Raw genomic sequence first — 114313 nt, 5'->3', positions numbered from 1 at the left:
ACCGCACCCGGCGAGTTGCTGGCGCTCGGGCGCCGGCAGCTGCTGGAGTACGACGTCGAGGTGCGCGACACCCGGGTCGAGGACGTGACAGCAGACGGCGACAGTTTCGTCGTCGAGGGCCAGCGAGTGCGATCCGTCGTACTGGCGACCGGGCTGCGGGACGAGCTTCCGGACGTGCCGGGTGTGTGGGACTCGTGGGGTCGATCAGTTGTTGCGTGTCCGCACTGCCATGGCTGGGAGGTGCGTGACGAGCCGCTCGTGCAGCTCGGGATGCGCGGTCTGCCGGATCGCTCGGTTGCCCGGGCGCTGCTGCTCAGCAAGTGGAGCAACGACGTCGTCCTGTGCACCGATGGCGACGAACTCGGCGCCGATCACCTGACCAAGCTCGACAGGGCCGGCGTGACGACTCGCACCGAGCAGGTCGAGGCCGTTCAGCCGGCGGAGAACGACGTACGCGTGCTGCTGAAGGGTGGTGACACGTTGCTACCGCGGGCCGTGTTCGTGGTCGTCCGGCAGCACCAGCAGAGCGATCTTGCGACCAAGCTGGGCTGCGACGTGGTGGATGGCGCGGTCGCCGTCGACAGCTCTGGACTGACCAATGTCCCTGGTGTCTACGCGGTGGGTACGACGGCAGTCCCTGCCCTGTTCGCGATCGGCGCTGCCGGGCACGCGAGCACGACCGCGGTGGCCCTGCACGCGGACTTGCTCGACCGCGACCTCAGCTCATGACCGCGCAGCAGGTGGCAGGCGGGCAGGATCCCCGACGGTCCACTCCCCTGGCGCCCCGCTGAGCTCGTCCAGCTGCAGCAGGCACCACGGCGACAGGCCGCGAAAGTCGCGCATCTCCGACCATTCGACCCAGCGGTACGACGCGACCTCTGCCGGATCTGGCGTGGGTTCCCCGGACCACCGGACCCGGTAGACCGGGCATATCTCGTTCTCCACCACGCCGGTCGGCATCTCGGCGCGATAGCGGAACTCCGGCAGCACCAGCTCGACGCCATTCGCGACGATCCCCAGTTCGTCGGCGAGCCGCCGCCGTACCGCATCCGGGACCGGCTCACCGGGAAGTGGATGCCCACAGCAACTGTTGGTCCAGACCCCGGGCCAGGTCGGCTTGGTCAGCGCGCGCTGGGTCAGTAACACCCGACCGGCGTCGTCGACGACGTAGCTCGAGAACGCCAGGTGCAGCGGGGTCGCGGAGTGGTGGACCGTTGCCTTGGCCTCGGTCCCGATCGCCCGTCCGGCGTCGTCCAGCAGCACCACTCGCTCCTCCGTCACACCCCGAGGGTAGGCGGATACCCGGCTGCGGGCCCAATGCGCCGGTGCTACCCTGACGCCGTGATCAAGCGACGCGTGGCATATCGACCGGCTCTGGGAGGGGCCGGCATCCGGTAGTCCCCACAACTCGCTCCACCCAGAGCCTCCGAGGCAGGAACCGACCGGGTTCCTGCCTCTTTCCGTTGCCGGAGGCGCTGTCGGTGCCTCCTGACCTGTCGAGAGGACCCGATGAACGACCCGACCACGGTGATCGACCGATTACGTCGTACCACCGACTCCATCGTCGGCGAGGCCGACCTGCGCGAACGGCTGGCGACCGGGCGGCCGTTGCGGATCAAGTACGGCGTCGACTGCACCGCGCCGGATCTGCATCTCGGCCACGCGGTCAACCTGTGGATGATGCGGCAACTGCAGGACCTCGGCCACCTGGTCGTATTCCTGCTCGGCGACCTGACCACTCGCGTCGGCGACCCGACCGGCCGGTCCGAGACCAGGCCGGTGCTGACGCCGGAAGAGATCGACGCGAACGCGACGTCGTTCCTCGAGCAGGTGTCGCTGGTACTGCGGACGGATCCCGCGGTGTTTGAAGTACGGCGGAACTCCGAGTGGTACGACGGGATGCAGGTCGCGGAGCTGCTCGGTCTGTTCGCGCAGGTCACGCATGCACAACTGATGGCGCGGGACATGTTCCGGGAGCGGGTCGCGGCCGGGCGGGAGATCGCGGTGCACGAGCTGGTGTACCCGGTGCTGCAGGGCTACGACAGCTTCGCGGTGCAGAGTGATCTGACCATCGTCGGCTCGGACCAGTTGTTCAACGAGCAGCTCGGCCGGCACTTCCAGCAGCGCCTGGGCGCGCCGCCGCAGGTGGTGATCACGACCACGATCACGCCGGGCCTCGACGGACGGGCGAAGCAGTCGAAGTCGCTGAACAACTACGTCGGGCTGACGGACCCGCGGCGGGAGAAGTTCGGCAAGTTGATGAGCATCCCGGACGACTTGGTCGAGCCGTACGCCCGCGTCTACACCGAACTCCCCACGGACACGGTCGCCGCGCTGGGCTCCGCGGCCGCGCACGGTGGTCCGCAGGCCCGCGATGCCAAGCTCCGCGTGGCCGCTGCCGTGGTGACGCGCTACCACGGTGCGGGTACGGCGAAGGCCGAGCTGGAGGCGTTCCGGCGTACGTTCTCTGACCGCAATCAGCCCGAGGAGATGCCGGAGATCGTCGTCGACAGTACTGTGAGGACCGCGCTCGATCTCCTGCGCGCGATCCGGCCCGGCGACAGCAACTCCGAGCTCCGGCGGCTGATCCGCCAGGGCGCCGTCACCATCGACGGCACCCGCGTGGATGACCCGGCGGAGGCCGTCGACCTGGGCGACGGCGTTGTGATCAAGTCCGGCGCACGTACTTGGCACCGAGTCAGACGACACTGATCACGTGGAGACGAAGACGGTCGAGGCAGTGGTCAGCGTCGGGCACCGCTACGTGGGACGGGTGCCGGCGTTCGAGGTCGAGCCGGCGTGGTGGTCAGAAGTCGAGGGCGTGACTCGGCAGCTCGACCAGTTGCTCGGCGTGCGGACTATAGTGCTGCGACTCGTTCACGCGGACGAGGCTGTGGTCGGTCGTGGTGGTCGGGTCGTCTATCACGTACAGGCGCTGGGCGAGCCGCGGGCCGGCGTAGTGGACGAGACGCCGTACGACGGTTGGGACGCGATCGTCGCGGCCGAACCACTCCGGGCAACGTGGGCGGAGGTGGACGGACCGGGCTGGCTGATCGAGTGGGCGCGAGGCATCATCGGCCCACTCGATCCGGTCCAGGTCAAGACCTGGAACCTGTCCTGCCTGATCCGCTTCCCGGGCGCCTGGGCGAAGGCGACGAGCCGGTTCGGCAGCATCGACGCCGATATCATTGATCACATCCACCGGTACGACGGTCGGCTCGCACCCACCGTCCTCGGTACGTCGGCCGGCAACCGCTGGTCCCTGCTCGCCCACGCGCCCGGAGCCGACTGCTGGGAGCCGGATCCGCCGACGATCGAGGACGTGGTCAGCCGGTGGGTCGCCGTACAAGCCGAGCTTGCGGCGGAGGTGGACGAGCTGGACGCGCCGGTGCTGCGACCGGAGCACCTGGCGGATGAAGTGTCCCGGCTGCTGACCATCGTCGCGCTGCCCGGTGACGACGTACTCGCGGTGGAGGAGCTGCTGACGAAGCTGCCCGGCATCCTGTCCGAACTGGACGCGTCAGGTCTGCCGATCACGCTGGTGCACGGCGACTTCCATCCGGGCAACTGGCGTTCGGACGGCACCAACCGGGCGATCGTCGACTGGGCGGACAGTTTCGTCGGCCATCCGGCCACCGACATCCAGCGGCTCCGCGGATGGATGCCGCAGGCAAAGGGTGATCACGCGGTCGAGGTCTGGTCCGCGGCCTGGAAGCGCCGGATCCCGAACAGCGAACCGTTCCGGGCACTACAGCCGATGACGGTGCTCGGGCGCCTGGTCGGGGCGGTCATGTACCAGCGGTTCCTCGAGAACATCGAGCCGGACGAACGCATCTACCACGCGGACGACCCGCGCACCGAACTCCAAGCCGCGGTCGAGGCTATGCGGGCTTGCGGGTGGTGACCAGCCAGGCCGCCGACGGGTAGTCGACGCCGCGACCGAGCTGGATGAGTTCTTGCATGGGCTCGCATTCGGGGGTCTGGAAGCCCGCGGTGGTGAGGATGTGCGCTACCCGCGCGGGGTCGGCGAAGGCGAACGGACCGGGTACGTCGAGCCGCGGCGTAGGGCCGGTGGTGAGTTCGGCGTACCACGGGTTCCGGCTCGGCGCTTGCCAGACCAGTAGCGCGACGCGCCCACCAGGGCGCAGCGCTCGCGCGAGATTGGTGAAGGCCGCGATCGGGTCGGCGAAGTCCGTGCAGCCGGTACGGCTGAGGAGGACGTCGAAGGTTTCGGGCTCGAAGGCATGCACTTGTGCGTCGGCCGGCACGAACGTCGCGGTGACGGCGCCAGTCTCCTCCGCACGACGGGTCGCCTCCGCCAGCGCCTGCTCCGAAAGGTCCACGCCAACGGCCGCGCCGGAACCCGCGAGCCAGGCGGCGGCGCGCGTCGTACCGCCGGTTCCGCAGCCGATGTCGAGGACGCGATCACCGTCCCGGATGGCGGCCGCCCGGAGCAGCCAGTCGTCGTACCGATACAGGCTGTTCTCAGTCAGCCCGGTGCTGTAGGCGAGATCGATGCCGCTCATCCTGGTCCCCTTTCCTTGCCCTCCTGTACGGATCAGCTGGTGATCCGGTTCATGTGACAGGCTGTCGCCTCGAGCCGAAGGGGTGGTGTGCATGACAGTCCTGGTGACCGGCGCGAGCGGGAACGCGGGCGGCGCGGTGGTGCAGTCGCTGGCGAGCAAGGGGATCGCGGGCTGGGCGCTGATCCGGTCGGACACTCCTCTGCCGAGCGGGATCGAGCCCGTGTACGGCGATCTGAACAAGCCGGACTCGTTCGTACTTGACGGGGTGACGGGGATCTTCCTGCTCAGTGGTTACGACCGGGTCGAGGAATTGCTCGCGAACGCGGTCCGGGCGGGAGTGCGGAAGGTCGTGCTGCTGTCGAGCAGTTCGCTGGCCGGCAGCGATACGTCGAACGCGATCGCCGGGTATCACCAGGCGGCCGAGGAGGCGGTGAAGGCGTCCGGGCTGGAGTGGACGTTCCTGCGGCCGAACTCGTTCATGTCCAACACGCTCCGCTGGCTTGATCAAATCCGCGCAGGTGACGTGGTGCGGGTTCAGTTCCCCGACGTACCGATCGCGACGATCCATCCGCGAGACATCGGAGATGTGGCCGTCCGTGCGTTCACTGCCGACGACCAGGTCGGGGCGATCCTGCGCCTCACCGGTCCCGTCGCGCTCACGCCTCCGCAGCAGGTCGCGGTTCTTGCCGAGGCGATTGGGCGCGGGTTGACGGCGTACCCGATGAGCCGGGCGGAGACGCATGACGAACTGCAGGCATCGATGCCCGCGCCGTACGCCGAGGCGATCGAAGGGTTCTTCGGAGACGGGACGATCGATGAGACGACAGTCAACGACACGGTCCAGACGGTGACCGGTCGGGCGCCGCGCACGTTGCAGGACTGGGTTCGCGAGAACGCAGGGCTGTTCGCGTAGGGGCACCGGAGCGGGTAGCGTCGCGGTGAGGAGGTCTCGCGGTGAACCACTTGCTGGACCGGGTGCGGCAGTTCTGGCTGTCCCGTCATCCGCGCACGCGGGCACTGGCCGTGCTCGCGCCGTTCATCGCGCAGTACCACGCCATGACCGGCCACGATCTGACCAACCGGGTCCTCGGCGACAGCGTGATCCTGGGCCTCGCCGCGATGTACGGCGCGCTGCCGCGAGCCGCCGAGCAGAGCGCTGAACGCTGGCTGGCCGAATGCGCCGTGGCCGTCGACCGCGCCGCGAATACGCACTGGCAGCTCAACCAGCAGGCGAACGACCTGCTCCCCGAGGTGTCCGAGGCGATCTGGCGCCGGCTGCACTATCTCGATCCGGGCGGTCGGTCCTAGCTTGGGGCATTAGGCCGGGCTGAGTGCGGCGACGTACTCCGTCCCGGTGCAGACCGTGCCCAAGCGCGGGAAGACATAGGACACCGCGAAGTCGTGGGCTTGCTGGTCCAGGCCGGTCATCGCGTCGGTGAGGTAGACGGTGTTGTAGCCGAGATCGTCCGCGGCCCGGCCGGTGGACTCGACGCCGAAGTTGGTCGCGATCCCGGCCAGCGCCACGGTCTCGATCCCGCGCGACTGCAGTTCGTCGTCCAGACTCGTCCGGCCGAAGGCTCCGATCGTCCGCTTCACGATCTCGAGGTCACCCGGCTGCGGGTCGAGTTCCGGTGCGAGCCCACTCCCTTCCGGCTGTGCGTCCAGCCCCGGTCGCTCGACTCGGACGTTGACCACCAGCCCACCGACCGACCGCGTCGCCTTCGCCAGCGCCACGCATCGCTCGAGCACCATCGGTCCGGCCAGCGGCGCCGTGTCGAGTGCGACGATGCGCGGCATCAGGTCGATCAGGACGAGAGCAGTACTTCGGGGATCCAGGCTGAGCGTGGTCACGTACCGACACTAGCGGCCAGGGAATCCGCGAAGGCAACATCCCGCTCGGTGCCGGAGAAACCGAGCCGCCAGCGACCGCCGTCGTACTTGCCCGGTGGGAGCGCGCGTCCGCCTGGTTGCCACAGCGGCTGCCAGGCGACCGCGCCGTTCGACGGGTCGTACCAGTGGTTGTCCTCGGACCAGGCCGAGCCCGGCCGGTACGCCGTCACCACGCTGAGGCCGGCGGCTGTCGCCATCGACCATCGCGGCAGTCCGGCGACGTCGCCGTCGCGGCCGAATCCGCCGGGGTCGCCTTGATCGGGCAACGCGGAGTCGACGTTCAGCGCGACCTCCCAGACGGATGCGTTCGTTGGTGCCTTCACGGTCCACGCGAGGCGCGTGTCGAACGTGGTCGGGCCGAAGTCGAACGTCCAGTCCGCGGCGACCGGCTCATCGCCGAAGGAGATGCCGCGTAGGGTCAATGACTCGCGGCCCGCGTCTACCTTCGTTGCCGGGCCGCTGATGTCGGTGGCGCCGAAGTTCCCGACTGCCAGGTACGGCGCTGTAGAGCGTCCGGTCGAGTCCAGCGCAGGGCGGTAGTTGCGGCGGCCGGTTGGGTCGACGTCGAGACTCGTGAGTGCTGATCGAGGGCTGGTCTCGATGGTCGCCCTGTAGTGGTTGGTGGTCACCACGCGGCCCTTCGTCACCTGCAGTTTGGCGAAGTCGAGCGGCGCGATGAACAGGCCGCCCTTCCCCCAGCCTGCTCCGGTGACGTACCAGTTCTGGCCGTCCTGCACGACCTCGGCCGCGTGCGCGGGGATGGTCCCGGCGAGCTGCTCGGTCGTGAAGTGCAGCGGATCGTTGCTCTTGTAGACCTTTGTCGACTCGTAGCCACCGTCACAGCAGACGAACAGGTACCAATCCGCTCCGCGCTGGACGACGAACGGCGACTCGGTCGGGCCACCGAAGGTCCCGGTCGACGGATGCTGGAACGCTGTCTGGCGGTCGCTCCAGTGCTTCAGGTCCGTACTGGTGCGGTAGGCAACGATATGGTTGCCGCCGGCCGGCGTCGAGTTGGCGGTGTAGTACATCACCCATTGGTCGCCGACCTTGCGGACCATCGGATCACGACCGTCGAAGCCATCCGTGAACAGCGGGTTGGCCGCATCGCGGGTCCAGGTCATGAGATCGGTCGACGTCGCCAGATGCATCCGGTACGCCGTGTGGTCCGGCGTACCGGCGGCGTAGAACATGTAGTAGGTGCCGGCGTCGTACATGACGTATGGCGCCCAGATGTGGCTCTCCCCTGCGGCCGGGTCGGCGATCAGTGCCGGCGGTTGCTTCGTCCATGGACCGTTGGGGGTTGGCGCGGTTGCGTGGCCGAAGCTCTTCTCGTCGAGCGGGTTGGCCGGCTCCGCGTGCGTGATCGCGTACACGTGCCAGGTGCCGGTCGCGCGGTCCTGCACCAGGGTGTGGTCGTTGTAGTACCACGGCTCGGTCTCGCCCACGCTCGGGTCGTAGACCTTGGCGAATTGGCCGGCCGCGACGACCTTGTCGATCTTGACGTACGGCGTGATCCGCACGTGCCCGGATGAGGGTGACGCGGCGGACTGCAGCGGTACGGCGAGGACGGTGAGGCCGACCAGTGCGGCGAGGAGTTTGCGGATCATGAGTTGAGCTCCAGGTCGAGCAGGTCGACGCCGACGAGGAAGCCGGTGGAGGCCGGGTTCTTGCCGGTCAGGGTGATGACGAGTTGGTGGTTACCGGCAGTAAGTTGCGCGCTGCCGAGGTCGAGCTGCTGCGTGCTGACTCCGGAGGCGGAGTAGCCGTCGAAGTTGACGGCCGCTGCTGTGTCGATCTGTAGGTCGGTGATGCCGTAGTCACCCGCCTTGGTCAGCACAGTCGAGAGGTTGTAGGAGCCGGTCGACGGGACGCTGAAGCCCAGCACGACCTTGTCGCCGGCCTTGGTGGCGTGGATCCAGGCCTGCGATCCGCCCGACCAGCTCACGCCGCAGCAGTTGCCCTGCGGGTCGACCGGGACCGTCGACGAGACCGGCGGCAGCATCGACTCGGCCTCGAGTCGCATCGTGTTGCCCGTGGATCCCTGCGCGGCAGCGGACTTGACGCTCACGTGACCGGCGAGGTCGACGGCGGCGACACGGTAGGACCAGGTCTCGTTCAGCCCGAGGTTGCGGTGCACGAACCCGGGCAGTGGGCTGGTGCCGATCAGCTTCTCGGTAGCTCCCGCCTTCGCGCCGTAGATGTTGTAGTGCGCGATTCCACTGTCGTCACTCGTGTCCGACCAGGTCAGGCTGATCGCGTTGTCGGCCCGGCCCTTGGCCGTGAGTCCCGTCGGTTGCGCCGGGCCGCGCTTGTCGTCGTACGGGAGAACCAGCGATTGGACGACGTACGACGATGCGGTCCAGCTCGGTCCGGCGGCGGGCTTCAGCTCGATGTCGAGCTTGGTCCGGCCGAAGGTGAGTGCCGCGGGCAACTGGAAGTTGTCGTCCAGCCAGCGCTGGTGATCGTTGCCGAGCGGCTGCAACCAGGTGCCGGCGTCCTTGCCGTTGACGAACACCTGGGCCGACTGGCCGGCGACGTTCTGGTCGCTCATCCGGCGCAGCGTCACGCCGCGGTTGACCGGGTCGGTCTTGACGCTGAAGCGGATCGGCTGGGTGGTCGCGCGGACCTGGCCGGTCAGCGTCGTGTCGTCGTGATCGCCTTCGTACACCGAGCTCACGTCGTACGTCTGCGCGCCGGTGTCGGCGTACCCGTGCTGCTGGAGGCTGGCGGCAGAGCCGGTGTCGATGCGGTCGGTCTCGCGGGCGCCGAACTTCGCCGCGGTGTAGAGGAATGCGGTCGAGCCGTAGATCGCCGGATGGTCGTCCTGTTGGCCGTGCTCGATGCCGAAGTCGAGCTGGTTCTGGAAGGCGATCGAGTCGGTGATGTGCAGTCGCCAGGCGCCGTCGCACTCGTTGGTGCAGAAGCCGGCCCGCACTTCGTGCGCGGAGTTGCCGTGGAACGGGGTCGAGTAGGTGCCGGCATTGAAGTACCAGCCCGACTCGTAGTAGTCCTCGGTCCCGGTGCCGTGGATTGCCGGGGTGCGCTCGCCGTCGACGTATACGCGCTCGTCGCCCTCGAGGTAGCCGCGAGTGTTGCCGTCGGCAAGTAGTCCCTCCATGGTCTGGGAGACGCCGACGAACTTGCCGCGGCCGGTGACGTCGGCGAAGTTCCAGTCGCTGCCCTGGGTGGTCTCGCCGCGTTGCGAGATCGTACTGAAGTAGCCGGTCTTGCCGGTCACCAGGTCGACCGCCTTGCGCGCGTCCTGACTCGAAGTAACTTCGGCCTGACCGTTCAGCGGGTACGCCGAGGTGTTGACCAGGCTGACCGTGGCGCGGGCGGCGTACGGCATCGGCCACCAGGACGAGTACCAGCCGTCCGGGTCCATCCCGAAGAACAGCGAGCGGACCGGGTTCTCGCCGAGGCCCGAGCCGAAGAACTCACCGATCGGGGCGTCGACCCGCTTCTCGCCGTCGATCGTCACCTGGACACGGACGCCGGCCAGCAACGAGTCCGACGGCTTCACGCGGGCCGCGTCCTCCTCGGTGGCGGCGTACGCCATCGCGTGCGAACCGCTCCAGTTCTGCTGGGTGATCTCGTAACCGTGCGCCTGCTCTTCCGCGACGTGGTCCGGACCGACGTCGAGGGTGTCCGTGCGCTTCGCCGTACCGCCGACGATCGAGTCGGCCCAGTAGGTGAACTCGTTGAAGTCGAGGTCGGACGAGATGAACTGGTTGGTGATGGTGATCTCGGACTTACCGGCAGTAAGTTCGGCCGGCAGGTCGACGATCTGGTCCGCCCACTGCGCGCCCTGAGCCTTCAGCGGCGCCCACTCGCCCGCCTCCGCGCCGTCGACGAGCACCTTGGCGCGCTGGTTGCCGATCCGCAGGTCCATCCGTCGGATCAGCTTCACACCGGTGTTCGCGGGATCGATCTTCATCGTGAACTTGCTGCCGCCGACGAACGCACGACCGTCGTCCGCGAACGACTGCAGGTCCAGCCCTTCGATCTCGGGCAGCTTCAGCCGGAGCGCGCCGACCTCACCCGGGCCGCGGTTGTCGGCCAACGTGACTCGCTTGCCGGGGGCAAGCTTCACCGGGGTCGCGGTGGTCTTGCTGTTCGGCTGGGCCGGCTTCGGGTCCTTCGTGCCGGCTGCCTTCAGCAGGGCGACGACGTCCTCGGCCTTGTCGCTCGGGTCGAACGTGCTGATGCCGTTGGCGTCGGGGAACTGGCGGTAGTCGACGTGGTAGAAGAACGGGTTGGTCTGGGTGGTGATCCGCATCGAGGAGCGGTACGGCATCGGCACCCGGATGTAGACGCCACCGCTGGTCTCGATCCCGTTCGCGACCAGCGGGAACGTGAACGGCGCGCCGAGCTTGCCGTCGACGACATCCTGCAGCGATGCGTGCAGCACCTGCTTGCCGTCGAGCTCGACGGTGATGGTGCCGGTCTTGCTGACGTTGCCCTCGTCGCGGGTGAACCAGATCGACGCGACCTCACCAGGGCCGCTGTCCTCCGCGATCACGCAGCCGGCCGAGGTGGTGCGCAGACAGGAGTACTTGCCGTCGAACCCGTCGTTGTTGGTCCCGTCCCGGCCGAAGCTGGAGAACTGTTTGGTCCGGACACCGGTCTGCAGCTCGGGCAGCCGGTCCAGGTTGCGGTACACCTGCCAGCCGACCGGTCCGTTGTCGTTCCCGGCGTACGTCGTACCTGATGCCGTCGAGGCGTTCACGACGGAGAGAGCGAGCAAGGCGCTGACAGCGAGCGCGGCAACACGACGGAACATGGGCGGGACCTTCCGGCGGGCGGTGTCGGAAATCGATTTCTCAGATGTTTACCATCGATGCACAGCGATTGAGAAGGGCTCGGCCACGTCGAATTGGTCCGTCCACCGATCGGGCCCGCCGACGACGAGGGTTGCCGGGCGCGCCAGACTAGGTCGCACACACCTTGACCAGCGGGAGATTCGATGAGTTCTGCTCCAGCCCAGATCGCCGTCACCGGCCTCGCCGTGATGGGCCGCAACCTGGCCCGGAACCTCGCGCGCAACGGGTTCCGCGTCGCCGTCCACAACCGGTCGAAGGGCCGCACCGACGCTCTGATCCAGGAGTTCGGTCACGAGGGCGAGTTCGTGCCCGCGGACGACCTGCCCGCGCTGGTCGCGTCGCTGGAGCGGCCGCGCAAGATCATCATCATGGTCCAGGCCGGTCCGGCCACCGACGCGGTCATCGACGAGCTCGTCCCGCTGCTCGAGGAGGGCGACATCGTCGTCGACGCCGGCAACGCGCACTTCCTCGACACCCGTCGCCGGCAGGACGCACTACAGGCCCAGGGCCTGCACTTCGTCGGCAGCGGCGTGTCCGGTGGCGAGGAGGGCGCGCTGAACGGCCCGAGCATCATGCCCGGCGGTTCGGTCGAGTCGTACGCCGCACTCGAGCCGATGCTGACCAAGATCGCGGCCCAGGTCGGCGACCAGCCCTGCTGCGTACACGTCGGCCCGGACGGCGCCGGCCACTTCGTGAAGATGCTGCACAACGGCATCGAGTACGCCGACATGCAGCTGATCGCGGAGGCGTACGACCTGCTCCGGCACGTCCTCGGACTGTCGCCGTCCGAGCTGGCCGATGTGTTCCGGGAGTGGAACACCGGCGACCTCGAGTCGTTCCTGATCGAGATCACCGCCGACGTACTCAGCCAGACCGACCCGACCACCGGCGGTCCGTTCGTGGACATCGTCCTGGACCAGGCCGAGCAGAAGGGCACCGGCCGCTGGACCGTGCAGTCCGCGCTCGACCTGGGTATCCCGGTGAGCGGCATGGCGGAGGCTGTGTTCGCGCGCTCTCTGTCCGGTGACGTCGTACGGCGGTCCGCTGCGGCCGGCGTACTCCCGGGGCCGGCGTCGGAGAAGGCCGACGTGGATCGGGACGCGTTCATCGACGACGTACGACATGCGCTGTACTCGTCGAAGCTCGTGGCGTACGCGCAGGGGTTCGACGCGATCCGAGCGGCCAGCGAGCAGTACGACTGGGACATCGACCTCGGCGCGATGGCAACGATCTGGCGCGGCGGCTGCATCATCCGCGCACGCTTCCTGGACCGCATCAAGGAGGCATACGACCGCAACCCCGCACTCCCGTCCCTCTTGGTGGACGACTACTTCAAGGAAGCCGTCGCCAACGGCCAGGAATCCTGGCGCCGCGTCGTCGCGACCGCAGCCCAGGTCGGCGTACCAGCCCCCGGCTTCTCCGCCGCTCTCTCCTACTACGACGGCCTCCGAGCAGAACGCTTGCCCGCAGCCCTCATCCAGGGCCTTCGAGACCTCTTCGGAGCCCACACCTACAAACGAGCAGACCGCGAAGGCACGTACCACCTCGAATGGTCCGGAGACCGCTCAGAAACCCGGTCCTGAGCCCGACGGCCAACACGCCATGCCCGGCGACTGATCACCGCGGTTTCCACCCCGCCCCTGAGCACAGCGAGGGGGCGGGGTGCGGAGTGCAGCAGAACTTCTGGAGGTAGATCGGCCACTGCACGCTCCAACTGAGCGCTGCGTTCGGCGCGGCAGGTGGGTCGCAGGCACCATGGACCACATGCATGCGACTGTGAGAGACACGCAGGCCGGGCAGGCGCCCACACTCTTCTTGATGGTTGGCCTTCCCGGGTCCGGGAAGACCCTTCGAGCGCGGGAGTTGGCGGCGGAGCGCGGAGCCCTGCAGCTCACCCCCGACGACTGGGCGCTCACCCTCTTCGGCCAAGAAGACCGTCACCAGGAGCCCGGCGGCAAACGGTGGCTGCTGGAGGGCCGACTCGTCGCACTGGCCATCGACGCCCTGCGCCTGCGGCTCAGCGTCGTTCTTGACTTCGGATTCTGGTCGCGTGATGAGCGCTCCGCCCTGCGCTGGATGGCCGCTTCAGTGGGAGCGTCATGTGAGATCGTGTACCTGCCTGTGGAACGCGAGGTGCAATGGAGCCGGATTCAGAACCGCTGGAAACACTCGCCAGAGCAGACGTTCCCTATGGCCGAGGCGGAGCTCGACCCCTGGAGAGAGCGCTTCGAGGTCCCCGACGCAGACGAGCTCTCCGGTTCGTTTCTGCCCTCCCCGCCACCCGGGGATGAGACCTGGTTCGACTGGGCACAGCGATTTTGGCCCTCCCTCGCTCAGAGCTTGAACGGGCGACTCTCCGAGAGATGACGGTCCACGGCGTGTGCACCGCGTAGGCGAGCGAGGTCCTCCACCATCCGCTGCTGGTGCCAGATTGGCTTGCGTCTCGAACGTATGTTCTAATAGACGCTCAGCGCCAGCCCGCTCACTGCGGGCGATGTTCACAAGGAGATCGCCGCAACGATGACTGTAGACACTCTGGCAGTAGAAGCGCCGTCGGACGTCGCCGACACTCCCGACACCCTTACCCCGACGGACGCCGCCGCTCCGGCCGACCCCACCACCCCGACGCCCGACGCGCCCGAGGCGGACAAGCCGAAGAAGGCCCCGGCGAAGAAGGCCGCGAGCAAGAAGACCAAGACCCTCGAGCTGACGCTGACCGTCACCGGTACCGCAGACGGCGAGTGGCACGCCGAGCTCAAGCAGGGCAGCACGTACCTGGCCCGCAACCTCGCCGTCGCAGCCGCCGCCGTCTCCCGCGCCGCCAAGGAACTGCACGAGGACCTCTCGACCCCGATCGACGAGGTCATCGAAGCCGCCCGCGAACAACAGGCCGCCAAGGTAGCCGCCCTAGAAGCCGAGCTAGAAGCCGCCCGCAAGGCCCTGGCCGACCTCGCAGACTGACCCCCGCCGGCCACCGCAGATCTCAGCCAACAACAACCGCTTGAACGACGGTCGCTTGAACGACGGTGGCTTGAGCGACGGTGGCTTGAACGACGACCGGTTGTGCTACGGCCGCTTGCGCGACATGCAGCTTGACGACAACTGCTGACGTTTGGTGCTTCCCACCCGTCCGGCCACGGACACATAGGCGCCGACCCGCACAAGGGTGGGAAGTACCAAACGGCAGCTACCCGCAGACACCGCGGCGGCCGCGGCAGCGGCAGCAGCTCCCAGACCCGGCAACAAAATGTGACGAACCCGGCGCGCCGCACCTCTGGGCGCGGTCGTGATCGAGGCCTTACCGTAATTCCCTGGGCCGATCCTCCTGGGCCCTGGCCGCTCCCGAAGTGAAGGGGTCAGATGAGCACCTTTCAGGACATGGGATCGCTCCTGCTGGTCCGCGGCGCGGACGAACTCGAGCACGCGGGCGGAAGCCTGTACGTCCACCTCCACCGCGTCGCCAAGCGCCTCACCACCCTCGGCGCCTCCGACACGCTCGTCCTGGCCGGCCTCGCCCACGCCGCCTACGGGACCGACGGTTTCCCCACCCACCTGTTCGACTGGCAGAACGAACGCCCGGTCCTGGAGGCCGTGATCGGCCCCGAAGCCGAGCAGATCGTGTACCGGTACGGCGCCTGCGACCGCGAAACCACCTGGCGTGACCTGGCCGAACACCGCACGGTCACCGACCGCTTCACCGGTACGTCGGAGGAGCTGTCCACCGCGGATCTCCGCGACTTCGTCGACCTGACGATCGTCAACGAACTGGACGTCCTCGACCACGCTCCGGATCTGGCCCCGAAGCTCCACCAGTTCCTCCAGGAGCAGCTCCCGCGCTGGCAGTCCCTGGCGTCCCCCGCCGTCCTCACCGAGGCCAACCGGGTCGTCCAGTTCTGACCAACCCAGCCTCCAACGACCACCTGCCTTTACCGGCGAGCGGCGTACCTGGAAAACCGCTGCGCGCCGACGCATGATCGGTACATGGCCAGGTATGAAGTGGTTGCTCGCGCAAAGACCAATCGACTGTCCAACGCCGACTACATCGACCTGGCGCTCGGGTCGTACGCCCTGGACGCCGGCATGCGCTTGTGCCGCGTCGAGGACCTGCCCGACGGCACGATCGCGATCGTCCTCCAGCACAAGCTCTCGCCGCGCAAGCACGACTCTGCCTGCGCGATGGCCAACCGCAGCCTGGCTCAGCTAGGCATCCCGGCGAACCAGGTCGAGCAGATCGACCTCCACCGCCTCTCCCGCAAAGGCCGCACCCTCGTCCGCTCCTGGTCCGGCCCCGGCAACCCGCCCGGCCCAGACCTCTCCGGCGACCGCGAACCCCGCAACCCCAAGCCCACCCCGCCCCACCTCTCCATCCACCTGGACCTCCCCAAGACCTGACCTCCCGGGCACCTCGCCGACGCGCCGGGGACGCCCTGCCTCCGCCGAGTCGTGGAAATTTGCCCTCTTCTACAGGTTTCGAGGACGCGGATCACGACTCGGCGACGCCTGTGGACGACCGAGTTCGCGGTCGGCGGAGGTCCGGGATAGTGGATGGGTGGAACGGGTCTTCACGGCGGCGCAGGCGCTGAGGGCCGGAATGTCGCCGGGGATCCTGCGAAGCGCGCGCTTTCGACGCGTGGTGGGGTCCGCGTACGTTCGAGCCGACATCGCTCTGACGTCGCGGGTGCGCGCCGAGGCAGCTCTCCTACTCGTGCCTGGCGGAGTGGTCAGTCACCACACAGCGCTGGAGCTTTGGAGCGCGATTGAGCTGACCTGCGACGAGTTGCAGGTCAGCGTCCGGCGCGATCCACACAGTGTCGTGCCACGCGTGCGCGGTCTCCGGGTGCACGAGGTCCGCGAGATCCAGGCGGTGAACGTACTCGGTCTGCCGCTGACACCACCGGCACGAACGTTCCTCGATCTCGCTCGGTACTGCGATCTGACTGAGCTTGTCACGGCCGGAGACGCCCTGGTCCGCCGTACAGGCGTAGACCCTCAGCACCTGATCGACACTGTCACCGCAGCGAACGGCGTACGCGGTGTCCGGCTGGCGCGGACGGCTGCCGCCCTCGTCCGGCAAGGCGTCGACTCTCCGATGGAGTCTCGGCTGCGCCTCCTGCTTGTGCTGGCCGGGCTACCCGAGCCAGACATCGGACTGATCGTCCGCGACTCCGATGGTGGCTGGCTGGCGAAACCCGATCTGTGCTACCCGGAGCTGAGAATCGCGATCGAGTACGACGGCCGCCATCACCTGCTCGACATCGGACAGTGGCGGCGAGACATCCGCCGCCGCGAGAACCTCGAACGCGAAGGCTGGCTGGTCCGCGTCATTACAGCCCACGATCTCCTGCATGCTCCAGCCACAGTCGTCGCTCGCATCTCGCAGGACCTCCGCAGCCGAGGCCACCGCCACCACCTCGCGGCCTGAGCCTGACGCGCGGCGGCCCCCGAGTCGTGGAAATCTGCGCCACCAGTCGAACCAGGTGAGCTTGAATCCACGACTCGATCGCGGCACGCCAGTCCTCGATCGCCTCGTACTACGGGGTGACTACTTCGAAGCGGGTGGCGTAGCGGGTGCCTAGGTGGGTGCCGGCGGGGCGGGAGACGCCTTCCAGGAATTCGGTGGGGTCGAAGTGGGGCCAGTTCAGGCCTTCGATGTAGGCCTTGTGGGCGTTCAGGGACTGGACGCCGATGTCGAAGGTGTCGGTGGTGTCGACGGCGTGCTTGGCGTTGGGTGAGCCCGCGACCCAGACCTGCCGTACGCCGCCCCAGCGCTCACCCACGTCGGGGAAGATCCACCGGTTGGCCGCGTCGCGGACGGCGTCGATCGTGGCGCGGCCGGTGTTGATGTGGTCGGCCTGGTTGAGGTTGCCGTCGCCGCCCCAGGTGTCGTGGAAGTTGTTCGTGATCACGATCTCCGGCTGGTGCCGCCGGATCACCTCGGCGATCACACGGCGGAGCGGGACGCCGTACTCGATCGTGCCGTCCGGCTGGCCGAGGAACTCGACCTGCGAGACGCCGACGATCCGCGACGACTCGAGTTGTTCGGCCTCGCGCAACGGTCCGGACTTCTCCGGCGGGATCCCGTCGATCCCCGCCTCACCGGACGTCAGGAGGCAGTACACGACCTCCTTCCCCTGCGCCGTCCATCGCGCCACAGCAGCCGCCGACCCGAACTCCATGTCGTCCGGGTGAGCGATCACCGCCAACGCCTTGTGCCAGTCCTCGTCGACCGGCTGCAGCCCCTCCACGTCAGTCATGCCCGCAGGCTACCCGCGCCGCGTCACCTCGAACACCACCTCGCGCGCGAGCCCGTCAGCCGAAGACCTGGCGGGTGTAGGGATTGGTGAACGTGTGAGTCGGGTCCAGACGAGAGCGGACGGCGAGGTAGTCCTCGAAGTGCGGATAGCGCGTGCGGAGATCCGCGGCGGTGAGCGTGTGGAGCTTGCCCCAGTGCGGGCGGCCGTTGTAGTCGGCGACGATGCGTTCGAAGGCACCGAAGTAGGCGGTGTGCGCCAGGCGGTGGTACTGGTGGATCGCGACGTATGCCGTGTCGCGGCCAAACGCGGTGGACAGCCAGATGTCGTCCGCGGCGGCGACGCGGACCTCGATCGGGAACGGGATCCGGGCGCCCGAGGCATCGATCCACTCGCGGAGGCGGCGGATCACCTCGACCACGTTCTCCCGGGGTACGGCGTACTCCGACTCGCGGAAGACCACGTTGCGCTCGGAACAGAACACCTTGTACGACGCGTCGACGTACTCGCGGGCCGACAACGCGCGGGACGCGATCCGGTTGATGCGCGGAACCAGGCCGGGCTGCTTGACCGCGACGCGGTTGGTGAGCTCGAAAACCTTGTTGGACAGGAGTTCGTCGTCGATCCAGCCGCGGACCCGGCCGACCGGGGACGCGCCGACGCCGGTGGCGACCCGGTTGTTCCGCTTGGTCAGCGCGAGGTCGGTGTGCGGGAACCAGTAGAACTCGAAGTGATCGTTGCCATCGGCAAGCTCATCGAAGCCGTCCAGGACCTCGGTGAGCGGCAACGGCATCTCCTGCGCACGCAGCAGGAACGCCGGCACGGTCTGCAGCGTGAGTGAGCTGATCACGCCGAGCGCGCCGACCGAGACACGGGCCGCGGCGAAGACGTCCGGATTCTCCTCGGCCGAACAGTGCAGCACTGACCCGTCCGCGGTGACGAGGTCGAGCGCGACGACCTGGGTGGCGAGGCCGCCGAGGCGCGTACCGGTGCCGTGAGTGCCGGTGGAGATGGCGCCGGAGATGGTCTGCTTGTCGATGTCACCGAGGTTCGCCATCGCGAGGTCGAAGGCGGCAAGGCCGGCGTTCAGCTTGTGTAGGCCGGTGCCGGCGCCGACGGTGACGCGCCCGGATTCCTTGTCTGCGTTGACGATCGAGGACAGCTTGTCCATCCGAATCATCACCTGCTCGGGCACGGAGCAGCCGGTGAACGAGTGACCAGCGCCCACGGCCTTGAGCTTCTTGCCCTGCTTGGCGGCGGACTTCACCATCGCGGCGAGCTCGTCGGTCGAGGACGGCCGGAGGATCTCCACCCCGGTGGCCGACTCGGTGCCGGCCCAGTTCCGCCAGGTGCTCATCCGAAGTTCTTCCCCTCGCCCCGGTACGTGACGAGCTCGCTCAACTCGTCACCGTCGATCGCGTGCACGACCTCGAACCGCTCCAGCATTTCGCCCGCCTTCGCGTAGCGCATCCAGACCCGGTCTCCAAGATGCAACCCTTCGGCGGCCCTGCCAAGGACCGGAGTCTGCACTTCTCCGGCACCTTCTGTGCCCAACAGTTTCAGCCCGGCCGGCCAGGTCGGCGATGGCAGCCGCGACTTCTTGGCTGGTCCGGAGGCGACGTAGCCGCCGCCGAAGAGCGTGGCGAATCGCGGAGCAGGACGACGTACGACGTCGAGGGTGTAGGCGACCGCGTGCTCGGGTTTGAAGACGTCGTACTTGTCGAAGAGGGTCGGGCCGTAGAGGCCTGAGCCGGCGGTGACCTCGGTGACGACAGGGTCGGCGCTGCTGATCTCGACGCTACCGGTGCCGCCGCTGTTGACGAGGCGCAGCGGAGCGATCTGCTTGACGGCGTCGACGACGGCGCCGCGGCGGTCGGCGAGCTCGGCGGCCGAGCGGCGCTTGACCCAGCGGACGGCTGGGGAGGTGTCGGGCAGGCCGGCGATCTGCGCCTCGTAGAACATCACGCCGGTGAGTTCGAAGGCGTCGTCGGCGGCAACCGTGCGGGCAAGGGCAGCGACGTCGGCGGGAGTGCGGAGGGGCGAACGACGTACGCCGAGGTGCTGGCCGAAGATGCGCAGCGAGGCGTCGACGTCTAGGCAGACCTGGATGCGGGCGTTGCCGGTCGCGGCGGACTTGATGAAGGCGAGGTGCTCGGGTGAGTCGATCATCAGCGTGATCCGGGCTGCGGCCTCGGGGTCTTCGGACAGGGTGCGCAGAGCCGTGCGATGCACGGTCGGGTAGCCGATCAGGATGTCGTCGATGCCGTTGTGCGCCAGCCAGAGGGCTTCCGGGAGTGCGTAGCTCATCACGCCGTGGAAGCCGGGGCGCTCGAGCGCGGCGGAGATCAGCGCGCGGCATCGGACCGACTTGGACGCGATCCGGATCGGCGTACCTGCGGCACGGCGGACCAGGTCGTCCGCGTTCCGGCGGAACGCGGCGAGGTCGACCACCGCGAGCGGCGCGTCGAGACCCGCGGTCAGGCGGGCATACCGGTCGAAGTCACCCATACCGCGAGTGTAAAACAACAAATACTGAAAGGTAATACAACTTCCGTTCCAGTTGGTGGGCGTAGATGGCGCCTCCGGCGCCGGAGTTGAGGGGGCTTCCGTTGCAGTTGGTGGCGTGCATGGCACTCCTGCGCCGGAGGTTGACGGGCTTCTGTTGCAGATGCCAGACGAATAGGGCGCCTGCGGTGTCGGGAGTGGGAGTGCCTGAAGTGCGGTGAGCTGGAGGCGGCGAGGTGGACCGTTGGGGGCGGAGGCGATGAGGTGGAGGCGATGAGGTGGAGGCGATGGGCGCAGGACGCGACGGGCGGTGAGGGCGCTGGGGCGTGTGGCGCTGGGGCGTGGGAGCTGGAGGTGCAGGGCTGGGGTGACGCGCTGGAGGTGCACGCGGGGCGGTGAACCGCTGGAGGCGGCGAGGTGGAGCGTTGGGGCGGAGGCGATGAGGTGGAGGCGATGGGCGCAGGACGCGACGGGCGGTGGGGGGCGCTCGGGGTGTGGGCGCTGGGCGTGTGGCGCTGGGGCGTGGGGGTTGGAGGTGCAGGGCTGGGGTGACGCGCTGGAGGTGCACGCGGGGCGGTGAACCGCTGGAGGCGGTGAGGTGGAGCGTTGGGCGTGAGTGCGCTGGAGGTGCAGGTGCTGGGGTGGAGGCGGGGTGATTGCAGTCGGCGTGGGGAGGGGGTGGGGACAGCGGGTTGCTGGGGTGGGTTAGGGGGTGTCGATTGTGGATTTGAGGGCGGGGGTGGCGGTGCGGGACCAGGTGGATTGGGAGGGGGGTGGGGTGGTGGCGGTGGCGGCCAGGAGGGCGACTGTGCGGCCTTGGACTACTGAGATGTCGGTGTAGGACTCTGCGCCGGCGTACTGGCGGGTGGCTGCTGTGGCGGTGTCCTCGGTCCAGAGTTGGGTGACGGAGAGGTCGCCGCCGGTGCCGCAGGCGGTCATGCGGGAGTGGTAGCCGTTGTAGTAGGCGGCAGCCTCCTGGGCCCCGTTGAAGCGTAGGAGCAGAGCGGTGGCGGGCAGGCCGGCGGCGGTGCGGTATGTCGCTTGGAGGGCGTACTGCGGGACCGGGAGCGAACTAGAAGGCAGTTGACCGGCACAGCCGGCCGGGAGTGCCTCGAAGGCGGCCTGGTGTGGCTCGCGCTGGCGGGTCCAGGTCTTGTTGCCGAGGAACCCAGCCTCGGAACCACCAGGGTCGACGTACGTCTTCCAGCCGGCCCCGAGCTTGGTAGGCGCCGGGAGGTTGCGAGCGCTGAGCGGACCGGCCGAGGCGGGTGGGGGTGCGGTCGCCTCCTCCGGTAGCTCCGGCGGTACGGCGGCATCCGTTGGCTTGACCGTGCTCAGGGTGTTGGTAGGCACCGGCACCGTGCCACCGCCCGTTGGCGGAGGCGTAGGTGCGGGAGTGCTGGCAGGCGGCGTCCCAGCAGCCTGCGGCTGCGGCGGGTCAGCACTGCAACCCACCAGCACCACAGCAAACACCACAGCACCACCGAACACCGCACGACCAGCCAGCACCGCAGCACCAGCCCGCACCCCACGACCAGCCAGCACCCCCGCACCACCGAACACCGCACGAGCAGCTACCACCACAGCACCAGCCCGCACCGCACGACCAGCCAGCACCCCGGCACCACCGAACACCGCACGACCAGCCAGCACCCCGGCACCACCGAACACCGCACGACCAGCTACCACCACAGCACCAGCCCGCACCGCACGACCAGCCAGCACCCCCGCACCACCGAGCACCGCAGCACGAACCAGCACCTCAGCACCAGCCCGCACCGCGGCAGCAGCTCGCAGCGCGGGAGCGCCTAGTGCCGCGGCACCAGTCAGAGTTCTCACTTGGGTTCGAAGTGTTGGTAGTCGGGTTTGGTCCAGCGGGCGCCCCAGAAGTAGCCCTGGGCGATCAGGGACTTGGTTGGGGTGCTGGTGGCGTAGAGCATGCCTGGGCGTGACACCGAGCGGTTGCGGTACGCGGTCCCGTTGGACGGGTACCAGACGTTGTTGGCCGCTAGATAAGGGTTCTCTACGGTGTTGATGTCGATCGCCCAGCCGTAGGAGTGCGGCGACAGCGCGTACGGGTTGCCGGTGACGCGGCGGCAGTTGAAGGCTGAGGTGTTGTCGGCCGCCATCGACTTGATGTCGCTGCCGCCGAACCGGTCCACCCGCCGCATCTGCCGGATCGGGAACTTGGCCGCGAACGTCGCCGTCCAGGCCGTGATCATCTTCTGTACGGCGGCATCCCGGACGATCAGCTCACCGCGGTGCACCGTGTGGTCGAAGCCCCAGTAGTTCAGCTGAAGCAGCCGCAACGACGACGGCCGGACCGGACAGCCGGCCCGATAGGTGTTCGGCACCGAGGCAGCGGTGACTGTGTAGACCTTCGGGTTCATGTGCGCCTTGACCACGATCTTGACCGAGGCGGAGTACTCCATCGCGGGCTGGCTGACCCAACGGCTCAGCACCCGCACGGTCCTGGTCGCCGGCACGTTGTCCGGCACGCGGAAGAGGTATTTGCCCCACCCGTCCGTCTTGGTGATGCCCAGTGCGAGCCACTTGCCACCGACGTACTGCTGCACCCCGAGTTCCTTGTGCGGCTCGGCCGGCCAAGTCCGCCCGCTGACGGACGCGCCGGTCAGCGTCGCGTACCAAGGGGCTGGTGTGTTGACCACGATCTTGCGGTCCTGGATCGGCACGGACCGGGCCGCCGAGATCGCCAGCGACGTGGTGTCCTTCGCCCCGATGATGGTGCGGAACGCCCAGGTCCCTGGGTACGGCGAGGTGAAGCTGAACTTGTAGACCCCGCCGGTCGTGGTCCGGGTCGCGCCACGCAGGACCCAAGAGCCCGAGACGCTCTGCCACAGTGTGATGTAGGAACCGGTGATCGGCTTGCTGATCGCGCCGGTGAACACCACGGGCCGGTCCTCCCACGAGGCAGCCGGCTGGTTCAGCGTGATCGACCACTCCGGCGCCGCGGCGGGCCTGGGAGTCGGCGTAGGCGTCGGCTCCTCCAAGGCAGCCGACGACGGCGGCTCACTCGGCGGCGGAGTCTCAACCGGCTTCTCAACCGGCGGAGGCGTCTCAGGTAATGCTTCAGGCGGCGGCGTGACCGCAGGAGTCGTTGCCGCCACCTCAGGCGTAGGCTCGTCGGCCGCCTGCGCTCCGGCCGGGAGCAACCCCAGCACCAGCACGACAGCAGTCCCCGCCACCCCGACAGATCGCCACATCTTCATGTGCACGTCCCCTCCCCAGGGAATCATCTACCCATTGAAGAGGACGTCGCACAAGACGTGGAAGTTCTGTTATTCCTGGAGTCTCTTCACCGCGGCGTCGATCCGCTCGTCCGTGCCGGTCAGTGCCACCCGCACATTCCGCTCCCCCGCCGTACCGTAAAAGGCGCCCGGCGCAACCAGAATGCCGCGGTCCGCGAGCGCTCCGACCGACCCATAGGCGTCGTACAACGGGTGCTCGGCCCACAGGTACAGCCCACCGTTGGACAGCGTGATCGCCCAGCCCGCATCGGTCAGCGCATCCCGCAGCACGGACCGGCGCCGCAGGTAACGAGCCCGCTGCTCGTCCACATGCACGTCGTCGGCAAAGGCAGCCGCCATCGCAGCCTGGATCGGCGACGGCACCATCAGCCCGGCGTGCTTGCGTACGGCAAGCAGTTCGGACACCACCGTCTCGTCACCGGCCACGAAGCCGCCGCGGTACCCGGCCAGGTTGGACCGCTTGGACAGCGAGTGCACCGCCAGCAGGTTGTCGAAGCTGCCACCGCACACGTCCGGGTGCAGCACGGACAGCGGCCGCTCGTCCCAGCCGAACTCGAGGTAGCACTCGTCGCTGACCAGCAGTACGTCGTTCGCCCGCGCCCACTCGACCGCCCGGCGCAGGTCGTCGGCGGAGGTGATCTCACCGGTCGGGTTCCGCGGCGAGTTCAGGTACGCGACCCGCACCGGTCCGTCGTACGTCGTCGGATCGCTGACCGGCACGCTGGTCGCGCGGGCCAGCGCAGCGCCGGCCTCGTACGTCGGGTAGGCGAGGTCCGGGATGAGGACGGTGTCGCCAGCACCGATGCCGAGCAGTGTCGGCAGCAGCATGATCAGCTCCTTGGTGCCGATCACGGGCAGTACGCCGGTCTGCGGGTCCACTCCGGTGACATCGAGACGGCGCGTCATCCAGTCCACCGCAGCCTGCCGCGCGGTCGACGTACCGATGGTGGTCGGGTACGACGGGGCGTCGGCCGCGTCCGCGAGCGCCTTCTTCACCAGGTCCGGCACCGGGTCCACCGGGCTGCCGATGGACAGGTCGACGATGCCGTCGGGATGCTCGGCCGCCTTCTGCTTGTAGGGGGCGAGCTTGTCCCATGGGAAGTCCGGCAGCCGGCTGGAGGTCTCGAAGATCACTCCCACATCATCTCTCGCCCACCGCCCGCGCCGCCGCCGGGCGCCCGCTCCGCGAGAAACCCGACCGCCTGCTTCACCAGGTCCGGGTCCCGCAGCACCCGCCGATGCCCGAGTCCCTCGGAGGTCTCCAGCCGCGCGCCCGGCCAATCGCCGACCAGGTCGGCGCTGCCCTGGTACCGCGTCTCCGCGTCGGAGCGATCGTGGATCAGGAGCAATGGCGGCAGCGCCCGGCCGGCAGCGATCTCGGCGACGATCGCGCCCATCTGGAACGAGCTCATCGGACCGAAGCGCGTCTCGAACCTCCGCTCGAACCCACGCCGGATCCGCGGACCGAAGCCGAGGGCCGCTTGCATTTGATCAAGTGTCACGACGAAGTCGGTCGCGGCCGCCACGAACACAAGCCGCTCCACCTCCAGCCCGTCCCGCAGCGCGAGGGCAGTGGACGTCGCACCGGCAGAGTGCGCGATCACGCCGTACGCCGGTCCCTGCGCGGCAACGACCGCGGTGAGCGCGTCGGCGATCTCGAGGAGCGTCGACGCGGACCTGCCCTCTGGCCCGGGGCCTGAGTCGCCGTGGCTCGGTGCGTCGTACGTGACGACTCGGAAGCCTTGGTCGACCAGCGGCTGGATGTACGCCGCCAACTGCAGGCCCCACCCACCCCAGCCGTGGACGAGGTAGATCGCCGGCCCCTCGCCGTACGACCGCCCGCGGAGTGTCCCGACCTCGAACGGCGTCGGCGTTGGCAACTCGCCCCGCGGCCGCCGCGCCTTCTCCGGTACGGCGGGGATGCTGAACCAGATCCGGTTGAGCAACGCCGTGCCAATCGGTGGCGCGAGGCGCTCGGACAGCCCGAAGACGAGATTCAGCAACCGAACGTTCGTGCTTTTCTTGGCCACGACAACTCACTCCACAACATCGGATCGGGCGGCCCGGAGGAGCGCCTCGAAGGCGGTGCGCGCTCGGTCCTCGGCCTTGGGGTCGGCCAGGAGCCGGCTGGCGTGGTGGTAGGAGAGCAGAACGCCCCGGATGTCGTATGCGTACTGCTCCGGGTCCGCGTCCTCGCGGAAATGTCCCTCGGAGATGCCGGTCCGGAAGACGTTCGCGAGCAGCTCGGCATGGTCGCGCTCGGCGCTGACCACGAGATCGCGGACCGGGCCAGCCGGAGCGTCGTCCAGCTCGGCTGACACGCTGGCGAAGAAGCAACCACCCGGAAGCGCGAGATCACCGTCGTCCCAGCGGAGCTTGCGGTCGAACAGCGCCCGCAACCGCGGCTCACCACGCGGAGCCTTGAGCGCCGGTCGGATGACGCGCTCGGCGTACAACTCCACCGCTCGCTCGACCACCGCGACCTGCAACTGCTCCTTGGATCGGAAGTGGGCGAACAGGCCGCTCTTGGACAGCTGCATCCGATCGGCCAGCAGGCCGATCGTCAGACCGCTCAAGCCGCTTGCACTGACCACACGCGCAGCCTCGTCCAGCACTGCGGAGCGGGTCTCCTCACCCTTGCCCACTCGACGATAAAAGCACGACCGTTCGCTTCCTGGCAAGGGATTTTCAGCAGGCCTTGCTCGGGTCCACCTTCGCGAGGATCTGGTCGGCGATCGTCTTGAGCTCGGCGAGCTGCGCCGGCGTGAGCGTGTCGACGACGTACTCGCGGACCGTCGCAACGTGACCGGGAGCCGCCGCGACCAGGACGTCGTACCCGGCGTCGGTGATGGTCGCCACCGTGATCCGGCCGTCGTCCTCGGCCGGGCGACGGGTCACGAAGCCCCGCTGCTCCAGCCGCTTCACGACATGCGACAGCCGGGACAGCGAGCCGTTGGCGAACCCGGCCAGATCGCTCATCCGCAGGGACCGCCCCGGCGACTCCGACAGCCCCGCGAGCACGAGGTACTCGAAATGACTCAGCGCCGAGTCCCGCTGGAGCTGGTAGTCGAGCACACCCGGCAATTTGAACAGCAGCGTGGACAACGACTTCCAGGCCGCTAGCTCATCGTTCTCCAGCCACCGCGTCTCACTCCCCATGGCACCAGTCTACGGCCTTAGTTGACGCTTCAAGTCACCCGCGCTAGCTTTGGGTTGAAACGTCAACTCATCACTGAGAGTGGGACATGAACGTCTTTCTGTGGATCGTCGCAGGGGTTCTGGCCGCCTTCTTCCTGGCCGCCGGCGCGAACAAGCTGAGCCAGTCGCGCCGCAAGCTGCTCGCGAATCCGAACATGCAGTGGGTCGAGGACTTCTCGCCCGGAACACTGAAGCTCATCGGCACCGCCGAGGTGCTCGGTGCGCTCGGCCTGATCCTGCCCGGCGCCCTCGACATCGCACCGATCCTGGTCCCGCTGGCGGCGCTCGGCCTGGCCGTGATCATGGTCGGCGCGATCATCACCCACACCCGCCGCAAAGAGACGAGGGTGCTCCCGATCAATGTGGTCGTGCTGATCCTGGCCGTCCTGCTCGCCGTCTTCCGCTTCGGTCCCAACAGCTTCTAGTGTCCTGTGTCGATCTCCGACACAGGACACTAGGAAGATGGGACCCAACCGGACGAAGGACGCCGGTTGGAGGGGTGAGGGATGACGTACGACGTGGCGGTGGTGGGGGCCGGGGCGATGGGGTCGGCGGCGGCCCGGGCGTTGGCGGCGGACGGGCGGGAGGTCGTCGTACTGGAGCAGTTCACGCTCGGGCACGACCGCGGCGGGTCGCACGGTGGTACGCGGCTGTTCCGGCCGGCTGCCGACGACGTCGATCTTGCGCGGCTGACGGAGCAGGCGCGGCCGCTCTGGCGTGAGCTGGAGGCGGAGTCCGGCGAGACGCTGTTCGAGGTCACCGGAGGGATCGACTTCGGCGTGGACGACGCGACCGTCGAGGCGTTCCGGTCGTTGCATGCGGCAACCGGCGAGGTGCTGGCGGCGGAGGCGGCGGCCGAACGCTGGCCCGGGTTCCGCTTCGAGACACCGGTCCTGCACCAGCCGGGCTCCGGACGCTTGTACGCCGACCGCACCGTCAAGGCACTGCAGACGATCGCCAGCCGGCACGGCGCAGAGTTCCGCGTGCAGTCACCGGTGCACGCTCTGCGCGTCCACGACGGCTTCGTGGAGCTCGACGTGCCAGGTGGGGCGGTGCGGGCGCAGCACGTCGTGGTGACGGCCGGTCCGTGGACTCCGAGGTTGCTGACCGGGCTGGCGCCGTTGCCACCGATCACTTGCACGCAGGAGCAGCCGCGGTTCTTCGCACCGACAACGGATGGCTTGGACTGGCCGAGCTTCCTCAACCACAACGGCAACAGCTACGGGCTGTTCGAGCCCGGAACTGGAGTGAAGGTCGGGCTACACGGTTCCGGTCCAGTGGTCGACCCCGACACGAGGGACTTCAAGCCGGAGCCCACGCGGGACGCCGAGCTGATCCGGCACGTCGAGCACTGGTACCCAGGACTCGACACAGCGCGGTCCACGACGATCAGCTGCCTCTACGACAACACTGCGTCGGACACGTTCGTCATCGACCGGGCCGGACCGATCACGGTCGCCGTCGGGTTCAGCGGGCAGGGCTGCAAGTTCGTACCGCTGGTCGGTGAGTTCGTGCGCGGCCTGGTGACCGGTGCGACCGCCGTACCGTCACGGTTCCGGATGGCGAGCCACAATGTCCTTCGCTGACCACGTCGCTGAGCTGTCGCTGGTGGACCACCACGTCCACGGCGCGGTCAAGGGCGAGCTCGACCGGACCGCCTTCGAGCAGCTGATCACCGAGTCGGACCGGCCGGTCCCGCCATGGCTGTCGACGTTCGATTCCCAACTGGGCCTGGCGATCCGCCGGTACTGCGCTCCACTGCTCGGACTGGAGCCGCACGCGTCGCCGGACGACTACCTCGCGGCCCGAGCGCAGCAGGACCCGAATACCCTGCTCCTCAACGCCGCAGGTGTCAGCGACTACCTCGTCGACACGGGCTACCAGGCCGACGCGGTGACCGGTGTGGACGAGTTGGCGGCGTTGAGCGGCGCGCGTGCACATGAGGTGGTCCGGCTGGAGTCCGAGCTCGAGTACGTCGCCGCACACGAATCCACCGTGTCTGCCGTTCCGGATGCGTTGCTGCGACGACTGGAGGAGCGGACTGCTGGTGCTGTGGGGTTGAAGAGCATCGTCGCGTATCGGCACGGGTTCGACTTCGACCCGACCGAGCCAAGCGCCAAAGAGGTGTTGGCGGCACTCGACCGCTGGTACTCCGCCGGTGCTGACCGCGTCACTGACCCAGTGCTCCTGCGCTGGCTGCTCTGGATCGGTGCACGCCGCGGTCTGCCACTGCAACTGCACGTCGGCTTCGGCGACACCGACCTGAACCTGCGCACCGCCGACCCACTACTGCTGACCGAGTGGCTGCGCCAGGTGGAGCCACTCGGCACGCAAGTCGCCCTGCTGCATTGCTACCCGTTCCACCGCGAGGCCGGATACCTCGCACACGTCTTCCCCCACGTCTACTTCGACCTTGGCCTGACCACCATGTACGTCGGCGCGCGAGCGGCCGCTGTGATCGCCGAAGGACTGGAGCTGGCGCCCTTCGGCAAGCTGCTCTATTCCTCGGACGCGTTCGGCCCGGCAGAGCTGCATTACCTCGGCGCAGCCCTGTGGCGGCGGGCCGTCACGTCGGTGCTCGGCGGCTTCGTCGAGCAGGACGACTGGTCCGCCGAGGACGCCGTACGCGTAGCCACTCTGTGGGGTCGTGACAACGCCCGTCGGCTCTACCGCCTGCCTTAGTGTCCAGACACTAGAGGTAGAGGCCGGTCTGACCGTCCTCCAGACGGCCGGCCGCGACCGCGTGCAGATCGCGCTCGCGCAGCAGGATGTAGTCGTCACCGCGGACCTCGACCTCGGCCCGGTCCTCCGGGTCGAACAGGACCCGGTCGTCGACCTCGACGGTGCGGACGTTCGCTCCGATGGCGACCACCTTCGCCCAGGCGAGCCGGCGGCCCATCTGCGCGGTGGCCGGGATCAGGATGCCGGCCGACGACTTGCGCTCGCCCTCCTGCTCGAGGGAGACCAGGACCCGGTCGTGCAGCATCCGGATCGGCAGCTTGTCGTCGGAGAGCTTCTTGCGAGGAGTCACCGGCGACCCACCAGCCGCCGGATCAGCAGCAGGACGGCGAGTACGCCGACCGCGGCACCACCGACCGCGACGATCTTCTGGGTCCGCAACTGGCCACGCTCGTCGAAGACCTGCGCCTTCGCCTGCTCGACCTGGCGCTTGGCCAGGTTCTTCGGGTGCGCCCGGTCGACCAACTCGTCCACGGTGGAGGCCAACCGCGCCCGGGTGGCGGCGATGTCCGCCTCGATCTGCTCGGCAGTCCGAGCCTTCGCCTTCGTGTCCGACACCTGTCGGCGCTCCCTTCATTCGACGGGCCAGCCCCGGGATGGCCGGGCCTGCCCTGCGTACCTCCCATCCTCGCAGGTCACGCCTGCAAGTCCACGACCACCTTGATGTCATCCGCCTCGCGGACCAGCGCGCTCGGCCAGTCGGACAGCGGCACGGTCCGGGTGATCAGCCGCTCCAGCCAGCTCCGGTCCGCGGCGAGCAGCACGTCGACGGCATCCGCGTAGTGCCGCTTGCCCGCGTTCACCGAACCCACCAGTGCGGCGTTGCGGACCACCAACTGCCGGATCAGAGCATCCAGCTGTACGTCGATCGACGCGAGACCGGGCGAGATCCCGATCAGGCACATCACACCGGCCGGCGCCAGCAGCTTCGCGCAGTCGAACACCACCTGCCCGACCCCGGTCGCCTCGATCACCACGTCCGGTACGACGCTCAGCTCGGCGAGGTCGGTCAGATAGGTACCACCGAGTGCTCGCACCAGCTCCGGTTTCGGCCCGTCCGACATCCGGTCCAGGACATGGACGTCGTACCCGCGCTGTGTCGCGATCAGGGCGGACAACAGTCCGATCGGACCGGCCCCGGTGACCAGCACGTGTTGCGGCCCGAACCAGGACCGCCGGCCCGCCAGATCGACCTGCTCCCAGGCCTTGGTGATCACACTGGCCGGCTCCACGAGTACGCCGAGGTGCCCAAGCTCGGCCGGGATCGGTACGGCGAAGAACGGGTCGACCCGCCACCGCTCGGCGCCGTACCCGTCCATCTCCTTGATGCCGCGCTCGGTGTACAGGCCGTTGCGGCAGAAGTCCCACTCACCGCGCGCACACGCCGGACAGGGCTCCGGGTCTGGGCGGCGAACCACACCGGCCACCAGATCGCCTGTGGCAAAGCCAGAACCCGCCGGAGCCTCCAGCACCCGCCCCAGCGACTCATGGCCGATCACCAGGTGATCCGCGCCCGGCCGCCCGCTACCGAACGCTCCGGAGACCAGCTCGATGTCCGTCCCGCAGATGCCGGTGAGCAGCCCCTCGACCAGCACCGAACCGTCGGAGCCGGGCGGATCCCCGACCTCTCCGAGCTTGGCAGAGTCGGCTTTCCCCGGTGTGACTGTCATGGCCCGCATGCGCACACTCCACCCTGCGGCCCCTGCCCGCGCAAGTCGCCACTCAGGCGCCCCGCGCACGTACGATTGCCAGCAGTTCACCCCGTTCCCCTGGAGGGCCTGATGTCCGAACGTCTGTCCGTCGGCGATGTCGCACCTGACTTCACCCTGCCCGATGCCGATGGCAACGAGGTCGCGCTGAAGGACCTGCGCGGGAAGAACGTGATCGTCTACTTCTACCCGGCCGCGATGACGCCCGGCTGCACCAAGCAGGCCTGCGACTTCCGCGACTCCCTGGACTCGCTGCAGGCCGCCGGGTACGCCGTACTCGGCATCTCACCGGACAAGCCCGCGAAGCTGGCCAAGTTCCGCGAGCGCGACGGCGTGACCTTCCCGCTGCTGAGCGACCCGGACAAGCAGGTGCTGACCGCGTACGGCGCCTTCGGCGAGAAGACGATGTACGGCAAGAAGGTCACCGGCGTGATCCGCTCCACCTTCGTGGTGGACCCCGAGGGCAAGGTCTCGGTGGCGCAGTACAACGTCAAGGCGACCGGTCACGTCGCCAAGCTCCGCCGCGATCTCGGCCTCTGATCCGGGCCGGTCCAGACCACTCCGCGCAGGGAAACCTTCGACCGTTTCATGGCGATGGTCCATGGAACGGTCGTTTGAGGAGAGACTCTGGTGTGATTTGGATCACACCAGGATCTCACCGGATCGGAGTGACAGCACTACCGTCGGTGACTTTTTGAGGGTTCTTGCGAAAGAGCGGTACTCCCAGGACCACCGGCGTTCGGTTGCGGTCCACCCCCGGGTGTGTCAAGAAGTACTCCGACCTTGGCCCTGACCAGCCGAAAGCGGGTAATCTGCGCGCGCAGTCAGCCTCTGGGAGGGAGGGACCTGCCGCGATGGGAAAACATTCCTCTGCGGTGACGCGAAGTAACAACAACCGTCGTTCGGTGTACATCACTGCGGTCGGGCTATTGGTGGTGTCGTTGGGCGCCGTCTTTGTGGTCCGCTCCTTCGGGTCGCAGTCGGGCGCCGACGGGTTCCTCGGCGGGAAGTCGTGTGACGACCCGACGCAGGTCTCGTTGAGCACCACACCCGAGATGCAGCCCTCGCTGGAGGCCGCGGCCAAGTCGCTGGCCGGCAAGGGCGGCGACGACGGAACTCCGTGTCTGCAGTTCACCATCAGCGGGGCTCCCTCGGCCAAGGTGGCCCGGGACATCGCCAGCGGCAGCGACAACCGGCCCGACCTGTGGGTGCCGGACTCGTCCCTGTGGGTGGCCCAGGCCGACGACGGCCAGAGCGTCCCGAGCATCGCCGTACCGTCCGTCGCGACCTCGCCGCTGGTGCTGGTCGGACGGAGCGCCAACTTCGCCGACACGTCGTCCTGGCTGCGCGCTCTCGGCGCCGCGGATCCGGCCCTGCTGGACCCGCTGAACACCTCGCCCGGCGCGCTCGCGCTGCTCGCGGTGCAGTCAGAGCGGCAGAAGACCTCTGCCTCCGACACCCAGGTGTCGCAGGTCATCGTGCCGCTCGCGCAGCGGCTCGGTTCGATGGCCAAGCCGTACACCGACGTGAACGCACTGTTCGGCAGGGCTGACCAGGACGGCAGCAAGGTCGTCGTACCGGCGTCGGAGCAGAGCTTCGTGAAGTACCAGGACGAGCACCCGGACGCTCAGCTGAAGGCGATCATGCCGGCCACCGGCACGCTGACGCTGGACTACCCGATGGTGGTCACCGCCAAGGACGACGCCGAGACGATCAGCGACGCCGGCAAGGCGCTGGCGGCGGAGCTCCTGACCGACGCTTCCAGCCAGGCGCGCGACCAGGCCGGTTTCCGGGACGCGCTGTTCAGCCCGCTCAGCGGCGGCCGTGGGGTCGGCGACCTCACCCAGCTGACCAAGCCGACCGGCGAGGCGATCGAGAAGGCGCTGCAGAACTGGACCCGGCTGTCGCTGTCCACCCATTCGCTGGCGGTCATCGACGTCTCCGGCTCGATGGCGGAGGTGGTCGGCAACAAGACCCGGATGCAGCTGACCATCGAGGCGGCCAGCGGCGGCCTGTCGCTGTTCCCGAACAGCGCCTCGCTGGGGCTGTGGACGTTCTCGACCCGGATCGGCTCGGACGGCGGCGACTACAAGGAACTCGTCCCGATCGCGCCGCTGTCGTCCGGCCAGCGGACCAAGATCCTGGCCAACCTGAAGATCCAGCACGCGGTCCCCAACGGCGGCACGGGTCTCTACGACACCGCGATCGCGGCGGTTCGCGCGGTCCGGAACCAGTACGACTCGAGCGCGGTCAACTCGATCCTGCTGTTCACCGACGGCAAGAACGACGACCCGGGCAGCCCGACCCTGGAGAAGACCATCCAGACCCTGGAAGGCCTCCGCGACCCGGCCCGCCCGGTCCGCATCATCGCCCTCGGTATGGGCCCGGACGCGGACGCCGAGGAACTGCGCAAGCTCGCCCAGGCCACCGGCGGCCAGTCGTACGTCGCCCGCAACCCCGGCGACCTGCGCACGGTGTTCATCGACGCCCTGCAAAGCCGCTGACCGGACGCTGCTCCCCTAGGATGTCTTTCCGAGGGGAGCAGCGCTGCACCCCAGCCAGAGTGGTGGAACGGCAGACACGCCGGCTTTAGGTGCCGGTGCCCCCGGGCGTGCGGGTTCGAGTCCCGCCTCTGGCACTTCAGGCGGCGTACTCGGCCGGCGTACTGCGCAGTGGTGAATCGCCCGGGCGAAGGTTGAAGGCGGATGCCGCCGAGCCGCCGCGGATGACGAGTTCGACGAAGTCCGTGCCCGAGCTGCCGAGGATCAGACCCGCGGCTCCGAGGGGTACGTCGGTCAGGTGGCGGTAGCAGCCGACCTCTGTCAGCGTGATCGAGCCGTCCTGAGTCCGGCCGGCGACCGGAATCGACGTACCGATGCTGAACCCGATCGCGGCGGCGCCGCAGTCGAGCTTGCAGTTGCCGAAGTTGTCGACGACGCCCACGATCGGTCCGGAGTCGTCGAGCTCGGGTACGGCGGTCAGCGTCGAGGGGACGGCGTGGCCATCGACGAGCCACTTGGCGAGCAGTGGCAGGTACCACAGGCTGCGGAACTGGGTGTCGACGATCCTGTCGAGCTCATCGGCGCTGAACGACGCCCACTCGCGCGCCGCCTCGACGACCTCGCGGATGTCCGTCACGTGAACCCGGTCGATCCCGAGCTCACGGCGTACCAGGGACAGCGTGCGCGCGTCGAAGGTGCTCGCGACCAGATGCTTGCCGTAGGTGAAGAAGCAGAACGGGGCGCCGTTGGGCCACTCGCCGTCGCGGGGTGCGATGTTGACGAGCGTGATGGTCGGATGGCCGTCCTCCCCCAACGACTCGGTCGATCTCAGACAGTCGAGCAGGGTGAGTGCGGCGAACGACTCCGGATCGGGCCCGTCGGCGGCCACGATCGTCGGCGACTGGCCGAACAGGGCGCCGATCCGGGTGCTGAGTCTGGCGCGGGCGTTGCCGCCGAAACAGTCGGTGACATAGGTGATCGGGTACATCGAATCTCTCCAAGGGATGTGCAGGCAGCTGGGACAAAAAGAGAGGCCCCCGACACCGGGGGCCTCTCGCTGCAAGCACATGCGCCTACGCCGCTAGAGTCCTCCGCATCGAGGGCTCAGCATTCGCATGGCGGCGTACCAGGTCACGACGACGATCTTAGCTCACCGCGTTTGGCCGTTGTCGAAATACCTGACCAGGGTCGGGTCCAGCGGCGGGACGTCGACCGGGGTGCCGTCCGAGCGCAGTGACGTGGTGGCGGCGTACCCGGCCGCGACCGCTGCCCGCGCGGCGACCGGGGACGTGAGCGTCTCCCCGCCGTCGCGGACGAAGCGGATGAACTCGCCCACCAGCAAGGGATCCGCGCCACCGTGGTGGTCCGAGCTGCCGGGGATCTCGACAACCTGGTCGGCGTCCTCGCGGTACCCGGACCGGCGGCTGTTCCAGACCTTCACCACACCGCCGTACGTGTCGCCGAAGTTCTCCAGCCGGCCGTGCGTGCCGATCACGGTGTAGTTGCGCCAGTAGTCCGGCGTGTAGTGGCACTGCTCGTAGGTCAGGAAGACGCCGTTGTCGAGACGGAGGTTCGCCATTGAGATGTCCTCGACGTCGATCACCGGCGCCAGGCCCTTCTGCTCCAGCGGCGGCCAGTTGTCGTCGCTGACGAAGTCGCCGAACCGCTGGTCCGACCGGTCCTGCCTGTCCTCGATCCCGCCGTACAGGGTCAGCGCGCCCATCGCGTTCACCCGGGTCGTGTAGCCGCCCGCCAGCCAGTGCATCACATCGATGTCGTGGGCACCCTTCTGCAGCAGCAGGCCGGTGGACCGACGGCGGTCCGCGTGCCAGTCCTTGAAGTAGAAGTCGCCACCGTGGCCGACGAAATGCCGGCACCAGATCGCCTTCACGTCGCCGATCGCGCCGGACTGGATCAGCTCCCGCATCGTCAGTACGACAGGCATGTGCCGCATGTTGTGCCCGACGTACAGCCGTGCGCCGCTCTCGTACGCCGCCTGCAGGACCCGGTCGCAGCCCTCGGTCGTGATGGCCAGCGGCTTCTCGACGAACACCGAGACGCCGGCCCGCAGGAAGTCGATCGCCGGGCCCTCGTGCAGGTCGTCGGGCGTGGTCAGGAACACGCCGTCGAGCTTCTGGTCGAGCAGCTCATGGTGGTCCGCGTACGCCGTCGCGCCGGGGAACCGCTCGAGTGCCGTGTCCCGCTGCGCGGCGGCCGGATCGCAGACCGCCACGATCGCCGTCCCTTCACCGGGCGTGTGCGCGTACAGCCCGATCCGGCTCCGGGCGCCGAGTCCCACCAGGCCAAACCGAAGATCAGTCATCAGCAAGCAGCTCCTGCACATAGTTGTTTGAAGCACAGTAACTCCGAGCAGTTGCGTCCTTCAATCACCCGTCCTCCAGCTGGAATTGCCGCGTTGGTCATCCAGGAAACACCGAAGTCTCGCTCCGTGCCGTCACCATGGCGGAATGTGAGCCTCCACTACGTGGCACTGGGGGACTCGACCACCGTAGGTGTCGGGGACCCGATGAACGGCAGCAGTACGACCGACCTGTCCGGTGCCGGTGCGCGCCCGGGTGAAGGGTGGCGGGGCTGGGCCTCGCTGCTTGCCGACTCCCTGGCCAGTTCCCACCGTGTGACGTTCTCCAACTTCGCGACCAGCGGCGCCACCGTGCACCTGGTCGCGACCGAGCAACTGCCCGAGGCCGTAACGACCGGTCCGATCGACATCGCGTCGCTCATCGTCGGGGTCAACGACACCCTGCGGTCCAGCTTCGACTCCGGCCGGATCCGCGCCTGCCTGGATCACTGCGCCGAGCAACTCACCGCCCGTGGCGCGCTGCTGCTCACGGTCCGGTTCCACGACCACGGCCAGGTGTTCGGTCTGCCGGCCTGGCTGCGCCGCCCACTGTGGCAGCGGATCGAGCAGGTCAACCAGGTGTACGACGACCTGCACGCGAAGTTCGGCGGGATCCGGCTGGACATGGCTGACTACCCGGAGGTGTACCGGCGGGACTTCTGGAGCATCGACCGGCTGCATCCGGGCGAGCGCGGTCACCGGCGGCTGGCCCGGGGGTTCGCCGACGAACTGGCCCGGCGCGGACTGCCGATCGACGTACCTCCGGATCTGGACTGTGCCGGGGTCGCACCGAGTCGGTGGGCGGACACGCTCTGGCTGGTCAAGGAAGGCGTTCCGTGGCTCGGCCGGCGGGCCAACGACCTGGTGCCGTGGGCCGCCCGGATGGCCGTCACCCAGGTTCGCCCGTCCAGTGGCCTGCGCCCGTCCGGTTCGTCCGGTGCCCTGCGGCCGTCCAATGCGGAGGTCCAGCGCCTGGAGGCATAGGGTCGTCGCATGGCGCGTATCGATGGACGTACTCCGGATCAGCTGCGGCCCGTCACCCTGACCCGGAAGTGGCTCGACCACGCCGAAGGCTCGGTGCTGGTCGAGTTCGGCCGGACCCGGGTGCTGTGTGCGGCGAGTGTGACCGAGGGTGTGCCGCGCTGGCGCAAGGGTTCCGGGCTCGGCTGGGTCAGCGCGGAGTACGCGATGCTGCCGCGGGCGACCAACACCCGCTCGGACCGCGAGTCGGTGAAGGGCAAGATCGGCGGCCGCACGCACGAGATCTCCCGGCTGATCGGGCGTTCGCTGCGGGCCGTGATCGACTACAAGGCCCTCGGCGAGAACACGATCCTGCTCGACTGCGACGTACTGCAGGCCGACGGCGGGACCCGGACCGCGGCGATCACCGGCGCGTACGTCGCTCTCGCGGACGCGGTGTCGTACCTGCGCGAGCGCAAGCTGCTGAAGAGCGAGCCGCTGACCGGTTCGGTGTCCGCGGTCTCGGTCGGCATCATCGACGGCGCCCCGATGCTCGACCTCTGCTACGAGGAGGACGTGCGGGCCGAGACGGACATGAACCTGGTGCTGACCGGCGACGGCAAGTTCATCGAGGTGCAGGGCACGGCCGAGGGCGCGCCGTTCGACCGCGCCGAGCTGGACAGCCTGCTGGAGCTCGGTACGGCGGGATGCGCGGAGCTGACCAAGCTGCAGCTGGAGGCCCTCGCGTGAGCGAGCGAAGCGAGTTCACCATCAAGCGCTGTGCAACTCGTGCCTCATCCGCGCCCGGAGCGAAGCGAGGACGTGGATGAGTCGGGTGCTGCTGGCCTCGAACAACAAGAAGAAGCTCGAGGAACTGCGGCGCATCCTGACCCCGATCGTGCCGGGGATCGAGGTGCTCGGGCTGGGGGACGTACCGGCGTACGACGAGCCGGCCGAGACCGAGCCGACGTTCGAGGGCAACGCGCTGCTGAAGGCGCACGCCGCGTTGGCCGCGACCGGGCTGCCGTCGATCGCGGACGACAGCGGGATCTGTGTCGACGCGTTGAATGGGATGCCCGGCGTACTGTCGGCGCGCTGGTCGGGGCCGGCCAAGGACAACCACGCGAACAACGTGCTGCTGCTTGGTCAGCTCGAGGACGTACCGGACGAGCGGCGCGGTGCGTCGTTCGTCGCCGCGGTCGCGTTCGTTCAGCCGGACGAGGCGGACGAGCTGGTGCTCGGCGAGATGCGTGGGTCGGTCATCCGTGAGCTGCGCGGCACCGGCGGGTTCGGGTACGACGTTCTGTTCCAGGCCGAGGGGTACGACCGGACGACGGCGGAACTGTCGATCGAGGAGAAGGACGCGATCAGCCATCGGGGCAAGGCGTTGCGCGCCTTGGCTCCGATCGTCGCCAAGGCGTTGGGAGGGTAGGACCATGTTGTTCGCCGGATCGGATCGGGACGGGGTCGCGGACGGGAAGATCACCGTGGCGTACCGGCGGTGGGCCGAACCCCGGGTGGCGGAGGGGCGGATCTACCGCACCAACGCCGGCCGGATCGAGATCGACAGCGTCCGGCAGGTGAACCCGGACCTGATCGCCGACACCGACGCCGACGTGGCGGGCGCGGACCGGCGCAACGCGAAGGACGTCCGCCGACGGCTGCGCGGCAACGACGAGTGGCCGACGTTCCTGATCAAGTTCCACCTGGTCGAGGGGCCGGATCCGCGCGAGGAGCTCGCGTCCCAAACCGAGCTGACCGCCGACGACCTCGCCGATCTCCAGACCCGGCTGGCCCGCTTCGACGAGCTCAGCCACCACGGCGAGTGGACCACCCAGACCCTCCGGCTGATCCAGTCCAAGCCCGCCACGAGAGCCGCCGACCTGGCCGCCTCCCTCAACCGCGAAACCGCCCCGTTCAAACTGGACGTCCGCAAACTCAAGAACCTGGGCCTGACCCACAGCCTCGAAGTCGGCTACCAACTAAGTCCCCGAGGCGCCGCCTACCTCAACTCCCTGGACTGACCTACAGCTCCAGTTCGGTGCGGTTGACGGTCATCGTCGCGCCCGGGATCGGCATCGACAGCGCCTCTGCCGCGATCGCGGCTCGGTCCTGATCCGACAGCGGGCCGGCGGTGCGGAGGTCGACCTTGCCGCCCTTGCGGCCCCAGGCGCCGCGGATCTCGCCGTTCAGCATCAGCCCATGCGGGTGGTACCAGTCGTGCAGGTGGATCCGCGGTTTCTGCCCGGGGCCGGCGAACAGCCCATGCCGGTCCTGCCCGAACAGCCTCAGGTCCGAAGCGACCAGAAATCGCGCGCCGACCGCTGCCGGGGCCGACCGGACGGCGTGCTCGTCCGCTGCGAGGATCCATCCCTCGCGACCTTCCAGCTCGACCGGCATCATCTCGCCGTCCAGCAGCTTCCAGACTTCTCTCGCATCAGGTTTCGACAGCCCGGACCACCAACTGAAGGCCTCCACGGTGGTCGGCCCGAACGCCTGCACATGTCGCCGGCACAACTCCACATGCGCGTCCTGGAAGTCGATCTCCGGGGCTGGAACCTCACGCACGTACAGCGCACTGGTCGTCCATCGCAACGCCAGCCGCCCAGTCCAGCAAGCACTCCGCAACTCAGGACCCCGGCCGCCGCGATGCTCTGCGCCATCCAGCTCCCGGCAGATCCGGTCGGCCTGCCGTTCGATCTCGCGCTGCGTGTCTTCATCGAGCGGCATCCGCCCGACCGTGAACACCCCGAAGTCCTGCTCCGGCAACACATAAACGGCCGCCCGCGGACTGTACGTCTGCACCAACCCCGGCGCCTCCCACGCCGACGGCTCACACCCCTCCACCCGCGCATGCAACCCGACCAACGCATCCCGAGGAGCCGTATCCTGCAACCCGAATCGAGCCGCCCCCACATACTCCCCACCAGCCAACCGCACCCCCAGCCGGTTGACCATCAACCGATACCGCACAGCCTGCTGGTAACTGATCTCGAGGGCCCGCGCCATACCCGCCTGTCTAGCAGCCCCCACCGACAGACCGGGCAGCCACGGCTCACCGAGGGCGGTGTCCTTTCGCGGGTGCCGTAGGCAACTACTTGTCGAGGGGGAGGCCGGCTTCGAGGTGGGCGAAGGCGCGGTCGATGATTTCGAAGTAGTCCTTCATCTTGGCGTGCCCGGTGATCTGGTACGTCGCCATCACCACGCCGACGACCGCACCGGCCCACGCCCGTACGGCGAAGTCGTCGGCGGAGCGGCCGACCCGCTCGGCTGCCAGGGCGGCCAGCAGGTCGATCCCGGCGTACAGCTGGTCGAGCATCCGCGCTCGCAGCTCCGGAGCGTTGATGACGAGCTGCTGACGCTGGGATTCCAGCTCCCACTCCTCCTCGGTCAGCGTCCGCATGCTGTCCTTGAGGGTCGCCCGCAACGCGTCGGTCGGGTTCAGTTCGGCCGGTTGCGCGCGGAACACGTCGATCAGCACGGGGTCGAGCCGGTCGAAGACGACCGTGTCCTCCTTGGTCGGGAAGTACCGGAAGAAGGTGGCCGGCGACACCTCCGCCGCGGCCGCGATCTCCTGCACGGTCGTCTCGGCGTACCCCTGGTCGCGGAACAGCCGCAGCGCGTGCTCCTGGATCGCCGCCCGGGTCTTCGCCTTCTTGCGCTCGCGCAGCCCGGGCGGCTTCTCCGTCGTCATACCTCGATTGTGGCAACTTCCGCGGGTTCCGGCTCGACTGACCCACGGCTGCCGGGCAGGAAGGCCAGCGCGAGTACGAAGCCCACGGCGGCGATGCCGCTGCACGTCCACAGCGTCGCGCTCATGCCGTGCACGAACGCCTCACGGGCCGATTCCGCCAGCGCAGGCGCGTTCGTGTGGGCCGCGATCGCGACCGCCCCGGACGCGCTGTCGCGCGCCGCGTCGGCGACCGCGGGCGGCAGACCGCCGACGTTCAGGTGATCGCGGTACGCCGAGTTGAGCACCGTACCGAGGATCGCGACCCCGATCGTGCCGCCGACCTGGCGGAGCGCCTGGATCAGGCCCGATCCGGATCCGCTGCGCTCGACGGTCAACGCACCGATCGCCAGGTCCATCACCGGCGGCAGCGTGAATCCGATGCTCACCCCGACCAGGCTGACCCAGATCGCCGTGTACCCGTAGCCGGCGTCGACGCTGGTGAACGCGCCCATCACGAGGCCGGCCAGCATCAACACGAACCCGAACGCCACCGTCAGTCGCGGACCAACCGAGGCAGAGAGCCGCTCGGCGACCTTGGCGCCGATCAGGAGTCCACCGATGATCGGCAGCAGCCGCAGACCGGTGTTCAACGCGTCCGCGCCCTGCACAGCCTGGAAGAGCTGCGGCAGCACGAACAGCAGACCCATCAACGCGAACGACGCCAGCGTCGCGAGCACCGTGCCCCACGCGAACCGCGCGGACCGGAACAACGCCAGGTCGACCAGCGCATCCGTCGTACGCCGCTGCCACGACCAGAACACCGCCAGCAGTACAACGCCAACGGCCAGACTGACCAGCGTCACCGCGTCGCCCCAACCACGCTCACCGGCCGCGACGAACCCGTACGTCACCGCCACCAGCCCCGCGCCGGACAACAGAATCCCAGGTACGTCGATCCGTCCGGACCGATGTCCGCGCGTTCTCGGGATGAGCAGCGCGACCGCGACCAGACCGACGGCGACCAGCGGCAGGTTGATCAGGAACACCGAGCCCCAGCGGTAGTGGTCGAGCAGCCAGCCGCCGAGCACCGGCCCGAGCGGGATGCCGAGCGAGTTGGCCATCACCCAGATCGTCATCGCCCGAACCCGCTCCCCCGGCTCGAACAGGACGTTGAGCAACGACATCGACAGCGGGATCAGGAACGCCGCCCCGACCCCGAGCACCGCACGAGCCGCGATCAACTGCCCGGCCGACGAGGCGAACGCACAGGCCGCCGATGCCCCGCCGAACACGACGAGGGCGCCGATCAGCAGATGTTTCTGGCCGAATCTGTCACCCAGTAATCCCGCCGGCAGCAGCAACGCCGCGAGGACCAACGTGTACGCGTTCGCGAACCACTGCAGCTGACTGGTCGACGCCCCCAGCTCGGTCGCCAGCGTCGGCAGCGCGACGTTCAGCACAGTCAGATCCAGCCCGACCACGATGAGGCTGACCGACATGGCACCCAACGCCCACCACCGCCGCGGGTCACGGGTCACAGCACCCATCACACACTCCTCCTGAGATCGACTCTAATTTGAGAGTAGATCTCAGAATTCGTTTCAGCAACCCTGCACGGCCTCCCGCAGCACCTCCCGGAAGAGCTCAGGCTGCTCCCGCCACGGAGAGTGGCCGGCGTCGGGGACGAGGTGGAACGTCTGCCGTGGCAAGTGGGTGGCAAGCTCCCGCACGGTCGACACCGGGCGCGGATCGCCGGCGCCGTGGACGAAGGTGACCGGTGCACGAATCCCGGTCGCAAGTCCCGCGACGAAGTCGTCGGGCCAGGCGTTCACCTCTGTCGTGAGCGCGCGATTGGCGGCGAAGTTGATCGGCAGGTCGACCGCCGCGCTCTCGCGGGCCCAGGTCATCGCCATCGCCCGGTCGGCGTGATCGGTGAACCACGCGAGGACCCGGAACTCGGTCTCCTCAGCTGCCGTCCGGCGCGGGTTCTCCTCCAGCTCGACCAGCCGGTCGCGCTGCGCTGGTGTCCTCCGCCGAGCCTCCTCCGCCAACGTCGGGGGGTGCCACTCGCCGATCCCGACGCCGCCGACGTACACGAGCCCGGCGGCGCGATCGGCGTACCAGCTCGCGTAGGCCAGCGCGAGCGTTGCGCCGAACGAGTGCCCGAGTACGACGATCCGCTCATGCCCCCAGTACTCGCGAAGCTCGTCGATGTCCTGCGCCGTCCGCCGTACCGACTGGAGCTCCGACGGACCCGATCGCCCGCACCCACGCTGGTCGAACCGATGTACGACGGTCAGATCGTCCAGCATCTCCGCGAGGACGGCGTAGTCGTCCCACAGGCCGGGGCCGCCGTGAACGACGACGACGGGCGGCAACGAACTGGCGGTGCCGGTCGTTGTTGTCCACAACGTGACGCCGTCAGATGTCGAAAACGGCATGAGGGGTAGCGAGTTCGACCGGGCCCGGATAGGTGCGGCGGGCATGCTCCGCCTGGGTTTCGCGCTGGTACCAGGGCGGGACGTGGGTGATGATCAGACGTTTGACCCCGGCCTTCTTGGCGTGTTCGCCGGCGTCAGCGGGCGTCAGGTGAAGGTCGGTCGGGTTGCGCGGATCGTTGTCCTGCAAGGCGGCCTCGGACAGCAGGACGTCGGCACCACGGGCGAGCTCGATCAGCGCGTCGTTCGGTCCGGTGTCGCCGGTGTAGACGAGCGACTTGTTGCCGTGCTCAACCCGGATCGCGTACGCCGGCACCGGGTGCACCATCCGCGCGGTTCGCACCGTGAACGGGCCGATCTGCTGAGCGGCCTGCCAGGTGTGGAATTCGATCTCCTCCTCCATCCCGGGATCGGTCGGCAGGTCGTACGCCGATGCCATCCGGCCGGACGTCCCGGGCGGTCCGTAGACCGGGATCCGCGGGATCGGCGTACCGGGTCCGTACTTCGCCGCGACGTACAGCCCGCAGAGATCCATGCAGTGGTCAGGATGCAAATGGGACAGGCCGATCGCGCCGATCTCCGGGACCGCGACGTGCCGCTGGAGCGATCCGAGCGCGCCACTGCCGAGGTCGAGGATCAGGTGGAAACCCTCGGCGGTGACCAGATAGCTCGAGGCGGCCGAGTCCGGGCCGGGCACAGACCCGGAGCAGCCGATCACGGTGAGCTTCATAGCCGGAACATTACCGGCGGGTTGCCGGCTTCGCAGGACCGCGGGTCGCGTCGCGAATCATCGGATCCAGTTGCCTGGCAGTGATTTCGCGCACATCACAGCGTGATCCGGTGCCCTGGACAACCGACCGGCTAGCGGACCCACGCGAACTGGTCGACCCCGGACAGCACCGGTCCGAGGAAGCGAGAGCCGATGGCGGCGAACTCGGCCGGGCTGCCGGTGGTGACGAAGCGATGCCGCGGCTCGGGCAGGTTGTCCGCGCGGAGCAGTCCGGTCTTGGTGAGTACGCCGTACACATCCTTGGCGCACTCCTCGGCGCTGCTCACCAGCGTGACGTTGTCGCCCATCACGTACGAGATCACGCCCGTGAGCAACGGATAGTGCGTGCAGCCGAGGATCAGCGTGTCCACGCCGGCCTCGACCAGCGGATCGAGGTACTCGTGCGCGGCCTCGAGAAGCTCGGGCCCGGACGTCACGCCGGACTCGACGAAGTCGACGAAGTCCGGGCAGGCACGGGTGAACAGCTCCACCTGCGGGGCGGCCGCGAACCCGTCCTCGTAGGCGAGCGACGCCGCCGTCGCGCGTGTGCAGATCACGCCGACGCGCTGGTTCCGGGTCGCGGCCACGGCCCGGCGTGCGGCCGGCAGGATCACTTCGACGACAGGTACGTCGTACCGTTCGCGCGCGTCGCGGAGCATCGCGGCACTGGCCGAGTTGCAGGCGATGACGAGCATCTTGACGCCGGCCTCGACCAGATGATCGAGGCACTCCAGCGCATACTCGCGGACTTCGGCGATCGGCTTGGGGCCGTACGGCTGCCGGGCGGTGTCGCCGAGATACAGGATCGGTTCGTGCGGCAACTGGTCGAGCACCGCGCGGGCGACGGTGAGACCGCCGAAGCCTGAATCGAAGATCCCCACCGGTGCGTCAGCCACAGGCAGAGCTTATACAGGTCTGATCGCGGGCAGTTCGGAAGCCGGCCTTACCTAACCGAGCGATCCGACACGCCGGAGTTATCCACATCTTTACTCTGCGGAATTGCCTTTTCACGTGATGGGCGCCACTCTGGAGCGATGTTTGCTCGACCGCCCGTCGTGATGCCATGACACTGGCGCACCAGATCGCGGTGGTGCTGGGCACCACCGCAGCACCGAATCCACAGCCCAACGAAGCTACGGCGAGCCAGGCTGCGGACACACACAGCACTACCGCGGACATCGTGGCGGCCCTCGGGCCGACCGGGATGCTGGTCGTGCTGGCCATGGCGGCGTTCGTCTTGTACGTCGTCTCGCTCTCGCTGCACCCGAACGCCAAATGCAATCGTTGCAAAGGCGCCGGACGGCACCGCGGCGCACTCTTCAGCTACGCCCAACGCCCCTGCAACAGTTGCAAGGGCCGCGGCGTTCATCCCCGACTGGGACGCAAGGTCCTCTTCAAGCAACCGTAGGCGGACATGACGTAATCACCACCAGGTGCCGGCAGCAACGACCGGCACACCACTGAGTTCCGGCCCTCCGCCCGCCGGTGCTCAGCTCCACCTCAAGCCCGGAGCCTCAAGCCCAGAGCTGACCCTCGAGGCGATCCTCCGCCTCGTCGATCGTGCCCTCGTAGGCACCGGTGGACAGGTACTTCCAGCCACCGTCCGCGACCACGAACGCGATATCCGCGGTCTCGCCCTCGCGGACGCATTTCGCTGCCTGGCCGAGCGCGGCGTGCAGGATCGCGCCGGTGGAGATCCCCGCGAAGATCCCCTCGTTGTCGAGCAGTTCACGGACCCGGCGTACGGCGTCGCGCGGTCCGACCGAGAACCGGGCGTCGATCAGGGTCTCGTCGTACAGCTCGGGAACGAACCCCTCGTCCAGATTGCGCAGTCCGTAGACGAGTTCGCCGTACCGCGGCTCGGCCGCGACGATGCGCACCTCGGGCTTGTGCTCGCGGAAGAACCGGCCCGCGCCCATCAGCGTGCCGGTGGTGCCGAGGCCGGCCACGAAATGGGTGACGGACGGTAGATCGGCGAGGATCTCGCGCGCGGTGCCGTCGTAGTGTGCGGCCGCGTTGGACGGGTTGCCGTACTGGTAGAGCATCACCCAGTCCGGGTGCTCCTCGGCGACCTGCTTGGCCACCCGGACCGCCTCGTTCGACCCACCCGCGGCCGGGGAGGAGATGATCTCGACTCCCCACATCCGCAGGATCTGGCGGCGTTCCTCCGACGTGTTCTCCGGCATCACGCAGACCATCCGGTAGCCGCGCAGCTTGGCCGCCATCGCCAGCGAGATGCCGGTGTTGCCCGACGTCGGTTCGAGGATCGTGGTGCCGGGCCGGAGCCGGCCGTCCTTCTCGGCGTCCAGCAGCATCCGCAGCGCCGCCCGGTCCTTGATCGAACCGGTCGGGTTGTGGTCCTCCAGCTTGGCCCACAACCGGACGTCCGCCGACGGCGACAGCCGGGGCAGACCGACCAGCGGCGTGCCTCCGACCGAGTCGAGCAGACTGTCGAAACGCATGGTCAGCCGCCGGCCACCGCGGGCAGTACGACGACCACGTCGCCGTCCTTCACGCCGGTCTTCAGGCCGCCGGTGAACCGGACGTCCTCGTCGTTGACGTAGACGTTCACGAACCGGCGCAGTTCCTCCGGCTCGCCCTCGACGATGCGCTCCTTCAGGCCCGGGTGGGCACCGTTCACGTTGTCGATGAACTCGGCCAGCGTGTCGCCGTCCCCGTTCACCGCCTTCTCGCCGCCGGTGTACGTGCGCAAGATCGTCGGCACGCGCAACTCGATCGCCATATCAGTTGTCTCCTCTTCTTTCCTCATAAGAACCGACCACGCGCACTTCTTCTTCCACGACCTCGCCGTCGATGATCCGGTACGACCGGAACTCGACCGGCCCGTCGTACGCCGGGGAGTCGGCGCCGTCCCGGGTCGACACCAGCACGTAGTGGGCGCCGGGCTCCTGGGCCAGGGTGATGTCGGTGCGGGACGGATACGCCTCGGTGGCGGTGTGCGAGTGGTAGATCACCACCGGCTCCTCGTCGCGCTCGTCCATCTCCTTGTAGAGCCGGAGCAGGTCGCCGGAGTCGAACTCGTAGAACGTCGGTGACATCGCCGCGTTGAGCATCGGCACGAACCGGACCGCCCGGTCCGACCCGGCCGGCCCCGCGACCACGCCACAGGCCTCGTCCGGGTGGTCCCGGCGGGCGTGCGCGACGATCGCGTCGTACGTGGCCTTCTCGATGATCAACACGAGACCACGGTACGGCGACCGCCGGACCCGGCCCGCCAACCCGGGAGTCGGTCCATTATGCGGACAGAGCGCTACCAGCGATCGTGGATCTGTGGCCGGATCAGCTCGTCGTACGTCGCCTGGACGGCGGCCGACTGGTCGGCGGTGAGCGGGGAAAGGCTTGCCGCGGCCAGGTTGCCCGCCACCTGGGCCGGATTGCGCGCGCCCGGGATGACGACGCTCACACCCGGCTGGTCGAGGATCCAGCGGAGGGCGAACTGGGCCATGGTGGCGCCGGCGGGCAGCCAGGGCATCAGGCGGCGGACGGCCTCCAGCCCGGTGCCGAAGTCGACGCCGGAGAAGGTCTCGCCGACGTCGAAGGCCTCGCCGTGGCGGTTGTACGTGCGGTGGTCGTCGGGCGAGAACGTGGTGTTCTCGTCGTACTTGCCGGACAGCAGCCCGCTCGCCAGCGGGACGCGGGCGATGATGCCGACGCCGGCCGCTTGCGCCGCGGGCAGTACTTCGTCGAGCGGCTTCAGCCGGAACGCGTTCAGGATGATCTGCACCGATGCCACGTTCGGCCGCGCGATCGCAGTGAGCGCCTCGGCGCAGGTCTCGACGCTCACGCCGTACGACGCCATTCTGCCCTCGTCCACCATCGAGTCGAGCGCGTCGAACACCGCGTCGGTCGAGTACACCGGCGTCGGCGGGCAGTGCAGCTGGACCAGGTCGATGGTGTCGACGCCGAGGTTCTGCCGGGACCGGTCGTTCCAGGCCCGGAAGTTCTCCAGCGTGTAGTTCGACGGCACCTGCTCGACGCGACGTCCCATCTTGGTTGCGACGGTCAGGCTGCCAACCCCGTTGAGCACCGTCTCCTTGAAGACCTGACCGACCAGCCGCTCGCTACGGCCGTCGCCGTACACGTCCGCGGTGTCGATGAACGTGACTCCGCCCTCGACCGCCGCCCGCAGTACCGCGAGCGCATCGCTCTCGTCGACGGAGCCCCAGTCGGCACCCAGCTGCCAGGCACCGAGCCCGACCACACCCACGTCCCGACCGGTCCGACCAAGCCTGCGCGTCTCCATGCCGCTAACCCTAGGCAGTGACCGCGACCTGGAGTTCGGCACCCTCCGCGACGTCGAGCTCTGTAGCGAGCGTCTCGGCCATGATCAGCTCGCGATGCGCCTCGACGGCCTGCATGGTGCGAGCGTCAGCCGTCACCGACAAGCGCATCCGATCGGTCACCTGCAGACCGGCGTCCCGCCGCGCCTGCTGCACAGAGCGGATCACGTCGCGCGCCGTCCCCTCGGCCTCCAGCTCCGGCGTGATCGTCGTGTCGAGTACGACGAAGCCGCCGCCGGAGAGCAGGCCACTCGCCGTACCGCCCTCGGCCAGCGTGGTCTCCAGGGTGTACTCACCCTCGGCCAACTCGATGCCCCCGGCAACGACAGCGCCGTCCGCGGAGACCGACCAGTCGCCGCTCTTCGACGCCTTGATCACCGTCTGGACGTCCCGTCCCAGCCGTGGTCCCGCGGCTCGCGCGTTGACCGTCAACCGCTGCGACACCGGCGCGTCCACCGCATCCGCCGACGTCAGCACGACCTCGCGGAGGTTGATCTCGTCCTCGATCAACGGCACCAGAGCCCGCAACGCCTCCGCGTCCGCCGTCGCGACCGTCAGCGACTGCAACGGCTGCCGGCCACGGATGCCCGCCGCCTTCCGGATCGACGACGCAACCGAGCACACCTCGCGCACTCGCTCCATCCGCGCGACCAGCTCCGGGTCGTCCGGAAGCTCGTCGACCGACGGCCAGTCGGTCAGGTGCACCGACCGCTCGCCGGTCAGCCCACGCCAGACCTGCTCGACCGTGAGCGGCAGCAGCGGCGCGGCCGTCCGGCAGACCACCTCGAGCGCGGTGTAGAGCGTGTTCACCGCATCCTGGAACGTCTCGCCCGACTCGTCCCAGAAGCGATCCCGGGACCGGCGGATGTACCAGTTCGTCAGCACTTCCAGGTAGCTGAGCACCGCATCGCAGGCCGACGCGACGTCGTACCGGTCAAGCTTCTCCTCGACGTCCGCGACGAACACTCGCAGCCGGGCCAGCACGTACCGGTCCAGCAGCACCTCGGAGCTGGTCGACCAGGTCCCGGTCGCCCCGGCGGCGTTCGCATAGAGCGCGAAGAAGTACCAGGCGTTCCACAGCGGGATCATCACCTGGCGGACGCCGTCGCGGATGCCCTCCTCGGTGACGACCAGATTCCCGCCGCGCAGGATCGGGCTCGACATCAGGAACCAGCGCATCGCGTCGGCGCCGTCGCGGTCGAACACCTCGGACACGTCCGGGTAGTTCCGCAGCGACTTGCTCATCTTCTGGCCGTCGTTGCCGAGCACGATCCCGTGACTCAGGCAGGACGAGAACGCCGGCCGGTCGAACAGCGCCGTGGACAGGATGTGCAGGGTGTAGAACCAGCCGCGGGTCTGGCCGATGTACTCGACGATGAAGTCGCCCGGGAAGTGGTGCTCGAACCACTCGGTGTTCTCGAACGGGTAGTGCACCTGCGCGAAACTCATCGACCCCGAGTCGAACCACACATCCAGTACGTCGGGCACCCGGCGCATCGTGGACCGCCCGGTCGGGTCGTCCGGGTTCGGCCGGGTCAGCTGGTCGACGTACGGGCGGTGCAGGTCCGGGACCGCGACACCGAAGTCGCGCTCCAGCTCCTCGATCGAGCCGTACACGTCGATCCGCGGGTACGCCGGATCGTCCGAACGCCAGACCGGGATCGGGCTGCCCCAGAACCGGTTCCGGCTGATCGACCAGTCCCGCGCGTTCGACAGCCACTTCCCGAACTGCCCGTGCTTCACATGCTCCGGCACCCAGGTGATCTGCTCGTTCAGCTCGACCATCCGGTCCCGGATCCGGGTCACCTCGACGAACCAGCTCGACACCGCCTTGTAGATCAGCGGGTTCCGGCACCGCCAGCAGTGCGGGTAGCTGTGCACGTAGCTGTCCTCGCGCACCAGCGCCCCGGCCGCCCGCAGGTCCCGGATGATCGGGCGGTTCGCCTCGAACACGTGCATCCCCTGGTACGGCGGGACCACGGACGTGAACCGGGCTCCTTCGTCGACGGTGAGCACGGTGGGGATCCCGGCGGCTTCACAGGCGACCTGGTCCTCCTCGCCGTACGCGGGAGCCATGTGGACGACGCCCGTACCTTCGTCGGTGGTGACGTGCTCGGCCGCGATGACCTTGTACGCCTCGCCGGTCCCGAAGACCTCGGCGTTCGCGAGGAACGGGAACAGCGGGGTGTAGCGCAGGCCGATCAGCTCGGAGCCCTTGAGCCGCCGGAGCACCTCGTCACCGAGGCCGGCGAAGTCGCCGTGCGCACCGGCGTACGCCGCCAATCGCGCCTCGGCGAGGATCGTCGGGCGGCCCTCGGCGTCGTTCACCACCACGTAGTCGACGTCCGGGCCGACGGCCATCGCGAGGTTGCTCGGCAGGGTCCAGGGCGTGGTGGTCCAGGCGAGCAGGCGCTCACCGGTCTCCAGCTCGACCGCGATCGTCACCGACGGGTCCTGGCGCTGCTGGTAGACGTCGTCGTCCATCCGCAGCTCGTGGTTGGACAGCGGGGTCTCGTCGTTCCAGCAGTACGGCAGCACCCGCAGGCCCTCGTACACCAGGCCCTTGTCGTACAGCGTCTTGAACGCCCAGATCACCGACTCCATGTAGTCGCGGTTGAGCGTTTTGTAATCGTGGTCGAAGTCGACCCAGCGCGCCTGCCGGGTGACGTAGCTGCGCCATTCATCCGTGTACTTCAGCACCGACGCCCGGCACGCCTCGTTGAACTTCTCGATCCCGAGCTCGAGGATGTCCGCCTTCGTCTTCAGCCCGAGCACCCGCTGAGCCTCCAACTCAGCCGGCAACCCATGCGTATCCCACCCGAACCGCCGCTCCACCCGACGCCCCCGCATCGTCTGGTACCGCGGTACGACGTCCTTCACATAGCCGGTCAGCAGATGCCCGTAGTGCGGCAGCCCGTTGGCAAACGGCGGCCCGTCATAGAACACGAACTCGTTGGCCCCGTCCTCCCCCGCCGCCCGCTGCTCCACCGAGGCCAGAAACGTCCCGTCCTTCTCCCAGTACGCGAGCACCCCCCGCTCAACCCGCGGAAAGTCAGGACTAGCACTCAGCTCAGGGTCACCACTCTTCGGGTAGCTCACTCAGCGCATGTTATGCAACAACGCCGACTGCAGATAACCGAGCCAGTCGTAGAGGTCGTAGGTGAGGCGGCGGGGGTCGTCGTCGGGGAGTTTTTCCCAGGTGGAGTAGTCGTCTTCTTCTTTGATGTCCAGGCGGGTGCCGATGGCCAGGCGGAGGTCGTTCAGCGCACGCAGCCACGACAGCTGCTCGTCGGGTTCCAGCGCGATCTCGTCCGCGCCGGACTCCTCGAGCGCGGAAAGCACCCGCTTGGCGTCCCCGATCTTCCCGTCGCGCAGACCGCGCTCCGTGAACCGCCGGAACTCACCCGACGCCTGGTCGTCCTCCTTGTAGGCGTCCGGAAGCAAGCGCTGGAGTACGACGTCCTCCGGCGGCGACGTCGGCCCGTCGCTGTCCAGGAGCGCTGCCAGCGGGTCCGAGGATTCGGTGGCGCGCGGCGGCAGGCCGTCGTACAGGAGTTCGACCAGGTTGCGGAGCAGGTTCGCCAGGATGTCCGCCTCGTGCTCGGCGAAACTGACGACGACGGTCTTGCGGCGCTTGCGGAACCGGGTCACGACTTCTCGCAGGTGGCCCACAGGCCGTAGGAGTGCATCGCTTCCACGTCGCGTTCCATCGCCTCGCGGTTGCCGTTCGAGACCGCCGACTTGCCCTCCTGGTGCACCTGCAGCATCAGCTTCTCCGCCTTGTGTTTGGAGTAGCCGAAGTAGGTCTGGAACACGAAGGTGACGTAGTCCATCAGGTTGACCGGATCGTTCCAGACGATCGTCACCCACGGTGGGCTCAGCTCGATCGCCTCGTCGACCTCGGGGCTCTCGAGTTCGCTTGGTGCGGTGCTCACCTGTCCATTCTCTCCATCATCGGTTCCGGGTTCGCAATAGGCTGCCCTTGTGACTCACGCAGTGACGCACTCGACCGCGCTCCTCACGGACCACTACGAGCTCACCATGCTGCAGGCCAGCCTGGCCGACGGCACGGCGCAGCGCCGCTCGGTCTTCGAGCTGTTCGCCCGCCGGCTGCCCGAAGGGCGCCGCTACGGCGTGGTCGCCGGCGTGAACCGGCTGCTGGACGCGCTGGAGCGGTTCCGCTTCGACGAGCGGGCGATCGGATTCCTGGCCGACCGGGGTGTCGTCGACCAGGCTACCCGGGACTGGCTGGCCGAGTACCGGTTCACCGGGGACATCGCCGGCTACGCCGACGGGGAGATCTTCTTCCCCGGCTCGCCGGTGCTGGTGGTGGAGGCCAGTTTCGCCGAGGCGGTGCTGCTGGAAACCGTGTTCCTGTCCATCCTGAACCACGATTCCGCGGTCGCCTCGGCGGCGTCCAGGATGACGTGGTGGGCCGGCGGCCGGCCGTGTATCGAGATGGGCTCGCGCCGGACCCACGAGGAATCCGCGGTCGCGGCCGCGCTCTCGGCGTACATCGCAGGCTTCGCCACCACCTCGAACCTGGAGGCCGCGCACCGGTACGGCATCCCGAGCGCGGGTACGGCGGCGCACTCGTTCACGCTGCTGCACGACACCGAGCGGGACGCGTTCACCTCCCAGATCGATGCCCTCGGCAAGGGGACGACCCTGCTGGTGGACACGTACGACGTGGCCGAGGCGGTCCGGACCGCGATCGGCATCACCGGCCCTGAGCTCGGCGCGGTCCGGCTCGACTCCGGCGACCTGCCGTCCCTGGCCGGGCAGGTCCGCGAGCAGCTGGACGCCCTCGGGGCGACCAAGACCCGGATCATCGTCACCAGCGACCTCGACGAGTACCAGATCGCCGCGCTCGCCCCGGCGCCCGTCGACGGGTACGGCGTGGGTACGTCGCTCGTCACCGGCAGCGGCCACCCGACCTGCGGGTTCGTGTACAAGCTGGTAGCCCGGGAAACCGCGGACGGGGCGCTGGTCCCGGTGGCGAAGAAGAGCCCGGACAAGATCTCCATCGGCGGCCGGAAGTATGCGCTGCGGCGCCGGTCGGCCAGCGGGGTCGCGGAGGTCGAGCTGATCGGCGTCGGCGAACCGCCGGTCGACGACGGTGACGACCGCGAGCTGCTCAAGCCGCTGGTCGAGGCCGGCAAGATCGTCGGCCGCACCACCCCGGAAGAGTCCCAGATACACCACCTCAAGGTGCGCGACGAGCTGCCTCGCTACGCCAGCCAGCTGAGCCGCGGCGAGCCCGCGATCCCGACCGAGTACAGCGGCGACCACGACGCCCGCAACCCGTTCCTGCCTCGGAGCCACATGTGAGCACCGACCAGACTGAATGGCCTCCGGAAGCACCAGCCAGTGAGGCTGATGTCCTGATCGCGCTGCGGTTCGCCGACCGGGCGGCCCGGAAGGCAGTCGCCGACGAGCTGGCGGGCACCGGACTGCACACCGGCCAGGAGCTGGTTCTCGCCAAGCTCCTGCACCTCGGCTCGCTCCCGGTGGCCAAACTGGCCAAGGTCCTGGACGTCGAGGTGCCGACGGCAACGAAAACCACCCAGCGGATGGAAGCTGCAGGCCTCGTCCGCCGGGTCAAGAACAGCACCGACGCCCGCCAGGTCGCGATCGAACTCACCGACCGCGGCGTCGAGCTGGCCCACACCGTCCGGGAGGTCTACGACCGAGCCGGCCGCCGGGCCCTCGCCCAGCTCGGCCCCGAGGACCGCCGCCTGCTCCGCAACCTCCTCTGGACCATCACCACCACCATCGAGCCCTGAACATCTCAACAGGACGTGTCGGACGATCGACGCATCGCACCGCGCTCTCTGAGCCTGGCGAGCGTCCTGCCCTGGCCGACACCTCCTGTCGAGCTGCACTCAGATCGGAATGCCGGGGGTGCGCGGCTTCTTGAGGTCGCGGCGTGTGACGACAGTCAGCCAGGCGGCCGCGGCGACGAAGATGGCCGCGAACAGCCAGAAGGTCTCGGCCGCGCTCGGCGAGAGGACATCTGCGAGGACGAAGACCGCGACTGCGGAGAGCAGCCCGGCGAAGAGCATTCCCACGCTCAGGACGAGGGTGGCTTCCATGGCCCGGGTCGGGGCGGCGCGGCGGCGTCGCAGCCGCCAAGCGCAGGTGCCGATCACGAGCAGGCCGCTGGAAGCCAGGATCAGCGCCAGCATGTCAGACGGCTCGCGCGCGTCGTCCAGGACCTTTCCGGTCTCCTGGGTGGCGCCTTCGGCCGCGATCTCGATCAGCCGACCGCGCCAGATGGTGCCGGTCACCTGGTCGCCCTCGTCGAGTTGATCCAGGACAGGGCCGCTGTGCCCGAACCCCGTGTTCCACCTGGCGCCGGACGCGTCGGTCAGGACCGCGCTGCGGTCGCCCCTCTTGTACTCCGGAACGTCGTGGATCTCGGACGCGGTGAACTCCTCCGTCCAGCGGCATTCGGCCGGTGCGGACGGAGCGGCCGGGCAGCGCGGCGCGACCTCGTAGGCGTGCAGCTCGCGGGCGCTGTGCGGCGCCACCACTGCGGCGAGGTCGGTAGCGACACCGACCATGGCCACGCCGCCCAGAAGAACGAATATTGTCGTGACAGTTTTGTCGAGGATCCCCACAGCTCCAAGATGCGCTCGAGAGGGTCCGGGGTTGAGTTCCTGCCGCTGTGATTCGCGCGACACTCCCTAGCGCGCGTCGAACACCTTCGCGAGCAGGCTCAGAGCCTCGCGCAGAAGCTCCGGCGGCATCACGAGCGGCGGCAGGAACCGCAGTACGTTGCCGTAGGTTCCCGCGGTCAGCACGACCATCCCCTCCGCGTGACACGCTCGAGCGATTTCCCCGGTCGCGACCGGGTCGGGATCGCCGACGCTGTCGACCAACTCGATGGCGATCATCGCGCCCCGCCCACGGACGTCGCCGATGATCGGGTGTCGGGCAGCCAGGTCGCGCAGCGCGGGCAGCATGATGTCGCCGATCTCCCGCGCCCGGGTCGGCAGATCCTCGGCTTCCATCATCGAGATCGCCGCCAGCGCAGCCGCACACGCCACTGGGTTCCCGCCGTACGTGCCACCAAGACCACTCACGTGCGGCGCATCCATGATCTCCGCGCGCCCGGTCACCGCGGCCAGCGGCAGACCGCCCGCGATGCCCTTGGCCAGTGTGATCAAATCCGGTACGACGTCCTCGTGCGAACACGCGAACAGGTCGCCGGTCCGCCCGAACCCGGTCTGGATCTCGTCCGCAACAAACACCACGCCCTGGGCCTGACACCACTCAGCCACCGCCGCCAAGAAGCCCGGCGCAGGTACGACGAACCCGCCCTCACCGTGGATAGGTTCGATCACCACACACGCGACGTTCGACGCACCGACGTACTTCTCGATCGACGCCACCGCCCGGGCCGCGGCCTCCGGTCCACTCAGCCCGTCCCGATACGGGTACGACGTCGGCACCCGATAGACCTCGGGCGCGAACGGCCCGAAACCGTCCTTGTACGGCGCGTTCTTCGCCGTCATCGCCATCGTCAGGTTGGTCCGCCCGTGGTACCCGTGGTCGAACACCACCACCGCGTTCCGCCGAGTATGAGACCGCGCGATCTTCACCGCGTTCTCGACCGCCTCGGCCCCGGAGTTCAGCAGCACGGACCGCTTCTCGTGGTCCCCGGGCGTGATCTGGTTGAGTGCCTCGCACACCTCGAGATAGCCGGCGTACGGCGTGACCATGAAGCAGGTGTGGGTGAACCGCGCCACCTGCTCCTGCACCGCGCTCACCACCTGCGGCGCCGCGTTGCCGACGTTCGTGACCGCGATCCCGGACCCGAGATCGATCAACTGGTTGCCGTCGGCATCCACCACGATCCCGCCACCGGCCTCGGTGACGAACACCGGCAGCGCGATCCCGATCCCGCGCGCGACCGAGCGCCGTACCCGCGCCATCAACTCGATCGACCGAGGCCCGGGAATCTCCGTGACCAGCTTGCGTTCCTGCGAGATCGTCATCGTCCAGCCCCCAATGGTTCCGCGTCGCCCGAGAGTTTCTGTGCCAGCCAGACGGGGATCACCGAGAACACGATCAGCGCGGCCGCGACCACGTTGACGATCGGCGCCTGGTTCGGCCGGAACAGGTTGTTGAAGATCCAGATCGGCAGCGTCTGCTGATTCGCGCCGGCGGTGAACGTGGTCACGATGATCTCGTCGAACGACAGCGCGAACGCGAGCAGCCCACCGGCCAGCAGCGCCGACCGGATCAGCGGGAACGTCACCAGCCGGAAGGTGGTGAACCCGGACGCACCGAGGTCTGCCGACGCCTGCTCCAGATGTACGCCGGTCCGCCGCAGCCGCGCGATCACGTTGTTGAACACCGTCACGATGCAGAACGTCGCGTGCGCGATCACGATCGTGCCGAACCCGAGTTCGAACCCGAAGATGGTCCGGAACGCGTTGTTCAGCGCGATCCCGGTGACGATGCCCGGCAGCGCGATCGGCAGGATCACCAGCAGCGACACCGAATCGCGGCCGTAGAAGCTGAATCGCTGCAGGGCGAACGCGATCATCGTGCCCAGCACCAACGCGATCACAGTCGCCACCAACCCGACCCGCACACTCACCCAGAGCGCATCCAGCGCACCTTGGCTCTCGGCCGCGCGCCGCCACCACTCCAGGGTGAAGTCCCGCGGCGGCCAGGCGAACGTCTTGTTCACGTTGAACGAGTTCACCAGGACCAGCAGCAACGGGATGTAGATGAACGCGAGGATCACGATGGTGAGGATCCGCAACACCATCCTGGTCGGTCCGGAGATCGTCATCACAGGCTCTCCATCGCTCCGGTACGGCGTACCGCGGCCAGGTACCCCAGCATCACCACGACCGGGATGGTGGCGACCGCGGCCGCGAACGGCAGGTTGTTGGCCGCGCCCACGTTGTCGTACACAACGTTGCCCAGCAACTGATTGGTGCCGCCGACGATCCGGACGGCGATGTAGTCGCCCAGCGTCAGGCTGAACGTGAAGATCGACCCGGCCACCATGGCCGGCACGACGACCGGCACGATCACCCGCCGCAACGTCTGAGTCGTCTTCGCGCCGAGATCGGCCGATGCCTCCAGCAATGAATCCGGCAGCCGTTCGAGACCGGCGTAGATCGGCAGGATCATGTACGGCAGCCACAGGTAGGCCAGCGTCACCACTGTTGCGGCCAGCCCGAACCCGGGCGACTGCAGCCCGACCGCCTCGAACATCGTCGACACCAGCCCACCCTCGGCGAACATCCCGCGCCACGCGTACGCCTTGACCAGATAGCTGGCCCACAACGGCATCAGCACCGCTACCAGCAGGAACCGGCGCAGCCCCGGGCGCGCCACCTTCGACATGTACAGCGCGATCGGGAACGCGACCACCGCATCGATCAGAGTCACCAGCAGGGCGACCCCGATCGTGCGCAGCGCGATGGTCCGGTACACGTCGACGGTGAACAGCGTCCGGAAACTGTCCAGCGTCCACTCCCGCTCGATCAGCCCGGTGAAGCTGTTCTGCGACCAGAGGGCGGTGACGAACAACGCCGCCAACGCCCCCAGGTACGCAACCCCGAGCCACAAGATCGGCGGCCCCAGCAACAACCCCAACCGAACCCGCGGGTGGCGATGAAGACTGCTCATCCCTTGATCTGCGTCCAAGCCTGGGTCCACCGGCTGTAGTCGGTGCACTTGACGTCGGTGCGGCCGTCGAGGCATTGCTCGATCGGGGTGGTCCAGTACCAGATCTTCTCCGAGTAGGCCTCGTCACCGGCGTGGAACGTGGTGCAGTGATTCTTGTCCGCGGTTTGCGCGCAGGCCTTCGCGTTGGCCGGCGACTCGCCGAAGTACTCGGCCACTGCCGCGTTCGCCTGCGGGCTGACGATGTGGTTCATCCACAGGTAGCCACAGTTCTTGTTCTTCGAGGTGGCGCTCAGCATCCAGGTGTCGGACCAGCCGGTCACGCCCTCGGTCGGGACGGTGACCTGCACCGGGACCTTCTCGCCGGTCGCGACGTTCGCGATCACCTGCCAGGTGGTGCCGACCACCGAGTTGCCGCTGGTGAACGCCTGCACCTCCTTGAGGTAGTCCGACCAGTACTCCGACACCAGCGTCTTCTGCTGCTTGAGCAGATCCACGGTCGCGGTGAACTGCTTCTCGTCCAGCGCGTACGGGTTCTTGATCCCCAGATCAGGCTTCGTCGCCATCAGGTACATCGCGGCATCGGCGATGTAGATCGGTGAGTCGTACGCCGTCACCGCACCCTTGTACGGCGAGTTCGCGTCGAAGACCACGCCCCACGACGTCGGCGCCGGCGTCACCTTGTCGGTCCGCCACATCAGCAGGTTCGCGCCGTACCCGTGCGGTACGCCGTACATCTGTCCCTTCACCGAGTTCCACGGGCGGTCCTTCAGGAACGGGTAGACGTCGGCGTAGTTCGGGATCAGGTCGGTGTTCACGGGCTCCACCTGTCCGCCCGCGATCAACCGCAGCGACGCGTCGCCGGAGGCCGACACCACGTCGTACTGGCCGGTCTTCATCAGGCTGACGGCCTCGTCCGACGTACCGAACGTCTTCACCGTGACCTGGCAGCCGGTCTCCTTCTCGAACGACGAGACCCAGTCGACCTTCGGGTCGTTCGAGCCGTCCTCGGCGTACCCGGGCCAGGCGAGCACGCTGAGCTTGCCCTCCCCGGCTCCGAGCGTGTCGAGTTTCTTCAGGTCCGGTGGGGTGAACCCGCTCGTCCCGGCCGCCCCGTCACTGGAACTGTCGTCGGAACCACCGGACGTGCCGCACGCTGCCACGATCAGAGCGAGCGCTGCCAGGCTCGCCGCCGCACTGAGTCTCTTCATCCAAAGCTCCTTGCCAAAGGGTTAGGGCACTAGGCGGAACCGCCGATCTCGACGGTGTGTTCGCGGCGCCAGCTGAGGCGGACCTGGGCACCCCGAAGCGCGAGCTTGTCCTGCACCGAGCCCTGCTGGTTCTGCTGCAGGACGATGAGCGAGCCACCGGCGTCCAGGTCGACCACGGTCTGCGTGGCCGAGCCGAGGTACACCACTTCGCGGACCACACCGGTGGCGGTACAGCTCCCCGGAACGGCGTCGGCGGTCCGGGTGTGCATGTCGATCTTCTCGGGCCGGACGGTGAACAGTCCCGGCGTACCGAGGATTGCGGAGGCGACGTCACCCTCGAGCAAGTTGGACGTACCGACGAACCCGGCGACGAATGCGCTCGCCGGGTGCTCGTACAGCTCGGCCGGACCGGCCAGCTGCTCGATCCGGCCGCCGTTGAACACGGCGATCCGGTCGCTCATCGTCAGCGCCTCCTCCTGGTCGTGGGTGACGAACACGAAGGTGATGCCGACATCACGCTGCAACGCCTTGAGCTCGAGCTGCATCTCCCGGCGCAGCTTCAGGTCGAGGGCTCCGAGCGGCTCGTCCAGCAACAGCAGTTTCGGGCGGTTCACCAGTGCCCGGGCCAGCGCCACGCGTTGCCGCTGGCCACCGGACAGCTGGCTCGGCCGGCGGTCCCCGAACCCCTCCAGCCGGACCGTCTCCAGCGCCTCGAGGGCCCTGGTACGGCGCGACCGCCGGTCGACACCCTTCACCCGCAACCCGTACTCGACGTTCTGCTGCACGCTCATATGCGGGAACAGCGCGTAGTCCTGGAAGACCGTGTTCACATCCCGCGCGTACGGCGGCCGCTCGGTGACGTCGACGCCCCCGAGCAGGATCCGCCCCGCGGTGGGCGCCTCGAAGCCGGCGATCATCCGCAGCACGGTGGTCTTGCCGGAACCGGACGGGCCGAGCATCGAGAAGAACTCACCCTCGGCCAGGTCGAGGTCGACACCGTCCACCGCGGCGACCTCGCCGAACATCTTCCGCAGGCCGCGCAGGCTGACCGCCGCCGCCGTGTCCGGCGGCGTCTCGGTCGTCACCTGCTCGCCCAAGCTCGTCATCCGATCGCCGACATCACGTGCTTGACCCGGGTGTAGTCCTCGACGCCGTACAGGGACAGGTCCTTGCCGTGCCCGGAGTGCTTGAAGCCGCCGTGCGGCATCTCGGCCACCAGCGGGATGTGCGTGTTGATCCAGACGCAGCCGAAGTCGAGGGCCGCTGACATCCGCAGTGCCCGCGAGTGGTCGGTGGTGAACACGCTCGACGCGAGACCGAAGCGCACGCCGTTGGCCATCCGCAGTGCCTCGTCCTCGTCGCTGAAGGACTGCACAGTGATGACCGGACCGAACACCTCGTCCTGGATCATCTCGTCGTCCTGCTGCAGCCCGGTGACGACGGTCGCGTCCAGGAAGTACCCGTCGGCAAGGGCTCCGCCGGACCGTTCGCCACCCAGTGCGATCGAGCCGTGCTCGGGCATCCGGGCCAGGAAGCCGTGGACCCGGTCCAGCTGCAGGCTGCTGTTCAGTGGCCCGAACAGCGCGTCGCCGTCGTTCGCGAGTCCGGGGCGCGCGTTCGATCGTGCCCAGTCGACCAGGGTCTGCACGAACTCGTCGTGCACCGAGGCATCGACGATCACCCGGCAGGCCGCCGTACAGTCCTGGCCGGCGTTGAAGTAGCCGCCGACCCCGATCGCCTCGGCCGCCGCGGCGAGGTCCGCGTCGGCGAAGACGACGGCCGGTGCTTTGCCGCCGAGCTCGAGGTGCGTGCGCTTGAGGTCGAGAGCGGCCGTACTGGCGACCTCGGAACCGGCCCGGGTCGAGCCGGTGATGCTGACCTGGCCGGGGACCGGATGCGCAACCACGGCCTGCCCGGTTGCACGGTCACCGCAGACGACGTTGAACACGCCGGGCGGCAGCACCTCAGCCGCGAGCTCTGCCAGCATCACCGTCGTCACCGGCGTGGTCTCGGCCGGCTTCAGGACCAGCGTGTTGCCGGCGGCAAGGGCCGGGCCGAACTTCCAGACCGCCATCATCATCGGGTAGTTCCACGGCGTGATCTGGCCGACGACGCCGATCGGTTCGCGGCGGACCCAGGACGTGTGACCGGCCAGGTACTCGCCCGCGGACTTGCCTTCGAGCAGCCGTGCCGCGCCGGCGAAGAAGCGCAGCTGGTCGACCATGACGTCGAGTTCCTCGGAGCGGGTCAGCCCGAGCAGCTTGCCGGTGTTCTCCGACTCGGCCGCGACCAAGGTCTCGGCCTCCGCCTCGACCCGATCGGCGAACCGCAGCAGCGCGCGTTGCCGCTCGCTCGGAGTCGCCCCGGCCCAGCCGGGGGCAGCGGCATCCGCCGCCCGGTACGCCTCGTCCACGTCCTCGTCGCCGGACAGTGGCGCCGTACCGAAGGCCTTGCCGGTGGCCGGATCGACGAGCTCGCTGGTAGCGCCGCTGAGCGCGTCTCGCGGCGTTCCGTTGATCAGATTCCGCACAGTTCGCATCGCGCACACTCCCTGGCCGGGGACTGTCTCTGGTGGCCGTAAACATATGAAATCAGATGTTAAAGTTCAAGACGTCGGTGAGAATGTTCCGGAGTTGTGTCCGGGTGACCGAGAAAGGCAGGGGCGGGATGGCGCTGCGGTTCTACGGCAGTGGCGCGGCGGCGGTGTTCGCACCGCTGGAGACGCTGAGCCGCTCGGAACTGGTCGAGCGCCGCCTGACCGACGCGATCGCGCTGGGCCTGCTGCCGGACTCGGAGCAACTGCCGGGCGAGTCCGACCTGGCCGGCATCTTCGGCGTCTCCACCACCACGGTGCGCGAAGCCCTGTCGTCACTGCGGTTGCGCGGCCTGATCCAGACCCGGCGTGGGCGGGGCGGTGGCAGCTTCGTCCGGGCGCAGGAGGAGATGTCCGCCGCGATCGTCCGGGACCGGCTGGAGGAGTTGAGCCTCGCGCAACTTCGCGATCTCGGCGACCACTACAGCGCCATCGCGGGTACGGCGGCCAGACTCGCAGCCGAGCGTGCGACGCCGGACGACGTACAGCGCCTCGGCGGAGTCTGCGACAGCCTGGAGAACGCGGAGGGTCTCGGCGCCCGTCGTCGCGCGGATGCGCAGTTCCACATCGAGGTGGCCGCGACCGCGCAGTCCACCCGGCTGTACCGGGCCGAGGTGAGCCTGCAGGCAGAGGTCGGCACGCTGCTCTGGCTCGCGTTCGGCGACGACGAGAGCCATCGCCGGACCGTGCAGAGCTGCCGGGATGTCGTCGCGGCGATCGAGCGAACCGACGGTGACGCCGCGCGGACGGCCGCTGAGGAACGCGTCGCAGACTCGACGGCACGGCTGATCGACCTCAGACTTGCCCTGGAGGACTGAATGAGTACTCACCTTGCGTCAGATGCCGTCGTGGAGCAGGTCGGTGCTGTGGTGGGCGAGGCCTTCGGGCTTGCCGACCGGATCGCAGCGGAGATCGGTGCCGTCTTCAACGATCAACCGACGGTCCGGCGCGGCGACCTCGGTGCGGTCACGACGCTCGTCGGCCCGGCCCTCGAGGATCCGGACGGTCTGATCCAGGGCGCGGGATTCGTCGCGGCCGTCGACACGTTGGCCGACTCCCGCTGGTGGCTGGAGTGGTTCATGCTGAGCAACGGCTCGGCCGAGCGCCTGATCGTCGACACGGATCCGCGCGGCGAGAACTTCTACGACTACGGTTCCCTGCCCTGGTACGACGTACCGCGGACCACCGGCCGCCGCCACATCACCGGGCCGTACGTCGACTACCTCTGCACCGACGACTACACCCTGACCTTCACCGTGCCCGTCGTGGTCGACGACCGGTTCGTGGGCGTGGCCGGCGCGGACGTCCGGGTGTTCACCTTCGAGAAGGCGATCCTGCCGTGCCTGCGGGCGACCCACCGGAAGGTTGCCATCGTCAACGACCAGGGCCGGGTCGTGCTGAGCAACAGCGCCCGCCACGTGAGCGGGACCCTGCTGCGCGCACCGTCACCGTCGTACCGGATCGAGGATCTGCCGCTGTCGGTGGTCGATCTCAGCTAGGCAGGTAGGTGTCCAGGTAGGGATTGCGGAACTTGCCGGCCGGGTCGTACTTCGCCGCGAGTGCGATGAAGTCGGGCACCTTCGGATAACGCGCCCGGAGCAAGGCCGCGTCGGCGGCGAAGACCTTGCCCCAGTGCGGCCGCACGTCCAGCGGGTCGAGGGCCTCCTCCAGCGCGGTCACGACCGGCCGTACGGCGGCCTCGTCCTGGATCCAGGTGAAGTGCAGGGCGACCGTGTCCCGGCTCTGGCTCGGACTCAGCCACAGCTCGTCGGCGGCGATCGTGCGGACCTCGGACACCTGCAGGACCGGTGTGAACTGGTTGCCCAGGGCCCGCAGTATGTCGAACGCCTCGGCCGCCCGCTCCCGCGGGACGAAGTACTCGGACTGCAGTTCGTCGCCGTTGCTCGGGGTGAACTCGAGCCGGAAGTGTGGGAGCCGCTCGTTCCACGGACCCGGCATGCCGCCCTGCTGGGTGGCGTAGTCGGCCGGCATCACCTTGATCGGATGACGGGGGCCGTCGGCAACCTTCGCGCCGAGCCAGCTGGTCTCGATCGGCTCGTGGCCACGCTGCTTGCGCCACACCATCACGTCCGGATCGACCCAGTCCGTGAACGCGCTGACGCTGTACGCACTGCCCATCACGTCATCGAAGTCCGAGGCCAGCCGCTCCACCGGCAGACCGTCGTACACGACCTGGCTGATCTGGTACGACGGCTGGACGTCGAGCGTGAGGCTCACAGTGACACCGAGGGCGCCGAGCGAGACCACTGAGCCGGCGAAGTCCGGATCGTCGCGGGTCAGCGTGACGAGCTCGCCGGACGCGTCCACGAACGTGATCGCGTTGACCGCATCCGCGAGCGGACCGTTGGTGTCGCCCGAGCCGTGGGTGCCGGTGGAGCAGGCACCGGCCACCGAGATGTGCGGCAGCGAACCGAGGTTGTGCAGCGCGAGCCCTTGGGCCTCGAGCGCCGCCGTGATCTCGCCGTACCGGAGTCCGGCGGAGACCGTCACTCCACGCTCGCCGACCTCGATCACCTGCGGCAGGTCCGCGACACTGACCAGCGTGCCGGCGCTGTCGGCGATCCGGTTGAACGAGTGCCCGGTGCCGAGCACGCGCAGCTTCTCACTCGTAGCGACGAGCTCCTGCAGTTCCCCGACCGACCCCGGCCGCTGCAACGCGCTCGCAAAGCTGACGTTCCCCGCCCAGTTCGTGACATCTGTCATGAAGTGCCCTTCCTCGCGCGCCGGTCCCGGCACGACTCTCGCACATCACCAAGGGTTGGAGGTGCCCCGGCCGGCGGCAAGCACTTCTCCGACGGCCCGTCGGCGTCGGCGAAGTACGCGGCCAGCCGGACCTGCACAAGGCATCGATCTCGTCACTGACCAGCCTGGCGTGAGCGACCGGGCGCCATCAGATGGTTTGATGGCGCCCGATGCTCATCTCGTTCGGAATCGCCGGGTTCTGGTTCCTCGTCTTCGCACTCAGCTTCCTGCACGACCGGCGGCTGTTCCGCAACGGGATCTTCCTGGTCCTCACGCTGATGTTCGCCGGGATCGGGGTGATCTTCGCGCTCGACTCCGTCAGCGGCACCGCCGCGCGCTGGCTGGTGCTGGCGATCGTGGTCGCCATCCCGGTGGCGATCGTGGTGCTCGCGATCTTCCTCGTGATCAACGGCGTCACGATGCTGCGCCGGGAGGGCCGCCGGCCGGCCAACCTGCTGTCGCTGCTCGCCGGTCTTGGCATCATCGGGCTGGTCATCTTCGGCATCGCGGTCCAGCAGCTCAGCTGGGAACCGCTCGATGCGGTGCGGTCGATCCTGGTCGGGGTGCTGACCTACATCTCGTTCCTGTTCGTCTGTTTCCTCGCCTACGCATTCGTCTACAGCCGGGTGCGCTCGTCCCGGAAGGTCGACTTCGTCGTCGTACTCGGGTCCGGGCTGCGCGGCTCGCGGGTCCCCCCGCTGCTGGCGAGCCGACTGGACCGGGCCAAGCAGGTGTACGAGCGGGCCATCCGCAAGGGCCGCTCGCCGATGATCATCACGTCCGGCGGCCAGGGTCCCGACGAGGATGTGCCCGAGTCGCACGCGATGGCGTCGTACCTGATCGACCGAGGTGTGCCGGAGGACCGGATCCTGCGTGAGGACCGGTCGACCAGTACGACGGAGAACCTGACCTGCAGCCGGGAACTGATGGTCAGCCGGGTGCCGGCGTACCGCTGCCTGATCGTGACGAACAACTTCCACGCCTTCCGGGCCGCACTCACCGCCCGCAAGGTGAAGGTCAACGGCCAGGTCGTCGGCTCCCCGACCGCCGCCTACTACTGGCCGACGGCAACGATCCGCGAGTTCGTCGCGATCTTGTACTCACACAAGTACATCAACGGCGGCATCTGCCTGCTGATCACGGCCGGAGCAATCCTCCAGCACGTCTAGGACCAGAGTTCGAACGGCTCGTCGATCTCGTCCCCGGCCAGGAACGACGTCAACAGCCCCGGCAGGTTGCCCGGATAGAACACCTCCTTACTCGCCTCCACGTCGGCGACAGGCCACCAGCGGAAGCCGAAGTAGTCCTCTTTCTCGTAGTCGAACCGCTCAGTCTCGTCGACGTCCGGTCCCGGCCTGTCGAGCCTGACCTCGCACACGACCTCGTGCTGGAGGTGGCGTACGTCGCGATGACGGAAGGACGCCGTACGTCGCCAGGTCGGCGTACTCACCTGGTCAGGGGTCGCCCGGATCCCGGTCTCCTCGCGCAGCTCGCGTACTGCGGCGTCCAGCGGCGTCTCGCCCTCGTCGATTCCGCCGCCGGGCAGCTCCCACCACTCGCCCAGCTCGGGCGCGCTCACCTCACGCGTGTGGAAGAGCAGTATGCGGTCGTTGCTGTCACGAACGACGAGACGGACGGCGTCGCGCTCGAGGATCGGCAGATCTTTCGGTAGCTCGATGATGGGGAACCTCCGTTGTCAGCGCAGCATCAGGACCGCGGCAATGATTCCGGCGAGCACGATCAAAGCACGCAGCAGTCCGCTCGGGAGGCGGCGGCCGATGTGGGAGCCGACGTATCCACCGACGACCGAGCCGGCGGCCAGGAGGGCGGCGGCGGTCAGGTTGAGGTCGGCGACGAAGACGAAGATCACGCTCGCGACGAGGTTCGCAGCCAACAAGGCAAGGGTCTTGAGGGCGTTGACGATCCGTAGTTCCAGGTCGAGGCCAAGTCCGAGCACGGCCATCATCATCACGCCGGCGCCGGCACCGAAGTACCCGCCGTACACACCGGTGAGCGCGGCGAAGAAGGTCGTCGCCGGTGACATCCTCGTCCGCTCTCCGGCCGGCTGCTCGTGCCGCGACCGGAGCCAGGTCGAGATCCACGGCTGGACGCCGACGATCAAGCAGGTGAAGAGGATCAGCCACGGCGCCGCCGCGGCGAACACGTCCGCCGGCAAGGCCAGGAGCAGCGCGGCACCACCGATCGCTCCGATCGCGCAGGTCAGGACGACGGCGATCGTGTGCGGTCGCGGCACCTCACGGAGCTCGCGGCGATAGCCGATCGATCCGCTCAGCGCGCCCGGCAGCAGGCCGACCGTGTTCGACGCGTTGGCGACCACCGGCGGGATCCCGAGCGCGATCAGGACCGGGAAGCTGATCAGCGAAGCAACTCCGACAGTCGAGGTGAGCAACCCCGCCCCGAGTCCCGCAGCGACAACGACCAGATGCTCCGGCCCCGTCACGACTGCTCGCGGAGCAGAGCGACATCGGACACCCGCATCACGTGTTCATGCATGGCCCGGGCAGCGGCATCCGAGTCGCCGGCCTCGATCGCGTCTGCCACCCGGCGGTGCCCGGCCAGCGACTCACGCGGTCGGCCTGGCTGGGACAACGACTCCAATCTGGTCTCGCGCACCAGGTCGTGGATCGCCGCCATCATCTGCGCGAGTAACTCCGACCGCGCCGCCACGGTGACCGCGCCGTGGAACTGCTCGTCGGCATCCACCCCACGCCCACCGGCCTCGATGTCACGTTCCATCTCCACCAGCGCCGCCCGGATCGCCTCCAGATCAGTCTCAGTACGACGGGACGCGGCCAGCGCGGCCAGCTTCGACTCGAGCGCGTCTCGCGCCTCGATGATCTCGGGCAGCCGGTCGGCGTGCGCACGGATCGCCTCGATCACCGGACCGGTCCGCGCCCGCTCGGTCAGCACAGTCCCGTCGCCGTGCCGAACCACCACTGCACCGATGACCTCCAGCGCGACCAGCGCCTGACTCAACGTCGCCCGGCTGACCCCGAGCCGCTGCGCCAACTCACGCTCCGGCGGCAGCCGATCCCCGGGCCGTAACCCGTTCTCGGTGATCCAGATGCTGATCTGATCGGCGACCTGCTCGTACAGGCGGGACCGCAGTACCGGACGGGGCGGCGGACGGTGAGGCGTCGGCGAGTCCATGCCGGACAGGATATTGACAACTGGATCATTGGGCTATTGGCTAGGCCACTGGACCACATACTGTGACCAATCAAGCACACTGACCTCTTCGACCGCCCCGGAAGAAGGACCTGTCATGGGACCAGAGTGGGTTGCGATTCTGGCGCTTGTCGCGCTGTTCGTGGTGGGAACGCTGCTACCGATCAACATGGGCGCGCTCGCGTACGTCGCGGCGTGGCTGGTCGGTGTGTACTCGCTGCACCTGAGTGAGAAGGAGATCCTGGCCGGTGTCAGCGGCGATCTGATCCTCACGCTGATCGGCGTCACCTATCTGTTCGCGATCGCCAAGAACAACGGCACCGTCGACCTGATCGTCGCCAGCGCGGTCAGAGCCGTCGGCGGGCGGGTCGCGCTGATCCCGTGGGTGATGTTCGCCGTCACCGCCGTTCTGACCGCGATCGGCGCCGCGAGTCCGGCCGCCTGCGCGATCATCGGCCCGATCGCCCTCGGCTTCGCCGCGCGGTACAAGATCAACCCGCTGATGATGGGCATGTTCGTGGTACACGGCGCCCAGGCCGGCGGCTTCTCACCGATCAGCATCTACGGCACGATCACGAACTCGGTGATGGCGGACAACAAACTGCCGTCCAGCGAACTGACGATCTTCCTGTCCAGCCTCGTGGTCAACCTGGTGCTGGCGGTCATCCTGTTCGTGGTGCTCGGCGGCCGCAAGCTGATGTCCCAGCGCCTCGACGCCGACGAGGCCAGTACGACGGGCCGGCGCGGCGTACGAGGGGAGCAGGTGCTCACGCTGGTTGCGTTCCTCGCCGTCGCGGTGGTCGCGCTCGCGTTCGACAAGAACATCGGCTTCGTCGCGATCACCGCCGCGGTCCTGCTGGCGATGCTGTCGCCGAACCAGCACAAGGACGCGGTGAAGCAGATCGCCTGGCCGACCGTCCTGCTGGTCGCGGGCGTCAGCACGTACGCCGCGATCCTGACCGAGGCCGGCTCGCCGGAGTTCGTCGGCAAGTGGGCCGCCGGCCTCGGCGCAGCGGTGATCGGCGCGTTGATCCTCTGCTACGTCGGTGGTGTGGTGTCCGCGTTCGCCTCGTCGACCGCGCTGCTGCCGGTGATCATCCCGATCGCGATCCCACTGATCGGCCACGGCGGGATCAGCGCCGGCTTCTTCGTCGCCGCCCTGGTGGTCGCCTCGACGATCGTCGACGTCAGCCCGTTCTCCACCAACGGCGCGCTGATGCTGGCCAACCGGCCGGACACGATCACCGAATCCCTGTACTACCAGCAGATTCTCACCTACAGCATGATCGTGGTCGCGGCCGGTCCGTTGCTCGTCTGGGCGGCGCTCGTGGCTCCGGGCTGGTGACGCGAGTGCCTGGACCGCTGGACGGCGTACTCGTCGTCGACCTGACCCGGGCGCTTGCCGGGCCACAGGCGACGATGATGCTCGGGGATCTTGGCGCCCGGGTGATCAAGGTCGAGGCTCCAGGTCGTGGAGACGACACGCGCGGTTGGGGGCCGCCGTTCGTCGGCTCCCCGGCGGAGTCGACGTACTTCCTGTCGGCCAACCGGAACAAGGAGTCGATCGCGCTCGACCTGAAGGACAACGGCGATCGCAACGTACTGCTGCGGTTGGTCGATCGAGCCGATGTGCTGGTGGAGAACTTCCGAACCGGCGTACTCGAGCGCCTCGGTCTCGGCATCGAGGCGCTACGGGAACGCAACCCGCGCCTGGTCGTGCTGTCGATCACCGGGTTCGGTCACGACGGACCCGAGGGCGGCCGGGCCGGGTACGACCAGATCGCGCAGGGCGAGGCGGGGCTGATGTCGCTGACCGGCTCCGGACCGGACGATCCACAGCGGGTCGGCGTGCCGATCGGGGACCTACTGGCCGGCATGTACGGCGCGTACGGCGTCGTCGCGGCCCTGCACGAGCGGTCGTCGACCGGTGCCGGCAGCACCGTGCGTACGTCGTTGCTGGCGGCAATTGTCGGCGTACATGCCTTCCAGGGCACGCGCTACACGGTTGCCGGTGAAGTCGGGGTGGCCCAGGGCAACCACCATCCGTCGATCGCGCCGTACGGGCTGTTCCACTGCGCGGACGGAGCGGTGCAGATCGCGGTCGGCAGCGAGGGCCTGTGGCAACGGTTCTGCGGTGCTTTCGACATCGACCCGGAGGGTTTGGCGACGAACGCCGAGCGGGTCGCGCATCGGGCTCGGCTGGTCGAGGTCATCGAGAGCGCCTTCGCCAACACCACCGGCGCCGAGTTGCTGGCGAGGCTCGCGGAGGCCGGCGTACCGGCGGGACGAGTGCGCACGCTCGACGAGGTGTACGAGTGGGATCAGACTGCCAGCCAAGGCCTGCTCATCGACGTGGACCACACGACTCTCGGGCCGCTGCGGTTGCCCGGACCGCCGTTGCGGTTCTTCACGGGTGATGACGAGACGACGCCGAAGGATCACCGGGCGCCCCCGACCCTCGACGAACATGGAGACGCGATCCGCGCTTGGCTGGACACATGAGCGCTCGCGAGCTGATCGACACCGTCCTGGACGCTGGCTCGTTCCAGCCCTGGGATCAGCCCGCGAAGCAGTCGGCGGACTCCGCGTACCAGGAGCAACTCCGCCGGGCCGCTGAGCGGGCCGGCACCGACGAGGCAGTGCTGACCGGTCGTGGCACGGTTCGCGGACGAGCGGTCGCGGTCCTGGTCAGTGAGTTCGCGTTCCTGGCCGGATCCATCGGCCAGATCGCTGCCGCACGGATCACCACCGCGGTACGGCGGGCCACCGCCGAACGGCTGCCGATCGTCGCCTCCACCTCGTCCGGCGGGACGCGCATGCAGGAGGGCGCACCCGCGTTCCTCGAGATGATCACGATCTCCAAGGCCCTGATGGCGCACAAGGCCGCCGGACTCACCTACCTCGTCCACCTCCGCCACCCGACGACCGGCGGCGTCTTCGCCTCGTGGGGCTCACTCGGCCACGTCACCGTCGCCGAGCCCGGTGCACTGATCGGCTTCCTCGGGCCGAAGGTCTACGAAGCCCTGCACGGTGAACCGTTCCCGTCAGGAGTGCAGACCGCCGAGAACCTCGCCGCGCACGGCGTGATCGACGGAGTGGTCGGGACCGCCGATCTCCCCTTCCTGCTCGACCGCGCGCTCGGCGTTCTCGTCGATCCACCGGTGCCTCCCGCGCTCCCCCGACGTACCGGATCAGCCAGGCCCGTCGACGCCTGGGATTCCGTCCAGCGCACCCGGCGACCCGGGCGGGTCGGCGTCCGGGACCTCCTGCGCCACGGCGCAACCGGCACCGTACGACTCACCGAACCCGATGCCGGTGTCCTCGTCGCACTCACCCGCCTCGACGGCCAACCGTGCGTCCTCGTCGGGCAGGATCGTTCAGGGACCAAGCCGATGGGACCGGCCGCGCTCCGGCAAGCACGTCGCGGCATGAACCTCGCGGAGGAACTCGGCCTGCCGCTGGTGACCGTCATCGACACCCCTGGCGCTGAGCTCTCCGCCGCTGCCGAGGAAGCCGGCCTGGCCGGAGAGATCGCACACTGCATCTCCACGCTGGCCACCCTCACCGTCCCCACACTGTCGGTGCTGCTCGGCCAGGGCGCCGGCGGTGGCGCACTCGCGTTGCTCCCAGCAACCACCGTCATCGCCGCCGAACACGCCTGGCTCGCCCCACTGCCTCCGGAAGGCGCCAGCGCGATCATCCACCGCGACACAGCCCACGCCCCAGAGCTCGCCGCATCGCAACACATCACCGCCCCAGACCTGCAGGCCGCAGGCACGATCAACCACGTCATCCCCGAATACGACAGCGACACTGCGCAATCCCTCGCCACCGCGATCGCCGCCGCGTGCGCGGCGTACCTGGTCCAACATTGAGACGAGCGACTGCTGCGCGCTCCCGCCACACGGCAGACTGCTGATCAGCCTCGTGCGAAGCGCTCGATTTCGCCGACGACGTGTTCCAACGGTGCGGTCGCGTCCAGTTCCAGGTCGGCCGTTGCCCGCAGCAACGGTTCTACCGATTCCTTGAACTCGATGCTGCGGGCGAGTTCCTCCGGATCCTTTCCGTACGGGTTCGTGGTCCGGTGGGTGAGCCGCTCGGCCATCACCTCCGCAGGCGCACTCAGCAGCACGACTCCGGTGAAGCGGTCGCGGAAGACACCCATGTTCGCCGCACATCCACTGACGAACAGAACGCCGTCACCGTCGTCCGCCAGCAGGTCCCGGACCTGGTCCTCCCGCCACTGCCAGTCCTTCCCCGGCTGCGACGGCGTCGGGCCGGAACCGTCCGCGCTGTCGACCCATTCCGACCACTCCGGCGAGTCGAGGTCCAGGGCGCGGTGACCCAGCTCGGCCAGACGCGCGACGACCGTGGACTTCCCGACGCCGGAGACGCTGGTCACCAAGATCCGCTTCATCGCGCCAGGCTAGTCCCCAGGCGAGCCAGTGGAGACAGGCTCAGGGCCAACGGCGACAGGAACATGCCCGCGGTCGCGAGCAGAAGCGCGATCCGGATGCCGAAGGCGCCGGCCACGGCACCGCCCAGGAGCGCACCCAGCGGGGTGAGGCCCATGCCGAGGAAGTTGATCGTCGCGACGACCCGGCCCTGGATCGCCAGCGGGGTGATGGCCTGGCGGATCGCCGTCACCGCGACGTCAACGGTCTGGCTGAAAACGCCGTACAGGACGTTGATCGCGATCAGGGCGGCGACGGTCGCCGGTCCGGAGCCGTGCAGGCCGGAGGTGCACAGCATGACGACATCGGAGATGAGAGCGGCGAAGACCACGACCCGGCCGTAGCCGAACCACCTGGGCAGCCATCCGGACAGGAGTGATCCGATCAGGACGCCGGGACCGAACGCGGCGAGAACCAATCCGACGACGGCACTCGGCAGCTCGAGCGTGCGTGCCAGGAAGAGCAGATAGACGGTGGTCAGCGCCGTGAACGAGAACTGGTAGATGCAGGTCGCGATCGCCACCGCCCGCAGCGAGCCGCCGCGGATGACGATTCGCAGACCTTCCCTGATCTGCCGGCCGAGACCGCTGGTCGCACTCGACGGCGTACTCGTCAGCCGTCGGATGCGACCGATCGACAGGCTGGAGACGGCGAAGAAGGCCGCGCCGGCCAGTACGGCGATCGGGGCGGTGAGCAACGAGGCCAGCCCGCCGCCGAGGGCCGGACCGCAGATCTGCGCGGCCGATCGGGTGGTCTCGAGCATGCTGTTGCCCTGAGCAAGCTGATCGCGTTCGACCAGCCGTGGGAACGACGCCTGTAACGCCACATCGAAGCAGACCGTGAACACGCCGACGGCGAACGCCACGACGTACAGGAACGGCATCCCGAGCATCCAGCCGAGCGGGACCGCCGCGAGGGCGAGCGCGCGGCCGAGGTCGGCGTACACCATCACGGTGCGGAACCGCCGGCGGTCGACCAGGACGCCGACGAACAGCGAGATCAGCAGAATCGGCACCTGTTGCACGGCCCGGAGCGCGCCGAGGTGCGCGGCGCTCGCCCCGAGCGAGGTCACCGCCACCAGCGGCAGCGTCACCTGACTGGCGAAGGCGCCGAACTGTGAGGCGCTCTGGCCGAGCCAGAGCCGGAGGAAGTCACGATCGGCCCACAGCGTGGGCGCCCGAAAAGACAGCGGCACGAGAAGGAGTCCCTTGAGACACCCGGGTACGGCGATACCCGGGCAGGCGATAACTCGCTGTGCCGCTCAGTGGAGGCAGCACGCGATGACGGCTGAGTCAACGCGTGCGAGATTTGCCGACCATGTCCCAACTCCTCGAAGTCGCGCTGAGCTTACCCCGGCCCTGTCGCGACCGTCAGCGGATTTTTACCGCGGCAGCAGGGCTCTTGCTCAGGTTGCGGCCGTCGCCGACCTCGACGTGGTAGCTGACGGTCTGGCCGGTCCGGACAGCAGTGTCGGTGAAGGTCTGCACGGTCGGCTTGGTCCAGGAGTACGAGCTGCGCGACCAACTGGCGACCTTGGTGGTGCCGCGGTACAGGACGTAGCTCAGCGCGATGTTGTCCGTGTCGACCACCGTAGTGAAGCTGACCGTCGACTGGTTGGCGCGCGTGCTGGACACCTTTGGCGCCGCGGGCACGGCCGGCTTGGCTCCGCCGGGAGCGTTGTCGAACCGCGTCAGGCCCTGCTGGGGCTTGCCGTTCACGGTGGTGAAGTCGCCGCCGACCCAGAGGTCGTTGCCGCCGGATGCGAACGCCAGCGGTCCGACCAGGGTCTCGCCGCCCGCGTCGGTGTTCGGGTACCAGGGGCCGAGCTTGCCGTTGATCGCGCTCTCCACCAGCAGGTGGTGCATGCCGGTCTTGTCCGGGAAGCCGCCGTCCTTGCTGCAGTCATGCGCGTGCGAGCCCTTGTAGAGCCAGTTGCCGATCACCTTGATCGCCTCGGTCGCGCCCAGGCACTGGCTCTGCCACAGCAGCTTGCCGGTCGTCTCGTCGGCCGCCAGGACACCGTCGTAGCAGCCGATCCCGCTGCCGGCGTTGGCGACGAACACCCGGCCGTCCGCGGTGTCGATGTCCCTGACCCGGCTCATGCAGTCCGGCGACGGTTCGGGGATGGCATCCGCGGCGGGCATGTCGAAGGCCGCACCGGTCGTCGGGTCGACCATCGCCAGGGCCCAGTGGTCATCGCCGTTCAGCTCGCTGAAGCCACCGCCCACGAAGACACGGGTGCCGTCGTCGGACGCCTTGAGCGCGTACACATCGTTGTCGGCATCCGGATCCCACGGCAGCAGCGCACCGGTGCTCAGCGCGACCGCTGCCACGCGGTTGCGCACCGCCTTGTCGACCCGCTGGAACGAACCGCCCAGGTAGACGGAGGTGCCGTGGATCGCCAGCGCCGCGACCCGGTAGCTCACCGCCGGATCCCAGCCGGCCACAAGCTTGCCGGTGGCAACGCTGAACATCGCGATGTGCTGCCGCGCGACACCGTCGACGGTGGTGAAGTCACCGCCGACCACAACCCACTTGCCGTCCGCGGACGTGGCGATGCTCCAGACCGCGCCGTTGAGCTTCGGCGCAAAAGCGGTCGGCGTACCGGTGGTCCGATCGAAGGCGGCCAGGTAGGTGCGGGCCGCTTCCCCCTGCCCCTCCACCTTCCCGGGCTGCCGGATCCGCGTGAACAGTCCCCCGGCGTACACCGTGTCACCCGCAACCGCGAGCGCGTTCACGCTGTCGTTGGTCTGCCACGTCACCTTCCCGACCGCGGACACGGCCGACCCGAACCCCGACATCGCGGCCGAAACCGGAGGCCCCGACGGAACCAGCGCCGCCGCAACCACAGCCGCGCCCGCGACAACTGCCAGTACAACCTTCTTCATCGACGACCTCAGACCTGACCAGAGGGCCGAACCGACCCACCCCGAACCAACCGTGACGTTACGCAGTCACACGATAACTGTCAGCTCAGGTCTCCGGTGAACGGGGTTGGCATGACGCCTGATCATCCTCGGCGCGGGCAGCCCGGCCCTCGTCGGCTCAGTCCCGCTTCACCCGCGGCCGCTCGGCGCGTCGAGCCACGACACTGCGAACGAAGTTCACCACCAACAGCACGGGCAGGAAGAAGGCCTGGAAGAACATCCAGTAACTGTCACCCTCGAAGATGAAGCCGAGATAGAGGCCGTATCCCAGAAATCCCGCCCCCGCCAAGGCGCTGAGCACCCTGGCGCCGTCCGACTGCTCGAAGCCCTTCGCCGCCGCGATGGACAGCATGGCCGCACCGCTGACGCACAGCAGCACGACGTACCACGAAAACTCCGGGTCGAGCCCGAAATCGATGTTCACGAATCCCCCACCAGGTCCGCTGACGAATGAAGCCTGCGGAACAGTACCGGACCGGACGGTCCCGTGAACACCACAGTGCATCAACGTGCAATGTTTCTGAGCCAGGCGAGAAGAGCTCACCAGGATGGCGGGGTTGCCTGTTGATAGTTAGTTGGCTAAGTTTTGTGATTAGCCGACTAACTATGCAGGAGGAGCGGGTCATGGAACTGGGGCTGAACGGCGCGGCGGTGTTGGTGAGCGGTGGGTCGTCGGGGATCGGGCGGGCGACCGCGGTGGCGTACGGGCGGGAGGGGGCCCGGGTTGCGATCACCTACAACTCGCGGAAGGACGCTGCGGAAGGGGTTGCGGAGGAGATCGAGGCGGCCGGCGGTACGGCGTACGTCGTACCGATGAATCTGAGCGAGCCGGAGACGATCGCGGCCGCGGTCGAGGCGACGGTCGGGCAGTGGGGTGGGCTGGATGCCGTCGTGGGGAACGCGGTCGACTGGGGCAACGCGGGGTTTCACGATCGGCCGACGAAGATCGAGGAGGCCAGGCCCGAGTGGTGGATCCCGGTCATGCGGGCGAATCTCGAGGGGAACTTCCACCTGGTTCAGCAGGTCGCGCCGGCGTTGCGGCGGTCGGAGCACGGGCGACTCGTGCTGATCTCCACGGACCTCGCCGAGCGCGGCATGGCGGGCGCCTGGCCGTACAGCGCGGCGAAGGCCGGTCTGCACGGACTGGTCGCCAGCCTGCAGCACGATCTCGGCCAGGACGGCGTTCTGGTCAACGTCGTGATGCCGGGCATCACCTTGGAGAACGGCGAGCACCGCGCCCTGCCGAAGCCCGCGGTGGATCAGTTCGCCGCCAGGTTCAGCGCCCGGCGACTGCCCGAGACCACTGACCTGGCCGACGCGATCGTGTTCCTCACCTCGCCGCGGACCCGGGCGATCCAGGGCGAGATCCTGCGCGTCACCGGCGGTTCGCTGCTGCCGGAGTAGCGCGGCGCGGCGCGCGCTGGGGGCCGAGCGGCGTTCACGCTTGTACCGTGGCCTCAGGGACACCTGGAAAAGGAGCGTCGCGATGGCCCGCGCACTGATCGTGGTGGATGTGCAGAACGACTTCTGCGAGGGCGGGAGCCTGGCCGTGGGCGGTGGAGCGGATGTCGCCTTCCGGATCGGCGAACTGCTGCACAAGTGGCACGAGGCCGACCCCGGCGACCGGCAGTACGCGTACGTCGTGGCCACCCGGGACCACCACATCGACCCGGGCGACCACTTCTCCGACGACCCCGACTTCGTCCACTCCTGGCCGCGGCACTGCGTGGCCGGCACCGACGGCGTCAGCTTCCACCCGAACCTCGACCCCCAGCCGTTCGACGCGATCTTCGACAAGGGCGAGTACGCCGCCGCCTACTCGGGCTTCGAAGGCAAGTCCCACGAAGGCGGCCACGCCCTCGCCGACTGGCTTCGGGCCAAGGGCGTCACCGACGTCGACGTGTGCGGGATCGCCACCGACTACTGCGTCCGGGCGACCGCACTCGACGCCTGCAATGAGGGCTTCAGTACGACGGTCCTCACCAGGCTGACCGCGGGGGTCGCGCCGGGCAGCACGGAGCAAGCCTTGACCGATCTCCGCACCGCCGGCGTCAACCTCACCTGACTGGCGCGCCCGGGCCGAGCGGGATGCCGATCGCCCACCAGGCCAGGAACAGCAGCGTCCAGGCGACCGTCATCGCGATCGCCAACGGCACCGTGTACGACGCCAGCGTGCCAACGCCGGCGTCCTTGCGGTACCGCTGCAGGAACCCGAGCGCCATCACGAAGTACGGGCTCATCGGTGTGATCGCGGTCGACCCCGAGTCGGCGATCCGGAACAGCGCCTGTGTGGTCTCGGCCGGCACGCTCAGCAGGAGCATCATCGGCACCAGGATCGGCGCGGTCAGCGACCACATCGCCGAACCACTCGTCACGAGCACGTTGATGAGCGTCAGCAGCACCAGGATGCCGAGGAAGATCACCACCTTCGGTGCGCCGAGATCGCCAAGCACGCGCGCCGACTCCGCCGACAGCAGATCGCCGATGTTGCTCCAGTCGAAGTACGCCAGGAACTGCGCGATCGCGAAGAACAGCACCAGCACCGGCGCCATCTGTTTGATGCCCTCGGCCATCAGTTTCGGTACATCGGCCGCACGCTCGATCGCCTTCACCGTCACGCCGTACGTGATGCCGACGATGCCGAACAGGACCGCGACCACCATCGCGATCCCGTCCAGGAACGGCGACTCGACGATGCTCCCGTTCTCACCTCGGAGCGGCGAGTTGTGCGGCACCAGTACGGCGACGATCGCGACGGCTGCGAGCAGGAAGACGATCCCGGCCCGGCGCAGACCGGTGCGCTCGGCAACGGACACCTTGAGCTGATCCGGATCGTCACCTGGCGCATCCGGGTCGGCCTCGAGGTCGGTCCGCGTGCTCAGCACCAGCCGGGTGACCAACGTGATCACCAACGCCAGTAGCACGGAGGACGCGATGTTGAAGAACCAGTTGGACAGCGGCGAGATGTAGGCCTCCGGATCCACTGTCTTTGCGGCCGCCGTGGTGATGCCGGCGAAGATCGCGTCGTTCGGGGTGGGTATCGGACTGGCGTCGTACCCGGAGGCGATCGCGGTGTACGCGACCACGATGCCGAGGATCGGCGACCGGCCGACCGCGCGGAACGCGAGCCCGCCGAGCGGCACCAGGATGATGTACGCCGCAGCCGACGCCACATGCGCCATCGTGCCGGCGAACGCCACCGCGAACACCACCATCGACTGCGGCACCCGGGACACGCTGACCCGCATCAGCGCCTGCAGGAACCCGGTCCGCTCGGCCAGTGCGACGCCCATGATCACGACCACGATCGTCGCCATCGGCGGGAATTCGGCGAAGTTCGAGATCGCCGTCGACACGGCCATCTGCAGGCCGTCGCCGGACAACAGGTTCTGCACCGCAACGGTCTTGCCGTCCTTCGGCGACACCACCGAGATGTCGAACCCGGCCAGGATCGCGCTCACCACCGCGAGGATCCCGGACAGGATCCAGAACAGCCAGAACGGATGCGGCAGCGCGTTCCCGGCCCGCTCGATCACCGCCATCGCCCGGACCAGGCGTGGCAACTCCCTAGTGTCGGTCGTCGTACTCATGACAGCCTGTGCGCTCGGAAGAAGGCGCCGATCAGCTCGTGCGCCTCGAACGTCTGGGTGACGTAGCCCGGCCCGGACGACGCGTCCGACCCCGGCCAGCTGTGCCCACCATCCGTGACGGCGACATGGACGACATCAGCCTTGCATCCCTTGTAGGTGAACTTCAGTACGTCGTCGCCCTGCTGGGACACCCGCGGGTCCTGGTCGCAGTGGTCCCGGACGGACCAATCACGGACCCATGTCTGGACACTGGGCAGGTCGCGTTGGCCATCGCCGCCGTACGGGATGGTGGTGTCGCCGGTGCCGTGGATGTCGAGCACCGGGACCGGGCGGCTGGGCGCGCACCGCTTGCCCTCGATGTAGAAGGCGCCGGAGACCGGAGCGATCGCGGCGATCCGGTCGGCCAGCTGGCAGGCCAGGATGCCGGTGAAGCCGGCGCCGTTCGACTTGCCGGTCGCGTAGACGGCGTCGGTGTCGACGCAGAGCTCGCCCTCCAGCTTGTCCAGCAGATCGGCGGTGAACTTGACGTCGTCGACACCCTTGGCCGAGTACGGCGCGCCCTGCCAGGCCTGCTTGTCCTCGTCACCGATCACACCGTTGGGGTAGGCAACGATCGCGTCGAGCTCGGACAGGTCGGAGAACGCCTCCGTCTGCGCACCGTTCTTGCCGCGGCCGTGATAGACGACGATCAACGGGGACGCCTTGGTGGAGTTGTACTTCTCCGGGACGTGCAGCCGGTAGGTCCGGGTGAGTCCACCGCTGACGACCTCGTAGTCGCCGGTGGAGACTGCTTGCTTGCCGCAACCGGTACTCCGGGATTCTGTGGCGGCGGTTGCTGACGGCAACCCGATCGTCAGCAGGCCGGCGGTGATCAGGAGCGCGCCGAGCGCTTTGGGGCGTGCGAGGTTCATCAGGGGTGCCTCCTCGGGCAGGCGAGCGGGCAGGCTCGCGCCTGGACCACCTGAGCCGGGGTCCAGTGAGCGGGGGTCTTCGGGTCAGGCCGAGAGCAGTTCGTCGGCGAAGGCGGCTATGCGGTCGGCGGCTGTCTCGACGAGGAGACGGCCGTCCTCGGCAGTGGCGCGGCGGGGATCTCCCAGCACGCCACGCTTGTGGTACACGTCGAACCCGACGGACAGGCGCGGTCCGCGCGCCTGCCGGGACAGCCGGGCCGGGGTGGTCAACTCGTCGAGCGTGGTGGCACCCGGCTCCAGGCTGTCGGCCTGGACGAGGTCGGGTGCGAGGTACAGCATCTGCGCGGTCTCGGCCTCACCGGCGTGACCGTGGACCTCGCTGACATTGACGATCAGGTCGGACACCACGGAGGTGATCGGTGTCCACGCGAAGGTGAGGTCCTGGCGGACGTACTCCTGCGCAAGAACGGACAGCGCGGCGTTGTTCCCGCCGTGTCCGGTGATCACGAGAAACTGGCGCCATCCGTGGTCGTGCAGACTGGCGATCACATCTCGTACTACCTGCATGAAGGTTGCCGGGGACAACGACACGGTCCCGGCGAAGGCCATGTGGTGCGGCGAGATACCGTACGGGACAGCCGGAGCGATGACGGCGCGGCCGGCCAGCCGTTCGGCCACTCGGTCGGCGACGCCGACGGCGCGCACGGTGTCGGTGGCCATCGCCATCCCACCGCCGTGCTGCTCCTGGGCTCCGACCGGGATGATGACGAGCGGCGAACGGCGTACCGCTTCGGCCGCCTCGTCGGTCGTCAACTCCGCCAGTCTTCGGAAACTTCTCGCCTCCTGGTGACGCTTTTCTTCCGGAAAGCGGCCGCTCATGACAGCTCCGGCGCGGCTCGGACCGCCTTGCGGATGTTGGCGAGATGCTGCCGAGTCAGCTCCTGTGCTGCCTCCGCGTCATGCTCGCGGACCGCGTCGGCGATCGCGCGGTGCTCCTCATAATCGCGCTGACGGTTGTCGTACAGCTGCCGGATCTGCTGCTGTTCGCGCACTCTGACCTTTAACAGCGAGGTCAGCACCTCGGAGAGCAGTGGGTTGCCGGCCGCGGCGGCCAGCTCGACGTGGAAGTTCAGAGCGAACGCCGGGCCGCCCGGTGGGACGAGAGCGTTGGTGACAGCAGCCTCGAGCCGCTCGAGGTTCTCCGGCCGGGCGGCGAGTGCGGACTCCCAGGCGATCGCCGGCTCGATCACCAGCCGGGCGCTGATCAGCTGCAGGACCGACTCCTTGGTGATCGGCGGCCGGTGCGGGTTGGCGAGGATCAGGTTGTTGATCGTCGGGCCGACGTACGTCCCGGACCCGTGCCGGAACTCCACCGCACCGGTCGCCTCCAGCTTCCGCAGCGCCTCGCGCACCGTCGGCGTCGTGATCGCGAACTTCTTCGCCAGCTCACGCGCGGACGGGATCGGGTCGCCAGGGCCCAGACGACGCTCCCAGATGATCTGCAGGATCGACTCCGTCAGTCGATCGGACAGACTGGGTGGCACCTCGGCTGCTGAGTAAGTCACAAACTGACTAAATCACTTAGCCTTTGCCGAGGTCAAGACCTCAGACCCGGTTGCCAGTCGGGGTGGCCTGGCATGAGCGGGCGGCTCAGTTGGAGCAGGCCAGGTCGGGAGGTCCGTGGTGTCGGGCCAGGAGCTGAGGAACGCCATCATGGGAGCCGCATGACACCAACGTAAGTCGCCTCGGCCTAGCACTTTCGTAGTACGTCGACTTGCACTGCTGGGCCGATGTCTGCCGGTCGCCGAGGCGGCAGGCTGGTGCTCATGGCAACCAAACGACAGCCCGGCAGCCTGCTGGCGGCACCCTCATGACTCTCCTGACCAGCACGGTCCAGAACCAGCACCTCGGGGAACTCGGCGCTGTCCTGCTCTTCGTTGTCCTCGCCGGCTGCGTCCTGCTCGTGATCGGCGCCTTCTTCAGCGCGCTGTTCTCACCCGCCAGTGTCGGCATGAAGCTGGTCTGGATCGTGTTCATCGTGATCGCGCCGTTCATCGGCAGCCTGTTCTGGTTCATGATCGGCAAACGCAACGCCCAGCTCTCAGCGTTTGGCTGACACGTCGAGGATGACGTCCTTGTCCTTGATCAGGAAGCCGCCCTTCACGAAGTAGTTCGCCGGCACCGACTTGGGTGCGGTCGCCGTACTGCCCACCAGGAGCCGGTACTCCGGGACGGTGTAGCCGCGCTGCTTCAGGATCGCCAGCACCTGACTGACCCGCAGGTTCTTGTACTTGACGCCCTCCAAGGCCTCACCACGACCGTCGATCGGCCCGGTGAACTGCACCTTCTCACCGGGCCGGGTGGCCCGCGCGATCACCAGCCCGGCCTCGCCGGAGTAGTTCTTCGGGATCAGGAACTGCGGGACGCAGGGGTAGGTCCCGGCCTCGACACATCCCTCCGGGTCCTCGCTCTGCTGGATGTTGTCCGAGTCCGGCCCGAACGCGGCCGCGGGGCTGAGGCCGACGGTCGACGGCGAACCGGGCAGCAACTCCAGCGTGATGTTCAGGTGCCGCTTCTTGAACTCCTTGTTGTACCGCGCGGTGTCGGCCGCCGGATCGACGATCCGCACCCTCAGGTAGTCCCCTTCCGAGCTGAACGACAGCGCCGGGCCGAGAGCCTCCTGGCGGGAGTCGCCGGGCAGTTCGACGAGGCAGACCGCGGTGGCCGCGATGACGGCGGTGGCAACAAGCACCGGCACCAGGCGCCGGCGGACGGCACTTTTGGGCGCTTTCGGAGCCGGCGGCGGTGTCTGGCCGATCCGGGTCAGCAGCTCATCGCGGGACTCCGCGCGTACCGCCTGAGCCGGGTCGTCGCCGGCGACGGGGTCCAGCCGACGGAGCAGATCGAGGGTGTCGTGCTTGCTCATGATCGTTCTCCTCGTGCGGTGGCCGGCTGACGGCCGAAGCTGGTCTGATCCATCAGGCGCTCGAGCCGGCGGCGAGCCCGGTGCAGGCGGACTGCGGCCGAGTTGCGCGAACATCCGAGCGCGGCGGCGAGCTGTGCGGTGTCGAGGCCCTCCCACGCGACCAGCGAGAGCAGCTCCCGGTCGGCGTCCGACAACTGCAGGTGCGTCATACCCCGTCTCTGTCCGGCCGGGGCGAGAACTTACAGGTGCAGACCAGAATCTCTCACGCGTCGTCCTGCAGCGCACCGGGATTGACGCCGCGTGCACAGTCGGCCGCCGCTCATTGACCGGCCCGGGTACGGCGCGCCTACGGTCGCGAAAGAGATCGCAGCGAGAGGGGCAGGACGGGTGACCGATATCGGTGAGCGCAGCTACGTTCTGGGGCAAGGGCTCCGGGCAACCATTCTCACCACCGGAGAGGAGACGGGCGGCCGGCACGATCTCAGCAACACCTGGCAGCCGGCCGGCGAGATGACGCCGTTGCACCTGCACACCAAGTACGAGGAGCGGTTGTGGGTGGTGTCGGGTGGCCTGAGCGTGTGGGCCGGCGACGAGTTCGTCGAGCTCCGGTCCGGTGACTACCTCCGGATCCCGATGAACGTCCCGCACGCGATCCGCAGCGGACCAATGGGCTGCCACGCCCTACACATCTCGACGCCGGCTGGTTTCGCCGAACTGATCGCGCGCTCCGCCACCCCGGCCCGCCTCGCGACGCCCGACACCGAGATGGACCTGGACCTGTTCATGGCCGTCACCACCGAACTCGGCGACGTCGTCCTCGGCCCACCCGGCACCCTCCCCACCGATCAGCCCACGTGATCGGCGCCGGTCAGTTCCTGCTCGATGACGTCGGCTGCCTGCTCCGGGCCGTTCTCGGTTTGCAGGAGGTCGCCGTACGCACGGGATCTGGCGGCGTACGTCGGGTCGAGCACCTGAGTGAGGGCACTGGCCAGGCGGGAGCGATTCAGCGAACGGAAGGGGAGGCTCACGCCGAGGCCAAGGCTGCTCAAACGCCAACCCCAGAAGGGCTGGTCGAGGAAGACGCTGACCACGACCGACGGGATGCCGGCGCGCGTCACGGCTGCGGTGGTACCCGAGCCGCCGTGATGGACCGCCGCTACACATCGCGGGAGTACGTCGTCATGGTTCAGATCCGACCCCGTGAGGAACACCTGATCCGGCAGTTCAGCGGACTCGACGCCGTAGTCGGTCCATCCAGCGGCAACCAGTGCTCGTATGCCGAGTTGCTCGCAGATTGCGATGATCTCGTCCAGTAACTGGCGCGGCTTCGGCACCGGCATGCTGCCGAAGCCGAAGTACACCGGAGGTTCACCAGCGGCCAGCCACGCGCGCAGGTCGGCAGGCAGCTCTGCTTCCCCCAGCGCCGATCGCAGATCGTCTGAGGCGAGCGCCGGCCCGACCAGATGTTGCCCGGGGCCCCAATCCGACGGACGCGGGACCAGTCTGGGGCTGTAGGCGTGCAGGGCCGGCAGCTCTCCGATCCGTAGCCGCCGGTCGATCGGCGCGACGCCCAACTGCTCGCAGAGCCTGTCGATGCTCGGCTTGGTCTGCCGCCAGAGCAGGTTGTCGAACGCCGCGAAGGTGAGACGGTTCACGCGGCCGACGCGGAAGTCGCGCACCGGACTGGCCAGACTGGCCCACTCCGCGGTCGGCGTCATCGGCGCACACAACAGGCTGGCCGACGGCCTGCCCGTCACCTCGTGCAGGGCGGCGCCACGCAGCGCCATCCCGAGGGTCGACAGAATCAGATCGGCGTCGTGCGTCACCTCGACAGCAGCCTTGGCGATGGACGCGTCGGCCCTGCGCTCGTCGGCGGTGACCCGTCGTACCAGCGTGGAGATCTTGCCGCGGGCAAGGATCTCGCGGGCCTCCTCGGAGTTCAGGAAGCGGCCGACGTCGAGGTCGGTCGACGTCACCGGAAGTCCTGAGCGGGCCGCCCACTCGGCCAGATCGGCGTTCACGCACAGCCGTACCGAGTGGCCGCGGTCGTGCAGCACCGAGCCGATCGCCAGAGCGGGCTGGATGTCCCCGCGGGTGCCGTGGGCAAGCATTGCGATCTTCATGCGCCCAGCGTCGGCGAATCCGGCCAGGCGGTCGTTGCCCTACAGCGCCAGGCGATTGCCGTCCCACGCACCGTGGACGGCTCGGTACTCAGCAGGCGGCAGACCGAACTGTAGCTTGAAGGCCCGGTTGAAGTGAGCCGGGCTGGCCAGCCCCCAGCGCGCGCCGATCGCCGCCACGGGCCGGTCCTGCAGGCTGGGATCGAGCAGGTCGCGCCGGCACCGGTCCAGGCGCCGCGACCGAATCAGCGCCGCGACGCTCTCACCGGTCGGCTCGAACAACCGGTGCAGGTAGCGCAGCGAGATGTGGTGGGCCGCGGCCACCGCGGAAGGCGTGAGAGCAGCGTCCGCCAGGTGGCTCTCGATGAAGCCGCGGCATCGGTGCAGGAGGGCACGCGAACGGGTCTCGACGGGCAGCGTCCGCTCTTGATCCAGCCTGGCGGCCAAGCCGACGTTGACCAGGTCGAGAATGGCGGAGCCGATCCGCGCTCCGCGTGCTCCGTCGTCGGCGTCGAGGTGCTCGGGCAACTGCCGGACCAGGCCGGAGACCAGCGCCGCCGTACCGTCCGATCCGGGGATGCCGACGCCGGTCAGGTCCGCCACCCGGTGCTCCGGCAGCGGGCTCAGAGCCTTGGGGTAGGAGAGCATGACCGCGCGGCGCTCGGAGTACGCGCAGTGCAGCGGCCGGGAGAGATCGCAGATCCCGATGTCTCCTGGTGCGAAGCGGGCAACACGGCCGTCCTGCTCACTGACCGTGAGGCCTTCCGCCTGCACGAACAACGCATAGTGCCCGGGATCCTCCCTGCGCGCGTGTGCCGCGGTCCGGGTCGCCTCGCCCGGGCCGGATCGGGACACGGCCACCTGGAGCGGACCGACTGTCCCGACCAACAGTTCGTCCCGGTCGTCCGGTCCGTCGTCCAGCCGGAGATCCAGCCCGCCGAGACACCCGGCCACAACCTCGTTCCAGTACGCCGCCCGCGTCGCCCTCGGCTCGGCGACCGCCCTCAGCAGAGTCCGCATCCCCGCAGTTTGTGCACACCGACGGCGTACCTGCAACAGTGTTCCCCGAAAACCGGACGTCAGCCGGTGACCACGATCGGGGCGCCGTTCGAGGTCAGGGACCAGTCGGTGGTGTGGAAGGTGGCGGGGTCGACGGTGCCGGTCGACGTCACGTAGTCGATCATCAACTGGCGGATCTCGACCTGGCGGTTGTAAACGACCGGCGCGGTCGAGACGTGCGGGAAGTTGCCGCCGCCGGACTGCCGGTAGTTGTTGACCGCGACAACGAACTGCTGATCGGCGGCCACCGCGGTCCCGTCGTACGCGAGGTCGGTGATCCGGGAGCCGACCGGCTTCGCGATGTCGATGTTGTACGTGAGCGGCTTCGTCAGGCCGCCCATGACGTCGTAGTTGTAGTCCGGAGTCCCGCCCGGCGCGGTCGGGGTCGGCGCGTTGGTGACCTGGTCGGACGGGAACGGACCGGCGCCGGTCACCTGCTTGAAGTACTGCGCGGAGAACTCGAGGTAGGCCTGGATCTGAGCACCGGTCATCGTCACCGCGAGCAGCGTGTTGTCGAAGATGTAGAGCCCGGCCACGTCGCGCACCGACACGTCACCGGCCGGGATGGCGGCCTCCCGGTTGAACGGCGCCGCGATCGCCAGCACCGGCAGGTCGGCCTGTGGCGTACCGACGAGCGCCTTCGACACCGCGCCGGCCTGGATGAAGTTCACGAAGTCGAGCGCGGCGGTGTCCTCCCACGGCGCGGTCGCCGCGGACATGGCCTCCGTGCAGGTGCCGATCTTCGAGTTCACGTACTCGATGACCTTGTCGTGGTCCTTCTGCAGTACGGCGACCACCTTCGGGTCGGCGTCGACGGTGTTCGCGTTCAGCACCTGGCTGTGCCGGCCGACGACCTTCCAGCGGCCGCGCACCTTCTGCAGGTCCAGGTCGAACAGCGACAGCCGCATGCCCCACTTCAGCGGCTCGCTCAGCACGACCTGCTCGCCGGTCGTCTTGTTGGTCACCAGCCGCTCGGGGATCTCCAGATGCGCGTGGCCGACCAGTACGGCGTCGATGCCCGGGACCGTCTCCGCCATCAGTGCCGACGGGTTCTCCGGCACGGGCAGGGCATCGCCGTACGACGAGGACAGGTCCATCCCGGAGTGGGCGGACACGATCACCACGTCGGCGCCGGCCTTGCGGACGCGCGGTACCCAGATCTTCGCCAGCTCGACGATGCCGCCGAACTTGACCTTGTTCTCGACGTTCGCCTTGTCCCAGATCGCGATGCCCGGGTTGGTCAGGCCGAGGATGCCGACCGTGATCGGCTTCTCGCCCGGCACGTGCACCCGCTTCAGCGCGTACGGCGGGAACACCGGCAGGCCCGTGGACCAGTCCTGGGCGTTCGCCCCGAGCAGCGGGAAGCTCAGTTGCCGCTGGAACTTGCGCAGGATGTCGAGGCCGTAGTTGAACTCGTGGTTGCCCAGCGCGGCGGCGTCGTACCCGATCTCGTTCATCGCGGCGGCCATCGGGTGGGTGTGACCGCCGGTGATCGGCTCGATCTTGGCGAAGTAGTACGCCAGCGGGGTGCCCTGGATGGTGTCGCCGGCGTCCAGCAGCAGCGGCCGCGGCGCCCGGCGCTCGGCGGCGACCCGGTCCCGGACCGCGGCGACCAGGGTGGAGATCTTGGCCAGGCCGATGTCGTTGTGCGCGGCGTCGTCGTACTCGGCGTTCTTGAAGTAGTCCCAGTTGAAGACGTTGCCGTGCAGGTCGGTGGTGCCCATCACGGTCAGCCGGACCGTCCGGGGATCGTGCCCCGCGTACGCCGGTACCGCCTGGAACCCGGCCGCCGCCAGCGCCGCGGCGCCTCCGATCACCGTTCGCCTCGTCATCGTCGTCCGCTCGCCGCTGTCCGTCATCGTCCGCCTCACGTGTCGTCGTGTCTGCCGGCAGTCTCACCGTCGCCGGGGTCTCCGGCCCGGGGCACACGATACGGCGACACGCCGCGACCCGATTTCGGGCTGAACCTGACGCACGAGAAGATGCCGGACATGACCAAGCCGCCCGGCAAGCTCCTGCCGTTGGTCGCCGCCCTCCTCTGCGGTGCCGTCCTCGCCCAAGCCGCCAAACCGTCCGACCAATCCGTGACCAGTGCCGCGCCTGCCGTCCAGACGGCCGCGCACGCACCGCTCAACGTCCCGGTCAAGGCGCGGCCGACGCACCCGCCGAGCCAGCCCGGGCCGAAGAAGCATCAGTCGCGGCAGCAACAGCGGACCACGGCGCCGGCGGACGACTGGAACCTGACTGGTCACGGCAAGGTGCTCTACCTGACCTTCGACGACGGCCCGCAGCCCGAGTGGACGCCGAAGGTCCTGCAGGTACTGCGCAAACACAACGCGAAGGCGACCTTCTTCGTGCTCGGCATCCAGGTCGCGCAGTTTCCCGAGCTGGTCACCCTCGAACGCGCGGCCGGCCACCACGTCGGCAACCACACCTGGGACCACAAGACTCTGACCCTGCTGCCGGACGCGAAGATGCGGCAGGAGATCACGTCCGGGGTGAAGTCGAGGTGCCTCCGCCCGCCGACCGGCGCCACGAACGCCAAGATCGAGGCGACGGCAGCGGCGGTGCACCAGCGCCAGGTCCTCTGGGACGTCGACACCAAGGACTGGACCAAGCCGGGCGTCGCGAAGATCGAGCACGCACTCCTGTCCGGTGCTCGGCCGGGCGCCATCATCCTGATGCACGACGGCGGCGGCAACCGCTCCGAAACCGTCACCGCCCTGGACCAGGCGCTCACCAAACTGACCAGGCAGGGCTACACCTACCGCTCCCTGCCCTGCTAGTTGGAGCGGTTGACTCTGGTGGTGCCGCCGGAGAAATGTTGGAGGGCTTGGTCGATGACGTGGACCGGCTGATCGAGGGCCTTCACCAGGAACAGGCCGGTCGGTCGGAGGAGCGGGTTCGGTTTGACCACGGTCCGCACTGACGGCTGGTCCAGCCCGCGGACACCGGCTGTGGTCGCACCCACGCCCGGCGCCAGGTCGAGTTCGAGCGTGTACTGCCCGAACAGCTTCTCCTGGCGGAAGCCGCGCACCGTCCCCCACGGCAGCACGACCGGGTACGCCGCTCCTTCGCAGGCCAGCTCGAGCGCGCGAGGAGTCATCCGCATCGCGATCGGCTGTACGTCGTTGGCGGCGTACCAGCGTTGCCGCTCGGCGATCAGCCGGAGCGCGAGGACGGTGCTCAGCACCAGCGGGATCATTGCCACGATCAACAGCAGCGCGAACGGCCACAAACCCGATCCACGGAAGGCGATCAGCGCGACCAGTGCGGCAAGGATGCCAACGGCACCGATCGCCAGCGTCACCCAGGCACCGCGGCGCTGGACCTTCCGGACCACCTCGCGCCGTTCCCGCACCGCCTCCCGATCGATGCCGACGACGAAGGCCTGCGCATCCTCCCGGTGCTCGCTCATGCCCCAACACTCCCATCCCGGCGGGCCGCCGCCGACACGGGTCTCAGGGCTTACGCCGGCCGGCCCAGCTCCAGGCGTAGACGCCGTCATCGACCGCCGTACCGCCCTCGCCGAGCTCGAGCGGTCGGAAGGTGTCGACCATCACCGCGAGCTCCTCGAACCGCTCGGCGCCGAGCGACGCCTCGATCGCGGACGGCTGCGGGCCGTGCGCGTACCCGCCGGGGTGCAGCGAGATCGAGCCGAGGCCGATCCCCGAACCCTTCCGGGCCTCGTAGTCGCCGCCGCAGTAGAACATCACCTCGTCGGAGTCGACGTTCGAGTGGTAGTACGGCACCGGCACCGACAGCGGGTGGTAGTCGACCTTGCGGGGCACGAAGTTGCAGACCACGAAGTTGTTGCCCTCGAACACCTGGTGCACCGGTGGCGGCTGGTGGATCCGCCCGGTGATCGGCTCGTAGTCGCTCACGTTGAACGTGTACGGATACAGGCAGCCGTCCCAGCCGACCACGTCGAACGGATGCGTCGCGTAGGTCATCCGGCTGCCGACGATCCCGCCCGGGCCGCTGCCGCGGTGCTTCACCAGCACCTCGACGTCCGTGTCCTCGACCACCAGCGGCTCACCCGCCGCGTGCAGGTCGCGTTCGCAGTACGGCGAGTGCTCCAGGAACTGCCCGTACCGCGACAGGTACCGCTTCGGCGGAGCGATGTGGCTGTTCGCCTCGATGCAGTACGCGCGCACCCCGTCCGGACCGGGCAGCCAGCGGTGCGTGGTCGCCCGCGGAATGATCACGTAGTCGCCCTCGACCGCGTTCAGCACGCCGAACACCGTCTCCACGGTGGCGGAGCCCTTCTCGACGTACACGCACTCGTCCCCGATGGCGTTGCGGTAGTACGGCGACGGCTGCTCGGCCACGACGTACGAGATCCGGACGTCACCGTTGCCGAGCACGAGCCGGCGGTCCTCGACGGCGTTGGACTTGGAGGTCTCGGCGAACAGGTCGTGCAGTTTCAGGTGCCGGGGCGTGAGCGGGTGGTTCGGGACGGTGGCCAGGTCGGGCAGGTCCCACACCTGCGAGTCCACGATCGCGGACGGTACGCCGGCGTGGTACAGCAGCGACGAGTCCGACGAGAACCCCTCCTCCCCCATCAGCTCCTCGTAGTACAGCCCACCGTCCGGTTTCCGGAACTGCGTGTGCCGCTTCGGCGGAACCTGCCCGACCTGCCGGTAGAACGTCATTTCTCCCGCTCCCGTGTACGTTAATCGAACGCATGCGTCCGCTTACCGAAAGCATCCGTTAGGCTTCGAGCCATGTCAACCGTCCCCGCCCTGTTCCGGCACCTGGTCGACGACGCGGCGATGTTCCCGCCCGGGGACCTGCCGCTGACCGAGGCTGTCGAGGCGCACCGAACCCACCGCACCGCGCCGTACGCCGAGCTGGTCGGGCCCTTCGTGTGCACCGACGAGGATTTGATGAAGGTCGCCGCCGAGGCGGCCCGCACCGGCCCTGGGCCGCTGAAGGTGGCGGTGGTGATCACCGGCGGCGCCGGCGGGATCGAGCCCGCGGTCCGGTACGGCGACCGGTCCACCGACATCGAGGTCACCGCGATCGAGGTTCGACTGCGCAACGAGGACGACCTGTCCCGGAACGCACTGCGCGTGGTCCGGGCTTGTGACGACTGCCTCGACGAGGAGACGGCGTACGTCGAGATCGGCCTGGACGGAGCGTGGGAGCGCGCGCTCGATGTGGTCGCCGACGCGGGGTACGCGGCCAAGCTCCGTACCGGCGGGCTCGACGCCTCGTTGTTCCCGTCAGAAGGTCAGATCGCGGCGTTCATCACTGCCTGTCTGGATCGCGAGGTCGCGTTCAAGTGCACGGCTGGGCTGCACAACGCGGTGCGACATACCGCAGTGGACACCGGGTTCGAGCATCACGGGTTCCTGAACGTGCTGCTCGCCACCCGTGCGTCGCTTGATGGTGCCTCGCTGGACGAGGTGGCGGCCGTCCTGGCTTCTCGTGACGGCGAGGCACTGGCCGCTCGGGCGCGCGAGTTGTCCGAGCAGCAGGCGGCTGGGACCCGCCGGTGGTTCACGTCGTTCGGCTCGTGCAGTATCGAGGAGCCGCGCCACGACCTGACCGCTTTGAGCCTGCTGGAGGGCCTGTGAGCTGGATCGACCTCCCCGCGGATTCGCCGTTCGGGCCGGACAACCTGCCGCTCGGCGTGTTCCGGCTCGGCGACGAGGAGCCGCGGGTGGGTGCCGCGATCGGCGACCAGATCATCGATCTCGCGCCGGTCGCGTCCGCGCAGATGCTGGACGGCTCGCAACTGTTCGCGCAGCCGTCGTTGAACGACTTCCTCGCGCTCGGCCGCCCGGCCTGGAGTGCGACGCGTGGGTGGCTGCTCGAGCTCGTGCGCAACGAGAACGACCGCGACACGGTTGAGCCGCATCTGATCCCGCAGTCCGCGGTGACCATGCAGATGCCGTTCGAGGTCGCGGACTATGTCGACTTCTATGCCTCCGAGCAGCACGCGACCAACCTCGGCCGGCTGTTCCGGCCGGACTCCGAGCCGCTGCTGCCGAACTGGAAGCATTTGCCGGTCGGCTATCACGGTCGGGCCGGGACGGTCGTACCGAGTGGGACCGACATCGTCCGGCCGTCGGGTCAGCAGAAGGCGCCGGACGCGGCGGCGCCGACGTACGGACCGTCTCAGCGGCTCGACATCGAGGTGGAGCTCGGGTACGTCGTCGGGGCGCCGTCGCAGCTGGGACAACCGGTGTCCGTGGACGCGTTCGAGGAGCACGTGTACGGCGTCGTACTCGTGAACGACTGGTCCGCGCGGGACCTGCAGGCGTGGGAGTACGTCCCGCTTGGTCCGTTCCTGGGCAAGTCGTTCGCCACGTCGATCTCGCCGTGGGTGGTGTCACTCGAGGCCCTCTCCCCGGCCGCCGTCCCGCTTCCGCCGCAGGATCCACCCGTGCTGCCGTACCTGTCAGGCGAGAACTTGAAGAACTACGACATCACCTTCCAGGTCTTCCTCAACGGCCACTTGGTCAGCTCACCGCCGTACCGCGACATCTACTGGTCCCCCGCCCAGATGCTCGCCCACCTGACCGTCAACGGAGCCTCCCTCCGAACCGGCGACCTGTACGCCTCCGGCACCATCAGCGGCCCCGAAAGAACCCAACGAGGCTCCTTCATCGAACTCACCTGGGCCGGCCGCGAACCGCTCCTGCTAGACGGCAAGGAACACACGTTCCTGGCGGACGGCGACAAGATCACCATCACCGCCAAAGCCACCACCCCCACCGGCGCGACGATCGGCCTAGGCGAAGTAGCCGGCACAATCCTTCCCGCCTGACAGCCCCTCCGCCGAGCCGAAGGCGAGGCCCCCACCCGCACCCCCGCCGAGGCGCCCCACCCCCATACCGCCGAGCCGCAGGCGAGGCTCCCACCTGCACCCCGCCGAGCTGCCTCCCCTCGCCTCCGCCGAGCCGGAGGCGAGGCTGATCTTGTTCATTAGTGTTTGTTTCTCTTGACGTACGGGCGTCTGCGTGCGAACTTTCTCCGCATGAAACGTTCAGTGGGGATCTGTGTGCTGGCCGTGACCATGGCCGCCGGTGTGCTGAGCGTGCCCGTGGGCGCGCACGCCGCCGGCGATCTGACCCTCCGATCGAACGACTTGACCGTCACCGTCGGAGCCGACTTCCCGCGGGTGATCAAGTACGTCGACAACGCCTCCGGCCAAGCCCTCGGCGGCCAACCAGACACCATCTCGACCGTCACCATCGACGGTGTCGCCCGCACGGCGCACCTCGCCGAACCGCCCACAGTCGACCCCGGCCGAGCGTCGTACAAGCTCGCCTTCGACGCGCTCCCCGGCGTGGAGTTGGACGCCAGCCTCAGCCTCACCGGCCGCGTCACGACCTTCGCGATCGACGCCATCCGCGACACCGAAGCCTCCCGGGTGCACACGATCGACATCCCGGACCACGACCTCGTGTCCGTCGCGAGCACAGACGCCGGCGCGACCACCGCGTTCACCACCCTCGACCCGGACTCCACCCGGACCGCGGACAAGATCACCCCGATCACCGCCACCACCCCGGCCGAGCCGTCCGCGACCGGAGCGACGTACGCGTTCGTGAACACCAGCACCCTGGCCGCCGGCATCGAGTCGAACTCCGTCTACGACAAGCCGTCCGGCCAGTCCGTCGACGACGGCGCCCGGTTCTGGCACCGCGCCCGCAAGTCCACCGATGGCAGCACTCGCGTCGGCGTCTGGAGCGGCCAGTGGACCTACCGCGCCGACACCTCGCCGTACACCGAACCGTTGCCCTGGGCCAAGATCGTGATCACCCCGGACGCGAACCAGGACAAGACCGTCGACTGGCAGGACGCCGCGATCGCGTTCCGCTCGATCATGACCGAGCCGAAGGGCGCCGACCTGGTCAAGGATCGCGTCGTCACACACATCCCTTTCAACTTCGCCAGCCAGGCGACGCACCCGTTCCTGCGCACCCTGGACGACGTCAAGCGGATCTCCCTGTCCACCGACGGACTCGGCCAACTGGCCCTGCTCAAGGGGTACGGCGCCGAGGGCCACGACTCGGCGCACCCGGACTACGGCGGCAACTACAACACCCGCGCCGGCGGACTGACCGACCTGAACACCCTGCTGAAGAAGGGCAAGGACTGGAACGCAGCGTTCGGCGTCCACGTGAACGCGACCGAGTCCTACCCGGAGGCGAACGCGTTCAACGAGGACCTGGTCGACAAGAACTCCAAGGGCTGGAACTGGCTGAACCAGAGCTACTACATCAAGCAGCGCCCTGACCTCGCCACCGGCAACATCGTGAAGCGGTTCCAGCAACTGCGGGACGAGACCGACAAGAACCTGCAGGAGCTGTACATCGACGTCTACTACCAGTCCGGCTGGCTCGCCGACGGCCTGACCCGGCAGCTCGCCGACCAGGGCTGGCAGATCGCGACCGAGTGGGCCGACCGGCACGAGCGCACGTCTTTGTGGTCGCACTGGGCCAACGACCTCGACTACGGCGGCCCGACCAACAAGGGCCTGAACTCCCAGATCATCCGGTTCGTCCGCAACGACGAGAAGGATGTCTGGAACAACGACCCGATCCTCGGTCAGTCCAGTCTGGTCGAGTTCGAGGGCTGGACCGGCGAGACCGACTGGAACGCGTTCTACCGCAACATCTGGCAGAAGAACCTGCCGGCCAAGTTCCTCCAGCAGCAGAAGATCACCGACTGGAACAGCAGCGACATCACCTTCACCGGCGGCGTCCGCGGCGCGGTCGAGAACGGCAAGCGGACCGTGTACGTCGGCGACGCCAAGGTGCTCGACGGCGACAAGTACCTGCTCCCCTGGGACGGCACCAAGAAGCTCTACCACTACAACCCAGCCGGCGGCCGCACCACCTGGCAGGTTCCCGCGGCGTTCTCGGCCCCGACCTTCGCGGTCTACAAACTGACCGACACCGGCCGGGTCAAGGTCGCGACTGTTCCGGTACGACGGGGAGCCGTCACCCTGGACGCGATCGCGGGCCAGCCATACGTGCTCTACCCGATCAGCGCACCGGCACCACGCCCGGCAAACTGGGGCGATGGCACCCACCTGAAGGACCCCGGCTTCAACGCCGGCAACCTCGCAGGCTGGAATGCCACCGGCGGCGCCACGATCGCCACGCTCGAGAACGGCCGGCAGGTCGCGTCCCTCGGCACCAAGGCGTCGACGCTTAAGCAGCGCATCACCGGCCTCACTCCCGGCCGTACCTACAGCGCCTCGGCCTGGATCGAGGTCGAGGCAGGCAAGTCCCGCCCGACCACTCTGACCGTGGATGGAGTCAAGATCCAGATCACGCGGTCGACAGCGCAGAACATGGTTGCCTCCGACGACAAACACGACGCCTACTACCAGCGTGTCCGCGTCGTCGTCGATGCCAAGGGCAACAGTGCCGACCTCGCCATCAGTGCCGTCGCCGGAGCTGCCCAGGTCCGGATCGACGACGTCCGCGTGGTCGAGACGAAGCGGCCTGCCGCCGGTCTGATCGACGACTTCGAGAACGTCGACCAGGGCTGGGGCCCGTTCGTGAAGGGCGACTCCGGTGGGGTCACCGACCCGCGGACCAGTCTCGCTCGCAAGCACGCGCCGTACACGCAGGCCGGCTGGAACGGCAAGCTCGTCGACGACGTCCTGGACGGCGAGTGGTCGCTCAAGTCACACGAGGAGAACGAGGGGCTCGTCTACCGAACCACGCCTTCGACGGTGAACTTCCAGCCTGGACACAAGTACAAGGTCAGCTTCGACTACGCCAGCGGCCGCGCCGGCCAGTACGCCTGGGTGCAGGGAGTCGACCGGCCCGACTCGGTCGAGGTCAAGTCCACGCCGATCGGTGAGCAGCGGGCGAAGGCAACGTTCAGCCAGGAGTTCGTGGCCGGCTGCGGTGGCGACTACTGGGTCGGCCTGCGCAAGCTGTCCGGCGGTGGCGATCAGGCCGACTTCATCATGGACGACTTCGCCGTCACCGACCTCGGTACGACGTCCGATCCGGCCGACTGTACGTCGATCGCGGTGTCGGGCGTGACCGGTCTCGTCTCCGGTGAGGCGAACACGGTCGTCACGACGTTCACCAACAACGATGTCGTTGCCGCGAACAACATCACGCTCGGGCTGACCGGACCGGACGGCTGGACCGTGACCGCGGCGACTCCGGCAACACACGCGACCGTTGCCCCGGGCGCCAGTGTGACGACCAGCTGGGACGTCACTCCGCCTGCCGGCACAGCGGAAGGAAAGTACGTGCTGACGGCAACGGGTGGCCGATCGACGATCACCACCGAGGCAACAGTGTTGCCGCCAGGCATCGTGCCGCAGTCGCGGATCAAGGTGGCGGACGTCAGCAGCGAGGACGTCGCCACGGGTGGTGCGGCCACCGAGGCACTGGACGGAAACCCCAGCACCATCTGGCATTCCGCCTGGTCGGAGGTGCCCACGCCGGCGACGTACCCGCATCACATCACGCTCGACCTCGGAGCGACGTACCAGGTGGACGGGTTCAGCTATCTGCCTCGGCAGAGTGGGACGAACGGGATGTTCAAGGGCTACGAGATCTACGTCAGCACCGACGGACAGACCTGGGGTACGCCGGTCGCCACCGGTGAGTTCCCGAACTCGATCGCGACCCAGCGGGTGAACTTCACCGCGACACCGGGACGGTTCGTGAAGTTCGTCGGGACCAGTTCGCTCAACGGCGCGGTGTTCGGATCGGCCGCGGAGCTCAACGTCTACGGCACCCGCTAGACAGCAAGCGGCGCCACTTTCCGCCCCTGCCGGAAGTGGCGCCGCTCGGGGTCCTGCTACTTGGTGATGGTGACGTTCACCGAGGCGCTGGCCGTCTTCGCGGACACGACCCGGAACTTGTTCACGCCGACCCGGCCGCTCTTCACCCACACCGAGTACGTCGCCTTGCTGGTGACCTTGGTGGTGGCTGGGAAGTTGACCCACTTGCCGTTCTCGAACCGCTGCACCTGGACCACGGTGTTGCGCGCGATCCCGCTCGTCTTGCCGGTGAACGAGACCTTGGTCCACGCCTTCGCGCTGGCCTTGTCCGACTTCATCGTGATGGACTTCGCGGCAACCGCAGCGCTGGCGGCGGTGGTGTGCGTGCCGACCGCATTGGCCTGCAGGGCACCGGCAACACCGAGACCCCCGGCGGCCAGTGCGGCACCCGCGATGACGGCGGCGGTACGACGTACGAACTGAGAACGCATGAGTGTGGTTTCCCCTCGTTTTATTGGGCTTCTTGGGCGAGCCCGACGCAAGAGGAGACGCGGCAACGACGCGAACGGTTGTTAAGACTGCGTCTCAGTCGCGGGGAGGACCAATCGGGCCAGCGCACCGCCGCCCGGCGCTGCCCCGAAGGTCAGCTCGGCACCGAGCACCTTGGCGTGACCGGCCGCGATGGTCAGGCCGAGGCCGTGCCCGACGCCACGCTCGGCCATCCCGGACCGGAACCGGCGCGGGCCTTCGGCAATCAATTCCTCCGGATAGCCGTTGCCGTGGTCAACCACCTCGACGGTCCGGCCGCTGACCGTGACCTCGACCGGCGGCTGACCGTGCCGCAGTCCGTTCACGATCAGGTTGGCCAGGATCCGCTCGATCCGGCGCGAGTCGGTCGACACCGTCTCGTCCGGCCCGACCTGGTGGATGATCACGCTGTCCGGCGCGAGCGCCTGCTGCATCCGCAGCCGGCCGACCGCCGAACCGACGAACGCCCCCAGCCCAACCAGCTCGAGGTCGGCCTGCTCCACGCCCGAGTCGAACCGGGCGATCTCGAGCAGGTCCTCGACCAGCCGGCGCAGCACCTTGGCCCGGTCCCGGACCAGCTCACTCGGCCGCCCGGGTGGCAGCAGCTCGGCAGCGGTGGTCAGGCCGGTGACCGGCGTACGCAGATCATGCGCAACGTCCGCGGTGAACCGGCGTTCGGCTTCCAGCTGGCCACGCAGCGACGTCGCCATCGTGTCCAGCGCGGTGGCCAGCGACTGCACCTCGTCCTTGCCCTTGCCAACCGTGTCGGCCGCCGACGCATCCAGATCGCCGGCTGCGATCCGGCGCGCCGTCCCTGCGACCGCGACGATCCGCTTCGACAGGCTGCCGGCCAGGATCACGCTGACCAGGGCGACCAAGGCAACCGTTCCAATCCCGCCGAAGATCAGCGCCTGCTGCAGCGCCTCCATCGAGTCGTCGCTGGTGTCGTAGTCCTGCTCGATCGAGAGGATCTTGCCGTCCTTGACCCCGACCGCGGCCCACATCTTCGCGTTCGGCGAACCGGTCTTGAAGGTGGCCCGCTTGCCCTCCAGCACCGCCTCCCGCAACTGCGGCGGCAGCTCGGGATCGTCCAGCTTGGACCCGAACACCGGGACCTCGTCGCGGTCGTAGCTCTGCGCCGCGAGCTGAATCCGCTCGTCCGCGAAGCTGCGGGTCCGGTCCAGCCGGGCCGACTGCGCCTGGGTGTAGACCGCGACGCAGAGGACCAGGATCGCGAGCGAGGAGACCAGCAGGATGATGAGACCGAGCTTGCCGCGCAGTCCCACGTCAGGCCCGCAGCTTGTACCCGAATCCGCGGACCGTCTCGATCCGGTCCGCGCCGATCTTGGTCCGCAACCGCTGCAGGTGGACGTCGACCAGGCGGCCGTCGCCACCCCACTCGTAGTCCCAGACCCGCTGCAGCAGCGTGGACCGGCTGAGCACCACACCCGGGTTGTTCGCGAACTCGATCAGCAGCTTGAGTTCGGTCGGCGTGAGCTGGACGGTGCTTCCACCCCGCCGTACCTCGAGCGCCTCCCGGTCCAGCTCCAGGTCGCCGAACGACTCCACGCCGGAGCCGGCCGACGGCGCCGGGCGCTCCGGGTCGGACACCGCCCGCCGCATCACCGCCCGCAGCCGGGCCACCAGCACCTGGGTGTCGAAGGGTTTGGTCACGTAGTCGTCCGCGCCGGCCTCCAGCCCGAGGACGACGTCGAGTGCGTCGCCGCGAGCGGACACCATCACGATCGGGACCGTGCTGCTCTCCCGGATCCGGCGGCACACCGAGATCCCGTCCAGGCCGGGCAGCATGATGTCGAGCATCACGACGTCCGGATGGATCTTCTCGAAACGCTCGATCGCCTCCAGGCCGTCCTCGGCCGTGGTCACGTCGTACCCGTGGCGTTCGAGGGTCAGTTGGGTCGCCTCACGGATCACCGCGTCGTCCTCGACCATGAGAATGCGCGCTGCCGGTTCTTCCGGTACCACCGAAGTTCAGTCTCCCTACTGGTCCGTCGAGCTCACCTTGGTCATCTGCCGACCGGCCCAACGGTAAACCTCGACCCGCCGTCCGGACGGGCAGCAGGGCGGGTCGTCGATCGTGAAGATCTCGGACTCGACCACCAAGTCACCCTTCGGACTGGCCGTGATCGTCGGCTGATCCACCTTCTGGCTCCAGATCGACCGCGGGCCCGAGGGCCCGACGGCAATCACGAAGTACCCGAAGACGAACTTGTCCACGGTGTGGATCAAGACGATCTGCTGGGGCGTACCGCTGTGCATAACATCAACGGTCTTACCCCGGCTGAGGCAACGCTCAATCTTGGTGCAATTCGCGAGCACCTTCCGCGAGTACGCCGGCAGGGCCTTGTCCGCGAGCAGTTTCACCCGGACCTGGCGCAGATCGACGGCCGCGGCGGGGGTGCTCCGCGGGGCCGGTCCGGTGGTGCCGAAGGCGACAGCCGGAGACGGGCTCGGCGGGGGTGTCTCTGCGCCCTCGACCCGCAGGCCGCTGCCGTTCGCGCAGGCGGACAGGGCGGTGAGAGCGACGACGGCCGCGATGGCAGGCAGCACGGTACGGCGGAGTACGCCAGGCAGCGTCGAGGCGGAGCGCCCGCTTCGCCACATGCGCATAGGGCGCCTCCTACCCTGCCTCATCGATTCCCCCGGGAGATTCAGTCAACTACCTTCCATAGTGCTGGCCGGACGTCACATTCGACGGCCATGGACGTCGAATGGCCCCACCAGTTCCATTGCGGTTCAGTCACAGCGCCACGGTTTGCTGCCGGGGCAACCTCTCCCCTACTCAACTCCCTACTCGGCGACGATCTTGCCCGGGTTCAGGATGTTCTTCGGGTCCAGCGCCTGCTTGATCGCGCGGTGTACGTCGAGCGCGACCGGACCGATCTCCTCGGCCAGCCAGGTCCGCTTGAGTACGCCGACACCGTGCTCGCCGGTGATCGTGCCGCCGAGCTGGAGCCCGACCTCCATGACCTTGTCGAACGCCTGCTGCGCCCGCTCGGCCTGCGCCGGATCGGTCTGGTCGAAGACCACCGTCGGGTGCATGTTGCCGTCGCCGGCATGTCCGAGGACGCCGATGGTGATGTCGAGGTCCCTCGCAATGTCCTCGCACAGGCCGATGAACTCGGCCAGGCGTGACCGCGGGACGGCGACGTCGTCGATCATCGTCGTACCGAGCTCGTCGAGAGCGATCAGCGCCGCCCGCCGGGCCTCCAGCAGCAGCTCACCCTCGGCCGGGTCGTCCGCCTCGATGCACTCGATCGCACCGTTGTCCCGGCACAGCTTCGCCACCATCGCGACGTCGGCCGCGCCGGCCTCACCGCCCGCGTCGGACTGGGCGATCAGCATCGCCGCGGCCTCCTCAGGCAGGTCCATCCGCTTGTACGCGTTCACCGCGCGGATCGTGGTCTGGTCCATGATCTCCAGCAGGCTGAGCGACACGCCGCTGCGAATGATCTCGAGGATCGCCTCGCCCGCTGCGGGCCCGGAGTCGAACAGGGCGGCCATCGTCCGCGGCTGCGCGGCCTGCGGACGCAGCGCCAGGGTCGCCTCGGTGATGATCCCGAGCGTCCCCTCACTGCCCACGATCAGCTTGGCCAGGTCGTACCCGGCCACGCCCTTGACCGTCTTCCGGCCGGTCCGCAGCACGCGACCGTCCGCGAGCACGACCTCCAGGCCGAGCACGTAGTCCGTGGTCACGCCGTACTTCACACAGCACAGACCGCCCGAGTTGGTGGACAGGTTCCCACCGATCGAGCAGAACTCCCAGCTGGACGGGTCCGGCGGGTAGAACAGCCCGTGCTCGGCCACCGCGCGGGACAGTACGGCGTTGTACACGCCGGGCTGGGTGACGACGTACCGGTCGATCGGCTCGATCGCCAGGACCTTGTCCATCTTCTCCAGCGAGATCACGATGCAGCCGTCGAGCGCGTTCGCCGCCCCGGAAAGCCCGGAACGAGCGCCCTGCGGCACGACCGGCACCCCGGCCTCGGCCGCGATCTTCACCGCCGCCTGCACATGCGCCGTCTCCCGAGCCAGCACCACGGCAAGCGGCGTCCCCGCCGGGCAGAACATCGCCCGGTCGTACCGGTAACTCTCCATCCGATCCGGATCAGTCACCAACGCCTCACGCGGCAACACCTGCGCCAGCAACTCCACCACGTCACTCATACCGCGAGCCTAGTAGCACCCCCCGACCTGACGCTCCAGTAACCATGTCCACTTCTGGTCGCCCCAACCACCTCAGCCCTCCCCGGCAACCTCCGGCCACCCCACCCCAGCCGTCCGCCAGCAGCCTCCCGAGCACCCCATCCCAGCCACCAACCACATCCCCCGGCCCAAGTCCCGCACCCGCCCGCCAACTACCTCAACCACCTCCGCCGACTCAGCAACTGCAGCCCGCCCGGAGAGTCAGCCGGCTGGCTGGCTCTCCGGGCGGGAACACACGCAGGCACCCACACCCAGCAACCGTGGCTGGCGGTGCGACTGGCTGGCTCTCCGGGCGGGAACATGTGCAGGCACCGCACACCCAGCAACCGTGGCTGGTGGGTGGCGGTGCAATTGGTTGGCGCTCCGGCGGGTTACGCGCAGGAGGTGCCGACGCTCCAGCAACCCTGCAGGGTCTGGCGACCCGCCGTGTACTGGTCAGCGGGTGCGGGCGGTGGCGTTTTCGGAGATTTCTTCGTAGCCGCCGCCGTAGTTGTGGTACTCGCGGCCGATGGCGGTGAAGGTGATGCTGCCGGCGGTGGCCTTGACCTTGGGTGTGCGGCAGGTGCGCTGGCCCTGGATCACGGAGCCGTTGCCGCCGCTGCTGTCACAGCTGAGGACCCGGCCGCTGTTGGCTCCGCCGTACTGGACCAGGAAGGCGTTGGCCTTCGCGTTGGCCGGCATCCTGGACACCATCGTGACCTCGGCCCAGTACTGGTAACAACTGTCGCGGACCAGGCGGATCGTGCCCCAACTGGGCGGCTTGTGATCACGCAGCATCGGCGCCGACGAGATGGACCTCGCACCCGAGCAAGTGGCGGCTTCGGCCGCCTGGGCCGGGGTCGCGGCGAGGGCGATCGCACCCACTCCGGCCAGGCCCGCGGTGCTGAGCAGAATGCTCAGTGTCTTCATGACGAAACCCTTCCTGAACGAACGCCCCGACGCCCATTCACCGGGCACACTACGCGAACAGCCCCTGCCCCGACAGTCATTCCGGTAATCGGACGGCGACACGCCGTATCCAGTTGCTCCCGGCAAGCTTTACCCCACCGGGTAACCGGTTTACCGCCCCACCACGCCAGTGGATATCCCCTGCAACGGTGGGTTCTCCCCTGCTACACGAGGGGAGAACCCACCACAAACGGGGATATCCGCTCCAACGATCGGGGTCGGCAGCAGACGGCGAAGGGGATGCCCGGCCGACGCCGGGCATCCCCTTACCCCACCGTCGATCAGAGGTTGCCGCGTCGCTCTTGTTCGCGCTCGATCGCCTCGAACAGTGCCTTGAAGTTGCCCTTACCGAAGCCGAGCGAACCGTGCCGCTCGATCAGCTCGTAGAACACCGTCGGCCGGTCACCGATCGGTGCGGTGAAGATCTGCAGCAGGTACCCGTCCTCGTCGCGGTCGACCAGGATCCCGCGCGACTGCAGCTCGTCGATCGGCACGCGAACCTTCCCGATGCGGGCCCGCAGCTCCGGATCGGAGTAGTACGAGTCCGGCGTGTTGAGGAACTCGACGCCGTTGGCCCGCATGATGTCCACGGTCCGCAGGATGTCGTTGGTGGCCAACGCGATGTGCTGCGCGCCGGCGCCGTCGTAGAACTCCAGGAACTCGTCGATCTGCGACTTCTTCTTCGCGACGGCCGGCTCGTTCAGCGGGAACTTGACCCGGTGGTTGCCGTTGGCGACCACCTTGCTCATCAGCGCCGAGTAGTCGGTGGCGATGTCGTCGCCGACGAACTCCGCCATGTTCACGAAGCCCATCACCTTGTTGTAGAACCCGACCCACTCGTCCATCTTGCCGAGCTCGACGTTGCCGACGACGTGGTCGACCGCCTGGAACAGCCGCTTCGGGTGGCCCTCGGGCCGGGTCACCTGGGTGCTCGCCGCAACGAACCCGGGCAGGTACGGACCGTCGTACCGGCTCCGGTCGATCAGCGTGTGCCGGGTGTCGCCGTACGCCGCGATGGCCGCGCGCCGGATCGTGCCGTGCTCGTCGGTGACGTCGTTCGGCTCCTCGAGTACGACGGCACCGCACGCGCGGGCGTGCTTGATGCACTTGTCCACATCGGGCACCTCGAGCGCGATGTCGGCCACGCCGTCGCCGTGCTTGCGGTGGTGGTCGAGCAGCGTGCTCTTCGGGCTGACGCCGCCGCTGACCACGAACCGCGCGGAGCCGGCCTTGAGCACGAACTCCTTGTTGTCCTTGTTGCCCGTCTCTGGGCCGGAGTACGCGACCAGGTCCATGCCGAAGGCGAGCTGGTAGTACTTCGCGGTCTGGGTCGCGTTGCCGACCACGAACACCACCGCGTCCATCGCGGTGACCGGGAACGGGTCGGTGCTCTCGTCGTACGGCACCAGGCCGACGAGCTGCTTGAGCTGGTCGAGGTCGAGATCGGCGTCGAGCTCTGCGGGGGTGAGGTCGGTGCTGGTCATCGTGATCCTCCCAGGTTGGCTTCGTGGCCCGAGCCTGGTGGTGAGGACACAGGTTGCGCAACACATCCTTGTTTCGCTGCACAGGTTGTTCAGTATGCTGGCATGACTGCTGGACCATTTGGTCAGTCTGACCACTACGGGAGGCGCGGTATGTCGGTCGATGCGCTGGACGCCCGGATCCTCGGGCTGTTCGCGGCCGAACCACGGGTCGGCGTACTTGAGGCATCGCGGCGGCTGGGGGTCGCCCGCGGAACTGTCCAGGCGCGACTCGACCGGTTGCAGCGGGACGGCGTCGTTCGGGGCTGGGGTCCGGACATCGACACGACTGCGATCGGCTATCCGGTCACGGCGTTCGCGACACTGCAGATCGAGCAGGGGTCAGGGCATACGACGGTCGCGGCGGCGCTGGCGCGGATCCCGGAGGTGCTCGAGGTCCACACGATCACCGGCGCCGAGGACCTGTGGTGCCGGATCGTCGCCCGCTCGAACGCCGACCTGCAGCGGGTGATCGATCAGGTGGTGATTGTCCAGGGCATCCAGCGCGCATCCACCGTGATCGCCCTCGCCGAGCAGATCCCACACCGCGTGCTCCCCTTGGTCGAGGCGGCGACCCGGACGTCCAGCACTCACTAACCCGGCCGCCCAGCGGCCGACAGCACCTCGTCAGGCGTGACCGGCTCGGGCGTGGCCAGTTGGTTAGTGCGGGAGGTCCGCTCAGGCGAGACGCTTGGCTACTTCGACGGCGGCCCGCGCAACGCGCGGGCCGACGAATTCGCGGTCGAGCTTGCCGAGTACGACGACCCCGATGGAGGCCTCCACTCCGGGCACGCCGAGGACCGGCGACGACACACCCTGGGCTCCGGCCTGCAACTCGCCGGACGTGACCACGAACGGCCGCCCGGCCGGATCCGGCTTCCGGCGACCGGCCAGGATCGCCTTGCCGGCGGCACCCTGGTCGAGCGCGTGCCGCGACCCCATCCGGTAGGAGACGTGGTAGTCGGTCCAGCTCGGCTCGATCACCGCGATCGCGAGCGCCTCCTCGCCATCCGCGACGGTCAGGTGCGCCGTAGCGCCGGTGTCCTCGGCGAGTGAGCGCAGTACTGGAAGCGCGGCGTCACGCAGCGTGGGCTGAACGCGACGGCTGTAGTGCAACACGGCCAGTCCCAGCCGGGCTCGTCCTTCGGAGTCACGCCGTACGAGCCGATGCAGCTCGAGGGTGTTCACCAACCGATAGACGACAGTCCGGCTGACCCCCAATGCGGCGGCCAACTCGGTGATCGAGAGACCGTCCGGGGCGTCCGCGAGCAGTTCGAGGACAGTGAGTCCCCGGTCGAGCGTCTGCGAGGTCTCTGCGGGCACGTTCGAAGAGTATCCGTTTTTCGGGCGCGGCCCGATGGCCCCGTATCTTGCTGCCGTGCGAAATTACTGGGCGCTCCTCCCCGCCATCGCCATCGTGATCGGGCTGACGCTGCTCTACGCGATCCCGACGCTGATCAATCCGCAGTGGACGAGCTCGGTACTGGCGCTGTTTCGGCAGGTCCCGGAGCAGCCGGATCCGGCTGTGGACCCGGCCCGGGACCCAGCGCTGCAGCCGGCCGAGGCACGGCGCGCGGCCGGGATCCTCGGCCCGCAGCAGATCAAGTCGCGGCGCATGCTCGCCGTCCTGCTGGTGGTCGGCGTGGTCGCTCTGATCGGATTCAACATCTCGCTGAACCGCGAGCGGAACGGCTGCTACAAGGCCGCCGAGGCCTGGGGCGCGATCCCCGGCAAGGCCGACCGGGACCCGTGCATCAACAAGATCTTCGGCAGCTTCTTCGGCGACCCGACCGGTTTCAAGCCGCTCGAGGCGAAGCCGCAGCCGATCGAGACCTACCAGCTGATCCACAAGAAGCACCCGAAGTACCTGAAGTGGATGCAGAACGGCCCGAGCTACGACGACGTGGACCTGCTCATCGGCTCGGGCAGCAGTTGCTCGCTGGACCTGAAGGTCGTCGAGGAGGACGACAAGGTGATGGTCCTGCTCGACTCGGACACGCCGTGCCCGCCGGAGGACGCGATCTCGCTCAGCTCGGTGAAGCTGAAGAAGCCGCTGGGCGACCGCAAGGTCGTCACCGTCGACGACAAGCCGATGCGCGAGATCAACCCCGACGCCGACTCCTGGCCGACCGTGCTGAAGAAGCTGGTCACCGGGGGCTGATCAGCTCAGCGCCCTGGTCCTGGAGTCGTACTCGCGGAACGGGCGGTTGCGGGCGAGCAGGATCAGCAGGCCGACGATGCAGACGGTCGCACCACCGAGCAGCGCGATCGTCGGGGTCGTCAGGGAGGCCGACGTACCCACGACGAAGTCGCCCAGGCGCGGTCCGCCGGCCACGACCACGGTGAACACACCCTGCAGCCGGCCGCGCATGGCATCCGGCGCGGCGGACTGCAGCACGGTGTTCCGGTACGCCGAACTCACCATGTCGGCCGCTCCCGACAACGCGAGCAACGCGACGCCCAGCCAGATCGTGCGGGACAACCCGAACAGGCCGACCGCCGCCGCGTAGACCGTGATCGCGACGACGATCGCCACTCCCTGTCTTCGGACCCGGCTGACCCAGCCGGAAAACACCACGCCGATCAGCGCGCCGATCGCCGGTGCCGCCTGCAGGAGGCCGACGGTACGGACGCCACCGGCGAAGAACGAGCCCGCCACGGCCGGGAACAGGGCGCGAGGTTGCGCGAACACCATCGCGAGGATGTCCGCCAGGAACGTCGCCAGCAGTGCCGGCGCCGCCCGCAGGAACGTGAACCCCTCGAGCACCGACCGCAGACCGGCCCGCCGGACCAGCCCGGTCGGCGGCACTGCCGGTAGCCGGAACAGCGCGTAGAGCGCCGCGGTGAACGTGATCACGTCGACCAGGTACGCCGCCGCGAACCCGTGCCAGGCGATCACCGCCGCACCGAGCAACGGCCCGACGGTGAAGCCCAGGTTGAATGCGGCCTGGCTGAGCGTGTTCGCGGCCGGCAGCAGTTCGGGCCGGATCAGCCGCGGGATGATCGCGGACCGGGCCGGGCCGTTCACCGCGAAGCACGCCGACTGGCAAGCAACGACGGCGTACAGGATCCAGACCTGGCCCCAGTTCAGCTGCGACTGCAGCACCAGGATCATCGAGAGCACCCAGAGCCCGGTCGACGAGACGAGCGCGAGGACCCGCCGGTCGATCGCGTCGGCCATCGCCCCGCCGTACAGCCCGAACACCACCAGCGGCACCAGCGCGCACAACCCGACCAGCCCGACCGCGAACGTCGACCGGGTCAGTGCGTACACCTGGATCGAGACCGTCACCGCGGTCATCTGCGTCCCGAGCTGCGAGACCGTCGACCCGACCCACAACCGGCGGAAGTCCGGCGATTCCTTCAGGGGGCGGATGTCAGTCAGCAGGGGCACGGTGACAACTTATGTCACGACGTGAAGGATCAGACGCGCGGGAACAGTTCGTGGTCAAGCGGTTCACCGACCGTCAGCCCGAGCCCGTCGGTGACCACGTGCCCGGCACCGGAGTACGTCGCCTCGGCGTCGACGTAGATCGCGACCTGGGCGATCCGCGGATCGTCGGTCAGGTTCGGGGTCGCGGAGTGGGCCAGGTAGGCGTTGTGGAAGGTGCAGTCGCCGGCCCGCAGCGGGATGGTCAGCCGCTCCTCCCAGCGCAGGTCGGGAGCGGCCCGGAACATGTCGTCCCGATCGGCCAGGTCCTGCCGGCGCAGGTCCTGGTGATCGTGCGAACCGGGGATGAACGTCATGCACCCGCGCTCCACCGGGACGTCGACCAGCGCGACCCAGGCCGACAGCGAGTGCCGCGACCCGGCATGCGGCCAGTACGGCGCGTCCTGGTGGAACTCGGTGGCCGCGCCGTTGTGCGGCGGTTTGATCAAAACCTGGTCGTGCCAGATCCGCAACGGCACGCCGGCCAGCGCCGTTGCCGCGGCTGCCAGCCGCGGATCGAGCGTGAGCTCGCGCAGTACGTCGTCCTGCCGCCAGACGTTGACGTACTGGTTGAAGATCGCCGAGCCCTTCGAGTAGTCGTCGGCCGCCGCGGTGGCGGCGACCGCGGCGTCGCGGAACCGGGCGGCCTCGTCGGCGCCGATGATGTTCCGGATCCGGACCACCCCGTCGCGGCGATAGGCGGAAATGGTCTCTTCATCGAGTACGGCGGGTGCCGTAGGGTCGATCGTGGTCATCGGCCACTCCTTGGAATCCGTTGGCGGGAAGGTGTTTCCAGCCTCGCTTGGATCCGCGCGTGGCGACAGGCAGCCATTGACCGATACTTGACTGATCTTGACCTCCTGGAGGCGGTCGTGCACCAGATCCTGAGCAGCGAGGTGTTCCCCGACCAGCGGCTTCCGGTCGCCGGTGAGCGGCTCGAGCTGGTGGCTGACGTCGCGCCTCACAGCCATGCGTTCTTCGAGATCGCCGTCGTGCTCGCCGGGCGGGGCACCCACATCTCGGCCGCCGACGAGGTCCCGCTGCAGCGCGACTCCGTCGTCGTCCTCCGGCCGGGCGACTGGCACGGGTACACCGGCTGCGACGGGCTCGTCGTACGCAACGCCTATCTGGGTGCCGACATCTTCAGCCTGCTGTCCGCCGCGCTGATCCCGAGCGACGGACCGCCGACCCCGGCGCACCCGGCCGTGCAGCACGCGATGCGCTTGCTGGAGGCAAGCATCGACGAGCCGTGGACGCTGGACCGTCTGGCCACCGCGGTGAACCTCGCCCCCGGCTACCTGGTCCGGCTGTTCGGGCGGACCGCCGGCGTCTCGCCGATGGCCTACCTGAACCGGCTCCGGGCCGAGCGGGCGGCGGGGCTGCTGATCGAGACGGACCTGCCGGTCGCGACCGTCGGGGCGATGGTCGGCTGGCACGACCCGAGCCACGCCAGCCGCCGCTTCCGCGCCTGCTTCGGCCTCAGTCCCTCCCGGTACCGAGCCGCTTTCAGACCGTAGAGGTCCCGCAAACAGGTGGTGCCGGGGCGACGCGCAGCAGGCTCCACCTGTTTGCGGGACCTCTAAGCAAAGATGTGTCCATGACGTCTGTTCGTACGCCTGACCCGAACCCCGGCTGGCTCTCCGACTTCGCGCTCCAAGAGACCCGCTCCCGGGTGCCGATCCTGTACGTCGAGGCCGTCCCGGCCCGCGTCGACGCCGCCGGCCAGATCGAACATGTCGGGGTTCTGCTGCGCGGTGCAGCCGAGACCGGGCAGATCATCCGGACCCTGGTGTCCGGCCGGGTCATGCACGGCGAGTCGATCCGCGACGCGCTGCAGCGCAACATCGAGAAGGACCTCGGCCCGGCCGCGTTCCCGCGGCTGCCGACGAGCCCGGTGCCGTTCACGGTCGCGGAGTACTTCCCGCTGCCCGGTGTCACGCCGCTGCACGATCCGCGTCAGCACGCGGTCGCGCTGGTGTACGTCGTACCGGTGACCGGCGACTGCAATCCGCGGCAGGACGCCCTCGAGCTCACCTGGCTGACGCCCAAGGAAGCGCTCGAGCCGGCCCTCCTGACCGACCTCGAAGGTGGCCGCGGGCATCTGATCAAACAAGCCCTCGCCTGGTCCGGCGCCCTCGTCTGACCTCGGCGCGGGTTCACCCGGGCAGGCGGCTTGCTTCCGCGCGGGTTCACCACGGTAGGCGGCCCTCCTCGGCGTGGACCTCGCCGGTCGGGCCGTCGGCGCCGAGCGTTGCCAACCGGACCGCGACCGCCGCGCCTTGCGCAGGCGTGCGCGCCGCGTCCCACCCGCCCATGTCCGTCGCGCAGTTGCCCGGGTCGGCCGCGTTCACCAGGATCTCGCTGCCACGCAGTTCGTTGGCGAGCATGACCGTGACCATGTTCACCGCCGCCTTCGACGAGTTGTAGCCGAGCGTCAGCACGGTCGACATCCGCGACGCCGGATCGCCCACCTGGCTGAACGAGGCCAGCGACGTCGACAGGTTCACGATCCGCGCACCCTTCGCCTTCCGCAGCAACGGCAGCATCGCCCGAGTCGTCCCCACCAGACCGATCACATTGGTCTCGAACGCCTCCCGCAGTACGTCGCTCTCCACCCGCGACACCGCGTCGTCGCCGACCGGGATGATCGCCGCATTGTTGACAATCACGTCAAGCCGGCCGTACGCACGCTCGATCACCTCCGCCGCAGCCTGGACCGACCGCTCATCGGTCACCTCCAACTGGACCGCGGCCGCATCGAGGCCCTCGGCAACCAGTTCCTTCGCGGCGACCTGGCCCCGCGCCAGGTCCCGCGACCCGACCAGCACGACGAATCCCGCCTCCCCGAGCTGCCGTGCGATCTCCTTGCCGATGCCCTTGTTGGCGCCCGTGACGAGCGCGATCTTCTCAGTCATGTCCTCCAGGCTGGGGAACATCGGCGTCGCGAGGCAGAGCGAGCTCACCCTGGGATCGGCAGTCCCTGGTTGGCGCCACCGCCCGGCTGCGATGCTGGACAGGTGGATCGGGGTCAGCTGGCGGAGTTCCTGCGAGTACGGCGGGAGCGGCTGACACCCGCCGACGTCGGACTGCCGGCCGGGCTGCGTCGACGTACGCCCGGGCTCCGGCGCGAGGAGGTCGCCAGTCTCGCGACCATGTCGACCGACTACTACACCCGGCTCGAGCAGGGACGCGGGCCGCGGCCGTCGCGTCCGGTGCTGACCGGGCTCGCCCGGGCCTTGCGGCTGAACGACGACGAACGCGATCACCTGTTCCGGCTGGCCGGTGAGCAGCCGGGTCCTCCCCCGGGTCCGCCGTCGGACGTGCGGGACGGCGTACTGCGGATGCTCGGGCGGCTCGACGTCCCGGGGATCGTGCTGGACGCGAAGTACGACGTACTCGCGTGGAACCGGCAGGCTGCGGCGCTGATGACGGACTTCTCCGCCTTGCCGGTGAAGGAGCGGAACCTGCTGCGGTTGCGGTTCCTGCACGGCGATCGGCAGGCGGAGCGGTACGGAATGGACGCGACCCAGGCGTTCGCCCGCGAGGCGGCGGCGGATCTGCGGGCGGCGACCGGGACCTATCCGGACGACCCGGCAATTGCACAACTGGTGTCCGATCTGCTCGCCGGGAGTCCGGAGTTCGCCGAGCTCTGGGCACGGCACGAGGTCGCCCGGCAGCAGAGCCTGTGCCAGACGATCCTCCATCCCGAGGTCGGCCGGATCGAGGTGATCTGCGAGGTCCTGGTCATCCCCGAACGCGACCAGCGGGTCGTCATCTACACCGCCGAGCCCGGCACCCCCTCGGACCAAGCCCTCCGCCTCCTCGACGTCATCGGCACCCAGGCTCTGTAAAGGCGCGGTGAGCCCCCGCACCTCCGGGCGGGGTGCGGGGGCTCGGGACCACCGGGTCGGGCTGGGCCCGGTGACGGTGGTGGGTTATTGGCCGGTGAAGGTGAAGGTCGAGCCGGGCTCCTTCACGATGTCGCCGTCGCGGGAGTTGGTGACGACGACATTGGTGAGGGTCGCGGTGCCGCGGGCGCCGCCCATCGCGAGGATGCCGGAGCCGTTGTTCGACTTGTCGATCCGGAGGTTGGTGAGCGCGACGTTCGGCATCTCACCGCCACCGGTCTTGAACTGCAGCCCGTCGTACGTCGAGTCGTAGATCTCGGTGTCGCGGATCGTCACGCCGGGGATCGGCAGGTTCGCCGGGAACAGCGTGATCGCACCGAACTCCTGGTCCTCGTTCCAGAACACCCCACCGCAGCGATAGAGCGCGTTGTTGGCGATCAGCGTCTGGCCCGAGAACGGCAGCGGGTCGTGGTCGGTCGCCAGCATGATGCCGGGGTAGTTCATCGTGTCGTAGATCAGGTTGTTCTCGATCTTGTTGCCGTAGCCGCCGTAGATAGCGATGCCGTTCGCCCGCCACGGCAGCTGGACGGTGTTGTTGGTGAACGCGTTGTCGTGGCCGATGTCGACCGACTGGTCCTTGACGTACTTGCTCGCCCAGACCGCCAGCGCATCGTCGCCGGTGGTCCGGAAGGACGAGTTGAACACCTTCGAATTGCGGGTGCCGTTGGCGAAGTTGATCCCGTCGGCGTAGGTGTCGCGGATCCGCATCCCGCTGAACTCCAGACCGTCGGCCGGACCCCACAGCTCCTGGATGTTGTCGTAGTCCCGGCCGACCCAGACCCCGACGTTCGAGTGCTCGATCCAGACGTTGCTGATCTTGGTCCCGGTGCCGAACCGGCCGTTCAGCCCGACACCACCCTCGGCGTTGCCGTCACCGCCCCGGATCCGGCCGGACCCGAAGATCGCGATGTCCGACAGTTGCACGTTCTTGTCGATGTCGAAGCCGAAGTTGCCTTCGTGCGGATGGTTGATGCCGCCGGCGTTCTGCGGCTCGATGGTCGAGTAGAGCTGCGAGTACCACATGCCCGCGCCGCGGATCGTGGCGTTGCTGATCCCGACCTGGTTGTACTGACCCCGGTTGAGCGGGTCGTCGGTCAGGATCTTCTTCTCCTGCCGCCATTGCCCGGCGGGAATCCAGACGCAGCTGATCACACCGTTCTGGTCGTCGGTGACAGCCCGCTGGATCGCGTCCGCGTCGTCGACCCCGTCATTCGGTACGGCGCCGTACTGCGTGATCGACGTACAGCCGGCCGGCTGGCTGAGTGCCGGGGCGACCTGCTCCAGGTCGACCAGGTCGATGATGTAGAACGACGCGTTGTCGCCGGAGTCGCGCTGCAACTTGAACTTCGTGCCGACCGGGTACGACGTACCGAGCAGCGCGTGTGATTCGTCGAAGAGGCGGCGCGCGTCACCACCCGGTGTGTTGGTCAGCGACTCCGGTCCGTCGCTGTTGCCGTAGAGCCAGCTATTGTGCGAGGACAGGTTCAGCTTCTGCTGGAACGTGCCATTGACGTACAGACTGATGGTTGCCTCAAGCCCCTGTCCGTTGGCCGAGTCGGGGATCGAGTTGCGGACCACGATCGAGTTGGTCGGGACGGTTGCGGTGAACTCGACGAACTGACCGGTCGAGTTCAGCCGGACCGACTGGCGACCGGACGACTCGGTGGCGAAGTTCGTGTGCCCGAAGGTGCGCTCGGCATCCGAGGTGAGCAGGGTCCCGTTGTAATCGCCGGCTTCCGCCTCGTACGACGTGTACGGTACGGCGGCACCGCGGCCGACCACGATCGACCTGGACAAGGTGTTGTTGGTTTCGTTGGTCTCGGCAACTGTGTTGGTCGCGTCGGCGGTTGCGGTGAGAGTGGCGCCGCCGTTGGTGGCCGTCCAGGTTCCGGTCATGGCGACGTTCGCGGTCGCACCGGCCGCGATCGCCGCCGTGTTGGTGTTGAGGGTCGTGCCGCCGATCGTGAGCCGGGTGACCGTGGCACCGGATGCCGTCGTACCGCGGTTGTTCACTACGACCGTGAAGGAGACCTGTGAGCCCGGAGCCGGGTTGGCTGGGTTGGAGGTGATGCCGGTGACCTGCAGGTCCGATCCGGCCGCTTGGCCGACGATGAGTTGGGTGGGTGACTGGAAGGTGTTGTTGCTGTCGTTCTGCTCGACGACGGTGTTGGTGGCATCCGCCACCGCGGCGAGCGTGTAGTTGCCTTGGGCGCGGGTTCCGGCGTTGGCGGTGACCGTGGTGGATGCTCCGGCGGCGAGAGCGCCGACGGATGCGGTGCCTGCGACCGAGCCGCCGAGCAGGAAGTTGAGGCTGCTGGCCGGGGCCGCCGCGGAGCCGGAGTTCTTGACCGTGGCCGACAGTGTGATCGGCGTGGTCTCGGTCGGGTTCGCCGGGCTCCACGTGGCGGAGGTGACGACCAGGTCAGGGTTCGGCGCCGCCGTACCGAAGACCTGGAACTCGGCGACCTGGCCGCCGGGTGCTCCGGTGTTGCTGAACACCTGCAGCCGTACGTCGGCGTGCCGGCCGGTGACGGGGATCGTGATCGAGTTCTGGTTGCCGGACGGGCTGAACTGGTAGTCGGTCCGGGCTTTCAAGGAGGTGAAGTCGGTAGCGGACTGCTCGCGGCCGAGGACCTGGATGCTCTGTGTCCGCGGACCCCAGACCGGGTCGGGATTGAGCTTCACCACGACTGAACTGAGGTCGGCGTTGGCGCCGAGCTTGACGGTCAGCGTCGCCGGGAAACCGTTGGACTCCCAGTACGTGCCGAGGTTGTTGTCGTTCGCGTTGGTGGCGACGAAGTTGAAGGCCGACGAGGAAGCCTCGATCGGCTTACCCGCGGCGAGGTCCGTCCCGGTCGGCGGTTCGACCGGCCCGCCACCAGGCCCGGCCAGGGCGAACTCCGACAGTTGCGCGGCCGGCCAGCCGCTGTTCGCCGTCACGGTCAGCCGGACATAGCGCGCCGCGGTGGCGGCGAAGTTGATCGTGACCGTGTTGTTCGCATTCGGCGCGAAGGAGTACGCCGTACTGCCTGCGACTGCGCTCAGCGATGCAGCGTTCGTGCCGGCCTGAACGGTGATGGTCTGGGAGCGGGCACCCCACGACGCGGGGAGCTTCAGCGTCACTTGATTGACATCAGTGGTCGCGCCGAGATCGGCCTGGATCCACTGCGGGAAGGCGCTGTTGGCGCTCTCCCAGTAGGTGTTCTGGTTGCCGTCGCCGGCATTGGTGCTCGGATACTCCCCGAGAGAGCTGCTGGCGGAGAGCGTCTTGGAGAGATCGGCGGTGACGGCCGCCGTTGCACTGAGGGGCAGCAGCCCGGCCGCGATCAGGACAAGCGCAAGCAGGAGCCGTCGAACGTTCTGCTGATACATCGAGTGGTCCTCCGTCGTGGGCGGTGGGAAGGACGAGAAATTTCGTAGATTTGCTGATTTCTTGCAGTACGGGTAGTCGAATGTTGCAACACGCCTCGCTGTCCGTCAACAGTTCGGCACAGACAGAAACACCCCACCCGCAGCCGGGTGAGGTGTTCTCGCGCGAGAGATCAGGCTCGGCGCTGGGTGGCCCAGCCACTCCCCACCACCCCGGCGAAGCCGGGTGCTCTTCCCCCGGCGAAGCCGGGTGCTCTCAGGCTCGGCGCTGGGTGGCCCAGCCACTCCCCACCACCCCGGCGAAGCCGGGTGCTCTTCCCCCGGCGAAGCCGGGTGCTCTCAGGCTCGGCGCTGG

The 114313-nt window shown here is 68.4% G+C and carries 114 protein-coding genes and 1 tRNA gene (1 of these 115 cut by a window edge); 44 read left to right on the top strand and 71 right to left on the bottom strand.

Going from position 1 to position 114313, the window contains the following annotated elements; translation table 11 throughout:
- Positions 1-729: the 3' portion of an NAD(P)/FAD-dependent oxidoreductase gene (locus E0H73_RS29355; protein ID WP_165555871.1), read on the top strand. Its footprint begins 153 nt before the window's first position; the window shows 729 of its 882 coding nt (coding positions 154-882); its start codon lies beyond the left edge, outside the window; its stop codon occupies positions 727-729.
- On the opposite strand, the gene idi is transcribed toward E0H73_RS29355, so the two are convergent.
- The gene (gene idi, locus E0H73_RS29350; protein WP_131361840.1) at positions 724-1281 is read right to left on the bottom strand and encodes an isopentenyl-diphosphate Delta-isomerase; all 558 of its coding nucleotides are present in this window, start codon (positions 1279-1281) and stop codon (positions 724-726) included. The genes E0H73_RS29355 and idi overlap by 6 nt on opposite strands.
- A gap of 228 nt (positions 1282-1509) precedes the next feature.
- Between idi and tyrS the strand changes: the two genes are divergently transcribed.
- Positions 1510-2712 carry a tyrosine--tRNA ligase gene (gene tyrS, locus E0H73_RS29345; protein WP_131361839.1) on the top strand — a complete coding sequence of 401 codons (1203 nt, stop codon included), beginning with the start codon at positions 1510-1512 and terminating at the stop codon, positions 2710-2712.
- A 4-nt stretch (positions 2713-2716) separates the two neighbouring features.
- Complete coding sequence (locus E0H73_RS29340) at positions 2717-3904, top strand: aminoglycoside phosphotransferase family protein (RefSeq protein ID WP_131361838.1); 1188 nt, start codon at positions 2717-2719, stop codon at positions 3902-3904.
- Here the strand turns inward: E0H73_RS29340 and E0H73_RS29335 are convergent.
- Positions 3882-4526, bottom strand: coding sequence for a class I SAM-dependent methyltransferase (locus E0H73_RS29335; protein ID WP_131361837.1), 645 nt, complete (start codon positions 4524-4526; stop codon positions 3882-3884). The genes E0H73_RS29340 and E0H73_RS29335 overlap by 23 nt on opposite strands.
- Positions 4527-4617: 91 nt before the next feature.
- Here E0H73_RS29335 and E0H73_RS29330 point away from each other — a divergent pair, with 91 nt between their 5' ends.
- On the top strand, positions 4618-5439 hold the full coding sequence (locus E0H73_RS29330) for an NAD(P)H-binding protein (RefSeq protein ID WP_131361836.1): 822 nt from the start codon (positions 4618-4620) through the stop codon (positions 5437-5439).
- Positions 5440-5480: 41 nt separating this feature from the next.
- A complete protein-coding gene (locus E0H73_RS29325) occupies positions 5481-5834 on the top strand; it encodes a hypothetical protein (RefSeq protein WP_131361835.1) in 354 nt (117 codons plus the stop codon).
- A gap of 9 nt (positions 5835-5843) precedes the next feature.
- Here the strand turns inward: E0H73_RS29325 and E0H73_RS29320 are convergent, their stop codons facing one another.
- The 3 genes from E0H73_RS29320 to E0H73_RS29310 are packed head-to-tail and all read right to left on the bottom strand — an operon-like array spanning position 5844 to position 11202.
- A complete protein-coding gene (locus E0H73_RS29320; RefSeq protein ID WP_238164356.1) occupies positions 5844-6377 on the bottom strand; it encodes an isochorismatase family protein in 534 nt (177 codons plus the stop codon).
- The gene (locus tag E0H73_RS29315) at positions 6374-8026 is read right to left on the bottom strand and encodes a glycoside hydrolase family protein (RefSeq protein WP_131361834.1); all 1653 of its coding nucleotides are present in this window, start codon (positions 8024-8026) and stop codon (positions 6374-6376) included. The genes E0H73_RS29320 and E0H73_RS29315 overlap by 4 nt, the downstream gene beginning before the upstream one ends.
- Entirely contained in the window at positions 8023-11202 is a 3180-nt protein-coding gene (locus tag E0H73_RS29310) for a DUF2961 domain-containing protein (RefSeq protein ID WP_131361833.1), read from the bottom strand. Before E0H73_RS29310 ends, E0H73_RS29315 begins: the two co-directional genes overlap by 4 nt.
- Positions 11203-11385: 183 nt before the next feature.
- On the opposite strand from E0H73_RS29310, the gene gndA reads away from it, so the two are divergent.
- The 6 genes from gndA to E0H73_RS29280 all read left to right on the top strand — a co-directional run bounded on the left by gndA (position 11386) and on the right by E0H73_RS29280 (position 16664).
- A complete protein-coding gene (gndA, locus tag E0H73_RS29305) occupies positions 11386-12825 on the top strand; it encodes an NADP-dependent phosphogluconate dehydrogenase (protein WP_131361832.1) in 1440 nt (479 codons plus the stop codon).
- Positions 12826-13006: 181 nt separating this feature from the next.
- Positions 13007-13609 carry a P-loop nucleotide/nucleoside kinase family protein gene (locus tag E0H73_RS29300; protein WP_165555869.1) on the top strand — a complete coding sequence of 201 codons (603 nt, stop codon included), beginning with the start codon at positions 13007-13009 and terminating at the stop codon, positions 13607-13609.
- A gap of 153 nt (positions 13610-13762) precedes the next feature.
- Entirely contained in the window at positions 13763-14203 is a 441-nt protein-coding gene (locus tag E0H73_RS29295) for a DUF6319 family protein (RefSeq protein ID WP_131361831.1), read from the top strand.
- Positions 14204-14602: 399 nt separating this feature from the next.
- Positions 14603-15139 (top strand): DUF6817 domain-containing protein, encoded by a 537-nt coding sequence (locus tag E0H73_RS29290; RefSeq protein ID WP_131361830.1) that lies wholly within the window; start codon positions 14603-14605, stop codon positions 15137-15139.
- Between the two features lie 84 nt (positions 15140-15223).
- Entirely contained in the window at positions 15224-15634 is a 411-nt protein-coding gene (locus tag E0H73_RS29285; protein ID WP_131361829.1) for a hypothetical protein, read from the top strand.
- A gap of 157 nt (positions 15635-15791) precedes the next feature.
- The gene (locus E0H73_RS29280; protein ID WP_131361828.1) at positions 15792-16664 is read left to right on the top strand and encodes a hypothetical protein; all 873 of its coding nucleotides are present in this window, start codon (positions 15792-15794) and stop codon (positions 16662-16664) included.
- Positions 16665-16773: 109 nt separating this feature from the next.
- On the opposite strand, the gene E0H73_RS29275 is transcribed toward E0H73_RS29280, so the two are convergent.
- Genes E0H73_RS29275 through E0H73_RS29265 form a run of 3 tightly spaced genes read right to left on the bottom strand, consistent with a single transcriptional unit; the run spans position 16774 to position 20001 of the window.
- Positions 16774-17496: a PIG-L deacetylase family protein gene (locus E0H73_RS29275; RefSeq protein ID WP_131361827.1), complete on the bottom strand. Its 723-nt coding sequence runs from the start codon at positions 17494-17496 to the stop codon at positions 16774-16776.
- Between the two features lie 55 nt (positions 17497-17551).
- Complete coding sequence (locus E0H73_RS29270) at positions 17552-18850, bottom strand: D-arabinono-1,4-lactone oxidase (protein WP_131361826.1); 1299 nt, start codon at positions 18848-18850, stop codon at positions 17552-17554.
- Entirely contained in the window at positions 18847-20001 is a 1155-nt protein-coding gene (locus tag E0H73_RS29265; RefSeq protein WP_131361825.1) for an amino acid deaminase/aldolase, read from the bottom strand. Before E0H73_RS29265 ends, E0H73_RS29270 begins: the two co-directional genes overlap by 4 nt.
- A 270-nt stretch (positions 20002-20271) precedes the next feature.
- Between E0H73_RS29265 and E0H73_RS48055 the strand changes: the two genes are divergently transcribed.
- Positions 20272-20397, top strand: coding sequence for a hypothetical protein (locus E0H73_RS48055; RefSeq protein ID WP_272949159.1), 126 nt, complete (start codon positions 20272-20274; stop codon positions 20395-20397).
- A 306-nt stretch (positions 20398-20703) separates the two neighbouring features.
- Here the strand turns inward: E0H73_RS48055 and E0H73_RS46065 are convergent, their stop codons facing one another.
- From E0H73_RS46065 to E0H73_RS29235, 6 genes are all read right to left on the bottom strand, one after another.
- The gene (locus E0H73_RS46065) at positions 20704-21837 is read right to left on the bottom strand and encodes a hypothetical protein (RefSeq protein ID WP_165555868.1); all 1134 of its coding nucleotides are present in this window, start codon (positions 21835-21837) and stop codon (positions 20704-20706) included.
- The gene (locus E0H73_RS29255) at positions 21834-23228 is read right to left on the bottom strand and encodes a M15 family metallopeptidase (RefSeq protein WP_238164355.1); all 1395 of its coding nucleotides are present in this window, start codon (positions 23226-23228) and stop codon (positions 21834-21836) included. The genes E0H73_RS46065 and E0H73_RS29255 overlap by 4 nt, the downstream gene beginning before the upstream one ends.
- A 69-nt stretch (positions 23229-23297) precedes the next feature.
- Positions 23298-24398, bottom strand: coding sequence for a succinyldiaminopimelate transaminase (dapC, locus tag E0H73_RS29250; protein ID WP_131362144.1), 1101 nt, complete (start codon positions 24396-24398; stop codon positions 23298-23300).
- Entirely contained in the window at positions 24398-25297 is a 900-nt protein-coding gene (locus tag E0H73_RS29245; RefSeq protein WP_131361824.1) for an alpha/beta fold hydrolase, read from the bottom strand. Before E0H73_RS29245 ends, dapC begins: the two co-directional genes overlap by 1 nt.
- A 6-nt stretch (positions 25298-25303) precedes the next feature.
- Positions 25304-25912, bottom strand: coding sequence for a TetR/AcrR family transcriptional regulator (locus E0H73_RS29240; protein WP_131361823.1), 609 nt, complete (start codon positions 25910-25912; stop codon positions 25304-25306).
- Between the two features lie 43 nt (positions 25913-25955).
- Complete coding sequence (locus E0H73_RS29235; protein ID WP_131361822.1) at positions 25956-26426, bottom strand: MarR family winged helix-turn-helix transcriptional regulator; 471 nt, start codon at positions 26424-26426, stop codon at positions 25956-25958.
- Between the two features lie 86 nt (positions 26427-26512).
- On the opposite strand from E0H73_RS29235, the gene E0H73_RS29230 reads away from it, so the two are divergent.
- From E0H73_RS29230 to E0H73_RS29220, 3 genes are all read left to right on the top strand, one after another.
- Positions 26513-26890 carry a DoxX family protein gene (locus E0H73_RS29230; protein WP_131361821.1) on the top strand — a complete coding sequence of 126 codons (378 nt, stop codon included), beginning with the start codon at positions 26513-26515 and terminating at the stop codon, positions 26888-26890.
- A gap of 81 nt (positions 26891-26971) precedes the next feature.
- On the top strand, positions 26972-28051 hold the full coding sequence (locus E0H73_RS29225; RefSeq protein WP_131361820.1) for an FAD-dependent oxidoreductase: 1080 nt from the start codon (positions 26972-26974) through the stop codon (positions 28049-28051).
- Entirely contained in the window at positions 28038-29147 is a 1110-nt protein-coding gene (locus tag E0H73_RS29220) for an amidohydrolase family protein (RefSeq protein ID WP_131361819.1), read from the top strand. The genes E0H73_RS29225 and E0H73_RS29220 overlap by 14 nt, the downstream gene beginning before the upstream one ends.
- Before the next feature lie 10 nt (positions 29148-29157).
- Here E0H73_RS29220 and E0H73_RS29215 read toward each other — a convergent pair whose 3' ends face one another.
- The 3 genes from E0H73_RS29215 to E0H73_RS29205 all read right to left on the bottom strand — a co-directional run bounded on the left by E0H73_RS29215 (position 29158) and on the right by E0H73_RS29205 (position 30874).
- Entirely contained in the window at positions 29158-29496 is a 339-nt protein-coding gene (locus E0H73_RS29215; protein ID WP_272949158.1) for a GroES family chaperonin, read from the bottom strand.
- On the bottom strand, positions 29493-29762 hold the full coding sequence (locus tag E0H73_RS29210) for a DUF3618 domain-containing protein (RefSeq protein WP_131361818.1): 270 nt from the start codon (positions 29760-29762) through the stop codon (positions 29493-29495). Before E0H73_RS29210 ends, E0H73_RS29215 begins: the two co-directional genes overlap by 4 nt.
- Positions 29763-29839: 77 nt before the next feature.
- The gene (locus E0H73_RS29205) at positions 29840-30874 is read right to left on the bottom strand and encodes a glucose 1-dehydrogenase (RefSeq protein WP_238164354.1); all 1035 of its coding nucleotides are present in this window, start codon (positions 30872-30874) and stop codon (positions 29840-29842) included.
- Positions 30875-30985: 111 nt separating this feature from the next.
- Between E0H73_RS29205 and bcp the strand changes: the two genes are divergently transcribed.
- The 3 genes from bcp (at position 30986) to E0H73_RS29190 (ending at position 33551) form a co-directional block, all read left to right on the top strand.
- Positions 30986-31453 carry a thioredoxin-dependent thiol peroxidase gene (gene bcp / locus E0H73_RS29200; RefSeq protein ID WP_131361816.1) on the top strand — a complete coding sequence of 156 codons (468 nt, stop codon included), beginning with the start codon at positions 30986-30988 and terminating at the stop codon, positions 31451-31453.
- A gap of 365 nt (positions 31454-31818) precedes the next feature.
- The gene (locus tag E0H73_RS29195; protein WP_238164353.1) at positions 31819-33417 is read left to right on the top strand and encodes a substrate-binding domain-containing protein; all 1599 of its coding nucleotides are present in this window, start codon (positions 31819-31821) and stop codon (positions 33415-33417) included.
- Between the two features lie 53 nt (positions 33418-33470).
- Positions 33471-33551, top strand: a tRNA-Leu gene (locus E0H73_RS29190).
- A 2-nt stretch (positions 33552-33553) separates the two neighbouring features.
- On the opposite strand, the gene E0H73_RS29185 is transcribed toward E0H73_RS29190, so the two are convergent.
- Both E0H73_RS29185 and E0H73_RS29180 read right to left on the bottom strand, forming a co-directional pair.
- On the bottom strand, positions 33554-34402 hold the full coding sequence (locus E0H73_RS29185; protein WP_131361814.1) for an SAM hydroxide adenosyltransferase: 849 nt from the start codon (positions 34400-34402) through the stop codon (positions 33554-33556).
- A gap of 162 nt (positions 34403-34564) precedes the next feature.
- Positions 34565-35737, bottom strand: coding sequence for a Gfo/Idh/MocA family protein (locus E0H73_RS29180; RefSeq protein ID WP_131361813.1), 1173 nt, complete (start codon positions 35735-35737; stop codon positions 34565-34567).
- A gap of 162 nt (positions 35738-35899) precedes the next feature.
- Here E0H73_RS29180 and E0H73_RS29175 point away from each other — a divergent pair, with 162 nt between their 5' ends.
- From E0H73_RS29175 to E0H73_RS29160, 4 genes are all read left to right on the top strand, one after another.
- Complete coding sequence (locus E0H73_RS29175; protein ID WP_238164352.1) at positions 35900-36757, top strand: SGNH/GDSL hydrolase family protein; 858 nt, start codon at positions 35900-35902, stop codon at positions 36755-36757.
- 9 nt (positions 36758-36766) lie between these two features.
- Positions 36767-37483: a ribonuclease PH gene (gene rph / locus E0H73_RS29170; protein ID WP_131361811.1), complete on the top strand. Its 717-nt coding sequence runs from the start codon at positions 36767-36769 to the stop codon at positions 37481-37483.
- A gap of 76 nt (positions 37484-37559) precedes the next feature.
- Entirely contained in the window at positions 37560-38165 is a 606-nt protein-coding gene (gene rdgB, locus E0H73_RS29165; RefSeq protein ID WP_131361810.1) for an RdgB/HAM1 family non-canonical purine NTP pyrophosphatase, read from the top strand.
- Positions 38166-38169: 4 nt separating this feature from the next.
- Positions 38170-38757 (top strand): hypothetical protein, encoded by a 588-nt coding sequence (locus tag E0H73_RS29160; RefSeq protein ID WP_131361809.1) that lies wholly within the window; start codon positions 38170-38172, stop codon positions 38755-38757.
- Between the two features lies 1 nt (position 38758).
- Here E0H73_RS29160 and E0H73_RS29155 read toward each other — a convergent pair whose 3' ends face one another.
- The 6 genes from E0H73_RS29155 to murI all read right to left on the bottom strand — a co-directional run bounded on the left by E0H73_RS29155 (position 38759) and on the right by murI (position 44509).
- On the bottom strand, positions 38759-39742 hold the full coding sequence (locus E0H73_RS29155; RefSeq protein ID WP_131361808.1) for a DNA glycosylase AlkZ-like family protein: 984 nt from the start codon (positions 39740-39742) through the stop codon (positions 38759-38761).
- 85 nt (positions 39743-39827) lie between these two features.
- On the bottom strand, positions 39828-40427 hold the full coding sequence (locus E0H73_RS29150; protein ID WP_131361807.1) for an acyl-CoA-like ligand-binding transcription factor: 600 nt from the start codon (positions 40425-40427) through the stop codon (positions 39828-39830).
- Positions 40424-41953, bottom strand: coding sequence for a DHA2 family efflux MFS transporter permease subunit (locus E0H73_RS29145; protein ID WP_202867609.1), 1530 nt, complete (start codon positions 41951-41953; stop codon positions 40424-40426). Before E0H73_RS29145 ends, E0H73_RS29150 begins: the two co-directional genes overlap by 4 nt.
- A 54-nt stretch (positions 41954-42007) precedes the next feature.
- On the bottom strand, positions 42008-42847 hold the full coding sequence (locus E0H73_RS29140) for an alpha/beta fold hydrolase (RefSeq protein ID WP_165555867.1): 840 nt from the start codon (positions 42845-42847) through the stop codon (positions 42008-42010).
- Positions 42828-43574, bottom strand: a complete 747-nt coding sequence (locus tag E0H73_RS29135) for an MBL fold metallo-hydrolase (protein ID WP_131361805.1) — start codon at positions 43572-43574, stop codon at positions 42828-42830. Before E0H73_RS29135 ends, E0H73_RS29140 begins: the two co-directional genes overlap by 20 nt.
- A 131-nt stretch (positions 43575-43705) precedes the next feature.
- Positions 43706-44509, bottom strand: coding sequence for a glutamate racemase (gene murI / locus E0H73_RS29130; protein ID WP_131361804.1), 804 nt, complete (start codon positions 44507-44509; stop codon positions 43706-43708).
- Between the two features lie 167 nt (positions 44510-44676).
- Between murI and E0H73_RS29125 the strand changes: the two genes are divergently transcribed.
- Entirely contained in the window at positions 44677-45021 is a 345-nt protein-coding gene (locus E0H73_RS29125; protein ID WP_131361803.1) for a zinc finger-like domain-containing protein, read from the top strand.
- 106 nt (positions 45022-45127) lie between these two features.
- Here the strand turns inward: E0H73_RS29125 and E0H73_RS29120 are convergent, their stop codons facing one another.
- From E0H73_RS29120 to clpS, 7 genes are all read right to left on the bottom strand, one after another.
- Positions 45128-46075 carry a PLP-dependent cysteine synthase family protein gene (locus E0H73_RS29120; protein WP_131361802.1) on the bottom strand — a complete coding sequence of 316 codons (948 nt, stop codon included), beginning with the start codon at positions 46073-46075 and terminating at the stop codon, positions 45128-45130.
- A 2-nt stretch (positions 46076-46077) separates the two neighbouring features.
- Positions 46078-46356 (bottom strand): MoaD/ThiS family protein, encoded by a 279-nt coding sequence (locus E0H73_RS29115; RefSeq protein ID WP_131361801.1) that lies wholly within the window; start codon positions 46354-46356, stop codon positions 46078-46080.
- Position 46357: 1 nt separating this feature from the next.
- Positions 46358-46813 carry a M67 family metallopeptidase gene (locus E0H73_RS29110; protein ID WP_131361800.1) on the bottom strand — a complete coding sequence of 152 codons (456 nt, stop codon included), beginning with the start codon at positions 46811-46813 and terminating at the stop codon, positions 46358-46360.
- Positions 46814-46884: 71 nt separating this feature from the next.
- Positions 46885-47877, bottom strand: a complete 993-nt coding sequence (locus E0H73_RS29105) for an aldo/keto reductase (RefSeq protein WP_131361799.1) — start codon at positions 47875-47877, stop codon at positions 46885-46887.
- Between the two features lie 10 nt (positions 47878-47887).
- Positions 47888-51013, bottom strand: coding sequence for an isoleucine--tRNA ligase (gene ileS / locus E0H73_RS29100; protein ID WP_131361798.1), 3126 nt, complete (start codon positions 51011-51013; stop codon positions 47888-47890).
- Positions 51014-51565 carry a DUF2017 domain-containing protein gene (locus E0H73_RS29095; RefSeq protein WP_131361797.1) on the bottom strand — a complete coding sequence of 184 codons (552 nt, stop codon included), beginning with the start codon at positions 51563-51565 and terminating at the stop codon, positions 51014-51016.
- On the bottom strand, positions 51562-51849 hold the full coding sequence (gene clpS, locus E0H73_RS29090) for an ATP-dependent Clp protease adapter ClpS (protein WP_131361796.1): 288 nt from the start codon (positions 51847-51849) through the stop codon (positions 51562-51564). The genes E0H73_RS29095 and clpS overlap by 4 nt, the downstream gene beginning before the upstream one ends.
- A 106-nt stretch (positions 51850-51955) precedes the next feature.
- On the opposite strand from clpS, the gene E0H73_RS29085 reads away from it, so the two are divergent.
- Together E0H73_RS29085 and E0H73_RS29080 are read left to right on the top strand one after the other, a co-directional pair.
- Positions 51956-53245, top strand: coding sequence for a nicotinate phosphoribosyltransferase (locus tag E0H73_RS29085; protein ID WP_238164384.1), 1290 nt, complete (start codon positions 51956-51958; stop codon positions 53243-53245).
- A complete protein-coding gene (locus E0H73_RS29080; RefSeq protein ID WP_131361795.1) occupies positions 53242-53700 on the top strand; it encodes a MarR family winged helix-turn-helix transcriptional regulator in 459 nt (152 codons plus the stop codon). The genes E0H73_RS29085 and E0H73_RS29080 overlap by 4 nt, the downstream gene beginning before the upstream one ends.
- Positions 53701-53799: 99 nt before the next feature.
- On the opposite strand, the gene E0H73_RS29075 is transcribed toward E0H73_RS29080, so the two are convergent.
- The 7 genes from E0H73_RS29075 to E0H73_RS29045 form a co-directional block, all read right to left on the bottom strand.
- The gene (locus E0H73_RS29075) at positions 53800-54537 is read right to left on the bottom strand and encodes a hypothetical protein (RefSeq protein ID WP_131361794.1); all 738 of its coding nucleotides are present in this window, start codon (positions 54535-54537) and stop codon (positions 53800-53802) included.
- Positions 54538-54603: 66 nt separating this feature from the next.
- On the bottom strand, positions 54604-55917 hold the full coding sequence (gene gabT / locus E0H73_RS29070; RefSeq protein ID WP_131361793.1) for a 4-aminobutyrate--2-oxoglutarate transaminase: 1314 nt from the start codon (positions 55915-55917) through the stop codon (positions 54604-54606).
- Positions 55914-56723, bottom strand: a complete 810-nt coding sequence (locus E0H73_RS29065; RefSeq protein ID WP_131361792.1) for an ABC transporter permease — start codon at positions 56721-56723, stop codon at positions 55914-55916. The genes gabT and E0H73_RS29065 overlap by 4 nt, the downstream gene beginning before the upstream one ends.
- Positions 56723-57571 (bottom strand): ABC transporter permease, encoded by an 849-nt coding sequence (locus E0H73_RS29060; RefSeq protein WP_131361791.1) that lies wholly within the window; start codon positions 57569-57571, stop codon positions 56723-56725. Before E0H73_RS29060 ends, E0H73_RS29065 begins: the two co-directional genes overlap by 1 nt.
- A complete protein-coding gene (locus tag E0H73_RS29055) occupies positions 57568-58779 on the bottom strand; it encodes an ABC transporter substrate-binding protein (RefSeq protein ID WP_131361790.1) in 1212 nt (403 codons plus the stop codon). Before E0H73_RS29055 ends, E0H73_RS29060 begins: the two co-directional genes overlap by 4 nt.
- A gap of 29 nt (positions 58780-58808) precedes the next feature.
- Positions 58809-59885, bottom strand: a complete 1077-nt coding sequence (locus E0H73_RS29050; protein WP_131361789.1) for an ABC transporter ATP-binding protein — start codon at positions 59883-59885, stop codon at positions 58809-58811.
- Complete coding sequence (locus E0H73_RS29045; protein WP_202867608.1) at positions 59882-61318, bottom strand: aminobutyraldehyde dehydrogenase; 1437 nt, start codon at positions 61316-61318, stop codon at positions 59882-59884. The genes E0H73_RS29050 and E0H73_RS29045 overlap by 4 nt, the downstream gene beginning before the upstream one ends.
- 104 nt (positions 61319-61422) lie before the next feature.
- On the opposite strand from E0H73_RS29045, the gene E0H73_RS29040 reads away from it, so the two are divergent.
- Positions 61423-62190, top strand: a complete 768-nt coding sequence (locus E0H73_RS29040; protein WP_238164351.1) for a FadR/GntR family transcriptional regulator — start codon at positions 61423-61425, stop codon at positions 62188-62190.
- Entirely contained in the window at positions 62191-62871 is a 681-nt protein-coding gene (locus tag E0H73_RS29035) for a cache domain-containing protein (RefSeq protein ID WP_131361787.1), read from the top strand. It abuts the gene before it with no gap.
- Here E0H73_RS29035 and E0H73_RS29030 read toward each other — a convergent pair.
- Complete coding sequence (locus E0H73_RS29030; protein WP_131361786.1) at positions 62864-64096, bottom strand: D-arabinono-1,4-lactone oxidase; 1233 nt, start codon at positions 64094-64096, stop codon at positions 62864-62866. The two genes, E0H73_RS29035 and E0H73_RS29030, sit on opposite strands and share 8 nt — an antisense overlap.
- Positions 64097-64305: 209 nt before the next feature.
- On the opposite strand from E0H73_RS29030, the gene E0H73_RS29025 reads away from it, so the two are divergent.
- Positions 64306-65304: a YdcF family protein gene (locus E0H73_RS29025; protein ID WP_131361785.1), complete on the top strand. Its 999-nt coding sequence runs from the start codon at positions 64306-64308 to the stop codon at positions 65302-65304.
- Here the strand turns inward: E0H73_RS29025 and E0H73_RS29020 are convergent.
- The 3 genes from E0H73_RS29020 to E0H73_RS29010 are packed head-to-tail and all read right to left on the bottom strand — an operon-like array spanning position 65301 to position 67306.
- Positions 65301-65789 carry an NUDIX hydrolase gene (locus tag E0H73_RS29020; RefSeq protein WP_272949163.1) on the bottom strand — a complete coding sequence of 163 codons (489 nt, stop codon included), beginning with the start codon at positions 65787-65789 and terminating at the stop codon, positions 65301-65303. The two genes, E0H73_RS29025 and E0H73_RS29020, sit on opposite strands and share 4 nt — an antisense overlap.
- A 42-nt stretch (positions 65790-65831) precedes the next feature.
- Positions 65832-66596, bottom strand: a complete 765-nt coding sequence (locus tag E0H73_RS29015) for a sulfite exporter TauE/SafE family protein (RefSeq protein WP_131361783.1) — start codon at positions 66594-66596, stop codon at positions 65832-65834.
- Positions 66593-67306, bottom strand: coding sequence for a FadR/GntR family transcriptional regulator (locus E0H73_RS29010; RefSeq protein ID WP_131361782.1), 714 nt, complete (start codon positions 67304-67306; stop codon positions 66593-66595). The genes E0H73_RS29015 and E0H73_RS29010 overlap by 4 nt, the downstream gene beginning before the upstream one ends.
- A gap of 115 nt (positions 67307-67421) precedes the next feature.
- Here E0H73_RS29010 and E0H73_RS29005 point away from each other — a divergent pair, with 115 nt between their 5' ends.
- The 3 genes from E0H73_RS29005 to E0H73_RS28995 are packed head-to-tail and all read left to right on the top strand — an operon-like array spanning position 67422 to position 71199.
- Positions 67422-68669, top strand: coding sequence for an SLC13 family permease (locus tag E0H73_RS29005; protein ID WP_131361781.1), 1248 nt, complete (start codon positions 67422-67424; stop codon positions 68667-68669).
- Between the two features lie 5 nt (positions 68670-68674).
- Positions 68675-69826, top strand: a complete 1152-nt coding sequence (locus tag E0H73_RS29000) for a CaiB/BaiF CoA transferase family protein (RefSeq protein WP_131361780.1) — start codon at positions 68675-68677, stop codon at positions 69824-69826.
- Positions 69823-71199, top strand: a complete 1377-nt coding sequence (locus E0H73_RS28995; RefSeq protein WP_131361779.1) for a carboxyl transferase domain-containing protein — start codon at positions 69823-69825, stop codon at positions 71197-71199. The genes E0H73_RS29000 and E0H73_RS28995 overlap by 4 nt, the downstream gene beginning before the upstream one ends.
- A 44-nt stretch (positions 71200-71243) precedes the next feature.
- Here E0H73_RS28995 and E0H73_RS28990 read toward each other — a convergent pair whose 3' ends face one another.
- From E0H73_RS28990 to E0H73_RS28975, 4 genes are all read right to left on the bottom strand, one after another.
- A complete protein-coding gene (locus E0H73_RS28990; RefSeq protein WP_131361778.1) occupies positions 71244-71741 on the bottom strand; it encodes an AAA family ATPase in 498 nt (165 codons plus the stop codon).
- Positions 71738-72973 (bottom strand): MFS transporter, encoded by a 1236-nt coding sequence (locus E0H73_RS28985; RefSeq protein ID WP_238164350.1) that lies wholly within the window; start codon positions 72971-72973, stop codon positions 71738-71740. The genes E0H73_RS28990 and E0H73_RS28985 overlap by 4 nt, the downstream gene beginning before the upstream one ends.
- Before the next feature lie 175 nt (positions 72974-73148).
- Positions 73149-74666, bottom strand: coding sequence for a WD40 repeat domain-containing protein (locus E0H73_RS28980; protein ID WP_131361777.1), 1518 nt, complete (start codon positions 74664-74666; stop codon positions 73149-73151).
- Between the two features lie 157 nt (positions 74667-74823).
- Positions 74824-75129, bottom strand: coding sequence for a hypothetical protein (locus tag E0H73_RS28975; protein WP_131361776.1), 306 nt, complete (start codon positions 75127-75129; stop codon positions 74824-74826).
- A gap of 200 nt (positions 75130-75329) precedes the next feature.
- On the opposite strand from E0H73_RS28975, the gene E0H73_RS28970 reads away from it, so the two are divergent.
- Together E0H73_RS28970 and E0H73_RS28965 are read left to right on the top strand one after the other, a co-directional pair.
- Positions 75330-76109, top strand: coding sequence for an SDR family NAD(P)-dependent oxidoreductase (locus E0H73_RS28970; RefSeq protein ID WP_131361775.1), 780 nt, complete (start codon positions 75330-75332; stop codon positions 76107-76109).
- Positions 76110-76191: 82 nt separating this feature from the next.
- Positions 76192-76770 carry a nicotinamidase gene (locus E0H73_RS28965; protein ID WP_131361774.1) on the top strand — a complete coding sequence of 193 codons (579 nt, stop codon included), beginning with the start codon at positions 76192-76194 and terminating at the stop codon, positions 76768-76770.
- Here E0H73_RS28965 and E0H73_RS28960 read toward each other — a convergent pair.
- The 4 genes from E0H73_RS28960 to E0H73_RS28945 form a co-directional block, all read right to left on the bottom strand.
- On the bottom strand, positions 76763-78295 hold the full coding sequence (locus E0H73_RS28960; RefSeq protein WP_131361773.1) for an AbgT family transporter: 1533 nt from the start codon (positions 78293-78295) through the stop codon (positions 76763-76765). The genes E0H73_RS28965 and E0H73_RS28960 overlap by 8 nt on opposite strands.
- Positions 78292-79206: a CE1 family esterase gene (locus tag E0H73_RS28955; protein WP_131361772.1), complete on the bottom strand. Its 915-nt coding sequence runs from the start codon at positions 79204-79206 to the stop codon at positions 78292-78294. Before E0H73_RS28955 ends, E0H73_RS28960 begins: the two co-directional genes overlap by 4 nt.
- An 84-nt stretch (positions 79207-79290) precedes the next feature.
- Positions 79291-80019, bottom strand: coding sequence for a creatininase family protein (locus tag E0H73_RS28950; protein WP_238164349.1), 729 nt, complete (start codon positions 80017-80019; stop codon positions 79291-79293).
- 62 nt (positions 80020-80081) lie between these two features.
- On the bottom strand, positions 80082-80771 hold the full coding sequence (locus E0H73_RS28945) for a FadR/GntR family transcriptional regulator (protein ID WP_238164348.1): 690 nt from the start codon (positions 80769-80771) through the stop codon (positions 80082-80084).
- 305 nt (positions 80772-81076) lie between these two features.
- On the opposite strand from E0H73_RS28945, the gene E0H73_RS28940 reads away from it, so the two are divergent.
- Positions 81077-81322, top strand: coding sequence for a PLDc N-terminal domain-containing protein (locus E0H73_RS28940; protein WP_131361770.1), 246 nt, complete (start codon positions 81077-81079; stop codon positions 81320-81322).
- Here E0H73_RS28940 and E0H73_RS28935 read toward each other — a convergent pair.
- Together E0H73_RS28935 and E0H73_RS28930 are read right to left on the bottom strand one after the other, a co-directional pair.
- Positions 81308-82132: a hypothetical protein gene (locus E0H73_RS28935; protein ID WP_131361769.1), complete on the bottom strand. Its 825-nt coding sequence runs from the start codon at positions 82130-82132 to the stop codon at positions 81308-81310. The genes E0H73_RS28940 and E0H73_RS28935 overlap by 15 nt on opposite strands.
- Positions 82129-82341, bottom strand: coding sequence for an RNA polymerase sigma factor (locus E0H73_RS28930; protein ID WP_131361768.1), 213 nt, complete (start codon positions 82339-82341; stop codon positions 82129-82131). The genes E0H73_RS28935 and E0H73_RS28930 overlap by 4 nt, the downstream gene beginning before the upstream one ends.
- Positions 82342-82519: 178 nt before the next feature.
- Here E0H73_RS28930 and E0H73_RS28925 point away from each other — a divergent pair, with 178 nt between their 5' ends.
- Positions 82520-82990, top strand: a complete 471-nt coding sequence (locus E0H73_RS28925) for a cupin domain-containing protein (RefSeq protein ID WP_131361767.1) — start codon at positions 82520-82522, stop codon at positions 82988-82990.
- On the opposite strand, the gene E0H73_RS28920 is transcribed toward E0H73_RS28925, so the two are convergent.
- From E0H73_RS28920 to E0H73_RS28910, 3 genes are read right to left on the bottom strand one after another with little or no spacing between them, the layout of a single operon-like run.
- Positions 82978-84255, bottom strand: a complete 1278-nt coding sequence (locus E0H73_RS28920; RefSeq protein WP_131361766.1) for a glycosyltransferase — start codon at positions 84253-84255, stop codon at positions 82978-82980. The two genes, E0H73_RS28925 and E0H73_RS28920, sit on opposite strands and share 13 nt — an antisense overlap.
- A gap of 39 nt (positions 84256-84294) precedes the next feature.
- Complete coding sequence (locus E0H73_RS28915; protein ID WP_131361765.1) at positions 84295-85272, bottom strand: helix-turn-helix domain-containing protein; 978 nt, start codon at positions 85270-85272, stop codon at positions 84295-84297.
- Between the two features lie 59 nt (positions 85273-85331).
- Positions 85332-87170: a bifunctional metallophosphatase/5'-nucleotidase gene (locus E0H73_RS28910; RefSeq protein WP_131361764.1), complete on the bottom strand. Its 1839-nt coding sequence runs from the start codon at positions 87168-87170 to the stop codon at positions 85332-85334.
- Positions 87171-87302: 132 nt separating this feature from the next.
- On the opposite strand from E0H73_RS28910, the gene E0H73_RS28905 reads away from it, so the two are divergent.
- On the top strand, positions 87303-88097 hold the full coding sequence (locus E0H73_RS28905) for a polysaccharide deacetylase family protein (protein WP_202867607.1): 795 nt from the start codon (positions 87303-87305) through the stop codon (positions 88095-88097).
- Here E0H73_RS28905 and E0H73_RS28900 read toward each other — a convergent pair.
- Both E0H73_RS28900 and E0H73_RS28895 read right to left on the bottom strand, forming a co-directional pair.
- The gene (locus tag E0H73_RS28900) at positions 88094-88729 is read right to left on the bottom strand and encodes an SdpI family protein (RefSeq protein ID WP_131361763.1); all 636 of its coding nucleotides are present in this window, start codon (positions 88727-88729) and stop codon (positions 88094-88096) included. The genes E0H73_RS28905 and E0H73_RS28900 overlap by 4 nt on opposite strands.
- 43 nt (positions 88730-88772) lie before the next feature.
- A complete protein-coding gene (locus E0H73_RS28895) occupies positions 88773-89966 on the bottom strand; it encodes a homogentisate 1,2-dioxygenase (RefSeq protein ID WP_131361762.1) in 1194 nt (397 codons plus the stop codon).
- A gap of 72 nt (positions 89967-90038) precedes the next feature.
- Between E0H73_RS28895 and E0H73_RS28890 the strand changes: the two genes are divergently transcribed.
- From E0H73_RS28890 to E0H73_RS28880, 3 genes are all read left to right on the top strand, one after another.
- Positions 90039-90893, top strand: a complete 855-nt coding sequence (locus E0H73_RS28890; RefSeq protein ID WP_131361761.1) for a vWA domain-containing protein — start codon at positions 90039-90041, stop codon at positions 90891-90893.
- Complete coding sequence (gene fahA / locus E0H73_RS28885) at positions 90890-92089, top strand: fumarylacetoacetase (protein WP_131361760.1); 1200 nt, start codon at positions 90890-90892, stop codon at positions 92087-92089. The genes E0H73_RS28890 and fahA overlap by 4 nt, the downstream gene beginning before the upstream one ends.
- Before the next feature lie 210 nt (positions 92090-92299).
- On the top strand, positions 92300-96049 hold the full coding sequence (locus E0H73_RS28880) for an endo-alpha-N-acetylgalactosaminidase family protein (protein WP_131361759.1): 3750 nt from the start codon (positions 92300-92302) through the stop codon (positions 96047-96049).
- A gap of 56 nt (positions 96050-96105) precedes the next feature.
- On the opposite strand, the gene E0H73_RS28875 is transcribed toward E0H73_RS28880, so the two are convergent.
- The 7 genes from E0H73_RS28875 to hppD form a co-directional block, all read right to left on the bottom strand.
- The gene (locus tag E0H73_RS28875; RefSeq protein WP_131361758.1) at positions 96106-96519 is read right to left on the bottom strand and encodes a hypothetical protein; all 414 of its coding nucleotides are present in this window, start codon (positions 96517-96519) and stop codon (positions 96106-96108) included.
- Positions 96520-96600: 81 nt separating this feature from the next.
- Entirely contained in the window at positions 96601-97842 is a 1242-nt protein-coding gene (locus E0H73_RS28870) for a HAMP domain-containing sensor histidine kinase (protein ID WP_131361757.1), read from the bottom strand.
- 1 nt (position 97843) lies between these two features.
- Positions 97844-98509 carry a two-component system response regulator CseB gene (cseB, locus tag E0H73_RS28865; protein WP_202867606.1) on the bottom strand — a complete coding sequence of 222 codons (666 nt, stop codon included), beginning with the start codon at positions 98507-98509 and terminating at the stop codon, positions 97844-97846.
- Positions 98510-98557: 48 nt separating this feature from the next.
- Complete coding sequence (locus E0H73_RS28860; RefSeq protein ID WP_238164347.1) at positions 98558-99187, bottom strand: hypothetical protein; 630 nt, start codon at positions 99185-99187, stop codon at positions 98558-98560.
- Positions 99188-99367: 180 nt separating this feature from the next.
- Positions 99368-100744, bottom strand: a complete 1377-nt coding sequence (locus E0H73_RS28855; RefSeq protein WP_131361755.1) for an FAD-binding oxidoreductase — start codon at positions 100742-100744, stop codon at positions 99368-99370.
- Between the two features lie 474 nt (positions 100745-101218).
- Positions 101219-101692: a DUF2690 domain-containing protein gene (locus E0H73_RS28850; protein WP_131361754.1), complete on the bottom strand. Its 474-nt coding sequence runs from the start codon at positions 101690-101692 to the stop codon at positions 101219-101221.
- 320 nt (positions 101693-102012) lie between these two features.
- Complete coding sequence (gene hppD, locus E0H73_RS28845) at positions 102013-103215, bottom strand: 4-hydroxyphenylpyruvate dioxygenase (protein WP_131361753.1); 1203 nt, start codon at positions 103213-103215, stop codon at positions 102013-102015.
- Positions 103216-103365: 150 nt separating this feature from the next.
- On the opposite strand from hppD, the gene E0H73_RS28840 reads away from it, so the two are divergent.
- A complete protein-coding gene (locus tag E0H73_RS28840; protein WP_131361752.1) occupies positions 103366-103848 on the top strand; it encodes an Lrp/AsnC family transcriptional regulator in 483 nt (160 codons plus the stop codon).
- An 81-nt stretch (positions 103849-103929) separates the two neighbouring features.
- On the opposite strand, the gene E0H73_RS28835 is transcribed toward E0H73_RS28840, so the two are convergent.
- Positions 103930-104574, bottom strand: coding sequence for an IclR family transcriptional regulator (locus tag E0H73_RS28835; RefSeq protein WP_131361751.1), 645 nt, complete (start codon positions 104572-104574; stop codon positions 103930-103932).
- A gap of 55 nt (positions 104575-104629) precedes the next feature.
- Here E0H73_RS28835 and E0H73_RS28830 point away from each other — a divergent pair, with 55 nt between their 5' ends.
- Complete coding sequence (locus E0H73_RS28830; protein WP_238164346.1) at positions 104630-105412, top strand: hypothetical protein; 783 nt, start codon at positions 104630-104632, stop codon at positions 105410-105412.
- Here E0H73_RS28830 and E0H73_RS28825 read toward each other — a convergent pair whose 3' ends face one another.
- Both E0H73_RS28825 and E0H73_RS28820 read right to left on the bottom strand, forming a co-directional pair.
- Entirely contained in the window at positions 105413-106645 is a 1233-nt protein-coding gene (locus E0H73_RS28825) for an MFS transporter (RefSeq protein WP_202867605.1), read from the bottom strand.
- Positions 106646-106674: 29 nt separating this feature from the next.
- Complete coding sequence (locus E0H73_RS28820) at positions 106675-107436, bottom strand: phytanoyl-CoA dioxygenase family protein (protein WP_131361749.1); 762 nt, start codon at positions 107434-107436, stop codon at positions 106675-106677.
- Positions 107437-107523: 87 nt separating this feature from the next.
- Between E0H73_RS28820 and E0H73_RS46060 the strand changes: the two genes are divergently transcribed.
- Positions 107524-108198 carry a helix-turn-helix domain-containing protein gene (locus tag E0H73_RS46060; RefSeq protein ID WP_165555866.1) on the top strand — a complete coding sequence of 225 codons (675 nt, stop codon included), beginning with the start codon at positions 107524-107526 and terminating at the stop codon, positions 108196-108198.
- An 80-nt stretch (positions 108199-108278) separates the two neighbouring features.
- Positions 108279-108824, top strand: coding sequence for an NUDIX hydrolase family protein (locus E0H73_RS28810; protein ID WP_131361747.1), 546 nt, complete (start codon positions 108279-108281; stop codon positions 108822-108824).
- Positions 108825-108870: 46 nt separating this feature from the next.
- Here the strand turns inward: E0H73_RS28810 and E0H73_RS28805 are convergent, their stop codons facing one another.
- A complete protein-coding gene (locus E0H73_RS28805) occupies positions 108871-109596 on the bottom strand; it encodes an SDR family oxidoreductase (RefSeq protein ID WP_131361746.1) in 726 nt (241 codons plus the stop codon).
- Between the two features lie 102 nt (positions 109597-109698).
- On the opposite strand from E0H73_RS28805, the gene E0H73_RS28800 reads away from it, so the two are divergent.
- Positions 109699-110532, top strand: a complete 834-nt coding sequence (locus tag E0H73_RS28800; protein WP_131361745.1) for a helix-turn-helix transcriptional regulator — start codon at positions 109699-109701, stop codon at positions 110530-110532.
- 84 nt (positions 110533-110616) lie between these two features.
- Here E0H73_RS28800 and E0H73_RS28795 read toward each other — a convergent pair whose 3' ends face one another.
- Together E0H73_RS28795 and E0H73_RS47410 are read right to left on the bottom strand one after the other, a co-directional pair.
- A complete protein-coding gene (locus E0H73_RS28795; RefSeq protein WP_131361744.1) occupies positions 110617-113961 on the bottom strand; it encodes a CARDB domain-containing protein in 3345 nt (1114 codons plus the stop codon).
- A 170-nt stretch (positions 113962-114131) separates the two neighbouring features.
- Positions 114132-114313: hypothetical protein (locus tag E0H73_RS47410; RefSeq protein ID WP_238164345.1), on the bottom strand; the 182-nt coding region annotated here is incomplete at its 5' end.

The sequence above is a fragment of the Kribbella pittospori genome (assembly GCF_004331465.1).
Taxonomy (GTDB): domain Bacteria; phylum Actinomycetota; class Actinomycetes; order Propionibacteriales; family Kribbellaceae; genus Kribbella; species Kribbella pittospori.
This window is presented reverse-complemented; position numbering and strand designations above follow the sequence as displayed.

Coding starts and splice junctions, on each gene's coding strand:
- E0H73_RS29255 (WP_238164355.1), bottom strand. CDS start 23,228: ATGAAGATGTGGCGATCTGTCGGGGTGGCGGGGACTGCTGTCGTGCTG.
- tyrS (WP_131361839.1), top strand. CDS start 1,510: ATGAACGACCCGACCACGGTGATCGACCGATTACGTCGTACCACCGAC.
- E0H73_RS28860 (WP_238164347.1), bottom strand. CDS start 99,187: ATGCGCATGTGGCGAAGCGGGCGCTCCGCCTCGACGCTGCCTGGCGTA.
- E0H73_RS28935 (WP_131361769.1), bottom strand. CDS start 82,132: ATGAGCAAGCACGACACCCTCGATCTGCTCCGTCGGCTGGACCCCGTC.
- E0H73_RS29185 (WP_131361814.1), bottom strand. CDS start 34,402: ATGTACCCGATCACCTATGTCACCGACTGTTTCGGCGGCAACGCCCGC.
- E0H73_RS28995 (WP_131361779.1), top strand. CDS start 69,823: ATGAGCGCTCGCGAGCTGATCGACACCGTCCTGGACGCTGGCTCGTTC.
- E0H73_RS29225 (WP_131361820.1), top strand. CDS start 26,972: ATGACGTACGACGTGGCGGTGGTGGGGGCCGGGGCGATGGGGTCGGCG.
- E0H73_RS29265 (WP_131361825.1), bottom strand. CDS start 20,001: ATGGGTGACTTCGACCGGTATGCCCGCCTGACCGCGGGTCTCGACGCG.
- E0H73_RS28875 (WP_131361758.1), bottom strand. CDS start 96,519: ATGCGTTCTCAGTTCGTACGTCGTACCGCCGCCGTCATCGCGGGTGCC.
- E0H73_RS28965 (WP_131361774.1), top strand. CDS start 76,192: ATGGCCCGCGCACTGATCGTGGTGGATGTGCAGAACGACTTCTGCGAG.
- E0H73_RS28795 (WP_131361744.1), bottom strand. CDS start 113,961: ATGTATCAGCAGAACGTTCGACGGCTCCTGCTTGCGCTTGTCCTGATC.
- hppD (WP_131361753.1), bottom strand. CDS start 103,215: ATGACCAGCACCGACCTCACCCCCGCAGAGCTCGACGCCGATCTCGAC.
- E0H73_RS28960 (WP_131361773.1), bottom strand. CDS start 78,295: ATGAGTACGACGACCGACACTAGGGAGTTGCCACGCCTGGTCCGGGCG.
- E0H73_RS29150 (WP_131361807.1), bottom strand. CDS start 40,427: ATGACGACGGAGAAGCCGCCCGGGCTGCGCGAGCGCAAGAAGGCGAAG.
- E0H73_RS29115 (WP_131361801.1), bottom strand. CDS start 46,356: ATGGCGATCGAGTTGCGCGTGCCGACGATCTTGCGCACGTACACCGGC.
- E0H73_RS28915 (WP_131361765.1), bottom strand. CDS start 85,272: ATGCGGACTCTGCTGAGGGCGGTCGCCGAGCCGAGGGCGACGCGGGCG.
- E0H73_RS28990 (WP_131361778.1), bottom strand. CDS start 71,741: ATGAAGCGGATCTTGGTGACCAGCGTCTCCGGCGTCGGGAAGTCCACG.
- E0H73_RS28970 (WP_131361775.1), top strand. CDS start 75,330: ATGGAACTGGGGCTGAACGGCGCGGCGGTGTTGGTGAGCGGTGGGTCG.
- E0H73_RS29010 (WP_131361782.1), bottom strand. CDS start 67,306: ATGGACTCGCCGACGCCTCACCGTCCGCCGCCCCGTCCGGTACTGCGG.
- E0H73_RS29155 (WP_131361808.1), bottom strand. CDS start 39,742: ATGGCGCGGGCCCTCGAGATCAGTTACCAGCAGGCTGTGCGGTATCGG.
- E0H73_RS29295 (WP_131361831.1), top strand. CDS start 13,763: ATGACTGTAGACACTCTGGCAGTAGAAGCGCCGTCGGACGTCGCCGAC.
- E0H73_RS29330 (WP_131361836.1), top strand. CDS start 4,618: ATGACAGTCCTGGTGACCGGCGCGAGCGGGAACGCGGGCGGCGCGGTG.
- E0H73_RS28910 (WP_131361764.1), bottom strand. CDS start 87,170: ATGACGGACAGCGGCGAGCGGACGACGATGACGAGGCGAACGGTGATC.
- E0H73_RS29205 (WP_238164354.1), bottom strand. CDS start 30,874: ATGACAGTCACACCGGGGAAAGCCGACTCTGCCAAGCTCGGAGAGGTC.
- E0H73_RS29180 (WP_131361813.1), bottom strand. CDS start 35,737: ATGACTGATCTTCGGTTTGGCCTGGTGGGACTCGGCGCCCGGAGCCGG.
- E0H73_RS28810 (WP_131361747.1), top strand. CDS start 108,279: ATGACGTCTGTTCGTACGCCTGACCCGAACCCCGGCTGGCTCTCCGAC.
- E0H73_RS28805 (WP_131361746.1), bottom strand. CDS start 109,596: ATGACTGAGAAGATCGCGCTCGTCACGGGCGCCAACAAGGGCATCGGC.
- E0H73_RS29220 (WP_131361819.1), top strand. CDS start 28,038: ATGTCCTTCGCTGACCACGTCGCTGAGCTGTCGCTGGTGGACCACCAC.
- E0H73_RS28900 (WP_131361763.1), bottom strand. CDS start 88,729: ATGAGCGAGCACCGGGAGGATGCGCAGGCCTTCGTCGTCGGCATCGAT.
- E0H73_RS29035 (WP_131361787.1), top strand. CDS start 62,191: ATGAGTACTCACCTTGCGTCAGATGCCGTCGTGGAGCAGGTCGGTGCT.
- E0H73_RS29125 (WP_131361803.1), top strand. CDS start 44,677: ATGACACTGGCGCACCAGATCGCGGTGGTGCTGGGCACCACCGCAGCA.
- E0H73_RS28940 (WP_131361770.1), top strand. CDS start 81,077: ATGACTCTCCTGACCAGCACGGTCCAGAACCAGCACCTCGGGGAACTC.
- bcp (WP_131361816.1), top strand. CDS start 30,986: ATGTCCGAACGTCTGTCCGTCGGCGATGTCGCACCTGACTTCACCCTG.
- E0H73_RS29045 (WP_202867608.1), bottom strand. CDS start 61,318: ATGCGAACTGTGCGGAATCTGATCAACGGAACGCCGCGAGACGCGCTC.
- E0H73_RS28905 (WP_202867607.1), top strand. CDS start 87,303: ATGACCAAGCCGCCCGGCAAGCTCCTGCCGTTGGTCGCCGCCCTCCTC.
- E0H73_RS28920 (WP_131361766.1), bottom strand. CDS start 84,255: ATGAAGATCGCAATGCTTGCCCACGGCACCCGCGGGGACATCCAGCCC.
- E0H73_RS28880 (WP_131361759.1), top strand. CDS start 92,300: ATGAAACGTTCAGTGGGGATCTGTGTGCTGGCCGTGACCATGGCCGCC.
- E0H73_RS29310 (WP_131361833.1), bottom strand. CDS start 11,202: ATGTTCCGTCGTGTTGCCGCGCTCGCTGTCAGCGCCTTGCTCGCTCTC.
- E0H73_RS29050 (WP_131361789.1), bottom strand. CDS start 59,885: ATGACGAGCTTGGGCGAGCAGGTGACGACCGAGACGCCGCCGGACACG.
- cseB (WP_202867606.1), bottom strand. CDS start 98,509: ATGGTCGAGGACGACGCGGTGATCCGTGAGGCGACCCAACTGACCCTC.
- E0H73_RS29145 (WP_202867609.1), bottom strand. CDS start 41,953: ATGGGTGCTGTGACCCGTGACCCGCGGCGGTGGTGGGCGTTGGGTGCC.
- E0H73_RS29030 (WP_131361786.1), bottom strand. CDS start 64,096: ATGACAGATGTCACGAACTGGGCGGGGAACGTCAGCTTTGCGAGCGCG.
- E0H73_RS28930 (WP_131361768.1), bottom strand. CDS start 82,341: ATGACGCACCTGCAGTTGTCGGACGCCGACCGGGAGCTGCTCTCGCTG.
- E0H73_RS29300 (WP_165555869.1), top strand. CDS start 13,007: ATGCATGCGACTGTGAGAGACACGCAGGCCGGGCAGGCGCCCACACTC.
- E0H73_RS29335 (WP_131361837.1), bottom strand. CDS start 4,526: ATGAGCGGCATCGATCTCGCCTACAGCACCGGGCTGACTGAGAACAGC.
- E0H73_RS29085 (WP_238164384.1), top strand. CDS start 51,956: ATGCTGCAGGCCAGCCTGGCCGACGGCACGGCGCAGCGCCGCTCGGTC.
- E0H73_RS29135 (WP_131361805.1), bottom strand. CDS start 43,574: ATGAAGCTCACCGTGATCGGCTGCTCCGGGTCTGTGCCCGGCCCGGAC.
- E0H73_RS29055 (WP_131361790.1), bottom strand. CDS start 58,779: ATGAAGAGACTCAGTGCGGCGGCGAGCCTGGCAGCGCTCGCTCTGATC.
- E0H73_RS29065 (WP_131361792.1), bottom strand. CDS start 56,723: ATGACGATCTCCGGACCGACCAGGATGGTGTTGCGGATCCTCACCATC.
- E0H73_RS28850 (WP_131361754.1), bottom strand. CDS start 101,692: ATGAAGACACTGAGCATTCTGCTCAGCACCGCGGGCCTGGCCGGAGTG.
- E0H73_RS28895 (WP_131361762.1), bottom strand. CDS start 89,966: ATGACGTTCTACCGGCAGGTCGGGCAGGTTCCGCCGAAGCGGCACACG.
- E0H73_RS28955 (WP_131361772.1), bottom strand. CDS start 79,206: ATGAACCTCGCACGCCCCAAAGCGCTCGGCGCGCTCCTGATCACCGCC.
- E0H73_RS28840 (WP_131361752.1), top strand. CDS start 103,366: ATGTCGGTCGATGCGCTGGACGCCCGGATCCTCGGGCTGTTCGCGGCC.
- E0H73_RS29105 (WP_131361799.1), bottom strand. CDS start 47,877: ATGGAGACGCGCAGGCTTGGTCGGACCGGTCGGGACGTGGGTGTGGTC.
- gabT (WP_131361793.1), bottom strand. CDS start 55,917: ATGACGATCTCGCAGGAACGCAAGCTGGTCACGGAGATTCCCGGGCCT.
- E0H73_RS29235 (WP_131361822.1), bottom strand. CDS start 26,426: ATGGGGAGTGAGACGCGGTGGCTGGAGAACGATGAGCTAGCGGCCTGG.
- E0H73_RS29060 (WP_131361791.1), bottom strand. CDS start 57,571: ATGAGCAGTCTTCATCGCCACCCGCGGGTTCGGTTGGGGTTGTTGCTG.
- E0H73_RS29160 (WP_131361809.1), top strand. CDS start 38,170: ATGTTGTTCGCCGGATCGGATCGGGACGGGGTCGCGGACGGGAAGATC.
- E0H73_RS29270 (WP_131361826.1), bottom strand. CDS start 18,850: ATGAGCACCTGGCGGAACTGGGCCGGCACCGAGTCGGCCACCGGGGTG.
- E0H73_RS29285 (WP_131361829.1), top strand. CDS start 15,224: ATGGCCAGGTATGAAGTGGTTGCTCGCGCAAAGACCAATCGACTGTCC.
- E0H73_RS29275 (WP_131361827.1), bottom strand. CDS start 17,496: ATGACTGACGTGGAGGGGCTGCAGCCGGTCGACGAGGACTGGCACAAG.
- E0H73_RS29140 (WP_165555867.1), bottom strand. CDS start 42,847: ATGCCGTTTTCGACATCTGACGGCGTCACGTTGTGGACAACAACGACC.
- E0H73_RS29290 (WP_131361830.1), top strand. CDS start 14,603: ATGAGCACCTTTCAGGACATGGGATCGCTCCTGCTGGTCCGCGGCGCG.
- rdgB (WP_131361810.1), top strand. CDS start 37,560: ATGAGTCGGGTGCTGCTGGCCTCGAACAACAAGAAGAAGCTCGAGGAA.
- E0H73_RS28980 (WP_131361777.1), bottom strand. CDS start 74,666: ATGAAGAAGGTTGTACTGGCAGTTGTCGCGGGCGCGGCTGTGGTTGCG.
- E0H73_RS29230 (WP_131361821.1), top strand. CDS start 26,513: ATGAACGTCTTTCTGTGGATCGTCGCAGGGGTTCTGGCCGCCTTCTTC.
- gndA (WP_131361832.1), top strand. CDS start 11,386: ATGAGTTCTGCTCCAGCCCAGATCGCCGTCACCGGCCTCGCCGTGATG.
- rph (WP_131361811.1), top strand. CDS start 36,767: ATGGCGCGTATCGATGGACGTACTCCGGATCAGCTGCGGCCCGTCACC.
- E0H73_RS29005 (WP_131361781.1), top strand. CDS start 67,422: ATGGGACCAGAGTGGGTTGCGATTCTGGCGCTTGTCGCGCTGTTCGTG.
- E0H73_RS28855 (WP_131361755.1), bottom strand. CDS start 100,744: ATGAGTGACGTGGTGGAGTTGCTGGCGCAGGTGTTGCCGCGTGAGGCG.
- E0H73_RS29025 (WP_131361785.1), top strand. CDS start 64,306: ATGCTCATCTCGTTCGGAATCGCCGGGTTCTGGTTCCTCGTCTTCGCA.
- E0H73_RS28820 (WP_131361749.1), bottom strand. CDS start 107,436: ATGACCACGATCGACCCTACGGCACCCGCCGTACTCGATGAAGAGACC.
- E0H73_RS28890 (WP_131361761.1), top strand. CDS start 90,039: ATGTCAACCGTCCCCGCCCTGTTCCGGCACCTGGTCGACGACGCGGCG.
- E0H73_RS48055 (WP_272949159.1), top strand. CDS start 20,272: ATGAGGTGGAGGCGATGGGCGCAGGACGCGACGGGCGGTGAGGGCGCT.
- E0H73_RS29120 (WP_131361802.1), bottom strand. CDS start 46,075: ATGCGTTTCGACAGTCTGCTCGACTCGGTCGGAGGCACGCCGCTGGTC.
- E0H73_RS29315 (WP_131361834.1), bottom strand. CDS start 8,026: ATGATCCGCAAACTCCTCGCCGCACTGGTCGGCCTCACCGTCCTCGCC.